The sequence below is a fragment of the Blastococcus colisei genome (assembly GCF_006717095.1).
GTDB lineage: Bacteria > Actinomycetota > Actinomycetes > Mycobacteriales > Geodermatophilaceae > Blastococcus_B > Blastococcus_B colisei.
In genome coordinates this window covers 397,826-511,601 of record NZ_VFQE01000002.1, presented here as the reverse complement: position 1 = coordinate 511,601, position 113,776 = coordinate 397,826, and the positions used below count along the sequence as shown (strand labels likewise).

The window sequence follows — 113,776 nt, the reverse complement described above, 5'->3', positions numbered from 1 at the left end:
CATCAGCACGACCGACAGCGGTGGCCGGCCGAACTCGGTGAGGTCGATGTCGAGCTCGTCGGGCCGCAGCAGCGTCGTCGTCCCGTAGACGCGCAGCGTCTGCTCGACGCCGGGGACCAGGAACATCAGCGCGGCCCGGGGGTTGACGGTCAGCTTGCGCAGGCTGTCCACCCGGTTGTTGCCAGGGCGGTCCGGCAGGGCCAGCCGGTGCTCGTCGAGGACGTGCACGAAGCCCGGGTCGCCGCCGCGCGGGGAGATGTCCGGCCAGCCCTCGGCGTCGGCGGTGGCCAGCGTGGCGAACGGGGAGTGGGCGATGAACTCCCGGCAGTGCACGTCGAGGCGGTCGATCACCTTGTCCAGCACCAGTCCGCCAGGAGTGCGGTAGCCGGCCAGCACCTCGGAAGAGCCGGCCCCCGGGCCGGTGCGGGGGCCGGGAGCGGGGACGGCGACGGAATCCACGCGCCGACCGTAGACGGCGACCGGCGATAGCCTGCTGCCCCGTGCCGGCACAGTGGAGTTCGCCCGTCCGATACGTGGAGTGCGACCAGCAGGGGGTCGTCTTCAACGCCCACTACCTGACCTGGGCCGACGAGGCCTCCAACGCATGGTGGGCCGCGCACGGCCTGCCGTGGGACGTCCTCGTCGAGCGGCGGATCGATCCCGTGGTCAAGGCCAGCACGCTGGAGTGGACGTCGTCGGCCCGCTGGGGCGACACGGTCGTCGTCGACGCCGAGACGGAGAAGGTCGGCCGCACCAGCGTGACGGTCCGCTACACCGTGCGCGTGGGCGGGCGGACGTGCTGCGTCGTCCGCAACACCTACGTGGCCGTCGACGACGGCCGGGCCGTTCCGTGGCCGGACGACGTCCGGGCGCTGCTCACCGACCGCTGACGCCGGGCGGGAGCAGGGGCAGGTCACCGGGCGGGCCGTCCTCGATCAGCCGCCACAGGGCGTCGGTGTCGGCGTGCTCGGCCACCAGGTCGCCGAGCCGGTCCAGCCGCGCCTCGCGGAGCGCGGCGAAGTCCGTGTCCGGTGCGGCCACGAACCGCCGTCCGCTGATGGCGGCCACCTCGGTCAGGAACGCCCGGCGGAAGCCGTCGTTCTCCAGCGCCCCGTGCCACGTCGTCCCGAAGACCGCGCCGGCCCGGGCGCCGTCCAGGAACTGCTCGGCGCCCTCGTCGACCGCGGCGATGCCGTGGTGGATCTCGTAACCGTGCACCGGCTCGCCCAGCGCCTGCCCCACCGGCCGGCCGAGCGTCTTCTCCCGGGCGAAGCGGACGTCGGTCGGCAGCAGCCCGAGCCCGTCGACCGTGCCGGCCGCCGACTCCACCTCGTCGGTGATGCTCCGGGCCAGCATCTGGGCGCCGCCGCAGATGCCGAGCACCGGGCAGCCGTCGGCGGCCCGGCGGAGGACCGCCCGGTCCAGTCCGGTCTCCCGCAGCCAGCCGAGGTCGGCCACGGTGGCGCGCGTGCCCGGCAGCACCACGAGGTCGGCGTCGGCGAGCTCCTCGGGGCGGGTGGCGTAGCGGACGAGGACGCCGGGCTCGGCGGCCAGTGCGTCGAGGTCGGTGACGTTGGACAGCCGCGGGAACCGCGCCACGGACACGCGCAGGACGTCCTCCCCGCGGGGCGGGAGCCCGGGCACCACGCCGGTCGGCAGGCCGAGGGAGTCCTCGACGTCCATGGCGGGGCCGTCCAGCCAGGGGAGGACCCCCAGGGTCGGCCGGCCGGTGAGCCGGGTGAGCTCGGTCAGTCCCGGGGTGAGCAGGCGGACGTCGCCGCGGAACTTGTTCACCAGGAAGCCGGCGACCAGCCGCTGGTCCCCGGGCGGCATGAGCGCGACGGTGCCGTACAGCGCGGGGAAGACGCCGCCGCGGTCGATGTCGCCCACGACGACCACCGGCAGGTCCGCGGCGGTGGCCAGCCCCATGTTGACGATGTCACCGGCGCGCAGGTTGATCTCGGTGGGGGAACCCGCGCCCTCGCACACGACGACGTCGAACCGGCGCCGCAGATCGGCCAGGCTCGCGAGGGCCTGCTCCAGGAGCGCGGCCTTCATCGGGCCGTAGGACAGCGCGGTCACCTCGCCGACCGGCCGGCCGAGGACGACGACCTGGCTGGAGTGTGCGCCCCCGGGCTTGAGCAGGACGGGGTTCATGGCCGCCTCGGGCTGCACCCGAGCGGCGGCGGCCTGCATCACCTGCGCCCGTCCGATCTCGGCGCCGTCCGGGGTGACCATCGAGTTGTTGCTCATGTTCTGCGCCTTGAACGGCGCCACGGAGACGCCCTGGCGCACCAGCCAGCGGCAGATCCCGGCGGTGACGACGGACTTCCCGGCGTCCGACGTCGTCCCCGCGACCAGGAGGGCGCCTTTCACCAGCCGGCCTTCTCCTGACCGGAGAGCTCGGCGATCGCCTCCATGATCGTGTCGGTCACCTCTCGGCGGGAGCGGTTGCTCCCGGCCTTGCCCTGGTGCTCGGGGAAGGTCAGGGGCTTGCCGAAGACGACGGTGAAGCGGTGCGGCCGCGGCCACCCGGCACCGATGGGCTGGATGCGGTCGGTGCCCATGATCGCCACCGGGACGACGGGGCAGTCGGCGGTGAGCGCCAGCCAGGCCACTCCGGTCTTGCCGCGGGCCAGCCGGCCGTCGCGCGAGCGGGTCCCCTCGGGGTAGATGCCGAACCCGCCCCCGGCGCGGAGCACGGTCATCGCCGTGTCGAGCGCCTCCTGGGCGGCCCGGTGGGTCTGCCGCTCGACCGGCAGGGCGCCGAGTGCGGTGAACCAGGTCTTGATGAACCAGCCCTTGATGCCCGATCCGGTGAAGTACTCCGCTTTCGCCAGGTAGCCCACCCGCCGGGGAGACATGAGGGGGATGGCCATGCTGTCGATGAACGACAGGTGGTTGCTGGCGATGATGAAGGGGCCGGTGGCCGGAACGTTCTGCCGGCCGACCACGTGCGGCCGGAAGACGAGCAGGAACAGGGGTCGCAGGATCAGCCGCGAGATGAGGTAGACCACGCCGCGCTTGCCTCCTCGGGCCGTCGGGGTGCACGCCGTCGACGATCGTCGGCGCGTGGCTCCGGCATTCTCCCGAACGGCCCGGAGGAGAGGTCACCCAGGCCCGATCACCGCAGCGGCTGGCTGGGTGGGCAGGCGTCCCGGATGATCGCGCGGACGTCGTCGGGGAGCCGGCTCTGCCCGGCCGCCGACCGGGTGATGACCTCCGCGACGTCGCGCACCTTCCGGTGGGTGTGGCTGGAGATGTGGGCCAGCAGGTCGAAGGCGACCTGGTCCCCGCAGTTGGTCAGCAGCATCAGGATGCCCTTGGCCTGCTCGATGGCGGCGCGGCTGGCCATCGCGGCGCGCATCTGCTCGACCTCGGCCTCCAGCGCGCTGGCACGGTCCACGCCGCCGCGGTCGTGACCGCGGGGGAGACCCTCGGTGATGTCGACGCAGATGCCCTCGATGACGGTGACCTCACCGGCCGCGTCCCGCTGCGGTTCGCCCACGAGGACGACCGTGCGATCGCGCCCGTCGGCCCGGACGATGCGCGTCTCCAGCGCGAAGGCCCGCCCGTCGGCGCAGGCCCGCGCGAGCGCCTCGAGGATGCGGGTCCGGTCCTCGGCGTGCTGGAAGCGCAGGTACTCCTCGGTGCCCGGCGGTTCTCCGCCGGCGGGCAGACCGTGCAGGGTGAACATCTCCGGCGACCACCACCAGCCGCCGCTGCGCCGGTCGAACCGGTAGCGGCCTGCGACGCGCCCGCCCGGCGCGCCCGGCTCGACCGCCGCCTCGGGGCCGGGACATGGGACGGCGACCGTGGTGGAAGACGGCGGTCGGGTGACCGACCGATGACGTGAGAGTGCCGGTGACGCCATGTCTTTCCCCCTAGTCAGAGCCGGGCCGTTGCTCCCGTGGCGCCACGGGCCGCCTGTCGACCCTGTGGTTCCCCGGCCCCGGTGAGGGGTCGGCCGCTCCGCTGCGGAGACGGTACGACGGGGCGCGGCACCTCGCAGGGGTCGAAGGGCCGGACGGGACGGAGCGGCGCAGGTCGGCGTCCGCGGCCGGCGTCGTGCCGTCACCGTCCGTGGTCGCGGTGCGACGTGCTGAACAGTGCAGCGCACGAGCCGCCCGTCAGACGACGGCGAGCGGCCGCGCGGGGGCGCCGATCACCGCGCCGGAGCGCAATCCCGCTTGCACCCGGGCGAGCACCTCGACCGCTCGGCGCAGCTCGTCGGCCGGGCGGGTGAAGGGCAGCCGCAGATGGTCGTCGAAGGCGTGCCCGGTGCCGAAGGCGCGGCCCTCGGCGAGCAGGAGCCCCAGCGGAGCCGCCGCGGCGGCCAGGGCGGCGGAGCTGATCCCGGCCGGGAGCCGGCACCAGACGGACAGCCCGCCGGCGGGGGAGGACACCTCCCAGTCGGGCAGCAGGCCGCCGATCGCACTCACCAGCGCGTCCCGGCGCTCGCGGAGCTGTGCCCGCCGCTGGTCGAGGACCGCGTCGAACTGTCCGAACAGGACGGTCGCGGCCAACTGGTCGAGCATGCCGACCGACAGCTGCCGGCGGACCAGGGTGGCGCCGAGCTGGGCGGCCAGCGCCGCGTCGGTGCGCAACCAGCCGACCCGGAGCCCGCCCCAGACCGCTTTCGACAGGCCCCCGACGGTGACCGTCGCGGCGTCCGGCAGCCCGGCGGCGAAGGGGGGCAGCCCGGCGCCGTCCAGGTGCAGCTCGGCGGCGACCTCGTCGACGACGGTCAGGACACCCTGCTGCCACAGGGTGGCGGCCAGCCGGCGGCGCCCGGTCGCCGACAGGCGGGCACCGGTGGGGTTGGAGAAGTCCGGGATCACGAACGCCAGCCGGGGGCTGCTCTGCCGGGCGGCCAGGCGCGCCGCGCGGATGAGGCCGTCGGGGTCGGCGGGGTCGACCGGCACCGGCGTGCACCGGCCCCCCGCGGCGGACACCATGCCGAGGACGCCGGGATAGGTGGGGTGCTCGACCAGCACCCGGTCGCCCGGCTGGAGCAGCGTCTCGAGGACGGTGGCGGTGGCGTCGCCGACGCCGGCGGTGACCACCACCTGGTCGGGTTCGGTGGGCAGACCGCGGGCGGTGAACCGGTCGGCGATCGCCGCGCGCAGCTGCGGCAGGCCGTTCGGGGCGTAACCGTGCTCGGACAGGTGCGCGGGAAGGGCGGTGAGCGCCTCTGCGTAGGCGGCCGCCAGTTGCGGAGCCGCCTCCGGCGCTGCGTGGGCCAGGTCCAGCACCCCCGGAGAGCTGCTCGGCGGACCCCAGCGGGAGACGGCCTCCGGCAGCTCGGTGACCGTGCCCGAGCCGTGCCGCGTGCTGGCGAAACCCTCGTCCCGGAGGACCCGGTAGGCCGACGCGACCGTCACCCGGCTCACGTCGCACGCGGCGGCCAGTTCCCGCTCGGCGGGCAGCCGGTGGCCCACCGGCAGCGAGCCGGAGGCCACGAGGTCGCGGATGCGCCGGGCCAGCCCGGCATAGAGAGGTCCGGGCAACCCCGGCACCGGCCCGATCAGGGTGGCCAGTCCGTGGGCGGTGGACTGGTCGGCGCCCGGTGGCATGTGACCACCATGGCGAAGTGGACCGCGCCTGGCAAGCAGAGTCAGCGCCACTTCGCGGGCCTGGCGGTCCTCTCCCGCCCGCGTTCGACCCGGCTCAGCGGCGGCGGGCGCGGGCCAGCCGGCCGGCGCTCGCCAGGATCGCCGCGGCGGTCCACACCGCGCGGGAGAGCCGTACGGCCCGGCGGATGTCGTCCGCGGCCGGGATTCGCCCGTCCCCGAGCGGAGGGCGCACCTCCACCCGGCTGCCGTAGACGTTGCGGCCGCCGAGTCGCAGCCCCAGCGCGCCGGCGGTCGCCGCCTCGCAGCGGCCGGAGTTCGGGCTGGGGTGCGCCGCCCCGTCCCGGAGCCAGACGCGCAGCCCGCCGCGGGCGGAGCCGCCGGCCACCGGGGCGCAGGCCACCGTCAGAGCGGCGGTGATCCGCGCGGGCAGCCAGTTGGCGACGTCGTCCAGCCGGGCGGCGGCCCAGCCGAAACGTTCGTAGCGCGGCGAGCGGTGGCCGATCATCGCGTCGAGGGTGTTGACCGCCCGATAGGCCAGCAGCCCGGGCGCGCCTGCCACCGCGCCCCAGAACAGGGGCGCGACGGCGGCGTCGGAGGTGTTCTCCGCGACCGACTCCACGGTGGCCCGGGCCAGCTCCGCCTCCCCGAGCCCTGAGGGGTCCCGGCCGGCGAGCGCGGGCAGCGCTGCCCGCGCGGCCGGGAGGTCACCGGCGGCGAGGGCGGAGTGCATCGCCGTCGCGGCCCGGCCGAGGGAGGTGCCGCCGAGGACCGTCCAGGTGGCTGCGGCGGTCAGGAGGGTGGCGGTCACCGGTCGTCCCCGCACGAGCCTGTCCGCGGTCGTCCCCAGGGCGGCGGCGGCACCGGCGAGCACGAGGACGTGCCCGGCCCCGGCCGCGCGGGAGTCGCGCCAGGTCCGCCGCTCCATCGCCAGTGCCACTGTTCCGAAGCCGGCCACCGGATGATGCCGCCGTGGGTCGGCCAGGAGCAGGTCCGCGGCGGCGCCGAGGGCCAGCCCGACGGCGGTCGGGACGGTCACGCGGGCCATCGTGCCAACCCGCCTCGCCGACGCCGTCCCTAGGATCGGTCGTCATGCGCCTGCCCGGCCGTTACGACGGCGTCGCCCGGCCGATCGTCACCTACGGCAGCAACCCGGTCCTGCACCGGCCGTGCGCCCCGGTGACCGAGTTCGACCGCGACCTCCGGCACCTGCTCCTGGACATGTTCGCCAGCATGGAGGCGGCCGACGGGGTGGGGCTGGCCGCCAACCAGATCGGCGTCGACGCCCGGGTCTTCGTCATCGACTGCCCCGACGCCGACGGTGGCGACGTCGTCGGTTACGTGGTCAACCCGACGCTGACGATCCTCGAACCGGTGGGCGACGAGCCGGCCGAGGAGGTGACCGAGGAGGGCTGCCTCTCCGTCCCCGGTCCCTACGCCGACCTCCCCCGCGCCTTCCGCGCCCGCGTGGACGGCGTCGACGTGAAGGGCGAGCCGCTGTCGATCGAGGCGACGGGCATGGCGGCGCGCTGCCTCCAGCACGAGGTGGACCACCTGAACGGCACCGTGTACGTCGACCTGCTGCCCTCGGATCACCGTGAGCGGCTGCTCGCCGAGGCCGCGGGGCCGGGCGGTGACCTGCCGGCATGACCCCCGCGTGAGCGAGAATCGGGTGACCCGCCGGCCGGTCGTCGCGCAGGATGGTGGCCCGAACCCGGCCGAGGTGATCGCCGAACGGGCGGCCGAGCTGCGGAAACGGGTGCAGGGGTTCGTGGACGCCGTCCGCCGCTGATGTGTGGAGGCGGTCGATCGCGGGGCATGTGACGGTGCATGACCGAATCGACAGCGCTCCGTGCCCTTGCCCTCGTCTGCAGCCTCAAGCCCTCGCCCGCGCCGTCCAGCAGTGACCTCATGGCCCGTCAGGTGCTGGAGGAGCTCGGCAAGCACGGCGTGACCGGCGACGTCGTCCGCGTCGTGGACCACGACGTGAAGCCCGGCGTCGAGGTGGACATGGGCGAGGGTGACGCCTGGCCGGCGATCCGCGAGCAGATGATGGCCGCCGACATCCTGATCGTCTCGACGCCGACCTGGGTCGGGCACATGAGCAGCGTCGCCCAGCGGGTGCTGGAGCGCCTGGACGGCGAACTGTCGGAGACCGACGATTCCGGGCGCCCGCTGCTCGCCGGCAAGGTCGCCGTGGCCGCCGTCGTCGGCAACGAGGACGGCGCGCACAAGATCATCGCCGATCTGTTCCAGGGCCTCGACGACATCGGGTTCACCATCCCGTCGCAGGGCGGCACCTACTGGAACGACCACGCCATGGGCGGTACCGACTACATGGAGCTCGACGAGACGCCGGAGGCGGTCGCCTCCACCACCGCCACCCTCGCGGCGAACGCCGCCCATCTCGCCCGGGCGCTGAAGGCGAGCCCCTACCCGGGGAGCTGAGCCGGACTCCTGGCGTCGGAGAAGACCTCGGCACGCTCGACGGGGGCGAGCGTGCCGACGCTCCGGCGGGCCCGCAGCAGGCCGGCCACGGCCAGCAGCGCGAGGAGGACGACGACGGCGCCGTAGACCTCGGTCGTCCGGGTCAGGCCGAACTCCTCGACGGCGATGCCCGCCGCGATCGCCGGGAGGCTGAACGCCAGATAGCCGACGACGAAGACGCTGGCCAGCAGCCCGGCCCGGGAACCCGGCGCGACGCCGTGGGTGATGGTGGCAACGGCGCCGAGGAACGCGGCCCCGAAGCCGAACCCGGTGACGACCGCCGCGGTGAACAGCAGCGGGGCCGACGTGGCGAACAGCGCGCCGATGGTGCCGGCGACCCCGACGGTGAAGACCAGCGCGCCCACCAGCAGCGCCCGCTCCGGTGGCGAGGTGCGCAGCGCGACGGAGCCGGCGATGCCGGTGCCGTTGAGCGCCAGGATGAGCAGCCCCCCGACCAGGTGGTTGTCGATGGCGAAGACGTCGGCGACCAGCGACGGGCCGAGCGAGGCGTAGAGGCCGCCCAGCGCCCAGCACGCGACCAGGATCGGCAGGGCGACGACGAACGCGCGGCGGTGCACGGGCGGGACGTGGACCCGCGGGCGCAGGGAGGCCAGCGCCCCGGGCAGCCGCGGCGAGCTCTCCGGCAGCAGGACCGTGCCGACGGCGGCCAGCAGGAACACCACCGTCAGGACGCCGAACACCCAGTCGGTCGGCGAGGGGACGAACTGGACGAGCAGACCCGCGCCGGCCGCGCCGATCGAGAGGCCCAGCCCGGGGGAGGCGCTGTTGATGAACGCCCCCAGCGGCCGGTCGCGGTGCTGCAGGTCGAGCAGGGACGCCCCGAGCGTGCTGGTGAGCGCACCGGTCGCCAGACCCTGGACGACCCGCGCGGTCAGGAGCCAGCCGACGCCGTCGGCGAACAGGAACAGGGCCATCGCGGCGGCCTCGAGCACGAAGGCGGCGACGAGCACGGGGCGCCGTCCGACATGGTCGGACAGCGCGCCGACCACCAGCAGCGAGGCGAGCAGGGCGAAGCAGTAGATGCCGAAGACAGTCGTCAGCACGCCGGCGCTGAACCCGAAGCGCTCCTGGTACACCCGGTACAGCGGGGAGGGCACGCCCGACGCGGCCAGCATCAGCACCAGGAAGACGGCCACCGACCAGAAGGCGGCGGCCCGCGGCAGACGGCGGGAGACGGGCACGACAGGCAGCAAGCCGCGCGCTCTCCGACTGATTCCCCGCCTGCGCGTGTCGGACGGGGCGTGGCGTGTTCACCCCCGGGTAGGGCGCAGCCATGGCCCTTCCCCGGATCCTCGTCCTCGTGCTGGCCGGCGGCGCGGGAGGGCGGCTCGAGCTGCTCACCGAGCGACGCGCGAAGCCCGCCGTCCCCTTCGCCGGTGTGTACCGGCTCCTCGACTTTCCGCTCAGCAACTGCCAGCACTCCGCCATCGCCGACGTCTGGGTGTCGGTGCAGCACCACCCGATGTCGCTGTCGGACCACCTCGCCAACGGCCGTCCGTGGGACCTCGACCGCATCTTCGGCGGGCTGATGATGCTGCCGCCGTTCCAGGGCACCGAGCGCGGCGGCTGGGTGAGCGGCACGGCCAACCTGCTGTGGCGGCAGGCGGACCTGATCCGTCAGTACGACGCCGACGCGCTCGTCGTCGTCAGCTCCGACGCCGTCTACAAGCTCGACTACCGGGAGGTGGTGGAGTCCCACCTCGGCTCCGGCGCGGAGGTGACGATGGTGACCACCGAGGTCGCCGCCGACGACGCCCCTCGGTACGGGATCGTGCAGGTCGACGGCGAGCGGGTGACCGACTACGCGTACAAGCCGGACGAGCCGGCGACGACGACGGCGACGAACGAGGTCTTCGTCTTCACCCCGGGCGCCACGCTCGACCGGCTCGACGCGCTCGACGACGAGCTGGGGGAGGAGGAGCTCCAGGATCTCGGCAGCCACCTGCTGCCCGCCCAGACCCGTGACGGCCAGGCCCGGGCGTACCCGCTCCAGGGGTACTGGCGGGACGTCGGCACCGTGCCGGCGTACTGGCAGGCCCACCGTGACTTCCTCGCCGCGGAACCGCCGATCGACCTGGACGACCCGGCCTGGCCGCTGCACACCCGTGGCGGCCGGCACAGCGCGGCGCGCATCCTGCCCGGCGCGGTGGTCGACGAGAGCCTGGTCTCCGGAGGGACCCGTGTCGGGGGCGAGGTCAGTGGGTCGGTGCTCTCGCCCGGCGTGGTGGTGGAGAAGGGGGCGACCGTCGTGGACTCGGTGCTCCTGCCCGGCGTCCACGTGCGGGCCGGCGCCCGGGTGGTCCGCGCGGTCCTCGACGACGCGGTGGAGGTGGGGGAGCGGGCGGTGGTCGGTGGGGACGGCGACGTCACGCTGGTCGGGCGGCGGGCGCGGGTCGATGCCGGCAGCGAGCTGGCCGCCGGAGCCCGGTTGCCCGATCCCGAGGACGACTGAGCCGGGCGCCTCCGGTCAGGAGGACGGACCGTCGAACTCCATCCAGACGCGGCGGCGGTCGCCCCGGCTGTGCACCTCGGCCATGGCCGCGACCCGGCGGCGCTGGTCCTCGGTGGCCACGTGGTTGACCATGGCGAGCTCGGCCTCGCGCATGGCCCGCTCGGCGGCGAACTCCGCGGGCGTCGAAGGGAAGGACTCCGGCGGGTCGACGTCGTCGGGAACGGGGCGGGCGTAGGGGCTGTCGGCCGGCAGGTTGCCGCTCACCCGGCCGTAGGCGCCCAGGAGCAGGAGCACCAGGCCGGCGACGACGGAGAAGACGACGTTCTCCATCTCGAAGGCCAGCACGTTGAACGACGTCCGCAGGGCGGCGAGGTTCGCCAGCGCGGAGAGCAGGAACAGCGTGCCGACGACGATCATCACCGTCGAGGCGACGCGGGGGCTCCGCAGCGCGGCGACGACCAGCACCACCGCGGTGAGCACGGAGATCGTCGACAGGAGCCCGTTCGACGACATCCCGAGGATCGGCTCGCCGTCGGTGGAGAAGAAGTCCAGGCCGCCGGCGAACCCCAGCAGGCCGAAGAGCAGGATCACCGCGGCGACGGCGAGTGCCCCGATCCGCTGCACGATGAAGATGCGGGCGTCGTACGCCGGGGCGCCGTCCCCGGTCGGGGCGGGCTCGGAATTGCCCGTCGTCCGGCGGTGGGGGAAGTGGCGCAGTTGCATCGGAGCTCCTCGCGGGAGGGGGTGATGACTGCTCTTCCTCCCGTCGCGGGCATCCGGATGCGGCGGCCCCGGCCCCCGGGAAGCCTGGGCGGGGGACGGTGGTTGCACGGGTCGTGACGCAGCGATTCGAGATCGACATGCACTCGGAGTTCCTGCGGGCCGACCTCTTCCTCGCCATGGGCCGGCCCACGGAGGCGGTCCGCATCCTCGAGCGCCTCGTCGAGGCCGAGCCGGCCAACGAGGCGGCGCTGGAGATGCTCGCGCGCTCCTACTTCGGATCGGCCCAGCTGGCGAAGTCCGAGGACGCGCTGACCCGGCTGGTCGAGCTGGCCCCTGCCAACGGGTGGGCACGGCGGGCGCTGGCCCGGACGCTGGAGCGGCAGAGCCGCGGCTCCGAGGCCGTCTCCCACCACCGGATGGCGGACGCGCTCGGCGCGAAGTGAGCGTGGCCGAGCGGCGGGGTCAGCCCCGCCGCTCGGCCATCGTCGGGAGCTCACCGTTCGCCAGGCGCTTCCGGTAGCCGAAGAGCTCCGCCTTGACCACCCCGGCCATGAGGTAGAGGCCCAGGATGTTGGGCAGCGCCATGAGGAAGATCATGCTGTCGGAGAACCCGATCACCGCGTCCAGCGCCGACGAGGCGCCGATGACGACGAACAGGCAGAAGATCGACTTCCAGGTGCGGTCGACCACCATCGACTCGCCGAACAGGTAGGTCGCCGCCTTCAGCCCGTAGTAGCTCCAGGCCAGCATCGTGGAGTAGGCGAAGAGGATCACCGCCACGGCGAGCACGATCGGGAACCAGCTGACGACGGTCTCGAACGCCGCGGAGGTGGTCTGCACGCCGGGCGCGCTCGACTCGTCCGCGTAGGTGCCCGTGATGACGATGGCCAGCGCGGTCATGGTGCAGATGACGACGGTGTCGATGAAGGGCTCGAGGACGGCGACATGGCCCTCGGTCGCCGGCTCGTCGGTCTTCACCGCGGAGTGGGCGATCGCCGCGGACCCCAGCCCGGCCTCGTTGCTGAACGCGGCCCGCCGGAAGCCCTGGATGAGCACGCCGATGATGCCGCCGTACCCGGCCTCGGGGGTGAAGGCCTGGGAGACGATCGCCCAGAGCGCCTGGGGCACCTCCGAGAGATTGGCGAACACCACCGTCAGACAGGCGATCACGTAGAAGACCGCCATGAAAGGCACGAGCTTGTCGGTGACCCGGGCGATGCTGCGGATGCCGCCGATGATCACCGCACCCACGAGCAGGGCCAGCACCAGGCCGAAGATCGCTCCCGCCGCACCGCCGCCCAGCGGCCCGTCGTCCCCGCCGGTCACCGACTGCGCCTGGCTGAAGGCCTGGTTGGCCTGGAACATGTTGCCGCCGCCGACGGCCCCGCCGAGGGTGAAGATGCAGAACAGGACGGCGAGGACCTTGCCGAGCGTGCCCATGCCCTTCTCGGCCAGCCCCCGGCTGAGGTAGTACATCGGCCCACCGGAGACCCGCCCGTCGGGGTAGACGTTGCGGTACTTCACGCCGAGGGTGCACTCGACGCCCTTGGTGCACATGCCGACCAGCCCGGCGATGATCATCCAGAGCGTCGCGCCCGGCCCGCCGAGCGAGATCGCCACGGCGACGCCGGCGATGTTGCCCAGGCCGACGGTGCCTGACACCGCGGTGGCCAGCGCCTGGAAGTGGGTGACCTCCCCGGCATTCCCGGGGTCGTCGTAGTGGCCCCGGATGAGCCGGATGGCGTGCGTGAACGCCCGGAACTGGAAGCCGCGCAGGTAGATGGTGAAGAAGAAGCCCGCGACCACCAGCCAGACGACGATCAGTGGCAGCTCGACGCCCTCCCCGAGAAAGTCCAGTGGAACGGCGAAGAAGACGATCGAGGTGATGAACTCGGAGACCGGGGCGAAGAAGCTGTCGACCTGCTCGTCGAACGACGCGGCCAGCACGGTGCCCGGTGCGGCGCTCATCACGGCACCACCAGGACGGGCACGGGGGAGAGCTGGATGAGGCTGCTCGGAGTGGACCCGAACAGCAGGGTTCGCACCCGGCTCTGGCCGACCCGCCCGACGGTGATCCACGCGGCGTCGTGCTCGCGGGCGAGCCTCACCAGCGTCTCGGCGGGATGGCCGTGCCGGACCACCCCCTCGACGGGGAGGTCGCCGTCAATCGAGAGCCGGTCGACGACGGGGTCGAGCACGCGCTCGTGCGCCGCTGCCACCTCCCGGGCCTTCTCGACCGAGCGCCGCTCGTTGTCCTCGGCCGTGGTGATGGCGTAGGGCGACCAGGGGACGACGCACGCCAGGACGAGCTTCAGGTCGTGCCGGCGGGCGGCCTCGGCCCCCGCGTCCGCGGCGCGGACGCTGGCCTCGCTGCCGTCGAGCCCCACGAGGATGGACGAGGACACGGGATCTCCCGGAGGCCGCGGATGTTGCGGGAAAAGCTATCCAGCCCGGGTCGCCGCAGCGACCCGAGACGGACGTCCTGCCTCACGGGTCAGGCCGATGCGCAGCGCGTCACGCCACGCCGACCCGGTCGGGTGCCTGCCGGCACGGACGGATCGCACGGCGTCGTCCCGGGCACGCATGCGTCCATGAGCATTCTCGGAAGGCTGATGGGAACTGCAGAGAGCGCCGCCCGGGGCGCCGCTCGTGGCGGCCGCGCGACGGGACGCCCGGCACGGGGGGTGGCCCGCCCCACCGCGGGCCGGGGAATGGGCCGAGGCATGGGCCGCGGGCGCGCCGCGACCCCCGCCTCGTCCGGAGGGATCGGCCGCCTGGTCCAGGGGATGCTGCGCCGCCGTTGATCGGCGGTCCCCGGGGTAGCAGGCTCCTAGAGGGCGATCGCGCCCACCAGCAGGGTGGCCGTGGTCGCCGTCTCGCCCATCGCGCCCATCACGTCGCCGGTCACGCCACCCAGCCGCCTGCGGGCTCGGCGGTACAGGAGTTCGGCCGTGAGCAGGCCGGCCAGTGCGCTGATCGCCAGGCGGGCGGTCAGCTCCAGGTCGGCGGCCGTGCCCGCCACCAGCAGACCGAGCACGACGACGATCCACCCGACGAACCAGGGCACCGAGACGGTGCCGGCGACGAGCGTGCCCAGCGCCGATCCTTCCGCCGTCGCCACGCCGGGGAGGCCCGTGCGCGCCATCGCCAGCCGGGCGACGACGACGGCGGCCCAGAGGGCCGGCCAGCCCTCCCGCGTCTCCAGCAGGGCCGTGAGGCAGGCGACCTGCAGCAGCAGGGTCAGCACCACCGTGACGACGCCGAAGGGCCCGATGTCGCTCTGGTGCATCACCTGCAGCGCGCGCTGCCGGCCGCGCAGCGGGCCGAGGCCGTCCGCGGTGTCGGCCAGCCCGTCCAGGTGCAGCCCGCGCGTGAGCGCCGCCAGGACGGCAACCGCGAGCACGGCACCCGCCAGGGGGGAGATCCACCGGTCGCCCAGGACCGCCAGGCCCGACGCGATGCCGCCGAGGACCAGCCCGACCAGCGGCGCCCAGGGCAGCACACCCCGGGTGGCGCCCGCAGCGCGTGCGGGGACCGGCAGGACGGTGAGCAGGGCGGCCGATTCCAGGGGCCCGCTCAGCCTCATCGGGCCCGGCTCACGCGATCAGCTCCAGTCGCGTGATCGTGCCGTTGTGCGGTGTCACCACCGGCATCGCGTCAGGGCCGAGGCCGGCCACCACCGCCTGGGCCGCGCGGATGGTGTCGCCATGGGTGACGAGGGCGATCACGTCGGCGGGCGGCTCGGTGCCGAGGTCCTTGAGGAACGCCTCGACCCGCCCGTACAGCTCGGTCAGGCTCTCCCCGCCGGGCGCCGCCCAGTGCGGGTCGGTCCAGTCGACGACGTCCCACAGCTCACGGGAGGGGCGGCCCTCCAGCTCGCCGTACCCCTGCTCGCGGAGGGCCGGGGTGGTCACGACCGGGAGCCCTGTTGCCGCGGCGCAGTGCTCGGCGGTCTGCACGGCGCGGAGGAGGTCGCTGGAGATCAGGACGCCCGGGGCGAGGTGGGCCAGTTCGGTAGCGGCGGCGGCGGCCTGAGCATGTCCGGTGGCGGTGAGCGGGACGTGCGCGGTCTGGCCCTGCATCAGTCCGGCGGCGTTCCACTCGCTCTGTCCGTGGCGGACGAGCAGCAGCGTGAGAGGTCGGGACATGGCAGGGGGAGAGTAGGCGAGGGCCGTGCCGGCACCGCGCGGCCGCCTCGTACCGTCGTCCCCGTGAGTCTTCCCGTCCGTCCCGGAGCCGCCCCGGCCGCGCCCCGTTCGTCCGCGCCCGACCCCCTGGCCCCGCTGCTGGACCTGCCGGGGGTGCGCGAGGCCGCGGACGCCGCCCGCACCGGCATCGACCGGCTGCTCGGGCACAAGGTGCTCCGCCGGGAGTCCGCCGGGGTCAGCACCGAGTCCGCACTCCGCGGCGCGCGGGCATCGGCCGCGCTGGAGGGTGTCGACGTGCCGCTCGCCGAACTGCGGTCCGGCGACGTCACCGACCCGGTCGTGCAGGGGTCACTCCGGGTCTCGGCCGGTCTGGGGTCCATGGTGGAGACGTGGTCGCGGGCGCCCGGGCAGGTCCTCGCCCGGCTGCACGTGCTCGCGGCGGCCGACCTCGCCGACGCCGCCGCGCTCGGCCGGCCGGCCGGGCACGCGGGGGCGCGGCTGTCCGGGCTGTTCTCCCTGATCACCGGCACGACGACCGCTCCCGCCGTTCTCGTCGCCGCCCTGGTGCACGGTGAGCTGGCCGCACTCGCGCCGTTCGGCACCTCCGACGGCGTCGTGGCGCGGGGCGCCGGGCGGCTCACCGGGATCGCCCGCGGCCTGGACCCGAAGGCGGTCTCGGTGCCCGAGGTCGGGTTCGCCGAGCTCGGCCGGGATGCCTACGGTCAGGCGCTCGCCGGCTATGCGTCGGGAACGGAGGCGGGTGTCGCCGGCTGGCTCGTGCACTGCTGTCGCGCCACCGAGCACGGCGCCCTGGAAGGGCTGGCGATCTGCGAGAGCCTGCTTCGCGGGTGAGCTGCGCGGGTCGGGGCGGACGCGAAGACTGCAGGCATGGACCAGCTCGGGGTCGACGGGCTCGGTCGGCCCGCGCCTCCAGGCCGGTCTCGGCCGGGCGGACCCTGGTCGACCGGGTGACGGAGCGGTTCGGCGGCTGATCTCGTGGGCGGTCGGTCAGCGCGGGGAGAGGACGAACCCGAGGACGGCGGTGAGCACCACCGCGCACGCGCCGACGGCAGCAGCCGCCAGCCAGGCCCCCGTGACGGCGTCGGCCGCAGCCGCGCCCAGGACCGACAGCCACGGTCCGGACAGGGAGAGGAACAACCCGATCCGCCCGACGCGCGATCGGCGGCGACCGCGCGGTGCGACGCGGGTGGACTGACCGAACAGGACCGCGGCGACGCAGACGGCCAGGACGGCCAGCCAGGCGAGGACCACGGTGAGCACGTCGGCAGGATGTCCCACCGCGCCTGAACCAGGGAGGTGCCCCGCCGCCAGCGGAGACCCTCCCGGGGCGTCAGGCCCCGCGGCGGCGCCGGCGGCCGGTCAGCGGACCCGGCTCGTCGACGGCGAGCAGTCCCGTCCGGAGCGCCCGGTGCCGGGCGTACCAGGCCAGCCCGACGACGGCCGCGCCGACGCCCACGGCGGCACCGGTGACCACGGGGGCGGGGGGCGCGGAGAACCGGGCCCGCATGCTGACCGGGCGGGTGAACTGGAGGACCGGCCAGCCGTGCTCGAGGGCGGCCTTGCGCAGGCCTCGGTCGGGGTTCACCGCGGTCGGGTGCCCGACGGCCGAGAGCATCGGCAGGTCGGTGATGGAATCGCTGTAGGCGTAGCAGTCGGCGAGGTCGTAGCCGCCGTCCGCGGCCAGCTGCCGCATGGCGGCGGCCTTGTTCTCGCCGTAGGCGTAGAAGTCGATCGTGCCGGTGTAGTGCCCGTCCTCGGTCACCATGCGGGTGGCGACGACCCGGTCGACCCCGAGCATCTCGCCGATCGGCTCGACCATCTCCGCGCCGCTGCTCGACACGATGACGATCTCGCGGCCGGCTGCGCGGTGCTCCTCGATCAGGTCGGCGGCCTCGGCGTAGACGAGCGGGTCGACGATCTCGTGCAGCGTCTCCCGGACGATGTCGTGCACCGTGGCGGCATCCCAGCCGGTCACCATCGACGTGAGCTGGGCGCGCAGGCGCTCCATCTGCTGCGCGTCGGCGCCGGCGAGGGAGAAGACGAGCTGCGCGTACGCGGTCTTGAGCACGGCGCGGCGGTTGATCAGCCCACCGTTGAAGAACGGACGGCCGAACGCCAGGGTGCTGGACTTGGCGATGACCGTCTTGTCCAGGTCGAAGAACGCCGCTGCGCGGGTCACAAGGCACGACTCTAAGTGGAGCCGATGCCCGTGGCCGAGGCCGCTCGCCGTCCACACCCGTTCGGGTCATCCACAGTTCGCCCCGCCCGTCTGGCACTGATTGCCCACGACGGCGTGAGGTCAGGGCGTGTCCACCTCCCGCTCCACCTCTCGTGCGTCCGTCCGGCCCCTCGTCGTCAGCACCGACGACTCCCTTCTCGACGACCTGCTCCGGCTCCTCGCCACCGCCGGGGCCGAGGCGGAGCTGGCCACGGGCGGGCCGGCGCTGCGCCGGGCGCACCGGCAGGCCCCGCTCGTCCTCGTCGGCGCCGACGCGCTCACCGCCGGTGCCCTCCGGGCCCTGCCGCGTCGCCCCGGAGTCGTCGTCGTCGCCGGCCGCGACCTGCCGGCGGCCGACTGGGCCGGAGCGGTGGAGATCGGCGCGGAGCGGGTCGCGGTGCTCCCCGATGACGAGTCGTGGCTGCTCGCCCGCTGCACCGCCGCGGTGCGTGATCCGGTCGAGCGCGGGCGGCTGGTCGTCGTGGGCGGGTCCTGCGGCGGCGCCGGGGCGAGCACGCTGGCGACGGCCGTGGCGCTGGCGGCCGCGCCGGGTGTGACCCTGGTCGACGCCGATCCCTGGGGAGCCGGCCTGGACCTCCTGCTGGGGGCCGAGCGTGCCGACGGTCTGCGATGGCCCGACCTGACCGGTCTGCGCGGGCGCGTGGCGGGCGACGCGTTGCTGGCCGCCCTGCCCGACGTCGGTGGCGTCTCCGTGGTCGCCGCATCCCGGTCGTCGCCGCAGCGCATCCCCCCGGACGCCCTCGCGGCCGTGGTGGACGCCGCCCGCGCCGTCGGCTGCCCGGTCGTCGTCGATGTACCGCGGATCGCGGGGGAGGCCGCGCTGTCGGTCGCCGCGGAGGCCGATCTGGCGGTGCTGGTGGTACCCGCGCGGCTGCGGGCAGCCACGGCCGCCCGGTTGCTGGTCGAGGCCCCGGATTCGGTGTGGGCGGGCGCGCACGTGGTCATCCGTTCCGTTCCCGGGGGGCTGTCCCGTGACGAGGTGGCCGACGTCGTGGGGCGACCGGTCCTCGCGGAGCTCGCCCACGACCGCAGCGCCGTGCCCCGGGGCGAGCGCGGCGAGCCACCCCTCGTGTCCGCCCGCTCCCCGCTGGGGACGGTGGCGCGGCGGATCCTCGGCGCCCTGCAGGCCCAGCCCGTGCGCCCGTGAACGCCCCGCCGCTGCTCGACCGGGTCCGCGCCCGGCTGGCACTGCAGCCCGGTGCGCCCACCCGGGCGGGGGTCGCCGCGCTCGTCCGGGAGGAGGCGGGCGGGCTGCTCGGGGACGACGACGTCCTCCTGGCCGTCCGCGAAGCCGTGGACGAGCTCGCCGGAGCCGGTCCGCTCGAAGCGCTCCTGCGGACGCCCGGCGTCACCGACGTCCTCGTGAACGGCCCGGAACAGGTGTGGGTCGATCGCGGGTCCGGCCTGCAGCCGACGCCGGTCCGGTTCCCCGACGACGACGCCGTCCGTCGGCTCGCCGTCCGGCTCGCGGCGACGGTGGGGCGCCGGCTGGACGACGCGTCGCCCTGGGTGGACGTCGGACTCGGCGACGGCACCCGGCTGCACGCGGTCCTCCCGCCCGTGTCGGGGAGCGGCACCTGCCTGTCGCTGCGGGTGCTGCGCCGCACCACGCACTCCCTGGCCGAGTTGGCGGCTCTGGGCACCCTGCCGGGCGGGAGCGAGGACCTGCTGCGCGAGGTGGTGGCGCGCCGGTTGGCCTTCCTCGTGACCGGGGGCACCGGCTCCGGGAAGACGACCCTGCTGTCGGCCCTGCTCGGGGCGGCCGATCCCGCCGACCGGATCGTCCTGTGCGAGGACGCACCCGAACTGGCTCCTGAGCACCCGCACGTCGTGCGCCTGGTCACCCGGCCACCGAACGTCGAGGGAGTGGGGTCGGTGACGCTGCGGGACCTGGTGCGGCAGGCCCTGCGCATGCGCCCGGACCGCCTGGTGGTGGGCGAGGTCCGGGGCGCGGAGGTGACCGACCTCCTCGCGGCGCTGAACACCGGGCACGACGGCGGGTGCGGGACGCTGCACGCCAACCGGCCGGCCGAGGTGCCCGCCCGGCTGGAGGCCCTCGGTGTGGCCGCGGGCCTGGACCGCGCCGCGGTGCACAGCCAGGCCGCCGCGGCACTGGCCCTCGTGGTGCACCTGCGGCGGACCCCGGCAGGCCGCCGGGTGACAGAGGTGGGCGTGGTGCACAGATCGGGGGATGCCGTCGTCGTCGAGCCCGGATGGCGGGCCGACGGGCGCGACGTACCGGCCGCCGAGCGGCTGCGGGCGCTGCTCACCGAGGGCGCGTCGTGAGCGGGGGCGCGGCGTGACCGGGGCGCTGCTGGCCGCAGCCCTCGCGATGCTTCTCTGGCCGGACCCGCGCGCCCTGCGGAGGGCGCGGCTGCGCACGGTGGGCGTCGGAACGGGCCGCGGGCTACTCCGGTCCGCAACACCGTCCCTCCCGGTCCCGGTCATCGCCGGGGTCGCGGCGACAGCGGTCGCGGCATTGCTCAGCACGCCGCTGGTCGCCGGTCTCTCGGCTCTCGCGGGGATCGTCGGCGGCAGATCCTGGGTCGTCCGGCAGCGGGCCCGCCGCGCGGAGGACCGGTTGCGGTCCCTGACGGAGGCGCTGGGCGCGCTCGGCGCCGAGCTGCGCAGCGGGCGCTCCGTCGACGCGGCGACCGACGCCGCGGTGGCGGCCTGCGCCGACGAGGAGTGCGGCACCGCCCTCGCCCGGGCGTTGCGCGCGCCGGGCGTGCCCGTCCCCTCCGTCCCGGACGCGGACTTCGCCGCCGCGCTGGACCGGGTCTCGGCCGGCGTCCGGCTCAGCGCCCGGACCGGGTGCTCGCTCGCCGCCGTGGTGGCTGCGGTGGAGGACGACCTGCGGGCGCGGGAGCGGATGCGGCAGGAGCTGAGGACGGCGACCGCCGGGCCCCGGGCCAGCGCGATGCTGCTGGCCGGGTTGCCGGTGCTGGGGCTGGCCATGGGGAACGGCGTGGGTGCCGACCCCTGGCGGGTGCTGACCACGACGGCGACCGGGCAGGTGCTGCTGGTGCTCGGGGTGGCGCTGGAGCTGGCGGGGCTGACCTGGTCCGGGCACCTCGTGCGGCGGGCCGTCCGGTGACGTCGTCATGGCCTGCGCTGCTGTCGCTCGCGGCTGCCCTCCTGCTCTGGTCGCCGTCGGCGCGGCTCGCGGCCGTCCGGGCGCGGGCACTGCGCAGGACTCGGGAACCGGCGGCGGACGGTCGCGTCCCCTCCGTGCGTCGGCGGTGGCTGCTCGCCGCATGCGCAGGGGTGGCGGCGGGTCTCCTCGTGGGAGGGCTCGTGGGGGCCGGTGTCGCCGTGGGGGTGGGGGTGGTGGCGGAGCGGTGCCTGCGGGGTGCCGACGTCGAGGCCGACGAACGGATCGCACTGTCCCGCGAGCTCCCGAGCGCCTGCGACCTCCTGGGCGTCTGCCTGTCGGCCGGTGTTCCCGTCGGCGCTGCGCTGGCCGCGGTCAGCGCCGCGGTGCCGCAACCGCTGGCTCGGCACCTGGCGGCCGTGGCCGCCCTCGGCCGGCTGGGTGCCGAACCACGGAGGGCGTGGGCCGATGCGCCCGTGGAACTCGCGACGCTGGGACGCGTCCTGGTCCGGGCGGGGGAGTCGGGCGCGGCTGCGGCGCCGGCGCTGCGGGCGCTGGCGGCGGACAGTCGTGCGTCCGCGCGCGCGGCCACCGAGGCAGCTGTCCGGCGGGCCGGGGTCTGGGTGCTCGCACCCCTCGGGCTCTGCTTCCTCCCCGCATTCGTCTGCCTGGGCGTCGTCCCGATGGTGCTCGGCCTCGCCGGCGACCTCTTCGGCTGACGACTGTGCACAGGTCGTACGCCCGTCCACAGATCAGCGGCGAGCGTCGGGCGTCGTCCGTTCCAGCGGTTGGGTCGAGGCACGGCCCGGATGGCGGGCCCCGACCCGAGGAGGACCCTGTGGTGAGTACCCCGAACGCTGTCGAGGACCGGAGCGACGTCCAGCCACCCGAGCAGGACCCGGCGTTCCCGCGCGGGCGTCTGGCCCGGCGGTGGGCCGCCGTCCGTGCCACCGGCGAGGCCGGCATGAGCACGGCGGAGTACGCCGTGGGCACGGTGGCGGCGTGCGCGTTCGCCGCCGTCCTCTACCGGGTGGTGACCGGTGGCTCGATCGTCACCGGGCTGACCGACCTGGTGGAGTCCGCTCTCGCCACCCTCTCCTGACCGATGCGGCATCGCGCGGCCTCCCCGCGGCATCGGGAAGCCGGCATGGTGACCGCCGAGACGGCGGTCGTCCTGCCGGTCCTGCTCCTCGTCCTCGCCGGTGTGGTCGCCGCAGTGACCGTGGTCGGCGCCCAGTTGCGCTGCGTGGACGCCGCTCGGGAGGGCGCCCGTGCCGCGGCGCGGGGTGAGGAGGTCGCCAGGGTGATCGCGCTGGCGGGCCGGGCGGCACCGGAGGGCGCGGTGACGACGGTGCGACCCGAGGGCGAGGAGGTCCGCGTGACGGTGACCGCCGCGATCGCCCCGCTGGGGCCGGTGCCGCTGCGGCTCACCGTGTCGGCGGAGGCCGTCGCCCTGCGGGAGCCGGGTGCGGCCGGATGACTCGCCCCGCACCCGGCAGGGAACGTGGCTCCGCCACCGTGTGGGTGCTCGCGCTGGGCGGGGTCCTCGCGGTGATCGGGATGGCGGCGGTGCTCACCGGCGCCGCCGTCGTGGCGCGGCACCGGGCGACGGCGGCGGCCGATCTCGCCGCACTGGCCGGCGCGGTCCGGGCCGTCCAGGGCGCCGATGCCTGCCGCGGTGCCGCAGACGTGGCCCGGAAGAATGCCGCGGAGCTCGCCGCCTGCGCCGTCCGCGACGGCGCGGTGGTCGAGGTGACGGTCAGGGTGCCGGTGCGGCTCGGCCTGCTGGGCGTGGTCTCGGCCACCGCCCGCGCCCGCGCCGGGCCCGTCGGGACGGACCCTCTCGCGGAGGGCGCCGGTCAGAAGACGATCTCGTCCTCGTCCTCATCGACGGTCACGGGTGCGGGTGACCCGGCGGGCACGTCGGCCGCGACGTTGCGCTCCACGCGGCGTCGATCGGCGCCGGGCATGCCCTCCCGGGCGGCGAGCTCGTCGAGCACCACGTCGAGGACGCGGACGGCGCCGGCCTTGTCGAGGGGGTCGTTGCCGTTGCCGCACTTGGGCGACTGCACGCAGGAGGGGCAGCCGCTCTCGCACTCGCAGCTGGCCACCGTCGCGCGGGTGGCCTGGAGCCAGCGCCGCAGCACGCCGAAACCGCGCTCGCTGAAGCCGGCGCCGCCGGGGTGCCCGTCGTAGACGAAGATCGTCGCCGCCCCGGTGTCGGGGTGCAGGGCTGTGGACAGTCCGCCGAGGTCCCACCGGTCGCAGGTCGCGAGCAGGGGCAGGATGCCGATCGCCGCGTGCTCGGCGGCGTGCAGCGAGCCCGGCAGCTCGACGTCGTCCACCTCGGCGCGCTCGACCGCGCGGTCGCCCAAGGTCCACCAGACCGCGCGGGTGCGCAGCTGTCGCGGGGGCAGGTCGAGGGGGAACTCCGCGAGCACCTCGCCGCTGCCCAGCCGCCGCCGCTGGTAGGCGACGACCTGGTTCGTCACGTCGACGACGCCGGTGTAGGCCGTCACCGTGCCGAGGGGGCGGGTCTGTTCCACCGCGACGACCGACAGGTCGGTGACGTCGCGGGCGACCGTCGTCCACTCGGGGTTGTCGGCGTGCACGACCGCGCAGGCGTCGTCCACGTCGAACTCGTCGACGACGAACGTCTCGCCGCGGTGCACGTACAGCGCGCCCTCGTGCACGGTTGCGTGCGCCGCCCCGCCGTCGACGGTGCCCAGCAGTCGACCGGTGCCGGTCTCGATGATCGACACCGGTTCGTCGCCGCTGCCCCGGATGTCGACGTCGGGCCTGCCACGCCCGGCCCAGTACCAGCCGGCCGGCCGGCGTCGCAACGATCCGGCGGCCACGAGCTCGTCGAGCCGGGCCTCGGCGACGGGCCCGCCGAAGTCGGGCAGGTCCTCAGGGGTCAGCGGCAGCTCGGCGGCGGCGCAGCACAGCTGCGGGCCGAGCACGTAGGGGTTGGCGGGATCGGTGACGGTGGCCTCGATCGGCCGGCCGAACACCGCCCGTGGATGGTGGGCGAGGTAGTGGTCCAGCGGGTCGTCGCGGGCCACGAAGACGACCAGCGACTCCTTCTGCGCACGTCCCGCGCGTCCGGCCTGCTGCCACAGCGAGGCGAGCGTGCCCGGGTAGCCGGCCAGCACGACAGCGTCCAGCCCGGCGATGTCGATGCCGAGCTCCAGCGCGTTCGTCGTCGCCACGCCCAGGAGCTCCCCGGACGACAGCGACCGCTCCAGCTCGCGTCGCTCCTCGGGCAGGTAGCCACCGCGGTAGGAGTCCACCCGGCGGACCAGGTCGTCGCGGCCCCGGTCGTGCAGCAGCCGGCGGGCCTGCTCCGCGACCGACTCCGCGCTGCGGCGCGACCGGACGAAGGCCAGCGTCCGCGCCCCGCGTTCCACCAGGTCCGCCAGGAGGCCGGCGGCGTCCGCGGCCGCCGACCGGCGGAGCGGGGCGCCGTGCTCACCGGTGCGCTCGGTCAGCGGCGGTTCCCAGAGGGCGAACGTGGCGCCGGGCCGCGGGGACCCGTCGGTGGTGACGGCCGCGACGGGCGCGCCGACCAGCCGGGTCGCGGCGACGGCCGGATCGGCCACCGTGGCCGAGGCGAGCACGAACACCGGCTCGGCGCCGTAGCGACGGCAGATCCGCCGCAGCCGGCGCAGCACGTGCCCGACGTGGGAGCCGAAGACGCCCCGGTAGGCATGGCACTCGTCGATGACCACGTAGGCCACCCGCCGCAGCGTGCTCGACCACTTCTGGTGCGCCGGCAGGATCCCGCGATGCAGCATGTCGGGGTTGGTCACGATCCAGCGCGAGTGGCGCCGGACCCAGTCCCGCTCCTCACCCGGGGTGTCCCCGTCGTAGGCCGCGGGGCGCACCGAGGGATCGGCCAGGGCGGCCACCGAGGCCAACTGGTCGCGGGCCAGCGCCTTGGTGGGCGCCAGGTAGAGCACGCAGGCGCGCGGGTCCTCGGCCAGCCGGGTCAGCGCGGGCAGCTGGTAGGCCAGCGACTTGCCCGAGGCCGTCCCGGTCGCCACGACGACGTGCCGCCCGTCGTGGGCCAGCTGGGCGGCCTCCACCTGGTGCCGCCAGGGGGTCAGGACCCCGCGCTCCTCGAGCCGGGACCGCAGGTCGGCGGTCACCCATCCCGGCCAGGGAAGGGTGCTGCTCTCCCGCACCGGGACGTGGTGCACGTGGGTGACCGGCTGCTCGGCGTCGTCGGTGCCGGCGAGGACGGAGGCCAGGAGGTCGGCGCCCGGCAGGACGCCGGAGGAGGCGTCCCCGGCGCCGGCAGGGCCGAGCGGCCGGACCGGGTGGAGCGTCGTCACCCGTCCACTGTCACACCTTCCGGCGACGGAGGGCGGCGGCGAATGTCATTCATGTGATGCAGGTAACAGAACATACTGGACGTCCGCACTGGGTGTGATCTCCCTTACACTCCGGCAGCGTTCGGTGCGCGGGGGCTCCCGATGTGCCGGGCGGAACCTCCGCCGACCCGGGGAGCACTGACGCCTCCCGGCGGCTGCCGACCGCATTGGAGGAACACATGCCCGACAGTTCGCTGTCCGGCGGGGACTCGGTCCTGGTCTGGATCGTCCTCGTCATCTCGCTGGCCGCCCTGGCGTTCGCCTATTACCTGGTCCGGGCCGTCCTGGCCGCCGATCAGGGCACGGTGAAGATGCGCGAGATCGCGCAGGCGGTCCAGGAGGGCGCGGCGGCCTACCTGAGACGGCAGTTCCGAACGCTCGGCGTCTTCGCCGTGATCGTCTTCGTGCTCCTGCTGGTGCTCCCCGTCGCCGACGGCGGTTGGGAGACCCGCGTGGGACGCGCCATCTTCTTCCTCATCGGCGCGCTGTTCTCCGCCTCCGTCGGCTTCATCGGCATGACGCTGGCGACGCGCGGCAACGTCCGCGTCGCCGCGGCGGCCAACGCGGGCGGCTACCAGCCGTCCTTCCGCATCGCCTACCGCACCGGTGGGGTCGTCGGCATGATCACCATCGGCCTGGGGCTCTCCGGCGCCGCGCTGGCGCTCCTGCTCTTCGACGAGACCGCCCCGATCGTCCTCGAGGGCTTCGGCTTCGGCGGTGCCCTGCTCGCCATGTTCATGCGCGTGGGCGGCGGCATCTTCACCAAGGCCGCCGATGTGGGCGCGGACCTGGTGGGCAAGGTCGAGGCCGGCATCCCCGAGGACGACCCGCGCAACGCCGCCACAATCGCCGACAACGTGGGCGACAACGTCGGCGACTGCGCCGGCATGGCGGCCGACCTCTTCGAGTCCTACGCCGTCACGTTGGTCGCCGCCCTGATCCTCGGGCAGGTCTTCTTCGGTCCCGTCGGCATGGTGTTCCCGCTCCTGGTCGCCGCGATCGGAATCATCGCCTCGGTCGTCGGTGTCCTGGCGACCAGACCGGGCAAGACCGACAGCAGCGGGATGGCGCCGATCAACCGCGGTTTCTTCACCTCGGCCGCGGTCTCCCTCGTGCTCGTCGCCGCGGCGTCCTTCACCTACCTGCCGAGCATCTCCGACGGCGCCGACCTGGCCGTCAGCCCGCAGGTTCTCGGCTTCGTCTCGGTGTTCATCGGCGTCGTCCTCGCCGCAACGATCCAGCAGCTCACCGGCTACTTCACCGAGACCAGCCGCAAGCCGGTCAAGGACATCGGCCGCAGCTCGCTGACCGGCCCGGCCACGGTGATCCTCTCCGGGATCTCCCTCGGGCTCGAGTCGGCGGTCTACGCCGCGCTGCTCATCGGCGGGGCCGTCTACGGCGCCTTCCTCGTCGGGGGTGGCGCGGCCCTCTACGCCGTCGCCCTCGCCGGCTGCGGCCTGCTCACGACGGCCGGCGTCATCGTCGCGATGGACACCTTCGGACCGGTCAGCGACAACGCGCAGGGCATCGCGGAGATGTCCGGCGACATCGACGAGGAGGGCGCCCGCGTGCTCACCGACCTCGACGCCGTCGGCAACACCACGAAGGCGATCACGAAGGGGATCGCCATCGCGACGGCCGTTCTCGCCGCCACCGCCCTCTTCGGCTCCTACAACGCCCAGATCGGGGTGGCCCTCGACGAGGCGGGCGACACCCTCGGCGACGCGTTCAGCCTGGTGAACCCGAACAACGTCGTCGGCGCGGTGCTGGGCGCCGCCGTGGTGTTCTTCTTCTCCGGGCTGGCGATCAGTGCGGTCTCCCGCGCCGCCGGGCGGGTGGTCTTCGAGGTCCGGGAGCAGTTCCGCACCAAGCCCGGGATCATGAACTACACCGAGCGGCCGGACTACAGCGCCGTCGTCGACATCTGCACCAAGGACTCGCTGCGCGAGCTGGCCACGCCAGGTCTGCTCGCCGTCCTCGCGCCCGTGGCGGTCGGCTTCGGACTCGGCTTCGGCCCGTTGGCGGCCTACCTCGTCGGGGCCATCGCGGCCGGCACCCTGATGGCGGTCTTCCTCTCCAACTCCGGCGGCGCCTGGGACAACGCCAAGAAGATGGTCGAGGACGGCGCCTACGGGGGGAAGGGCAGCGAGGCGCACGCCGCGACCGTCATCGGCGACACGGTGGGCGACCCGTTCAAGGACACCGCCGGCCCGGCGATCAACCCGCTGATCAAGGTGATGAACCTGGTCGCGCTGATCATCGCCCCGGCCGTCGTCGGGCTGTCGGTCGGTGAGGACGCCAACACCACGCTGCGCGTGCTCATCGCCCTCGGCGCGGTCCTGGTCATCGTGATCTCCGTCGTGGTCTCCAAGCGCCGGTCGGTCGTCGTCGGCGGCGCTCCGACCGCCACGGCGGACGGCAGCACCCTCACCGCCACCGCTCCCTGACCCCCGGGCGGATCCTCCGGCCGGCAACCGCCGGCCGGAGGGTCCGTGCGCGGGATGTGGACCGGGCCGGTGCCTGTGGACGACGGCGCACGACGGCCGGGCCCCCGGTCCTAGCGTCCGGAGCCTGCCGCCCGCCCAGGGCACCGGACCACCCAGGGAGTTCCCATGACGTCGCCGAGTCCCCCCGATGTCGTCGTCGTCCAGCCGGCCGCGGTGACGGCGCTCGCCGTCGAGCTCACCGGGCTGGCCGCCGAGCTGCTCGACGACGCCGACGGCTGCCGCGAGGCGGCCGGGTCGCTCTCGGCGGCGCTCGAGGGGAACCAGGGCTGGACGGCGGGTGCGGCCGCCACCGCCTGGGCCAGGCTGGAGGAGGTGCTGGCAGAGCAGACGACCGCCCTCTCCCGCACCCTCGCCGCCGCCGTGGAGGCCTATCTGGACGAGGACGCCCGGATCGCCGGGCGCATCGGCGATGGCCGGCGGCCGCCCCGATGACCGCGCCCGTGCTCGACATGACGTCGGGTCTGCGGGCCGCCGCGGCCTGGGACGTCGCGCTGCTGCGCCGGGCGGTCGGCACGCTCGGCGCGGTGGCCGGGCGGCTCCCGATCTGGCGGGCCCGGCTGGAAGGCGTCGCGCGCGCGGTGGATTCGGGGGAGAGCTGGGCGGGGCCGGCGGCGCGCACCGCAGCCGCCGCCGTCCGGGAACTCTCGGCCGTCACCTGGGCGGTCGAGCGGGCGCTGAGCGAGTCGTTGTCCGCCCTCGACCGGCTCAGCGCCGAGGCGGATGCGGCCCAGGAGCTGGCCCGGGAGGCGCTGGTGCGCGCGGAGGCGTTCGCCGGTGGGCCGGCTGCCGTGCTCGGGGATCGGAGCGGCCTGGCCGCCGCGGTCGGCGCGCTCGTGCCCGGGGCCGAACTTCCCTCGCCCGCCCCGGCCCTCACCGCGGCAGAGGCCGCCCTGCGCCACGCGACGGCAGCGGCGGCGGCCGCCGAGGACGCGGGTTCTGCCCTGGCCGGCGTCGGGGTGCGCGACGCGTTCGCCCCGGCGGACTTTCCCGCGCTCGCGGCCTGGGTGCCCGTCGCGCAGCCGGTCTGCGTGCCACGTGGCCCGACCGGTCCGCCGGATGCGGTGGCGGCCTGGTGGGCGGCCCTGCCGCTCACGGCCCAGCTCGCCGCAGTGCGCGCGGACCCGGCCGGCCTGGGCGGGCGCGACGGGCTGCCGGCCTGGGCCCGCGACCTGGCGAACCGGCGGCTCCTGGCCGCCGCACTCGCCGATCCGGGGACCGACCCGTACGCCGCCTTCACCGCCCGGGTCGTGACGCACCGGATCGAGGTCGAGGAGGCGGCCGGCCGGCAGGTGCAGCTCCAGCTGCTCGACCTGGCCGGCGACCGCCTGGTGCTGGCACTGGGAGACCTCGACACCGCGGATGCGGTGGCGCTGCTGGTGCCCGGCATCCACAACTCGCCCGGGGACGACCTCGGCGGTCTGGTCGGGGCCGCGCGGGCCGTCGCCGGGGCCGCGCGGGAGGCGGCGCCCGGCACGACCGTCGCGACCGCGGTGTGGCTGGGGTACGACAGCCCCAGTGGTGCCGCGCAGATCCTCGGGCGGACGAACGCCGTGGAGGGCGGTGCTGCACTTGCCACCTCCCTCACCGGGCTGCGCGCCGGCCGGGACGCCGTCGTCACCCCGGAGGGGCGGGCGACCGTGCTGGCGCACAGCTACGGAACGGTGGTGGTCGACGAGGCCGCTGACGCGCCCGGGGCGCTGGACGCCGATGCCGTCGTGCTCCTCGGCAGCCCCGGCATGGAGGACGACGCGGCGAGTCTGGAGGCGCCCGAGGTGTACGACGCCGCATCCCCGGACGACCTGGTCGTCGCCCTGCGGTGGTTCGGCCGGTCGACCGCCTCCGACTCCTTCGGCTCGACCGAGCTGCCGGTCGGCCCGGACACGGGGCACTCCGGGTACTACGACGCCGACCTGCCCACGCTGGCCGCCGTGGGGCGCGTGATGACAGGGATGCCGGACCCCCGTTGACCCGGTCGGGAGGCCGCGACACGGGTGCCGGGGAACACGTGCCCGCGGACGACGTTGGTCCGGGTGACGGCACGCCCACGGAAGGTCGCCCCCGGCGCCTCGTCCGGTGTGTGGCTTACCGTGGCCCGCCGAGGGGCGTTTCCGCGGCGGCGCCCGCCGGAGTCGGGGGAGCACTCGACACCCAGCGCACTGCCGCAGCGCCACCGCAGTACCACCGACAGGAGCACCGTGCCCACGAAGACCAGCCAGACCGGAAGCGAGAGCACCGCGGCCGACGGCGGGACGAAGACCCCCGCGCGCCGGCGCACCGCCGCGTCCGGGGGCAAGCCGCTGGTCATCGTGGAGTCGCCGACCAAGGCGAACAAGATCGCCGGCTACCTGGGCAGCGGCTACGTCGTCGAAGCCAGCGTCGGGCACATCCGCGACCTGCCCCGCAACGCCGCCGACGTGCCGGCCGAGCACAAGGGCGCCGCGTGGGCCCGGCTCGGCGTCGACGTCGACAACTCCTTCGAGCCGCTCTACGTGGTCAGCCCCGACCGCAAGCAGCAGGTCAGCCGGCTCAAGCAGCTGGTGAAGCAGGCCAGCGAGGTCTACCTCGCGACAGACGAGGACCGCGAGGGCGAGGCGATCGCCTGGCACCTGGTCGACACCCTCAAGCCGCGCGTCCCGGTGCACCGGATGGTCTTCCACGAGATCACCCCCGAGGCGATCGCCCGGGCGGTGGCCAACCCGCGGGAGCTGGACACCGACCTGGTCGACGCCCAGGAGACCCGCCGCATCCTCGACCGCCTCTACGGCTACGAGGTCTCGCCGGTGCTCTGGAAGAAGGTGCTGCCGAAGCTCTCGGCCGGCCGGGTGCAGTCGGTTGCCACCCGGATCGTCGTCGAGCGCGAGCGGGAGCGGATGTCCTTCCACGCCGCCGACTACTGGTCGCTGGAGGGCACCTTCGCCGTCCCGCGGCCGGCCGTCGCGACCGACCAGGGTGAGCCGACGACGGTCCGGGCCAAGCTGGTCAGCGTCGACGACAGCCGGGTCGCCACCGGCAAGGACTTCGACCCGGCCACCGGCGGGGTGACCGGCGACGTCGTGCACCTCGACGAGGCCGGCGCCCGTGGGCTCGCCGCCCGCCTCGAGGGGCGCCAGGTGAGCGTGAGCCGGGTCGACGAGAAGCCCTACCGGCGCCGTCCGTACGCCCCGTTCACCACCTCGACGCTGCAGATGGACGCCGGCCGCAAGCTCGGCTGGTCGTCGGCGCAGACGATGCGGGTGGCGCAGCGGCTGTACGAGAACGGCCACATCACCTACATGCGGACCGACTCCACGAACCTGTCGCAGGAGGCGATCAACGCCGCCCGCCAGCAGGCCCGCGAGCTCTACGGCGACGCCTACGTCCCCGCCGAGGCGCGCCGCTACAAGAGCAAGGCCAAGGGCGCCCAGGAGGCGCACGAGGCGATCCGGCCGGCCGGTGACAACTTCCGGACGCCGGGGCAGCTGGCCCCCCAGCTCGCCCGCGACGAGTTCCGGCTCTACGAGCTCATCTGGCAGCGGACGGTCGCCTCGCAGATGGCCGACGCGGTCGGCCAGACGGTCAGCATCCGGCTGGCCGGGCGCAGCGCCACCGACGAGGCGGTCGAGTTCACCGCGAGCGGTCGCACGATCACCTTCCCCGGCTTCCTCAAGGCCTACGTCGAGTCCCGGGAGGAGGGGCCGGCGTCGGGCGGCGACGACGAGAACGGCAGCGACGACGCCGAGCGGCGGCTGCCCCGCCTGGAGCGCGGCCAGCAGCTGGACACCCGGGAGCTGGACGCGAAGGGCCACACCACCAGCCCGCCGGCGCGCTACACCGAGCCGAGCCTGGTCGCCCGGCTCGAGGAGCTGGGCATCGGCCGGCCGTCGACCTTCGCGTCGATCATGCAGACCATCCAGGACCGCGGGTACGTGTGGAAGAAGGGCAACTCCCTGGTGCCCTCGTTCGTCGCCTTCGCCGTGGTGAACCTGCTCGAGCAGCACTTCGCGCAGCTCGTCGACTACGACTTCACCGCATCCCTGGAGGAGGAGCTCGACGAGATCGCGGGCGGGAACCTGCAGCGCGTGGACTGGCTGACGGAGTTCTACTTCGGTGGCGGGGGCCGCGGCAACGGCGGGATCGCCGAGTCCGGCGGGCTCAAGCAGATCGTCGGCCAGCGGCTCGAGGAGATCGACGCCCGCGGGGTGAACTCGATCCCGCTGGAGGCCACCGGTCCCGACGGCGAGTCGGTCGTCGCCCGCGTCGGCCGCTACGGCCCCTACCTGCAGGCAGGCGGCGAGGACGGCGCGCGGGTCAGCATCCCCGAGGACCTCGCTCCGGACGAGCTCACGAACGAGAAGGTTCAGGAGCTGCTGGAAGCGCCCTCGGGCGACCGCGAGCTCGGCACCGATCCCGGGTCCGGGCACCCCGTCGTCGTCAAGGCCGGCCGCTACGGCCCCTACGTGACGACCGTCGTCCCCGAGGGCAGCAAGGACGCGCCGCGCACGGCCAGCCTCTTCGCCTCGATGTCGCCGGAGACGCTGACCCTGGAGGAGGCGCTGAAGCTGCTCACGCTGCCGCGCACGGTCGGGGCGGCGCCGGACGGCGAGGAGATCCAGGCGCTCAACGGCCGCTACGGGCCCTACATCAAGAAGGGCACCGACTCCCGCTCGCTCGACGGCGAGGAGAAGCTCTTCACGGTCACCCTCGACGAGGCGCTGGCGATCTTCGCCCAGCCCAAGCAGCGGGGTCGCGCGGCGGCGAAGGCCCCGCTGAAGGAGCTGGGCCCCGACCCGGTCACCGAGGGCCAGGTCACGGTCCGCGAGGGCCGGTTCGGCCCGTACGTCACCGACGGCGAGACCAACGCCAGCCTGCGCAAGGGCGACGACGTCGAGACGATCACCATCGAGCGGGCCGCCGAGCTGCTCGCCGACCGCCGGGCCGCGGGCCCGGCGAAGAAGAAGGCCGCCAAGAAGACGGCGGCGAAGAAGACCGGAGCCAAGAAGGCGCCGGCGAAGAAGGCAGCGGCGAAGAAGGCCGCGGACCCGGTCACCGCGGGCTGATCGCCGGGCCCGTTCAGTCCTCGCTGAGCGGCTCGAGCAGCTCCAGCTGGTTGCCGACCGGATCGGCCACGTAGAGCCGCCGGTGCCCGGGGAAGGGCGGGTCCCACTCCACCGGGTGCCCGGCGGCCTCGCATGCGGCCTCACCGTCGATGTCCGCGGTGAGCAGCCCCGGGTGCGCCTTGCGGGTCGAGCATCTCCGGGGAGGAGTCGACGCCGGTGACGTGTGCGCCGGACCAGCGATGCCGCAAGGCTGCCCTCGCCGCAGCCGAGGTCCACCACCGTCGCGGGGTCGTCGGCATGGATCCAGGCGACCAGCTCGGCGAAGGGTCGCGCGCGCTCGCCGGCGAAGCGGAGGTAGCCGGCCGGGTCCCATGCGGGCGTGGGGCCGTGCGACGTCACGTCGTCCGCTGTCTGCCGAAGGTCCACTACCGGTTCCGACCCTAGTCATCCCGCGGACATCCCGTGGCGCGAAAGCCGCCGTCCGTCAACCCTCTGGGCGGAGAGTCGCCGAAATCGTCCGCTCCCACCGGTAACGTGAGGGCCGCCCAGGGACAGCTCCGCACACCCTTCCTCCGACCCGGGAGCACCGATTCCGTCCGACCCGACGTCCTCGACGCCGCCGCCCGACGAGGCGCTGCCGGCCGAGGGGACGACCGTGCCGGCCGACGGCCTGCCGCCTGCAAGCACGCCGATCCCGGCGGATGCCGCGGTGCCGCTGACGGAACTCGACCCCGGTGCCCCCGCCGGCGCGGACGACGGGCACGCCGACGAGGGCGCCCACCCCGACGTGGTCGGCTCGGTCGGCCTGGTCGCCAAGCTGCGGGCCGTGCTGCGGGTGCGCGACTTCCGCAAGCTGTGGCTGTCGATGTCCCTGTCGAGCTTCGGCGACTGGCTGGGGCTGCTCGCGATCACCGCCACCGCGACCTCGCTGGTCGACGGGTTCGCCGCCGCCAACTTCGCGCTCGGCGGCGTGCTGCTGTTCCGGCTGCTCCCGGCGATCGTCCTGGGTCCGCTGGCCGGCGCCTTCGCCGACCGGTTCGACCGGCGCAAGACGATGGTGATCACCGACATCATCCGGTTCGGGCTCTTCGCCTCGATCCCGATCGTCGACAACCTGGTCTGGTTGTTCGTGGCCCAGTTCCTCATCGAGGCCTTCAGCCTGTTCTGGATCCCGGCGAAGGACGCCGCCGTCCCGAACATGCTGCGCAAGGACCAGCTGGAGCCGGCCAACCAGCTCTCCCTGGTCACCACCTACGGCCTGACGCCGGTCCTCGCGGCCATCGTCTTCGCGGTGCTCACGACCCTCGGGGGTCCGCTCTCGCAACTGCTCCCCGGGATCGACGAGGTCGACCTGGCGCTCTTCGTGAACGCGCTGACCTTCCTCGTCGCCGCCGTCGTCATCTGGAACCTGCCGTCGATCAGCGGCAAGCGCGCGGCCGGCGCGGTCACCACCCAGGAGAGCTTCCTCGGCTCCCTCACGCACGGCTTCTCCTTCGCCGGCCACACCCCGATGGTCCGCGGGCTGGTCATCGGCATCACCGGTGCCATGGCCGCGGCCGGCGTGATCATCGCGACCGGACAGGCCTTCGCCAACGCCCTCGGCGGTGGCGAGGCCGCCTACGGATTGCTGTTCGGCGCGGTCTTCGTCGGCCTCGGGGTCGGCATCGCGTTCGGCCCCAGCATCGCCCGCGACCTCGCCCGCGAGCGCATCTTCGGTCTCGCGGTCGCCGTCGCCGGCGTGATGGTGCTGCTGATGTCGTGGACCTTCACGCTGTGGATCGCGCTCCTGCTGGTCGTCCTCATGGGCTTCTTCGCCGGCATCGCGTACCTGGCCGGCTTCACCCTGCTGGGCACCGAGGTCGAGGACGAGATCCGCGGCCGGACGTTCGCGATCGTGCAGTCCCTGGTGCGGGCGGCGCTGATCCTCTCCCTGGCCGTCGTCCCCTTCGGGGTCGGCCTGATCGGTCGGCACCAGCTCGATCTCGGCGTCGTCACGGTTCCGCTGAGCGGCGAGCGGATCATGCTGTTCGTCGCCGGGCTGCTGGCCGTGGGTGTCGGGGTGCTCGCCTACCGCCAGATGGACGACGGCCGGCCCGTCCCGCTGCTGGCCGACGTCGTCACCGCGCTGCGCCGCGACACCACCGCCCGACGTCGACTGGCCGGTGGCGGTGTCCTCATCGCGTTCGAAGGGGGCGAGGGCGCCGGGAAGTCCACCCAGGTGCGTCGCCTGCAGGAGTGGCTGACGAACGAGGGGCTGGTCACGCGGGCCACCTTCGAGCCGGGGGCGACGCCGTCGGGCGCCGGGATCCGGTCCATCGTGCTGGACCGGGCGCACGTGGGGATCAGCCCGCGCTCGGAGGCACTGCTCTACGCCGCCGACCGCGCCCAGCACGTGCACGACGTCCTGCGGCCGGCGCTCGACGCGGGCGAGGTGGTCATCACCGACCGGTTCGTCGACAGCTCCCTGGCCTACCAGGGCGCCGGCCGCACGATCCCGCTGGACGAGGTCCGCATGCTCTCGCGCTGGGCGACCGAGGGCCTGGGTCCCGACCTCACGATCCTGCTCGACCTCCCGCCCGAGGTGGGGCTGGCCCGTGCCCGCGGACGGGCCGTCGCCGACCGGCTCGAGTCGGAGTCACTGGACTTCCACCAGCGGGTCCGCCAGACGTTCAGGGCCCTCGCCGAGGCCGCCCCCGACCGCTACCTGGTGCTCGACGCCCGGCAGTCGCCGGACCAGATCGCCGCGGCCATCCGGATCCAGGTCGCCGAGCTGCTCTCCGGCCTGCCGCTGCAGCAGCTGGCCCAGGGCGAGCGGCCGTCGCCGCGCGTCAACGGCTCCACGGCGGCGCGCGAGGAGCTCGCCGAGTCGGGGGCGCACCGTCCGCACGCCCAGACCGGGCCGACCCCCCAGCTGCACCCGTGAGCGAGCTTGCGAGCTCACGCATGAGCCACAGCATCGCTGCCGAGGGCGTCTGGTCGCAGGTCGTCGGCCAGGGCGCCGTCGTCGCGGAGCTGCGCTCGGCCGTGACCGACCCGGCGGCGATGACCCACGCCTGGCTCTTCACCGGACCGCCCGGCTCGGGTCGATCGGTGGCCGCCCGGGCGTTCGCGGCCGCGCTGCAGTGCCCGGACGGCGGTGACGGCACCTGCCACGCCTGCCGGACGGTGCTGGCCGGCACCCACGCCGACGTGCAGACCGTCGTCCCCGAAGGTCTGTCGATCGGTGTCGCCGAGGTCCGCGAGATCGTCCGGATCGCCGGCCGCGCCCCGTCCCAGGGCAGGTGGCAGGTCGTCCTGGTGGAGGACGCGGACCGGATGACCGAGCAGGCGTCCAACACGGTCCTGAAGATGCTCGAGGAGCCCCCGGCACGCACGGTGTTCCTGCTGTGCGCGCCCAGCCTGCACCCCGACGACGTGCCGGTGACCATCCGCTCGCGGTGCCGGGTCGTCGCGCTGCGGACTCCGCCGGTGGAGGCAGTCGCTGACGTCCTCGTCCAGCGGGACGGCATCGACCCGGCACTCGCGGCGTGGTCGGCGGCGGCCGCCGCCGGGCACGTCGGGCGGGCCCGCCGGCTGGCCCGCGACGAGGCCGCCCGGATGGCGCGCAAGGCCGTCCTCGACGTCCCGCTGAAGCTCGTCTCGCTCGCCGCCTGCCTCGACGCCGCCGACGACCTGGTCGGCGCCGCGCAGGAGGAGGCCGACGAGGCCTCGGCCGTCCTCGACGGAGCGGAGACCGAGGCCGTGAAGGCCAGCCTGGGGGTGGGCGCCCGCGGCCCCGGGGTGGCCGCCGCCAGCCGCGGCGCGGGGCAGCTCAAGGAGCTGGAGAAGCGGCAGAAGTCGCGGGCGACCCGCCTCGGCCGCGACTCCCTCGACCGGGCGCTGGTCGACCTCGCCGGGTTGTACCGCGACGCCCTCGTGCTCGACGCGGCAGCCGAGGACCCCCCGCAGCTGCTACACCCCGACCGCCGCGCCGACGCGGCCGAGCTCAGCCGCCGGATCGGCGCCGAGGGGGCGCTGCGCCGCATCGACGCCGTCCTGGACTGCCGGCTGGCCCTGGAGCAGAACGTGAAGCCGCGGATCGCCCTGGAGGCGCTCACGGTCGCGCTGCGGCTACCCGCCTGAACCGCGGTGGCCCTGCGCGGAACGGTCGCGGCGGTGTCGTAGGCTGTCCGGGCAGTCCGCCGCCTTAGCTCAGTCGGTAGAGCATCTCACTCGTAATGAGAAGGTCGTCGGTTCGATTCCGACAGGCGGCTCAGCCTCCACCAGTCGGTTCGTCCACCAGGACGGGCCGGCTGTGTCGTTCCACGGGTCGCTCGCCGCCTCCACGTGGCGCCGATGAACGCGCGATGGTGGCGTGGCCGGGAACGCCTGACGGCGGCACACCTCATGGAGAGGTGTGCCGCCGTCGATGCTTTCGGCGACCCGGAGGACCTGGGCGGACCCGGGTCAGTGGTGGGGCGCCTCGGTCTTCGCGCGCTCGAGCGAGGCCAGGATCTCCGCCTCGGCCTCTTCGCGACCGACCCACTCGGCGCCCTCGACGGACTTGCCGGGCTCGAGGTCCTTGTAGGTCTCGAAGAAGTGCTGGATCTCCAGGCGGTCGAACTCCGACACGTCCGTGATGTCCATGAGGTGCGACATCCGGGGGTCGGTCGCCGGCACGGTGAGGACCTTGTCGTCCCCGCCAGCCTCGTCGGTCATGCGGAACATGCCGATGGCCCGGCAGGTGATCAGGCACCCGGGGAACGTCGGCTCCTCGAGCAGCACCAGGGCGTCGAGCGGGTCGCCGTCCTGGCCCAGGGTGTTCTCGATGTACCCGTAGTCCGCCGGATAGCGGGTTGAGGTGAACAGCATCCGGTCCAAGCGGATGCGTCCGGTGGCATGGTCCAGCTCGTACTTGTTCCGCTGGCCCTTCGGGATTTCTACCGTCACGTCGAACTGCACGCGCTTAGTGTGACCCACGGCGACCCCGCGTAATCCGCGGAGGTCCCTTCCAGGGGGTGGGCACCATCGCGTCGAGTGGTTCGACGATCGTCACAGCGAAGACCGGACGCTTCCGCCGGCGGATCGCGATGGGCGTCGTCGGTCTCGTCCTGCTCCTCATCGGTGGCGGTGTCGGCGTCGGCCTGCTGCTCACCGGTGGGGGAGAGGGGGACGGCACCGAGGCGGTCGCCGTCCCCGATGCCGAGCTGCCCGACCTCGGTGAGGCAGCCCCCGTCCTGGCCTCGCTCGGCACCGACGCACCGGTGCCCGACCCCACCGTCCTCAGCAGTCAGCTGACCCCGCTGCTGACCGCGGCCGGCCTGGGCACCGGCGTCTCGGCCGAGGTCGTCGACGTGGCGACCGGCGAGGTGCTGCTGGATCTGGACGCCGGCGACCCCGCCGTTCCGGCGTCGACGGCCAAGCTGCTCACCGCTGCCGCGGCGCTGCTCTCGCTGGACCCGGCCGAGACCCTGACGACGACGGTCGTCGCCGGTTCGACGCCGGGGGAAGTCGTCCTGGTCGGCGGCGGCGACCCCACGCTGTCGCGCACCTCGCCCTCCCAGACCTATCCCGGCGCCGCCACCGTGGCCGACCTCGCCACCCAGGTCGTCGCCGCGATGCCGGCCGGCACCCCGGTCAGCCGGATCGTCGTCGACAGCTCGCTGTTCGGCGGCGCACTCACCGCGCCGGGCTGGGGCAGCGGCGACGCGCCCTCCACCTACGCCGCGCCGGTGACGGCCACCGCCGTCGACGGCGCCCGCGTGAGCCCCGGCTCCCAGGCGCGCAGCGGACAGCCCGGCATCGACGCCGGTTCCGCGTTGGCCGAGGCCCTCGGCGTCCCCCGCGCCACGGTGGTCCTCGGGGAGGCCCCGGCCGGCGCCGAGACCCTCGCGACCGTCGAGTCGGCGCCGGTCGCCCGCCTGGTGGAGCAGATGCTGTCGATGTCGGACAACATGCTGGCCGAGGCCCTGGCCCGCCACGTTGCGATCGCCAACGACCTCCCGGCCACCTTCGAGGGCGGAGCGCAGGCGGTGACCGAGGTCCTGGCCGATGCGGGCATCGACGTCACGGGGGCCTCGCTGGCCGACGGCAGTGGCCTGTCCCAGAGCAACCGGGTCCCGGCCGGTGTGCTCACCGACGTCGTGACGAGTGCCGCCGACGGCAGCCTCGACGACGTCTCGGCGCTGCTGTCCGGCCTCCCGGTCGCCGGCTACGACGGCACGCTCCTCGACCGGGGGGATGCCGGCGCGGCGCCGGGCACGGTCCGGGCCAAGACCGGGACGCTGCTGGGCGTGCACGCCCTCGCCGGGACGGTGGTCACCACCGACGGGCGACTGCTCTCCTTCGCCGTCGTCGCCGACGGTTCGGGCAGCGAGCTCGCCGCTGAGAGCGCCCTGGACGCCGTCGCCGCGGCGCTGGCCGGCTGCGGCTGCCGCTGACCCGGGCGTTCCGAGCGCTCGCCCGCGTACGGTGAGGCGATGAGCAGCGCCTCCTCGATGGTCGACTGGGACCTCGCCGGACGCACGGCCCGCAAGCTGATGAGCGCGGGGCCGTCGACGACCCGCGAGGAGGCAGCCGGCGTCGTCCGTGACCTGCACGAGGCCGCTGCCGTGGCCGTCGCGCACGTGGAGAAGCTGACCGGCATGAGCCCGGTCCCCGGCGGGCCGGTGCCCGAGGTCGTCGTCGTCGACCGACCCGGCTGGGCCGACGCCAACGCGCGCGGGATGGCCGTGCTCCTCGACCCGCTCGTCGAGGCGCTCGCCGCCAAGCAGGACTCCCGTCCGGGCGCACTCGCCACCGCCATCGGCTCCCGGGCCACCGGCGTCCAGGCCGGGGGCATCCTGGCGTTCCTCGCCTCGCGGGTCCTCGGCCAGTACGAGGTCTTCGGCACCGGCGGCCGCCTGCTGCTGGTCGCCCCCAACATCGTCGCGACCGAACGGAAGCTGGGCGTCGACCCCGCCGACTTCCGGCTGTGGGTCTGCCTGCACGAGGTCACCCACCAGCTGCAGTTCACCGCCGTGCCGTGGCTGAAGGGCCACCTCGAGGCGGAGATCGCCCGGTTCGTCGAGGCCACCGACCTCACCGCCGACGTTCTCCGTGAGCGGCTGCAGGACGTCCTGCGCAGCATCACCGACGCCGTCCGCGGCACGGACGGCGACTCCGAGGGGCTGATGGCCCTGGTGCGCGACCCGGAGCAGCGCGCCGTCCTCGACCGGGTCACCGCGGTGATGAGCCTGGTCGAGGGGCACGCCGAGTACGTCATGGACGGCGTCGGCCCGGACGTCGTCCCGTCGGTGCGCACGCTGCGGAAGCGGTTCGCCCAGCGCCGCAAGGGCCGCGGTCCGCTGGACCGAGTGCTGCGGCGGCTACTCGGCCTCGAGCAGAAGATGAAGCAGTACGCCGAGGGGCGCGTCTTCGTCGGCGGCGTCATCGACCTCGTCGGCATGGAGGGCTTCAACCGCGTGTGGGAGGGCCCGGAGAACCTGCCGCGGACCGAGGAGCTCACCGCCCCGGAGCGGTGGGTCGAGCGGGTGCACGGCCGCCCGGCCATCCCCGCCTGACCCCGGCGCCGCAAGTCATGGCCGGTCCTCCCCGGGCGGTGGCGGCCCTCCGCCATGCGGTCCGTCCGGGGCTGCGCAGCTCTCCGCAGCCGGTCCTCGTGGCGTGCAGCGGCGGTGCCGACTCCCTGGCGCTCGCCGCAGCGCTCGCCTTCGAGGCCCGGGACGCCGGTGTGCCCGTCGGCGGGGTCACCGTCGACCACGGACTCCAGGCCGGGTCGGCGGAGCGCGCCGACCGGACCGCCGCGCTCCTGCGCGAGCTCGGTCTGGACCCCGTGCTGGTGGCTCCCGCGGACGTCGGCGACGACGGCGGCCCCGAGGGCGCGGCCCGCGCCGCCCGGTACGCCGCCCTCGCCCGGGCCGCCGACGAGCACGGCGCCCGGATCGCCCTCGGGCACACCCTGGACGACCAGGCCGAGACGGTTCTCCTGGGTCTGGGCCGGGGCTCGGGGCCGCGGTCGGTGGCCGGGATGGTCGCGGTCCGCCAGACCGACGGGGTCTGCTGGTGGCGCCCGCTGCTCGCCGTCCGCCGCGCCACCGCCCGCGAGGCCTGCGCCAGCCAGGGCCTCCCGGTCTGGGACGACCCGTGGAACGCCGACCCCGCCTACACGCGGGCTCGGTTGCGCGCCGAGGTGCTGCCGCTGCTCGAGGAGGTCCTCGGAGGCGGGGTGGCCCCGGCGCTGGCCCGCACCGCGGAGCTGCTCCGCGACGACCTGGACGCGCTCGACGAGCTGGCCGGTGCGCACCTCGCCCGGCTGTCCCGCACCGACGGCCTCCCGGCCCAGGAGGTGGCCGGCCTGCCGACGGCCCTGCGGCGGCGGGTGCTGCGCGGCTGGCTGCGGGCCGGCGGCGTGCCGGACCTGCAGGCGGTGCACCTCGTGGCCGTCGACGCGCTGCTCGTCCGGTGGCACGGGCAGGGGAGGGTGGACCTACCGGGTGGCGCGGGTGTCGTCCGGACGTCTGGCACGCTGGCCCTGCAGCCCCTGGGAGACCGGGCCGGCCGCCTCCACGACACATCCCCGCACTCCGAGGAGTCCTTTCCGTGAGCGACGCCGTCAGCACTCCTGGGGCACTGGGCCCCGACCACGGCTACGGCCCGGACATCTCCCACGTCCTCCTCAGCGAGGAACAGATCCAGGCCAAGATCGGGGAGCTCGCCGCGCAGATCGCCGCCGACTACGCCGGCAAGGAAGTCCTCCTCGTCGGCGTCCTCAAGGGCGCGGTGCTGTTCATGAGCGACTTCGCCCGAGCCCTCCAACTGCCCACGCAGATGGAGTTCATGGCCGTCTCGTCCTACGGCTCGGCCACCAGCTCCTCCGGCGTGGTCCGCATCCTCAAGGACCTCGACCGCGACATCACCGACAAGCACGTGCTGGTGCTCGAGGACATCATCGACTCCGGGCTCACGCTCTCCTGGCTGCTGAAGAACCTGGGCGGCCGGGCGCCGGCCTCGCTCGAGGTGTGCGCGCTGCTGCGCAAGCCCGACGCGGTGAAGGTCGAGGTCCCGGTGAAGTACATCGGGTTCGACATCCCCAACGAGTTCGTCATCGGCTACGGCCTGGACTACGCCGAGCGCTACCGAGACCTGCCCTACATCGCGACTCTGAAGCCCGAGGTGTATGCGTGACATCTGTCGGCCTCCGGCCGACACCGCGGCCAGGTGCCGTCCCCCTGCTGCGCTGAGCCCCTCCGTCGCGCTGCTCGGGGAGCCTCCGGCCCCGCCTCCCAGCACGACCCTCGCGGGGCGGCTCGTCTCCGTACCGCAACCCAGTGCCCTTCCCCGCTTCTGCGCGGCGGCTCCGGGGTGGCCCGGTCGGGACCCTTCGGGCCCGCGACCGGGCCACCCCACCACGGGGGGCTTTCAGCTTGCGGCCAGCGGATTGACAGCCTGCCCGGTGTACCGTCGATTCCGACGACGCTGCTCCCAGCGCCGGGGTCCTCGCCCGGATCGCAGGCGGCGTCCCCGGACGATCAGGAGGGTCGACGGGCCGACCGGTCTTCCGGCGCCCGGCATCGGTGTATGGAACGTAAGAAGATCTTCCGCTCCGTGTGGTTCTGGGTCGTCCTCGTCGTCCTGGTCGCCCTCACGTTCTCGTCCGTCTTCAGTGGGAACGACGGCTACCAAGAGGTTCGGACGTCGGTGGCCCTCGACCAGTTCGACGAGGGCAACGTCGAGTCCGTCACGATCAACGACAAGGAACAGACCCTCGAGCTGGAGCTCCGGGACGAGGTCGAGGGCAGCGACCGGATCACCGCGTCCTACCCGCTCGGCGCCGCCGACGACGTCTACGACCTGGTCACCGGCGAGGCCGACGCCGACGCCGTCCAGTTCGACACCAACGTCACCCAGCAGAGCCTCCTGGTCAGCCTGCTGGTCAGCTTCCTGCCGTTCCTGATCCTCCTGCTCCTGCTGTTCTGGCTGTTCAACTCCATGCAGGGTGGCGGCCGCGGCGTCATGGCCTTCGGCAAGTCCAAGGCCAAGCAGGTCACCAAGGACACCCCGAAGACGACGTTCTCCGACGTGGCCGGTGCCGACGAGGCCATCGAGGAACTGCACGAGATCAAGGACTTCCTGCAGAACCCGGTCAAGTTCCAGGCCGTGGGCGCGAAGATCCCGAAGGGCGTGCTGCTGTTCGGCCCACCCGGAACCGGCAAGACCCTGCTGGCCCGCGCCGTGGCCGGTGAGGCCGGCGTGCCCTTCTTCTCGATCTCCGGCTCGGACTTCGTCGAGATGTTCGTCGGCGTTGGCGCCAGCCGCGTCCGCGACCTGTTCACCCAGGCCAAGGAGAACGCCCCGGCGATCATCTTCGTCGACGAGATCGACGCCGTCGGCCGCCACCGCGGGGCCGGCATGGGCGGCGGGCACGACGAGCGCGAGCAGACCCTGAACCAGATGCTCGTCGAGATGGACGGCTTCGACGTCAAGGGCGGCGTCATCATGATCGCCGCCACGAACCGGCCCGACATCCTCGACCCGGCCCTGCTGCGCCCGGGCCGCTTCGACCGCCAGATCGCCGTCGACCGGCCCGACCTGCTGGGCCGCAAGAGGATCCTCGAGGTGCACGCGAAGGGCAAGCCCCTCGCCCCCGACGTCGACCTGGAGACCGTCGCCCGCCGGACCCCCGGCTTCACCGGCGCCGACCTCGCCAACGTGCTCAACGAGGCCGCGCTGCTGACCGCCCGCAACGACGGCTCGCTGATCACCGACGAGACCCTCGAGGAGGCGATCGACCGGGTCATCGCCGGCCCCGAGCGGAAGACCCGGGCGATGAGCGAGAAGGAGAAGAAGGTCACCGCCTACCACGAGGGCGGGCACGCCCTGGTGGCGCACGCACTGCCGAACCTGGACCCGGTGCACAAGGTGACGATCCTGCCGCGCGGCCGATCACTGGGGCACACGCTGGTGCTCCCGACCGAGGACAAGTACACCCAGACCCGGTCGGAGATGATCGACACCCTGGCCTACGCCCTCGGCGGGCGGGCGGCCGAGGAACTGGTGTTCCACGAGCCGACCACCGGCGCCGGGAACGACATCGAGAAGGCCACCGCGATGGCTCGGTCGATGGTCACCCAGTACGGCATGAGCGCCAAGCTCGGCGCGGTCAAGTACGGCACCGGTGACGCCGAGCCGTTCATGGGGCGGGACATGCACTCCCGGCCGGACTACTCCGAGGCCGTGGCGGCCGACATCGACGCGGAGATCCGCGCGCTGATCGAGGCCGCCCACGACGAGGCCTGGGAGATCCTGGTCGAGTACCGGCACGTCCTCGATCAGCTCGTCCTCGAGCTGATGGAGAAGGAGACCCTCTCCAAGGAGGACATGGCGCGCATCTGCGAGCCGGTCACCAAGCGGCCGTCGCTGGCGCCCTACAACGGGTTCGGCAAGCGGACGCCGTCCGACCAGCCGCCGGTGCTCACCCCCGCCGAGCTGGCCGCCCAGAACGGCAACGGCCGGCCGGCCGAGGACACCCTGCCGGTGGGCGACGTCGGAGCGCCCGCCCAGCCATGAGCGAGGTGCCGGCCGAGCGCGAGGACCAGCTGCTGACGGCGCCACGCGGTGTCGACCAGGAGCGCGCGGCCGCCGCCGTCCGCGAGCTGTTGCTGGCGGTGGGGGAGGACCCCGACCGCCCGGGGCTGCAGGACACCCCGCAGCGGGTGGCCCGGGCCTACGCGGAGACCTTCGCCGGCCTGTGGCAGGACCCCTACGACGTCCTCGCCACCACCTTCGACGAGGACCACGACGAGCTCGTGCTGGTCAAGGACATCCCGATGTACTCGACCTGCGAGCACCACCTGGTGCCCTTCCACGGGGTCGCGCACATCGGCTACGTCCCGGGCGAGGACGGACGGGTCACCGGGCTGTCCAAGCTGGCCCGCCTCGTCGAGGTCTACGCGCGCCGTCCGCAGGTGCAGGAGCGGATGACCAGCCAGATCGCCGACGCCTTGAGCGATGTGCTCAAGCCGCGCGGGGTGCTGGTGATCATCGAGGCCGAGCATCTCTGCATGGCGATGCGCGGCATCCGCAAGCCCGGGTCGACGACGGTCACCTCGGCCGTCCGTGGCATCTTCCGCGACAATCCGGCGACCCGGAGCGAGGCGATGAGCCTCGTGCTCCACAGGTGATGGTCCCCCTCCCGCGCCCGGGCCGGTGCGTGGTCATGGGCGTCCTGAACGTCACCCCGGACTCCTTCTCCGACGGCGGGTGCTTCGCCGACGCGGCCTCGGCCATCGCGCGCGGCCTGGAGATGCATGCCGCGGGCGCGGACTTCGTCGACGTCGGCGGTGAGTCCACCCGCCCCGGCGCCGACCGCGTGGACGCCACCGAGGAGGGCCGGAGAGTCCTTCCGGTGATCGGCGAGCTGAGCGCCGCCGGTGTGCGTACCAGCGTCGACACCACCCGGGCCGAGGTCGCCGAGGCGGCCATCGTTGCCGGCGCGACCCTGGTCAACGACGTCAGCGGCGGGCTCGCCGACAAGAACATGGCCGACCTCGTCGCCGAGGCCGGCATCCCGTGGGTGCTCATGCACTGGCGGGGGCACAGCCGCGAGATGTACGCGGCGGCGCGGTACGGCGACGTCGTCACCGAGGTCTGCGCCGAGCTCACCGCCCGCGTCGAGGACGTCGTCGCCGCCGGGGTCGCCCCCGAGCAACTCGTCCTCGACCCCGGTCTCGGTTTCGCCAAGAACGCCGAGCACAACTGGGCGCTCCTGGCCGGCCTCGACCGACTCGTCGGCCTCGGCCTGCCGGTCCTGGTCGGCGCCTCGCGCAAGACGTTCCTGGGGAAGCTGCTCGCCGGCCCCGACGGCGCCCCCCGCCCCGCCGACCTCCGGGACGACGCCACGCTGGCCACCACGGTGATGGCCGCCGAGGCCGGCGTGTGGGGGGTCCGCGTGCACGACGCGGCCGCCTCGGTCGACGCCGTCCGCACCGTGCAGGCCGTCCGCGCGGCACGGAGCGCCGACCGTGGCTGAGTCGTTCCCGGACCGGATCGCGATCCGCGGCCTGCGTGCGCAGGGGCACCACGGCGTCTACGCGTTCGAGCGCGAACGCGGGCAGGTGTTCGTCGTCGACGCCGTTCTGGAGCTCGACACCGTCGCCGCGGCGGCAGGTGACGACCTCGGGCGCACGGTGAACTATGCGGAGCTGGCGCACCAGCTCTACGCCGTGGTGACCGGCGAGCCGGTGAACCTGATCGAGACCCTCGCCCAGCGCCTCGCCGACGTCTGCCTGGCCGACCCGCTGGTCGACGCGGTGGAGATCACCGTGCACAAGCCGCAGGCCGAGCTCGGCGTGCCCTTCGACGACGTCACCGTCACCATCCGGCGGTCGCGGGCAGATGACTAGGGCCGTCCTCTCGCTGGGCGCCAACCTGGGGGACCGGGCACGGGCACTCCGGACGGCGATCACCGCGCTCAAGGACGACGGCCTGGTGGCCCGCTCCACGCTCTACGAGACCCCGCCCTGGGGGCCGGTCGAGCAGCCGCCGTACCTGAACGCGGTCGTCGTGGTGCGCGGGCCGCGCGACGCCCGCGGCTGGCTGGACCGCGCCGGGGAGCTGGAGCAGGCCGCGGGGCGGACCCGCGACGTCCGGTTCGGGCCGCGCACCCTCGACGTCGACGTCATCGTGGTCACCGAGGACGACGGCACGCCCGTGCTCTCCGACGCCCCGGAGCTCACCCTGCCCCATCCCCGCGCGCACGAGCGGGCGTTCGTGCTGGTGCCGTGGCTGACCCTGGATCCCGGCGCGGTCATCCCCGGCCGTGGACGGGTTGCCGACCTGGTGGCCGCGCTCCCGCCCGACGACGTCGCGGCGGTCGTCCGCTGGGACCACCTTCGGTGAGCGAGCTCGCGAGCTCACGCAGGGACAGAGGGAGCCGAGGCACGGGCCCGACGAGCGCCAGCGAGGAGGTCGCGTGACTCCCGTCCGCCGCCGCGACCTCGCCGTCCTGGCCGGCGGCCTGGCCGTTGCCGCCTGGCTGCTGGTCCGCGCGCTCTACGGGGAGCTGCCGGCGCTCGACTGGTGGTTGCCGGTCCCGCTGGCGGTGCTCGCGCTGGCCGAGGCGCTGGGCGCGCGCACGCTGAAGGCGCGCCTCGCGGCGCTGCGCGAGGCGCGCACCCGCCCGGGGACGCCGACCTCGGCATCCCGCAACACCCCGGTGCGGCCGGTCGAGCCGATGCTCGTCGCCCGGCTCGCGGTCCTGGCGCAGGCCAGCGCGTACGTCGGTGCCGTCTTCGCGGGCATCTGGGCGGGGGTGCTGGCGCACGTGGGCCCGGCGGTGGGCCGCATCCAGGCCGCCGAGAGCGACACCGTCACGGCAGTGATCGGCGTCGTCGGTTCCGGAGCCCTGGTGGCCGCGGCGCTGTGGCTGGAGTCGGTGTGCCGCGTGCCGCCGTCGTCCACCGACGACGACCCCGTGCCGGGAGTGTCGGCCTAGGCCAGCGTGCTGCCTGCGGTCTCCGGCACCGCGCCCTCGACCGAGCGCCGCAGGGCGGCGTGCAGCGACTCCGGGGTCAGGACCCCCAGGAAGCGGTCGCCGTCGAGCACCGCCACCCAGCCGGCCTCGTGCTGCAGCATCGTGGCGAACGCCGCCTTGAGCGAGGCGCCCGTCGGGATCCACGCCTCCATCCGGCGGGCCGCCGACCCGACCGTGCCCGCGCCGACGGCCCGCTCCACCGACAGCCACCCGTGCAGCTGGCCGTCGTCGTCGAGGACGACGGCCCAGCGGGCACCGGCCCCCTCCAGTGCGGCGCGGGCGTCGGCCAGCCCGTCGGCGACGTGTACGACCGGCGGTTGCTCCAGGTCGTCCGGGTCGATGCCCGTCACGGCCAGCCGCTTGAGCCCGCGGTCGGCCCCGACGAAGTCGGCGACGAATGCGTTCACCGGCCGGCCGAGGAGCTCGGCCGGGGTGGCGAACTGCTCGACGCGGCCGCCCTCGCTCATCACGGCGATCCGGTCGCCGAGGCGGACGGCCTCCTCGATGTCGTGGGTGACGAAGACGATGGTCTTGCGCACCTGCTCCTGCAGGCGCAGGAACTCCGACTGCAGCCGCTCCCGCACGATCGGGTCCACGGCGGAGAACGGCTCGTCCATCAGCAGCACGCTGGGGTCGGCGGCGAGTGCCCGGGCCACGCCCGCCCGCTGTCGCTGCCCACCGGAGAGCTGGTGGGGGTACCGGTCGCCGTGCAGCGCCGGGTCGAGGCCGACCAGGCTCAGCAACTCCTCGACCCGGTCGCGGGTCCGTCGCTTGTCCCAGTCGAGCAGGCGGGGCACGGTGCCCACGTTGGTGCGGATGGTCTGGTGGGGGAACAGCCCGACGTTCTGGATCACGTAGCCGATCCGGCGGCGCAGCTTGACCGGGTCCACCCGGGTGACGTCGTCGGCACCCAGCAGGATCCGCCCGGTCGTCGGTTCGATGATCCGGTTGATCATCTTCATCGTCGTCGTCTTGCCGCATCCGGAGGGGCCCACCAGCACGGTGAGCTCGCCGGCCGCGAAGACCAGGTCCAGCTCCTGCACCCCCACGGTGCCGTCGCCGTAGACCTTGCTGACCCCTTCCAGCCGGATCTCCTCGGCTCCGCCCGCCGCTGCGGGGGAGGTGGTCGGAGCAGTAGCGTCCACGAGGTGGCCCTTCTGAGAGGCGCCCGGTGCTGAGCGCGGCGAGCCGTGACGCACTCGCGGTCGATGCGGCGCCGAACCCCTGGTTCGACCCGTCCTACGTGACCCGGAACTGGGAGTCCATTCTGGGCTACCTCGGCGAGCACGTCAGGCTGACGGTCGGCGCGGTCGTGGTCGGAGCGCTGATCGCGCTGCCCCTGGCGCTGCTGGCCCGGCGGAGCCGCTGGCTGTCCGGGCCGGTGCTGGGCCTGTCGACCTTGATCTACACGATCCCCTCCCTGGCGATGTTCGCCTTCGTCGCGCCGATCACCGGGCTCACCGCGACCACCGTGCTCGTCGGGCTGGTCCTGTACTCACTGGTGATCCTGGTGCGCAACTTCCTCGCCGGCCTCCAGGCCGTCCCGCCCGACGTGCAGGAGGCGGCGCGCGGCATGGGCTACGGCCCCGCCCGGCTGTTCTGGCAGGTGGAGCTGCCGCTGGCGCTGCCGGCGTTCATGGCCGGTCTGCGGATCGCCACGGTGTCCACGGTGGCGCTCACCACCGTCGGCGTCATCGTCGGCCACGGCGGACTGGGACAGCTGATCACCGGCGGCTTCAACGCGAACTTCTACCGTGCCGAGATCGTCACCGGCGCGCTCGGGTGCGTGCTGCTGGCGCTCCTGGCCGACCTGCTGCTGGCCGGCGCCGAGCGTCTGCTGACCCCGTGGGCGCGCGGGGGACGGACATGAGCCTGTGGCAGGAGGCGCTGGTCTACCTCAACGATCCGTTCAACTGGACCCGCCGCGGCGGCATCCTCGACCTCCTCGCCGAACACCTGCGCATCTCCGCGCTGGCGGTGCTGGCGGCGGTGGTGATCGCCGTACCGGTGGGCATGGTCCTCGGGCACACCGGTCGGGGCGGGGGCTTCACGGTGGCCCTGTCCAACGTGTCGCGCGCCGTCCCGACGCTGGCCCTGCTCACCCTCTTCGCGGTCACCCCGATCGGCTTCGGGCCGACCGCGACGACGATCGCGCTGGCGGTGTTCGCCGTCCCGCCGATCCTGACCAACACCTACGTCGGCTTCCGTGGAGTGGACCGCGACGTCGTCGAGGCCTCCCGGGCGATGGGGATGAGCGGCCGGCAGGTGATCCTCCGGGCCGAGCTGCCCCTGGCCGCGCCGCTGCTGATGACCGGCGTGCGGACCGCTGCGGTGCAGGTCGTCGCCACCGCGACGCTGGCCGCGCTGGTCGCCGGCGGCGGACTGGGTCGAATCATCACCCTCGGCTTCGCCCAGCAGAACTACGGCGTGGTCCTGGCCGGCGCCGCCCTGGTGGCCCTGCTGGCGGTGCTCACCGAGGTCGTGCTCGCCGCGGTGTCGTGGGCCGCGACCCCGGGTCCGAAGCGGCTGCCCTTCCTCCGGCCGGCGTCCCGGTCGGCGGCCGGGACGCCGGAACCGACCGCGTCCGGCGTCCCCCTGTAACAGAACGGGAACGACGTTTGCGTTGTGTGCAACGCAGGGGTTCGATGGGGTGCGCGGGAGCACCTCCCGCCAGACACGCGTGACCGCACCAGGGCGGTCACGGGACACAGAAGGCGGGCAGCATGCGCACGCGTATCCGGACATTCGCCCCACTCGCACTGGCGGTGGCCCTGACGGCGGCCTGCGGGGAGTCCGGGTCCTCCGGCACCGGAGGCGGGGACGGCGGGGGCGGCGGAACCGCGGCGTCGGGCGAGGCCTGCGCCCCGATCGCCGGGGACCAGCTGGTCGTCCTCGAGGACGACCAGAGCCTGCAGAACGCCGACAACATCATCCCGGCGGTCAACGCCGCCGCCGCCCAGGCGAACCCGGCGCTGCTGCCGGCCCTCGACGCGGTGTCGGCCGAGCTGACCACCGACGAGCTGGTCGAGATGAATGCCGCCGTCGACGTCGAACGGCAGAGCGCCGAGGACGTCGCGGCCGCCTGGGTCGAGGACAACATCGACACCGGCAGCCTCGAGCAGGGCAGCGGGACGATCGCGGTCGGCGGTGCCAACTTCACCGAGTCGACCGTTCTCGCCAACATCTACGCCGACGTGCTCGCTGCCGCCGGCTTCGATGCCACGGTGCAGGAGGTCGGCAACCGCGAGCTCTACCTGCCGGCGCTGCAGCGCGGCGAGATCCAGGTCTTCCCCGAGTACCTGTCCACCGTCACCGAGTTCATCGAGGGCGACGAGGCCAACCAGGTGGCCTCCGGGGACGTCGAGGCCACGGTCGAGGCGCTGATGCCCCTGGCCGAGGAGGCCGGGCTGGTGTTCGGCGAGCCGTCCGAGGCCGCCGACCAGAACGCCTTCGCCGTCACCCAGGCCTTCGCCGACGAGCTCGGCGTGAGCACCCTGTCGGAGCTGGCCGAGGCGTGCGGCGACGGATCCCTGGTGCTGGGCGGACCTGGCGAGTGCCCGGAGCGGCCGTTCTGCCAGCCGGGTCTGGAGGAGACCTACGGGCTGGAGTTCGCCGGCTTCCAGGAGCTCGACGCCGGCGGCCCGTTGACCAAGGCCGCGATCCAGCAGGGCGAGGTCTCCCTCGGTCTGGTCTTCAGCTCCGACGGCGCGCTGGCTCAGGGCTGATCGGCCACCCACCTCACCGTTCTGGGTCCTCCCTCACGACCGGTGGCGAGGGAGGACCCCTGACGATCGAGCCTGTCGCACAAAGCGCGCCTGATTGATGATCATCCTGGGCGGCGGGAGACTGGGGTATGCCGCAGAACTTCATCCGCGGGGATGTCGATCAGGGGTTCCTGCTGCCGCCGGATGTGCGGGATTGGCTGCCCGACGGGGAGCTGGCCTGGACGGTCAAGGATGCGGTGGACTCGTTCGACCTGTCGGGGTTCAAGCGCTCGTATCGGGCCAACGGGCAGGGCGCGGCGGCGTTCGACCCGGCGCTGATGGTGGCGGTGCTGCTGTACGCGCACGCGGTCGGGGTGCGCTCGTCGCGGGCGATCGAGCGGCACTGTGTCCGCGATGTGGCGTTCCGGGTGCTGGCCGGCAATCGGGTGCCCGATCACGCCACGATCGCCCGGTTCGTCACGCGTCACCGCCAGCCGCTGCAGGAGCTGTTCGCGCAGGTGCTGCGGGTGTGTCACGAGGCCGGGATGGTGCGGCTGGGCGTGATCGCGGTGGACGGGACGAAGATCGCCGCGAACGCCTCCTGGTCGAAGAACCACACCTCGGCGTCGCTGGCCCACCAGGTCGCCGAGGAGCAGGCCCGCTACGACCAGCTGGCCGCCGAGCTGCTCGACGAACAGACGCGCATCGACGCGGCCGAGGACGCCGAACACGGCGACGACCGCGGGGATGAGCTGCCACCGCCGCTGCGCCGGCGGGCCGAGCGGTTGGCTCGACTGAAGGAGGCCAAGCAGCGCCTGGACGACGAGCAGGCCGCGGCCGTGGCCGAGCAGGAGGTGAGGAAGGCCGAGTGGCAGCGCCGCAAGGACGCCGGCACCCGCCGCGGCGCCCAACCGGGCGAGCATCCACCGGGCCGCAATCCGGACAAGGACAAGCCGCCGCGGGCCAACGCCACCGATCCGGACTCGCGGACGATGCGGGGCGGGCGGGGGCTGGTGCAGGGCTACAACGCCCAGGCCGCGGTCACCGAAGACCAGCTCATCGTCGGCCAGACGCTGACCCAGGCGGCCACCGACGCCCATCAGCTGTTTCCCGTCCTCGATGACGCCGCCGAGCAGCTGAACCAGGCCGGCATCGAGGAGACGCCCGACACCTGGGTCGCCGACGCCGGCTACGCCAACGAGGAGACCTTCACCGAGGCCGAGACCCGCGGCCTGCGCCTGCTGGCCCCGATGATCAGCGACGAACGCCGCGCCGCCGGCGAGGACCCCGCCGGGGACAAACCGCTGACCTCCCGCCCGGCCACCGCCCGCGCCCAGGACAGGCTGCGCACCCCCGAAGGCACGGAGAAATACGCCCTCCGAGGACGCACGGTCGAACCGGTCTTCGGCCAGATCAAAGACCGGCAGGGACTACGCCAGCTCCTCCGCCGCGGCCTGCAGAACGCCAAGACCGAGTGGTCGCTGGCCTGCACCGTGCACAACCTGCGCAAGATCCACGCCCACCGGCTGGCCACCGCCTGATCCGGGGGCGGCCGGCACCGCCGACAGCGCTGACCGGGCCACTATCCCCGCTCCCGACCACCATCAACCGGCGCCCGCCCCCCGACTCACAGCGCAACATCACCCAGCGATGCACCGCGGCGGCTCATCCGCCACCGTTCGCGCGACAGGCTCGATCAGCGAACCTGATCGTTCTCAGTACCAGCCGCCGCGGGGCAGCTGCTCCCCGGCGGCCACCGGGGCCGGCGTCCGGTTGCCCTCCGGCGCCAGCGGGCAGGACCAGCGCGGGTCGTAGGTGCACGACGGGTGGTAGGCGAAGTTGAGGTCGACCACCAGCCTGGCGTCGTTCCCGCCGAGGTCGGCGCCCTTGACGGTGTCCAGCAGGTAGCGGCCGCCGCCGTAGGTGGTGTTCCCGGCCGTCCCGTCGCGCAACGGGAGGAAGACCCCGCCGCCGTAGCCGCCCAGCCACCAGACGTCGACGCGGCCCACCGCGCCGAGCGCCGCGGTGCCGATCCGGTCCAGCAGCACCGTGCCGTCCGCCGCCGTCGGCACCTCCAGCCGCGCAGCGGGAGCCGGTTCCAGCACCGCCTCGAACCGCAGCGCCGGGTCGTAGCCGGCGTAGGGCAGCCCGGTGAACGCCGCTCGCGCGGCCTCGTCCAGCGGTGAGTCGGGGTGGGCGGCGAAGAGTTCGTCGCGGCCGTCCCGCCAGCTCCGCCAGCCGGTCTCCGGGTCCTTCGCCGACCGTGCGGCGGCGTACAGCGCGGCCACCTGGCGGCGCCATCCGAGCAGGCTGAGGGTCACCGCGCCACTCTCGCAGCCGACGTCGGCGACGGCTCGGTCACGACGTCGTTTCCTGCCCGGAGGACGGCGCGTTCCGCCGCTACGCTGGGGCCATGCCGCTGCGCGAGGACGACGTCGCTCCGCGCACCGGCGTCGGTCCGCGCACCGGCGTCGGTCCGCGCACCGGCGTCGCCGACCGCCGGATCCTGCTGCAGGCCGGCGGTTTCCTGCTCGCCGTCGGGGCGACCCTCGCGGTGTTCCTCACCGACAACCCGCAGGTCCTGAAGCTGGCCGTCGTGGGCGTGGCCTGGGCGTTCGTCCTCGCGACGTTCGCAGCGGCGTCCCGGTCGACCGAGCGGGTGGCGGCGAAGGCGCGCGAGGCCGAGCTCCGCCACGCCTACGAGTACGAGCTCGACCGCGAGGTCGCGGCCCGCCGCGAGTACGAGCTGGGCCTGGAGGCCGAACTCCGTCGCGAGGCCGAGGAGTCCATGCGGACCGAGCTGGACGGGCTGCGCGAGGACCTCGCCGGCCTGACCGAGCTGCGCGACGAGGTGGCCCGGGTCGCCGAGCTGCGCACCGACATCGCGGCGCTCTCGTCGCTGCGCGAGGAGGTGGCGCGGGTCGCCGCGCTCCGGGACGACGTCGCCGCGCTGACCTCGCTCCGGCAGGAGCTGGGTCAGCTGGCCGAGCTGCGCGACGACATGGGCCGGCTGCGCCAGGAGTTCACCGAGCAGCTGTCCAGCGAGATGCTCATCGAGCGCATCGTGATGCGCACCCAGGCCAGCCGGCTGACCTCCGACGTGCAGGACGTCCCCGGGCGGGCGCTCGACGCCGCGACGCGGTGGACCGACGACGCCCCGCCGCGTGAACTCACGGGCGGGTGGCCCGCCGTCCGGCTCGACGAGTCGCGCGAGACCCGCCAGTTCGACCAGGTGCGTGTGGAGCGTGCACCGGTATCTCCGCTGCCCTCCGGGCCGCCGCCGTCCCGGCCCGTCCCGTCGCCGTCCTGGCGCCCCAGCTGGGAGTCCGAGCCGGACCGCCCCCGATCCTGGGAGACGCCACCGACCGCCACCTGGGAGACGCTCTCGGGGCGCTCCTGGGAGACGCCCGCGTCACCGTCGCCGGACGACCGCTGGTCGGCGTCCGGCCACACTCACGGCGACGTCGACGAGGACACGCCGCTGTGGTCGGCCGCGCGGGCCGACACCCCAGAGCACGCCCGCCACGGCACGGCCGAGCCGTGGCCCCCGACCGCAGCCTTCCCGTTGGCGGCCCCGCCGTGGGGCTCCGACGCCGGCACCCTTCCGCCGACGACGGCGCACCCGGTCGCCCCGCCGCCGGTGGCCGCGCCGGAGCCGCTGCCGTCCCCGCTGGAGTGGCTGGCCGCGCGCTCGCTCATCGACGCCGGGCCCCTCGACGCAGAGCCGACCTCGTTCCGGCCGGAGGTGCCGCCGCGCCGTCGTCGCGGGGACGAGCCGCTCGCGGACCCCGCCGTGGTCCCCACGGCGCAGCGCCCCGCCGTGCCCGCCAACCCGGCGATCCGCGTCGAGCCCGAGCGGTCCGGGCCGCCTGGGCAGGAGAAGCGGCTGGCCGACATCCTGGCCGAGAACGGTGGGACCGCGACCGGCGGGCGCCGCCGGCGCCGCTACCGCGACGAGGACGAGCCCGACGACGTGCTGGCCCGCGTGCTCCGCACCAACTGACGGCCCCTTGCAGGGGCCCGCCGCGAGCCTGCGAGCGGTGGGGGGGCAAGGGGGTCCTCTTACCGCCCGCGCGACAGCCGCCCGCCGTCCAGCACCAGCGTCTGGCCGGTGACCCAGCCGGCGCCCTCGCCCAGCAGGTAGGCGGCTGCCTCACCGACGTCCTCGGGGACGCCGAGCCGGCCGGCCGGGTACTCGGCGGCCACCTCGGCCTCCCGGCCCTCGTACAGCGCGCCGGCGAAGCGGGTCTTCACCACGGCCGGGGCCACCGCGTTGACCCGCACCGTCGGCCCGAGCTCGACGGCCAGCTGGGTGGTCAGGTTGATCACCGCGGCCTTGCTGACCCCGTAGGCGCCGATGTTCTCCGACGACCGAAGCCCGGCCACCGATGCGACGAACAGGACCGATCCGCCGTGCTCGGCCATCCAGGCCCGCCACGCCTCCTGCACCAGCCCCAGCGAGGAGACCACGTTGGTGTCGAGGATCTTGCGGAAGGCATCGAGGTCCAGATCCACCATCGGCCCGTAGACCGGGTTCACCCCGACGTTGCCGACCAGCATGTCCAGGCTGCCGAAGGTCTCGACCGCCGTCCGGACCGCCCCGGCCCGGTGCTCGGCATCCCCGGCGTGACCGGGGACGGCGACGGCGACCTCCGGCCCACCGAGGCTCTCGACCGCCTCGGCGAGCGCCTCGGGCTTGCGCGCGGTGAGCACGACGCGGGCGCCCCGGTCGACCAGGCTCCGTGCGATCGCCAGTCCGATACCCCGGCTGCCGCCGGTCACCAGCGCTGTCCGCCCGTCCATCGTGCCCACGCCGTCCTCCTGTCGTCCGCTCTGCTGACGGCGCCCACGCTAGGGGCTGTGGCCGGCCTCTCCGCCGCCCCACCCGATCGGGTGCCCCGGGGACGCCGGGTGAGGCAGGACACAGCCGCCAGACGTTGCGGGGCGCGGGAACCGGTTCCACACTCGCCTTCGGCGGTCCACCTGCGCGACACATCCGGTTGCAGCAGGCGGCACCACCGAGCACGACGCGCTCGAACCGCACGACCCCCGAGCGGTCTCCAACGTGGAGGCCACCGACGTCCGGTACCCGTCAGGGACTGGAACGAGAGGGTGCACCGATGCCTGCTGCCCGCAGGACCCATCGCGTTGCCGGGCTCCCCCCGGCCTCTGCCGCGCCGGCCCGCCTCCGCGTGGGCGTCATCGGCGCCGGCCGCGTCGGCGCCGTCCTGGGAGCCGCGCTCACCGCCGCCGGACACGACGTGGTCGCCGCCTCGGGTCTGTCCACCGCCTCCGCCGAACGCGCCGCCCGGCTGCTCCCCGGGGCCCCGCTCGTCCCGGCGGACGAGGTGGTCGCCGCCTCCGACCTGGTCGTGCTGGCCGTCCCGGACGACACCCTCGCCGGCCTGGTCGCCGGCCTGGCCGAGACCGGCGCCTGGCGGCCCGGCCAGCTCACCTTCCACACCTCCGGCGCCCACGGGCTCGCCGTGCTCGCCCCCGCGGAGCGCGCCGGCGTCCTGCCGTTGGCCCTGCACCCGGCCATGACCTTCTCCGGCGCCCCCGAGGACGCCGACCGGCTGAGCGGCGCCCCCTTCGGTGTCACGAGCCGCCCCGAGTACCGCGCGGTCGCCGAGACCCTGGTGCTCGAGATGGGTGGTGAGCCCTTCTTCGTGGCCGAGGAGGACCGGCGGCTCTACCACGCGGCCCTGGTCACCGGCGCCAACCACCTGGTCACCCTCGTCGCCGAGGCCGCCGACCTGCTGCGGACGGCGGGCATCGGCGACCCGGCGCGCGTCCTGGCGCCGCTGCTCACCGCGGCGTTGGACAACGGGCTGCGCCGCGGCGACCGGGGGCTCACCGGTCCGGTCAGCCGGGGGGACGTCGGCACCGTCCGCGACCACCTGCAGACGCTCACCGAGCGGGCGCCCGACTCGGTCGCGGCCTACGTCGCCATGGCACGGCGCACCACCGAGCGCGCGCTGGCCGCGGGTCGGCTGAAGCGGCACGAGGGCGCGCCGCTGCTCGGCCTGCTCGAGAGCGCGCGCGACGAGGCGTCCTCCTGGTGACCGCCGTGCGCACCGGTCCCGCCGTCGCCGAGACGGCGGCTGACCTCCGTGGGCTCCTGGTGGAACTCCCCGGGCCGGTGGCGCTCGTCCCGACCATGGGGGCGCTGCACGAGGGGCACCGGACGCTGGTCCGCGCCGCCCGCGAGCGCGCCGCCACCGTCGTCGTCTCGGTGTTCGTGAACCCCACCCAGTTCGGCCCCGGCGAGGACTTCGACCGCTACCCCCGCACCTGGGACGCCGACCTCGCGGCGCTGGCCGAGGAGGGCGCCGACGTCGTCTTCCACCCGCCGGTCGACGAGGTCTACCCGCCTGGCGCGGTGGGAGTGACCGTCGAGCCCGGGCCGCTGGGCACCGTCCTCGAGGGTGCCATCCGCCCCGGGCACTTCGCCGGCGTCCTGACCGTGGTCGCCAAGCTCTTCGGTCTGGTGCGCCCCGACCTCGCGCTCTTCGGCGAGAAGGACTACCAGCAGCTCACCCTGATCCGGGCCATGGCGCGGAAACTCGCGCTGGGCGTGGAGGTGGTCGGCGTGCCGACCGTCCGCGAGGACGACGGCCTGGCGCTGTCCAGCCGCAACCGCTACCTGGACCCGCAGCAGCGGGCGACCGCCGCGACCGTCTCGGCTGCCCTGCGCGCTGGTGCCGCCGCCGGTCCCCGGGGTGCCGACGCCGTCCTCACCGCCGCCCGCGGAGTGCTCGCCGAACGCCCGGAACTGCTCCAGGACTACCTCGCGCTCACCGATACCGACCTGGGGCCGGCACCTGCCGTCGGCCCCGCCCGCCTGCTGGTCGCCGTCCGCGCCGGCACGACCCGACTCCTCGACAACATCGCAGTCGAACTGGGAGACCTCTCATGATGCGCACGATGCTCAAGTCCAAGATCCACCGTGCGACGGTCACCCAGGCCGACCTGCACTACGTCGGCTCGGTGACGATCGACGAGGACCTCCTCGACGCCGCCGACCTGCTCCCCGGCGAGCAGGTCGCAATCGTCGACGTCACCAACGGCGCCCGCCTGGAGACCTACGTGATCCCCGGCGAACGCGGCAGCGGTGTCATCGGGATCAACGGAGCGGCCGCCCACCTGGTCCACCCCGGCGACCTGGTGATCATGATCAGCTACGGCGTCATGGACGAGACCGAGGCGAAGAGCTACATCCCGAACGTCGTCCACGTCGACGCCGCCAACCGGATCGTCGAGCTGGGCGGTGACCCGTCGGCCCCGGTCCCCGGCGCTTCCGACCAGCAGCGCAGCGACCTCGGCGTCCCCGTCAGGTGACCACCCGGCCGGGCGGGTCGCGGCCGTGCTGCTGACCGTCGACATCGGCAACAGCCAGACCGTCCTCGCCACGTTCGACGGCGAGCAGCGGGTCGGCTGCTGGCGGGTGACCACCTCACCGAGGGCCACGTCCGACGAGCTGCGGATGCTCTGGCGCGGGCTGCTGCGCGACGCCGAGGTGACCGGGGTGGCCGCCTGCTCCACGGTGCCCGCGCTGCTGCCGGCCCTGCGCCAGCTGCTGGACTCCCTCGAGGTCCCGGTCGTCCTCATCGGCCCCGGCGTGCGGACCGGCGTCCCGCTGCACGTGGACAACCCGCGCGAGGTCGGCGCCGACCGCGTCGTGACGGCCCTGGCGGCGCACGAGCTGTTCGGCCGCTGGCCCGACGGGCGCGGTCGGCCCGTCGTCGTCGTGGACTTCGGGACGTCGACCAACGTCGACGCCGTCGGGCCCGACGGGCAGTTCCTGGGCGGTGCGCTGGCACCCGGCGTGGAGGTCAGCCTGGAGGCGCTGGCGACCCGGGCCGCCCAGCTGCGGTCGGTCGAGCTGACCGTGCCGACCCACGCCATCGGGAAGAACACCGTCGCGGCGCTCCAGTCGGGCCTGGTTCTCGGGTTCGCCGGCCTCGTCGACGGCCTCGTGGGACGGATCGCAGCGGAGATCGTCGCCCAGTTCGGTGCCGCGCCCATCGTGGTGGCCACCGGGGGCCTCGCTCCGCTCGTCGTCGACAGCTGCCGTTCGATCGGCGAGCGGGAACCGGACCTCACCGTCCACGGCCTCCGGCTGGCCTTCGAACGGCAGCAGGCGGCGAATCGCCGGACAAGCTCCCCGTAGGCTCCGTGCTGCCCGGGCGAGCTTGCGAGCTCGGCGAATGGACAGAGCAGCGCTCGCGAACGGATCGACGAGCGCCAGCGAGGAGAACCGTGAGCGAGCAACCCCCTGGTCCACCGGAGGACGAGCTTCCCGAGCAGATGCGCGTCCGCCGGGCGAAGCTCGACCGGCTCCGCGAGAGCGGCGTCGACCCCTACCCGGTGACCGTCGCGCGGACGACGACTCTGGCCGCCGTCCGCGCCGCGCAGCCCGACCTCGAGCCGGACACCATGACGGGGGAGACCGTCGGCGTCACCGGCCGGGTCATCTTCTTCCGCAACACCGGCAAGCTGTGCTTCGCCACCTTGCGCGAGGGCGACGCCGAGCTGCAGGTCATGCTCTCCCGCGACCGCGTGGGCGAGGACTCCCTCGCCGCCTGGAAGGCCGACGTCGACCTCGGCGACCACGTGCTGGTCACCGGCGAGGTCGGGACGTCGCGCCGCGGGGAGCTGTCGGTCTTCGCCGACTCCTGGCAGCTGACGTCGAAGTCGCTGCGGCCGCTGCCGGTCGCGCACAAGCCGATGAGCGAGGAGTTGCGGGTCCGTCGTCGCTACGTCGACCTCATCGTGCGCGACGAGGCGCGGCGGACGGTGCGCCAGCGGGCCACGGTGATGTCCACCCTGCGCGCGGGGCTGGGCTCTCGCGGGTTCCTCGAGGTCGAGACCCCGATGCTGCAGACGGTGCACGGCGGTGCCGCCGCGCGGCCGTTCCGCACCCACATGAACGCCTTCGACCTCGACCTCTACCTGCGCATCGCACCCGAGCTGTTCCTCAAGCGGTGCATCGTGGGCGGGCTGGACCGGGTCTTCGAGATCAACCGGAACTTCCGCAACGAGGGTGCCGACAGCTCGCACTCCCCGGAGTTCGCGATGCTGGAGACCTATCAGGCCTACGCCGACTACCAGGTGATGGCGACCCTCACCCGCGAGCTGATCCAGGAATGCTGCCTGGCGCTCTTCGGCGACCACGTCGCCCGTCATCACGACGGCACGGAGGTCGACCTCTCGGGGGAGTGGCCGCAGGTGCCGCTCTACTCCGTGGTGTCCGACGCCGTGGGTGAGGCCGTCACCCCGGAGACGCCGGTGGAGAAGCTGCGCGCGATCGCCGAGCGGCACGACGTCGGGATCGATCCCGCCTGGCTGCCCGGGAAGGTCGTGGAGGAGTTGTTCGAGGCCCTGGTGCAGCACACGCTGCAGGCGCCCACCTTCGTCATCGACTACCCGTTGGACACCTCGCCGCTGACCCGGGCGCACCGTTCCCGGCCCGGGGTGGCCGAGAAGTGGGACCTCTACATCGGCGGGATCGAGCGGGCGACTGCGTATTCCGAACTCGTCGACCCGGTGGTGCAGCGGGAACGGTTCACCGCTCAAGGAGCCCTCGCCGCGGCCGGCGACCCCGAGGCCATGGCGCTCGACGAGGATTTCCTCGAGGCATTGGAGTACGGCATGCCGCCCACCGGCGGTATGGGTATGGGCATGGACCGGTTGATGATGACGCTCACGGGCCTCGGAATCCGGGAGACCATCCTGTTCCCACTGGTCAGGCCTATTTCTCCGCAGTAGCGCGAAGGTGGAACCGGACCGGACCGATTCGCACCCGCGGGCAGTGTGTGCAGTGTGTTCACTAAATGGTGCCGAGTGTGATGTAATGGCTCATGTCGTCCTACCGGGCGTCAATTGAGTTCGGCTCCCGGGCCGCTGCGGAAGAGTGAGGAACATAAATGGCGCGCAAGGTTCAGGTCATCCTGAGCGACGACCTCGACGAGAACCTGTCGGCCGACGAGACGGTGAGCTTTTCTCTCGACGGCACCTCGTACGAGATCGACCTGGCGGAGAAGAACGCCAAGGAGATGCGCGACGCCTTCTCCCGTTATGTCTCGGCCGCCCGCAAGGTGGGGCGCGGCACCCGTGCGACCGGTGGTGGTCGAGGCCGTTCCACCGGTGGCCGCATGGACCGCGAGCAGGCCGGCGCCATCCGGGACTGGGCTCGCAAGAACGGTCACGCGGTCAGCGACCGCGGTCGCATCCCGGCCAGCGTCGTCGACGCCTACGAGGCCGCTCACTGATCACTGAGGCCCCCTGTCGAGCTTGCAAGGGCTGAGAGGGGCGGGGTCCCTTCCGCCGCCCTCCGGACGGGGCGGTTGTGACGTCTGTGATGCCCGCGCGTGTCTGCGCGCCGACCGGCCCGGTTCCCTGTATGGGGACCGGGCCGTCGTCGTCTCCGGGTCTGCTCGCCCACACGCGGCTCCCCGAGTGCCCGCGCCCACCTGCGTGGACGCGAGCCGACCGTCGCGCGTCCGCTGACGGCGTAACCGGACCGGAACAGGCGCCGGCCGGTAGCGGTTGGACCAGACAGCCACCCACCGTCCCCGTGCACGCACGACAGGACGGCGTGGTCCGCGACTACAGTGGAATGACCGGTGCCCCCAGCGCCGACGGATGTCGGGTGCCCCTTCCCCAGACCAGGGAAGGGCAGTGCCGGACCAGCCGGTCGAAGGAGAAGCAGCAGATGTTCGAACGGTTCACCGACCGAGCCCGCCGCGTTGTTGTCCTGGCCCAGGAAGAGGCCCGGATGCTCAACCACAACTACATCGGCACCGAGCACATCCTCCTGGGCCTGATCCACGAGGGTGAAGGCGTCGCTGCCAAGGCACTGGAGTCCCTCGGCATCTCGCTCGAGGGCGTCCGCCAGCAGGTCGAGGAGATCATCGGCCAGGGTCAGCAGGCCCCGTCCGGCCACATCCCCTTCACCCCGCGGGCGAAGAAGGTGCTGGAGCTCTCGCTGCGCGAGGCCCTGCAGCTCGGCCACAACTACATCGGCACCGAGCACATCCTGCTCGGCCTGATCCGCGAGGGCGAGGGCGTCGCCGCCCAGGTCCTCGTGAAGCTCGGCGCCGACCTCAACCGCGTCCGCCAGCAGGTCATCCAGCTGCTCTCCGGCTACCAGGGCAAGGAGCCGGCCGCGGCCGGCGGCCCCGCCGAGGGCACCCCGTCGACCTCGCTGGTCCTCGACCAGTTCGGCCGCAACCTGACCCAGGCCGCGCGCGACTCCAAGCTCGACCCGGTCATCGGGCGGGCCAAGGAGATCGAGCGGGTCATGCAGGTCCTGTCGCGGCGGACCAAGAACAACCCCGTCCTCATCGGCGAGCCCGGCGTCGGCAAGACCGCCGTCGTCGAGGGCCTCGCGCAGGCCATCGTCAAGGGCGAGGTGCCCGAGACGCTGAAGGACAAGCAGCTCTACACGCTGGACCTCGGCGCCCTCGTCGCCGGTTCCCGCTACCGCGGTGACTTCGAGGAGCGGCTGAAGAAGGTCCTCAAGGAGATCCGCACCCGCGGCGACATCATCCTGTTCATCGACGAGATCCACACCCTCGTCGGAGCGGGTGCCGCTGAGGGCGCGATCGACGCCGCCAGCATCCTCAAGCCGATGCTGGCCCGCGGTGAGCTGCAGACCATCGGCGCCACCACGCTCGACGAGTACCGCAAGCACCTGGAGAAGGACGCCGCTCTCGAGCGCCGCTTCCAGCCCATCCAGGTCGGTGAGCCGACGCTGCAGCACACCATCGAGATCCTCAAGGGGCTGCGCGACCGCTACGAGGCGCACCACCGGATCAGCATCACCGACGCCGCACTCGTGGCGGCCGCGACGCTGGCCGACCGGTACATCTCCGACCGCTTCCTCCCGGACAAGGCGATCGACCTGATCGACGAGGCAGGCGCCCGGATGCGGATCAAGCGGATGACCGCCCCGCCCGACCTGCGCGAGTTCGACGACCGGATCGCCGGCATCCGCCGCGAGAAGGAGTCGGCGATCGACGCGCAGGACTTCGAGAAGGCCGCCTCGCTCCGCGACAAGGAGAAGACTCTCCTCTCCGAGAAGGCCGAGCGCGAGAAGCAGTGGAAGGCCGGCGACATGGACGTCGTCGCGGAGGTCGACGACGAGCAGATCGCCGAGGTGCTGGCCAACTGGACCGGCATCCCCGTCTTCAAGCTCACCGAGGAGGAGACCACACGTCTGCTCCGCATGGAGGACGAGCTCCACAAGCGGATCATCGGCCAGGAAGAGGCCATCAAGAGCGTCAGCCAGGCCATTCGGCGCACGCGGGCGGGCCTCAAGGACCCGCGCCGTCCCGGTGGTTCCTTCATCTTCGCCGGCCCCTCGGGTGTCGGTAAGACCGAGCTGGCAAAGGCTCTGGCGCAGTTCCTGTTCGGTGAGGACGACGCGCTCATCCAGATCGACATGGGCGAGTTCCACGACCGATTCACCGTGTCGCGGCTCGTCGGTGCCCCTCCCGGTTACGTCGGTTACGACGAAGGTGGCCAGCTGACCGAGAAGGTGCGGCGCAAGCCGTTCTCGGTGGTCCTTTTCGACGAGATCGAGAAGGCGCACGCGGACGTGTTCAACACGCTGCTGCAGGTTCTCGAGGACGGTCGGCTCACCGACGGTCAGGGCCGGGTCGTGGACTTCAAGAACACGATCCTGATCCTCACGACCAACCTCGGTACGCGGGACATCTCGAAGGCCGTGGGTCTCGGATTCCAGGTCGGGAATGACACCCAGAGCAACTACGAGCGGATGAAGCTGAAGGTCAACGAGGAGCTCAAGCAGCACTTCCGGCCCGAGTTCCTCAACCGCATCGACGACATCGTCGTGTTCCACCAGCTGACCGAGGAGGAGATCACCCGGATCGTCGATCTCCTGATCGCTCGGGTCGAGACCCAGTTGGCGAACAAGGACATGTCGCTGGAGATCACCCCGGCGGCGAAGAAGCTGCTCGCCCAGCGCGGGTTCGACCCGGTGCTGGGTGCCCGGCCGCTGCGCCGGACCATCCAGCGGGAGATCGAGGACGCGCTGAGCGAGAAGATCCTCTACGGCGAGCTGACCGCGGGTCAGATCATCGTGGTGGACGTCGACGACGCGGAGGGCCCGGCGCAGAAGTTCACCTTCCGCGGCGAGGCCAAGCCGATCGACCTCCCCGACACCCCGCCGGTGGCCCTCTCGGGCGCCGAGGGTGACGAGGAAGGTCCCGCGGCCCAGGCCGAGTGACCTCGTAGTACCAACGACAGGGCCGTCTCCCGCGAGGGAGGCGGCCCTGTCGCACGTCGAAGCCGGCCGCCATGGTGATCAGGTCTCCTGGTCATCATGGGTCCTACCTCGTGGTCGACAGTGAGGTAGGACCCCGAACGATCAGGAGACCTGATCAACACTTTCAGGCGGGCAGGGTGAACAGGCCGTCGGCGGTCTGCTCGACCAGGCCGTCGGTGAGCAGGGAATCCAGGCAGCGGCTTCGCTGGACGGCGTCGTCCCAGGCGGGCTCGAGGGCCGCGGAGTCCACCGGCTCGGGGGCGGCCCGGAGCACGTCGAGCAGCCGCCCCCTCACCTGTCGGTCCGTGCCGGCGAACTTCTGCACGCGCCGCGGCGGCCCGTCGTGCGCGGGGGAGCCGGCCAGCCGCCAGGCGCAGCGGTCCCTGACCGGGCAGACCGCGCAGCGGGGGACCCGGGCCACGCAGACCAGCGCGCCCAGTTCCATGACGGCGACGGAGAACCGCGTGGCCCGGTCGGTGTCGGTCGGCGTCAGCGACGCGACGTCGGTCAGATCGGCGGCTCGGGCGTTCCCCGCCTCGGCTCGCCCGTGCAGTACTCGCGCCATCACCCGCCGGACGTTGGTGTCCACCACCGGCTGCGGCTGCCCGTAGCCGAAGCAGGCCACTGCGCGGGCGGTGTACGTCCCGACGCCCGGAAGGGCTTCCAGGGCCGGCACGTCGGCCGGGACGACGCCCCCGTGGCGTTCGACGACGGCGACGGCGGCCTCGCGAAGCCGCAGCGCCCGCCGCGGGTAGCCGAGCTTGCCCCAGGCGCGGATGACGTCGGCGGGCGGCACGGCCGCCAGGTCGGCGGGGGTGGGCCAGCGCGCCATCCACTCCCGCCAGATCGGCTCGACCCTCGCAACGGGCGTCTGCTGCAGCATCACCTCGCTGACGAGGACCGCCCACGCATCCACGCCGGGACGCCGCCAGGGGAGATCGCGCGCGGCGGTGACGTACCAGTCGACGATCGCCTCCCCGGCTGCCATCGCCGTGGTGGCCGTCGACGGGGTGCTGGTCACGGGAGACGAGTCTGCCGTGCCGGCGGAGCGGCGTGCCGACCCGACCCGCCTCGTCGGCGCCCACTACCGTTCCCCGCGTGTGGCACCCGGTCGGCGAGCTGCCCGCGCGCGTCTACTGGCGCCGGCGGGTCGTGGTGCTGGTCGTGCTGCTGGCCCTCCTGGGCGGCCTCGGCTGGCTGGCCTTCTCGCTGCTCTCCGCACGTGGCGGCGGGGACGCGGCGGCCTCGGACCGGTATGAGGCCGTGCCGGAGCCCGCTCTGGCGCGGGTGGTCCCGTCGCTGGCCGCCGTCGCCACACCCGACCCGCCGCCGGTCGCGGAGGCCGCGGCAGAGCCGCAGGTGGCCGCCCCCGAGCCGCTGGCCGGGGGGCCGTGCACCGACGACATGATCGCTCTCGAGGTGCGGACGCCGGGCAGCGTCCCGGTCGGCAGCAAGCCGACCTTCGAGATCGCGGTCGCGAACGTCTCCGCGGTGCCGTGCGTGCGAGCCCTCGACAAGGGACTGCAGGAGATCGTGATGGTCGACTCGGCGGGCAACCGGGTGTGGGGGAGCAACGACTGCTTCCCCGAGGCCAGCAGCGATCTCCGCACCCTCGGACCCGGGGAGGTCGTGACCATCCCGCTCGTCTGGGGCGGCCTGACCAGCGAGCCGACGTGCAGTGCACCCCGCGTGAATCCGGCGCCGGGGAGCTACCTGCTGCGCGCCCGGCTGGACACCAAGGTCTCGCCGGACGCCTCGATCACCCTCGTGTGACGCCGGGCGAGCCGGCTCAGCTGTAGCGGTCGAGGATCGAGGTCTCGGCCAGCCGGGAGAGGCCCTCGCGGATGCCGCGAGCGCGTGCCTCGCCCACGCCTTCGACGGCCAGCAGGTCCTCGATGGTGGCGGCCAGCAGCTTCTGGAGCCCGCCGAAATGGTCGACCAGCCGATCGATGATCCCCGAGGGCAGCCGCGGCACCCGATTGAGCAGGCGGTAGCCGCGCGGACTCACGGGGGAGTCGAGGGCGTCGGGCGAGGTGGGCAGCCCGTAGCAGCGGGCGACGGCCGACAGGTCCAGCAACTCGGTCGCGGTCAATGCCCGCAGATCGGTGAGCACCTGGTCGATCGTCCTGGGACGGCGGCCGCCGCCCGGCAGATAGTCGCGGACGAGGAGCCCGCGGTCCTCCTCCACCCCGGCGAGCATCTCGTCGAGCTGGAGGGCCAGCAGACGGCCGTCGGTACCCAGCTCGACGACAAAGCCCTCGATCTCGTCGGCGATGCGTCGGACCATCTCCAGCCGCTGGCTCACGCTCATCGCGTCGCGCACGGTCACGAGGTCCTCGATCTCGAGCGCGGACAACGTGCTCGCCACCTCGTCGAGGCGGAGCTTGTAGCGCTCCAGCGCGGCCAGGGCCTGGTTGGCCCGCGCCAGGATCGTCGTCGGGTGCTCGAGGGTGTACCTGCGGCCGGCGACGTACACGCTGATGATGTGCATCGACTGGCTGACCGAGATGACCGGGAAGCCGGTCTGGAGGGCCACCCGCTCGGCGGTCCGGTGCCGGGTGCCCGACTCCTCGGTGGGGATGGTCGGGTCGGGCATCAAATGCACGCCGGCCCGCACGATGCGGGTGCCGTCGTAGGAGACGATCACCGCGCCGTCCATCTTGGCCAGTTCCCGCAGACGGGTGGCCGACAGGGCGACGTCGAGGGCGAAGCCGCCGGTGCAGAGCGACTCGACCACGCGGTCGTAGCCGAGGACGATCAGCGCGCCGGTGCGGCCGGCGAGGATGCGCTCCAGCCCGTCGCGCAGCGCGGTTCCCGGGGCGATGCGGCCGAGAAGCTCGCGCAACGCGACCTCGGGATCCACCTCGGTGGGCACGAGCGCTCCTGACGGTCGAGTGGTACGGCGGCTGAGTCTACGTGTCGGGGCCGACCGAGGTCGCCGCTCGGGGCTTCCGGGCGGAGCTCGGTGCGACGTCCTAACGAGACTCTAGAGAGCTAGAACAAGCGGTGGAAGGCGGCGCCCAGATCGGGCACCTCGATCAGCCGCATCCCGGGAGGTGCTGCGCCGGCGTCCACGGGGACCAGGGCGGCGGTATAGCCCTGCCGCGCGGCCTCGGCGAGCCTCCGGCCGGCGCCCCCGACCCGGCGGATCTCCCCGGACAGGCCGACCTCGCCGAGGGCCACCATGCCTTCGGGCAGGGCGCGATCGCGCGCGGCGGAGGCGATCGCCAGGGCCAGCGCGAGATCGGCCGCCGGCTCGGCGATCCGGACACCGCCCACGGAGGCGGCGAAGACGTCGGCCTCGGCGAGCTTGACCCCGCCGCGGCGCTCGACGACGGCGTTGACCATGGCGACCCGCTGGGCGTCCAGCCCGCTGACGGCGCGCCGCGGCGAGCCTCCGCCGCCGGTGCCGGCGACGAGCGCCTGGACCTCGGCCAGCAGGGGGCGGCTGCCCTCCATGGTCACCGTGACGCAACTGCCGGGGACCGGCGCCGTCCGGCGGGAGACGAACAACGCCGACGGATCGGGCACGCCGACGACGCCGGCGTCGCCGATCTCGAAGCACCCGATCTCGTCAGCCGGGCCGAACCGGTTCTTGGTGGCGCGGACGAGGCGCAGCGTCGAGTGCCGTTCGCCGTCGAAGGAAACCACGACGTCGACCAGGTGCTCCAACGTGCGCGGCCCGGCGATTGCGCCGTCCTTCGTGACGTGGCCGACGAGGATCGTGGTCATGCCCCGGCTCTTCGCGACCGCGGTGAGCGCACCGGCCACGGCCCGGACCTGGCTGGCCCCGCCGTCGGTGCCGTCGACTGCGGGGGAGCGGACGGTCTGGACGCTGTCGAGGATGAGCAGGGAGGGGTTCACCTGCTCGACGTGCGCGAGAACCGCCGACAGCTCCGTCTCAGCGGCCAGGTAGAGCTGCTCGTGCAGGGCGCCGATCCGCTCGGCGCGCAACCGCACCTGGCCGGCCGACTCCTCCCCGGAGACCACCAGTGCGGGCCCGTTCCGCTCGGCGACCCGGTGGGCGACCTCGAGCAGCAGGGTGGACTTGCCGACGCCGGGTTCCCCGGCGACCAGGAGGACGGCTCCGGGGACCAGCCCGCCGCCCAGCACCCGGTCGAACTCGGCGATGCCGGTGGGGATCGCTCGCGCACCGGCCAGCTCGACCTGTGCGATCGGCCGGGCGGGCGCAGTGACCGGGCCCGCCGAGACCGCGCGCAGGGCAGCGGCCGGGGCGCCGACCTCCTGGATGCTGCCCCAGGCCTGGCATTCGGGACAGCGGCCCACCCACTTGGCCGAGGCGTAGCCGCACTCGGTGCAGCGGTGGACGGGACGGGCGGACTTCACTCCAGCGGGCGGCACGCCGCGACGCTAACCCCGGGGGACGACAGTTGCGGGGAGGACGGCGGCAGCGGCGGGACTACTCGCCGCCTTCGTTGCCCGCGCCGGAGTCGTCGGCGGACTCCCCGGCGGACTCCCGCTCGCGCGCCGCTTCCTCGCCGCTCTCCTCCTCAGCCTCTTCCTCGTGGTGGAAGTCGAACGCCTCGCCGCGGTCCTGAGCCTCGTCCGGGTTCGCCACCGTCACCGGCAGGGTCACCTCGCCGGCGTCCTCGAAGGTCAGGGTCAGCTCGAGGTACTCCCCGACCGTCAGGGAGTCGTCGAGATCGGTGAGGGTGATCGACGTGTCGTCACCGTCGACGAACACGGTGCCGTCGGCCGGGATCTCGATCTCCTCGGAGTCCGCAGCGCCGCCGGATGCCGAACCCACGGTCGTGGCGGTCCCCGCGGTCTCGATCTCGACGCCGCCGAAGCCCTCGCCGTCGACCTCGAGCAGGGTGTCGCCCTCCTGGCCGCCGTTCACGATGGCGAGCATCAGCTCGGCGTCGTCGCCGGCCTCGTAGCTGCCTCCGCGCGGATACTCGAGCTCGGCCGCGCGCAGGGTGATGTCGCCGACCTGCGCCATGGCGCCGACCTTGTCGCGTTCCTGCGTGGCGGTCTGCGTGACCTGCCCCGCGCTGCACGCGGAGAGCGCGACGGGGGACAGAAGCAGCACGCCCACAGTGGCGGCGCGCAGCGCGCGGTTCACAGCCGTCGACCTCCAGCAAACACCAGCCGGTCACCGCGGGATCGGTGACGCGGGGTCGACCGGAGCCTAACGGGCACTGCTGGTGCTCCGCCCGGAGGGAAGCCCCGAGGCCTGCGAGTCGCCCTCCAGGGCGCAGCGACGTCCAGCCGGCTCGCCCGGCTGCCGATCAGGTGGAGGAGGAACAGCCGACCGAGGGGGGACCGATGGCCACCGGCGTGCCCTTCGACGACGTCCTGGCCGCGGCGCAGGCCGGAGCCGCCTGGGCCTTCGAGACCCTCTACCGGGACCTCTCACCGGCCGTCACCGGGTATCTGCGCCTGCACCGCGCGGCCGATCCGGACGATCTCGCCAGCGAGACCTTCCTCGGGGTGTTCACCGGGCTGGCCGGTTTCCGGGGGGACGAGGACGCGCTGCGCGCGTGGGTGTTCACCATCGCCCACCGGCGGCTGGTGGACGACTGGCGACGGCGCAGTCGTCGCCCCCAGGTCGCGGACGACGACGCCGACCTCGCCCGGCACCCGGGAGGCGACGTCGAGGACGACGCCCTCACGCAGCTCGGTGCCCAGGACGTCCATCGACTCTGCGCCCTGCTGCCGGACGACCAGCGCGCCGTGGTGCTCCTGCGCGTGCTGGGCGACCTCACAGTGGAGCAGGCCGCCCAGGTCATGGGCCGCTCGGTGGGTTCCGTGAAGGCCCTGCAGCGCCGCGGATTGCGCGCGCTCCGCGACGAGCTCGGGAACTCCTCCGAACGGGTGGGGTCGGCCGCGCACCCTTTTGCGGCCGCCCGGCGATGACGGAGGTGAGATGACCACAGCAGCCGACGACCGCGCCGTCGAGGACGCCTTCGAGGCGTACCTCGCCGGCCGGCCCGTTCCTGAGGAGGGAGCCGACCTGGCCTCCTTCGCCGGGGCGGTCCGGGCCACGGCGACCCGATCGGGTCGCCCGAACTCGGCCCTCGCCGAACTGCTGGCCACCGGTCTTCTCACCGACCAGCCGAGTCCGTCCGCCAGGACGGCCCGATCGGCCGGGAGCCCGCCGCCGCGCGGACCCCGGATCCGGAACCGGAGACGTTTCGCCATGATCCTCCCAGCTCTGATCGCCAAGTTGCTCTCCGCCGGCGCCGTCGCGCAGGCGGCCACGGGCGCAGGTGTCGCTCTCGTCGTCGTGACCGGCGCCGGCGCCGCCGGAGTCCTCCCCGACCCGCTGCAGAACACGGTCGCGGCCGCAGTCGAGACCGTGACGCCGCTCGAGCTCCCCGAGGGCGGGGAGGGCGAGCCCGTCGAGGAGCCCACGATCGAGGAGCCCGTCGCGGAGGAGCCGGTCGCGGACGAGCCCGCCACCGACGAGCCGGCCACCGACGAGGGCGCCGAGGAGGTCCCCGCCGGGGAGACCGCCTTCAGTGCGGAAGCGTGGGCGACGCAGGGGCCGGACGCCTACTCCTCCTTCGGGGCGTGGGTCAGCGCGGGGGCCGAGCACGACATGGCCGAGGTGCTCGGCGTCCGTTTCGGCGAGCTCGTCAGCGCCCGCGCCCGCGACAAGGGCATGGACGCCGCAGACCTCGAGGCAGAAGGCGTGGACCTCGCGGCCCTGGGCCTCGACGGCGCCGACCTGGAGGACCCGGCCGACGAGACGACGGCCCCCGCCCCCGAGGTCGCCGCGGAGAGCCCGGCCGCCGGTGCGACCGCGCCGACCCAGCGGGGCGGCGGCCGGGGCAACGCCGGAAAGCCTGCCGACGGCCAGGGCAGCGGCAACGCCGACAGGAGCGGGAACGGCAGCGGCAACGCCAAGGGGAACGGCCGCAACTGATCGACAGGGCGGCGGCCGACGACAGGTCGGCCGCCGCCCCGGTCACGCGAGCGCCGCGCCGCCCGCGACGAGCAGGGCCACGTCGAGCACCGTCAGCAGCATCACCGCCGGGAAGGCCAGCCGACGGAACCGTGCGGTGCCCGCCAGGGCGGCGACGACCACCGCGGGCGCCGTCAGGACGAGGCACGACCAGCCAGTCGCCGTCGGGGGTCCGTCGGGCCCCAGGACCAGCACCAGCGACGCCCCGCCCAGGAGCAGGGCGCCCGTTCCGGCCGAGATCTGCGCTCCGAGGCGGTGGGGGAGCCCTCGTACCCCCGTCGCGAGGTCGTCCTCCAGGTCGGGCGCGACGTTCGCCAGGTGGGCGGCGGCGCCCAGCGCCCCGCCGGCCGCGACCAGCCACCACGGAGCGGTGGGGGTGCCCGGTGCGGCGGCGACCACTCCCGCCGGGAGCGCACCGAAGCCCGTCACGTAGGGGACCACGGACGCCGCCGTCCGCTTCAGGCCGGCGTTGTAGGCCCATCCGCTGGCCACGAGGACGAGGAGCAGCGCTCCGGGCACGAGGCCGAGGAGCAGCGACAGGACGGTCGCCAGGACGACGGCGACGAGCGCAGCGGAGCGCAGGAGCGAGGGCGCCACCGCTCCCTGGACGACGGGCTTGTCGGTCCGCGCGACGGCCCGGTCGCGGTCGGCGTCGAGCCAGTCGTTGCTCCACCCGATGGACGCCTGACCTGCGAGGACGGCCGCGCAGAGGAGCACCGCGCGGCCCGCCGACATCCCGGCCGCGACGGCCAGGAGCGTGGCTGCGGTGGTCACCGCGACGGTCGGCCCGGCGTGGGTCGCGAGCACCAGGGCGCGCAGCTCCGGAGCCCTCCCGGGGCGGCGCGCAGGCACATCGACCACGCTCTGTCAACCCCTCTCCGACACCTGGCCAGGCCCCTGACCTGCAGATTTACTGCCCGACTCCGATCCGTTGGTCAGTCTGCCGTGGTAGCCTGGGGACAGCGAAAGGGGTCACATCCACATGGGCTTCACTGTCGGCGAGACCGTCGTCTATCCGCATCACGGTGCCGCGCTGATCGAGGCGATCGAGCAGCGGACCATCAAGGGCGTCGAGAAGGCCTACCTCGTGCTGAAGGTCGCCCAGGGCGACCTGACCGTGCGTGTGCCGGCCGACAACGCAGAGATCGTCGGCGTGCGCGACGTCGTGGGCCAGGAAGGTCTCAACCGGGTCTTCGAGGTGCTGCGCGCCCCGCACACCGAGGAGCCGACCAACTGGTCGCGCCGCTACAAGGCCAACCTCGAGAAGCTGGCCTCCGGTGACGTGAACAAGGTGGCCGAGGTCGTGCGTGACCTCTGGCGCCGCGACAAGGACCGCGGCCTCTCGGCCGGCGAGAAGCGCATGCTCTCCAAGGCCCGCCAGATCCTGGTCAGCGAGCTCGCGCTCGCCGAGGGCACCAACGAGGACAAGGCCGAGGTCCTGCTCGACGAGGTCCTCGCCAGCTGAGCCCGGGCTCGCTGCGCACAGGCATCACGAGCACCCGCTCCACAGAGACACCCGGACCACTCCCGTGCACGCTGTCGGTATCGTCGCAGCGGCCGGGAGTGGTCTGCGTCTGGGGGCCGATCTGCCGAAGGCACTCGTCCCGCTCGCCGGTCGGCCGCTGGTCGCCTGGTCGGTCGACGCCCTGCGCGCCGGCGGGGTGGCGGAGTTGGTGGTGACCGTTCCCCCCGGCCAGCGCGACGCCTTCGCCGCCGTGCTCCCCGCCGACGTCCGGCTGCTCGATGGTGGAGCCACCCGTACGGCGTCGGTCCGGGTCGGACTGGACGCGGCGAGCGTCACCGCCGACGTCGTCCTCGTGCACGACGCCGCCCGGCCGCTGACCCCACCCGACGTCGTCCGCCGGGTGCTGGCGGCACTGGCCGCGGGCCATCCGGCCGCCGTCCCGGTCCTGCCCGTCGTCGACACCACGGTGGTCGTGGACGATGCCGGCGTGATCCGCGATGCGCCGCCGCGTGCGGCCCTGCGCCGCGTGCAGACCCCGCAGGGCTTCGACCGCGCCATCCTGGCCGCCGCCTACGCGCGGCTGGCCCCGGACGCCGATCTGACGGACGACGCGGCCGTGGTCCGGGCTGCCGGCGTCCCGGTCGTCACCGTCGAGGGCGACGAGCGTGCGGCCAAGGTGACTGTTCCGCACGATCTGGCCGTGGCCGAGCGGCAGGTGCGCCGGTGAGCACCGAGCTGCCGCGGGTCGGCATCGGCACCGACGTGCACCCGATCGAATCCGGACGGGCCTGCCGGCTGGCCGGGCTCGACTGGCCCGGTGTCTACGGCTGTGCCGGGCACTCCGACGGCGACGTCGTCGCGCACGCCCTGGCCGACGCGGTGCTCTCCGCGGCCGGCCTGGGCGACATCGGGGGACTGCTGGGCACCGACGACCCGCGCTGGGCGGGGGCTGCGGGGATCGCGGTCCTGCAGTACGTCCGCGAGGTGCTCGACGCGCTGGGCTGGCAGGTCGGCAACGCGTCGGTCCAGCTGGTCGCGAACACCCCGAAGCTGGCTCCCCGGCGGGCCGAGGCCGAGGCCGCGCTGTCCGCGGCACTCGGCGCCCCGGTCAGCGTCGCCGCCACCACCACCGACGGCCTGGGGTTGACCGGCCGGGGGGAGGGCCGGGCGGCCGTGGCGACCGCCCTGGTCGTGCGGGCCGGCTGACCGCCGAGCCGGAGCACTCCGGCGCGGTTGCTTCTCTGCAGGGGTGCGCGCGGTCACACTGCGTGCCCACGTCCCGCCATGGTGTGCGGACCCACTGACAGAAGAGGCCCATGTCCCATTCCGCAGTAAGTCGTCGCGGCTCTCGGCTGCTCGCCGCGGCAGCGCTGTCGTTCACGGCCCTCGCGGCGTTCGCCCCCACGGCGAGCGCCGCCCCGCCGCCCCCCACACCGCACAGCATCCCGGGGGCATGGATCGTCACGCTGGAGCCGGGACAGGCGCCGGATCGTGTCTCTGCCGAACACGGGCGGCGGCACGGCGCCCAGGTCGACCACCTCTACCGGCACGCGCTCACGGGCTACGCGGCGCGGATGTCCGACCAGGCGGCGGCGCGCGTCGCCCAGGACCCGCGAGTCGCGTCGGTCGAACGGGACCAGATCGTCACCGCCTTCGCCCCGAGGAACAAGACAGTGGTCACCCCCGTCGCTCAGACGCTGCCGACCGGCATCGACCGGATCGACGGCGACCTGTCGGACACGCTGTCCGGCGACGGCAAGGAGGCGGTGGACGTGGACGTCGCCGTCATCGACACCGGCATCGACGTCGACCACCCGGACCTGAACGTCGTCGGAGGCAAGAACTGCGTCACCGGCGGCCGCTCCTACGACGACGGCAACGGCCACGGCACGCACGTCGCCGGCACGATCGCGGCCAAGGACGACGCCAACGGGGTCGTCGGCGTCGCGCCCGGCGCGCGGCTCTGGGCGGTCCGGGTGCTCAACAACCAGGGCAGCGGCACCCGGTCGGGGATCATCTGCGGCGTCGACTGGGTCAGCGCCAACCGGAGCACCATCGAGGTCGCGAACATGAGCCTCGGCGGAAGCGGGACCGAGCCGACTGCAGAGGGCTGCTCGACGGGCGACTCGTACCACGACGCCATCTGCCGGTCGGTCGCCGGCGGCGTGACCTACGTCGTCGCGGCAGGGAATTCGAGTGCCGACGCCGCGACCGCCGTGCCGGCCGCCTACGACGAGGTCGTCACCGTGTCGGCGCTGGCTGACTTCGACGGCAAGCCGGGGGCTCTGGGGGCATCCACGTGCCGCGCCGACGTCGATGACACGTTCGCCGACTTCTCCAACTTCGGCGCCGACGTCGACCTGATCGCTCCTGGGGTCTGCATCCACTCCACCTGGATGGGCGGCGGCTACGACACCATCAGTGGGACGTCGATGGCCTCGCCGCACGTCGCCGGAGCAGCTGCGCTGATCAAGGCCGCCACGCCCACGGCCACCCCTGACGGCGTCAGGACGGCGCTCGTGGCCGGGGGCGACCTCGACTGGGACAACGGCGACGACCGTGATCCGGTCAAGGAGACGCTGCTGAGCGTCGCCGGGTACTGATCCGCCGACCACCGGCCGGGCCGTCTCCCACGGCCCGGCCGGTGGCATCCCTGAGGGGGACGGCGAGCTTCCGCTGCTCACGGCCGCGGACGTCGCTCCGTAGACTCCCAGCAGTGAGCCTCCGCCTGTACGACACGGCCGCCCGCGCGGTCCGCGACTTCACGCCCCTGCGTGCCGGTCAGGCGTCGCTCTACGTCTGCGGGCTCACCGTCCAGGGCCCGCCGCACGTCGGTCACGTCCGTTCGGCCCTCGTCTTCGACGTGCTGCGCCGCTGGCTGATCGCCCGCGGGCTCGAGGTCACCGTGGTCCGCAACGTCACCGACATCGACGACAAGATCCTGGCGAAGGCCGCGGGCCACGGCGTGCCGTGGTGGGCGTGGGCGTACGAGAACGAGCTGGCCGTCACCCGCGCCTACGACGTGCTGGGCGTCCTGCCGCCGACCTACGAGCCGCGGGCCACCGGGCACATCCCGGACATGGTGGGCCTCATGGAGCGGCTGATCGAGCGGGGGCACGCCTACGCCGTCGACGGCGACGTGTACTTCGACGTCCGGTCGTTCCCGGAGTACGGCGCACTCACCGGCCAGAAGCCGGACGACCTGCAGCCGGCCGCCGACACCGACTCCGACGACCGCAAGCGGGACCCCCGCGACTTCGCCCTCTGGAAGGCGGCGAAGGACGGCGAGCCCGCGTCCGCCTCCTGGACGACCCCGTGGGGGCGCGGGCGGCCGGGCTGGCACCTGGAGTGCTCGGCCATGGCCGAGCGCTACCTGGGGCCGGAGTTCGACATCCACGGCGGTGGCCTCGACCTCCGCTTCCCGCACCACGAGAACGAGCAGGCCCAGTCGCGGGCGGCCGGCGACGCCTTCGCGCAGTACTGGCTGCACAACGGCTGGGTCACCCTCGGCGGCGAGAAGATGAGCAAGTCGCTGGGGAACACCGCGCTGGTCGACGAAGTGGTGCAGCGGGTCCGCCCGGTCGAGCTGCGCTACTACCTGGTCGCGCCGCACTACCGGTCGGCGGTCGAGTTCACCGACGAGGCGCTGGCCGAAGCCGGCGTGGCCTACCGCCGCATCGAGTCGTTCGTGAAGCGGGCCGCCGAGCGGGTCGGCGCCGACAGCGGCGCGCCCGTGCTGTGCGCCGATTTCAGCAACGCCATGGACGACGACCTGGGCACTCCCGCCGCCGTGGCCGCCATCCACGAGATGGTGCGCGAAGGCAATACCGCGCTGGCGGACGGGAACGACCGCGCCGTCGCCGGCACACTCGGCTCGGTGCGCGCCATGCTCGGCGTGCTCGGCCTGGACCCGCTCGACCCGCGATGGTCGGCCGGCGGCGGCGGCGACGAGCGGCTGACCCGGGTGACCGACGGTCTCGTCTCGCTGGCGCTGGAGCAGCGGCAGGCCGCGCGTGCCCGCAAGGACTTCCCCGCCGCCGACGCGATCCGCGACCAGCTCACCAGCCTCGGCGTCTCCGTCGAAGACACCCCTGATGGACCCCGATGGGAGCTGACCCGCTGATGGCCGGGAACAGCCAGCGCCGCGGCCGTAGCGACGGCGCGGGCAAGAAGCGCGCGACCGCCGGGACCGGCGGGAAGAACCGCCGCTCCCTGGCCGGCCGGGGCGCGACCCCGCCGGCCGAGGCGCGGCCCGGCCACCCGGCCCAGCGCCGGGCCGCCGCCGAACAGCGGCAGCGGGCCGACCGGGCCCGCGCCCGGGCGCGAGCCGAGGAGCAGCCGGAGCTGCTGCTCGGCCGCAACCCGGTCGTCGAGGCGCTGCGGGCGAGGATCCCCGCCACCGCGCTCTACGTCGTCACCGGCGACACGCACCGCACCACCGACGAGCGGATCGCCGAGGCTCTCGGGCTCGCGGCCGACCGGGGACTGCCGCTGCTCGAGGTGGGCAAGGCCGAGTTCGACCGGATGTCGCAGGGAGCGCTGCACCAGGGCATCGGTCTGCAGGTCCCGCCCTACGACTACGCGCATCCCGACGACCTGGTCGACGTGGCGCGCAACTCCGGCCGCCCGCCACTGATCGTCGCGCTGGACGGGGTCACCGATCCGCGCAACCTCGGCGCCGTCGTCCGGTCCGCGGCCGCCTTCGACGCGCACGGCGTCGTGGTCCCGCAGCGCCGGGCGGTCGGGATGACCGCATCGGCCTGGCGCACGAGCGCCGGCGCCGCGGCCCGTATCCCGGTCGCCCGGGCGGTCAACCTGGCCCGCACGCTCGGGTCCTACCAGGACGCCGGACTCATGACCGTCGGCCTGGCGGGTGACGGGGACGTCGACCTGCACGAGTTCGACGGGTTCGCCGACCCCGTCGCGCTCGTCGTCGGCGCCGAGGGCACGGGGCTGTCGCGACTGGTGCGGGAGCGCTGCGACGTCGTCGTCCGCATCCCCATCGACCGCGACACCGAGTCCCTCAACGTCAGCGTGGCGGCGGGGATCGCGTTGTACGCCGCCGCAGCCGCCCGACGCTGATGATCAGGTGACCTGATCGAGCCTGTCGCACAAAGCGCGCCTGATTGATGATCATCCTGGGCGGCGGGAGACTGGGGTATGCCGCAGAACTTCATCCGCGGGGATGTCGATCAGGGGTTCCTGCTGCCGCCGGATGTGCGGGATTGGCTGCCCGACGGGGAGCTGGCCTGGACGGTCAAGGATGCGGTGGACTCGTTCGACCTGTCGGGGTTCAAGCGCTCGTATCGGGCCAACGGGCAGGGCGCGGCGGCGTTCGACCCGGCGCTGATGGTGGCGGTGCTGCTGTACGCGCACGCGGTCGGGGTGCGCTCGTCGCGGGCGATCGAGCGGCACTGTGTCCGCGATGTGGCGTTCCGGGTGCTGGCCGGCAATCGGGTGCCCGATCACGCCACGATCGCCCGGTTCGTCACGCGTCACCGCCAGCCGCTGCAGGAGCTGTTCGCGCAGGTGCTGCGGGTGTGTCACGAGGCCGGGATGGTGCGGCTGGGCGTGATCGCGGTGGACGGGACGAAGATCGCCGCGAACGCCTCCTGGTCGAAGAACCACACCTCGGCGTCGCTGGCCCACCAGGTCGCCGAGGAGCAGGCCCGCTACGACCAGCTGGCCGCCGAGCTGCTCGACGAACAGACGCGCATCGACGCGGCCGAGGACGCCGAACACGGCGACGACCGCGGGGATGAGCTGCCACCGCCGCTGCGCCGGCGGGCCGAGCGGTTGGCTCGACTGAAGGAGGCCAAGCAGCGCCTGGACGACGAGCAGGCCGCGGCCGTGGCCGAGCAGGAGGTGAGGAAGGCCGAGTGGCAGCGCCGCAAGGACGCCGGCACCCGCCGCGGCGCCCAACCGGGCGAGCATCCACCGGGCCGCAATCCGGACAAGGACAAGCCGCCGCGGGCCAACGCCACCGATCCGGACTCGCGGACGATGCGGGGCGGGCGGGGGCTGGTGCAGGGCTACAACGCCCAGGCCGCGGTCACCGAAGACCAGCTCATCGTCGGCCAGACGCTGACCCAGGCGGCCACCGACGCCCATCAGCTGTTTCCCGTCCTCGATGACGCCGCCGAGCAGCTGAACCAGGCCGGCATCGAGGAGACGCCCGACACCTGGGTCGCCGACGCCGGCTACGCCAACGAGGAGACCTTCACCGAGGCCGAGACCCGCGGCCTGCGCCTGCTGGCCCCGATGATCAGCGACGAACGCCGCGCCGCCGGCGAGGACCCCGCCGGGGACAAACCGCTGACCTCCCGCCCGGCCACCGCCCGCGCCCAGGACAGGCTGCGCACCCCCGAAGGCACGGAGAAATACGCCCTCCGAGGACGCACGGTCGAACCGGTCTTCGGCCAGATCAAAGACCGGCAGGGACTACGCCAGCTCCTCCGCCGCGGCCTGCAGAACGCCAAGACCGAGTGGTCGCTGGCCTGCACCGTGCACAACCTGCGCAAGATCCACGCCCACCGGCTGGCCACCGCCTGATCCGGGGGCGGCCGGCACCGCCGACAGCGCTGACCGGGCCACTATCCCCGCTCCCGACCACCATCAACCGGCGCCCGCCCCCCGACTCACAGCGCAACATCACCCAGCGATGCACCGCGGCGGCTCATCCGCCACCGTTCGCGCGACAGGCTCGATCACGAAGGGTCCTACCTCACGGTCGACGCTGAGGTAGGACCCCTGTCGATCAGGGAACCTGATCACCGACGGCCGGGGGCGGGCGTCAGCCGAGCAACTGCGCCACGGTGTAGATGACCAGGCCGGCGAGGCCGCCGACGACGGTGCCGTTGACCCGGATCCACTGGAGGTCGCGGCCGACCTGGAGCTCGATCCGCCGGCTGGTCTCCTCGGTGTCCCAGCGGGCGACGGTGCTGCTGACCAGCTCCGCCAGGTCTCCGGAGAACCGGTCGACCAGGGCCCCGGCGATCCGGTGCGTGTGCCGCTGCACGAGCTCGCGGACCGTGGGGTCGGTCTGCAGCAGGCGGGCGCCGTCGGTGATCAGACCGGCGATCCGGGCTCGCAGCTCCGAGTCCGGATCGGCGGCGGCGGCGAGGACGGCGTTCTTCGCGTTCCGCCACAGCGACCCCGACCAGGTGCGCACCGCGGGATGCTCGAGCAGCTCCTTCTTCAGCTCCTCGATGTGGGCGGCGGTGTCCGGGTCGGTGCGGAGGGCGTGCACGTAGGCCCGCAGCCGCGCGTCGTAGGAGCGCCGCAGCTCGTGCCGCGGGTCGTCGCCCACCTCGTCGAGGAAGGCCTGCAGGCCGGCGAAGACCTTGTCGAAGACGCGGTCGTCGACCCAGTCGGGGACCCAGGCGGGGGAGGCGTCGCCCAGCTGCGCGCGGAAGACCAGGCGGTTCTCGTGCAGGAATCGGGCCAGCAGCCGCAGCGCGGCCGACAGCACCTCCTGGTGGCGGTCGCCTTCCACGACGAGTTCCAGGACCCGGGCCAGTACCGGCGCCGCGGGCGTCTCGTGCAGCTTGCGGTCGACGAGCGACGCGACCGCAGGCTCGAGGTCCTCGTCGCGCAGGAGCGAGGTGAGCGCCGTGAGGACGGCGGACGCGTCGCCGGCGAGGCGCTCGGGCCGGCCGGGTGCGGCCAGGAATCCGCCCAGGCGGCCGGGGACGTCGACGGTGGTGAGCTTCTCCTCGACCACGGCACGGGTCAGGAAGTTCTCCTGGACGAAGGTGCCCAGGCTCTCGCCGATCTGGTCCTTCTTGCGCGGGATGATCGCCGTGTGCGGGATCGGCAGCCGCAGCGGGTGCCGGAACAGCGCGGTGACGGCGAACCAGTCGGCGAGTGCGCCGACCATGGAGGCCTCGGCCGTCGCGCGGACGTAGCCCACCCAGGCGCCGGCGTCCTCGCCCACCAGCACGCAGGCGAGGAAGACGGCGGCGGCGACCAGGAAGAGCCCGGTCGCCAGCCGCTTCATCCGCGCGAGGTCGCGGGCCCGCTCCGGATCGTCGAGCGAGCCCGCGAGGGGAGCGATCGGGGAAGCCGGCACCCGCACGAGCCTAGGGACCGGGCCCGATCGCTCCTCCCCGCGGGGGCTCAGCCCGTGGAGCCGAGCGTGACCTCGGCCGACCGCTCCTGGTTCCCCCTCCGGACGGTCAGCTCGACCGCCTCACCGGGTGCCTTGCTGCGGATGGCCGCCGTCAGCTCCGTGGACGTGGTCACCGGGCGGTCGCCGACGGCGGTGACGACGTCGCCGGGCTGGAGACCGGCCTCGGCGGCGGCGCTGCCCGGCTCCACCGAGTCGATCTCGGCACCGGTCCCGACCTCGCCGTTGGTGTCGTCGGCGGCGGTGAAGGCCCGCACGCCGAGCAGGGCCTGGGTCGCGGCACCGGTCTCGATGATCTCCTTCGCGATGCGCTCGGCGGTGTTGCTCGGGATGGCGAAGCCGACGCCGATGTTGCCGCTCTGCGACTGCGAGCCCGGCACTCCGGAGGCGACGGTCGCGATGGCGGTGTTGATGCCGATCACCTCGCCCGCTCCGTTCACCAGCGCACCGCCGGAGTTGCCCGGGTTGATCGCGGCGTCGGTCTGGATGGCGTCGAGCACGGTCGCGTCGTCCTGCGTCGAGCCGGTGGCGACAGCCCGGTCGGTGGCGCTGATGATCCCGTCGGTCACGGTGTTCGACAGGCCGAGCGGGGCGCCGATGGCCACCGCGACGTCCCCGACCTGCACGTCGTCGGAGTCGGCGAACGTCGCCGGCGTGAGGTTCTGGGCACCCTCGAGCCGGAGGACGGCCAGGTCGGCCGCGGGTTCGGTCCCGACGACCGTGGCGTCGTACAGCGTGCCGTCGGCAGTGCGCACCTGGACGGCGGCCGATCCGCCGCCGCCGGCCACGACGTGGTTGTTGGTGAGGACGTAGCCGTCCTCGGTGAGGACGACGCCGGAGCCGCTGCCGGAACCGGCATTGCTGGCCACGTACACCGTCACCACGCTCGGGGCCGCCTTCGCGGCCGCTGCCGAGGCGGTCGTGGCGGTCTCGGGGTTCTCGATGACGACGCTCTCGGCGGCGGCACCCGTGCTCGACGGGCGGGCCGGGTCGTCGACCAGGACTGCCACGCCCGCCCCGGCACCGCCGCCGATGAGGGCGCCGGCCACCAGGCCGGCGAGACCGACGCGGAGTCGCCCGGCGCTCCGGGACGCGGGGGTGGCGGCAGCGGGCGTCTCGGTCGCGGCGGGCGCCGGATAGCCGCCGTAGCCCGGGTAGGACGGCGGCTGCGGTGCCGTGCCGTGCGGTGCCGTGGCGTGCGGCGGTGCCCACGGGGAGGCGCCGTAGGAGTAGGACGGGAACTGCGTCGTCGCGGTGCGGGTCTCCGGCTCACCGGGGCGCGACTCGGCGCCAGGTCGGGGGCCGGCCCCGGGAACGGTGGGCTGTCCGTGCTCAGTCACGTCGTGTCCTCCTTGCGGGCAGCCCGAGCGGCTGCGGTTGGCTCCACTGTCGGGCCGCGCTCTGGTTCAGCGCTGTGGGCACCCTGTGAGATTCCTGGACGGATCAATTCGGTACCGAGTCGAGCACGGCGCCCCTTGCGATCAGCTCGGTGACCGCCCACACGGCCAGGACCTCGGTGGCCAGCAGACCCACCAGCACCAGCAGCTGGGCCGCACCTGCCTCCAGTGGGCTGCCACCGCCGAGCAGGACGCCCACGAAGGCGCCGGGCAGGGTGACCAGCCCGACCGTGCGGGTCTGGTCCAGGGGCGGGATGAGTGCGGTCGCCCCGACGGGCCGGGCGATCAGCAGGACGGCGTCCCGGGGGAGGAGGCCGAGGGCGAGGGCGGCCTCGACCTCGCCGCGGCGGTCGGTCAGCTCCTCACGCAGCCGCCGTCCGGCCAGGGACGTCGCCGTCATCGCCCCGCCGATCAGGATCCCGGCGACCGGGATGACCGCCTCACCGCGCAGCGGCACCGCGCCGCTGGCCAGCACCAGCGCCACGACGGGCACCGTCCCGAGGACGATCGGCAGGGCGACGGTGAGGATGCGGGCGGTCGGGCGGCCTTCCCGCACACCCTTCCCCGTGATCCGTTCGGCGGAGGTCACCGACGCCACGGCCAGCATCAGCAGCACGAAAGCCGTGGAGAGCCACAGTGAGCGGACGACGGCGAGCAGGACGGCCGAGACGGCGGCCAGCTGCACCGTGGCCCGGACCGCGGCGACGACCACCGGCCGGTCCTGGCCGAGACCCGAGAGCCGGCCACCGACTGCGGCCAGCGCCGTGAGAGCGACCAGGACGACGGCCAGCCGGGGGCCGAGGTCCACCACGGAGGAACCCACGGGGCGTGATCATGCCGGGGCGGTCCGCGAACTCCGCCGGTGGACCGGAGCGGTCAGCCGAGCGCGATGATCTCCTCGCGCGGCTCCTCACTCGGGCGGTGGACCGGGGGGACCAGCGCCATCGGCGACGTGCAGTGCCGCAGCAGCCAGCGGTGCGGGCCGTCCAGGTTGCGGTGCAGCAGGCTGCCGCTGCCCGCGCTGATGACCAGGAGCGGTGCCGGGCAGGTGGCGCCGAGGAGCTGGTCGGCGCGGGGCGCGGGCAGGTCGCTGCGGGAGATGTGCAGTTCCGGGTACCGCCGCTGCCACTCCTCGTCGTCGTCGACCCAGCTGGCCACCGCGGGGCGTTTCGGAGATCGCGTCTGGAGCACGGTCAGGCCGCCGCCGGCGCGCTGGGCGGCGTCGGCGGCGAAGGCGGCCACGGCCTCGTCGTCGTCCCGGTCGCCCACGCCCAGGACCGCGACGACGGGGCGGTGCCCGGCGTCGTCGGATCGGCGGCGGGGGACCACGACCACCGGCTGCGGCGACCGGGCGGCGACGCGGACGGCGACGGAGGCGAGCACGAGCTCGTCGGCAGCGCCGGTCGTCGAGCTGCCGAGGACGACGAGCTGACCCGCCGCTGCCCCGCGGAGCAGCGCGCTGGTGGGGTCTCCGGGCACGACTTCCGTGGACGTCGGGACGCCGGGATCGGTGTGTCGCGCCACGGTGTAGGCCTGAGCAGTGATGCGCCGGGCCCGGTGGAGCTCGGGCGGCGGGGCGCCGCCGCTGCCCGGGGAGCTCAGGTAGGGGGCGGCGTGCACGATCCGCAGCGGCGCGCCGCGCCGGGCAGCCTCGCGCACCGCCCAGCGGACGGCACCAAGTCCGATCTCCGACCCGTCCACCCCGACCAGCACCTCGCGGTTCTCGCTGTTTCCCGGGGTTCCCGGAGCGGGCCGGCCGAGTGGGGTGATGGGGGTCGAGGTCGTCACGGTGTACCTCCGGGAAGTCAGGTGGTTCCGTCCCGGTCCTGAGCTTCCTCGCCACCGCGGCCGGAGGGAAGACCTCGAACCGTCGTGTGCATCCGTGCCGCGGTGCGGGTAGTCAGGGGCACACCGATCAGGCGTCGCCATTGGAGGCCGACCGTGCCCGTCCGCCGTCCCCTTGTCCGGCTGCTGTGCTGGACCGGTGCGCTCTGCGGGGGCGTCCTCGCCGTCGTCGGGGGGCTCGGGCTCCAGGGGCCCGGGCTGATCGCCGTCGGCCTGGCCGGGTTGCTCGCGGCCAGCACCGCGGTGGGCCTGGCCCGGGACGCGACCGGGCACGGCGGCCGTTCGCTGACGGAATCCGCGGTACAGGCCGGGGCGTGGACGGTCGGTCTCCTGCTGGCGCTGGTCGGTCTCGCGGCGCTGGCCGGGGGGCTCGTCGCCCTGCTGACCGGCGGGATCGGGGCCATCACGTGGCTGGCGGTCCATGCCGCACGGACGTCGCGGCGGTCGGCCACCCGCCCCAGCTCGCCGACTGCCGGCCCGACGTGGCCGGCCGCCGGTGTGGAGGTGCTGCTCCTGCCCGTGCCCCCGCCGGAGGCGGGCACGTCGTCCACGGCGGCGGACCGGACGTCGTCCGTCTCGGGGCTGCCGACGCCGGCCCTGGGTCGGGAGTGGCTCCGCACCTCCGCTGCCCTGGCCGGACGGCTCGGACCCGCCGACCGCCAGGCGCTGGTCCGGCGGCGCGCGGAGACGCTGGACGAGCTGGAACGACGGAACCCCGCCGGTTTCGCGCGCTGGCTCGCCGACGGACCTGCGCCGGGCAGTGACCCGGCCGCCTACGTGCGGGGCAGGTCCGTCCACGGCGACCCGACGGCGGAGAGCGACGCCGCCTGACGGAGCCGGGCACCAGGGTCGGAGCAACTCGTGCTCGCTCGTCGACAGTGAGCAGCTGAACTGCACGACGTAGGGCCCCTGCCAGAGTGCGCGCAGCTCACGCCTGCGAAGTGAGAGCTGATCTCCACGTGCGTCGGGGAGTCGGCGAAGCCCGCGGCCACCGTCGTCACGGGCATGAGCGCAGTTCCGCGTTGAGCCGTGCGGCCTGCCGCGTCAGATGGTCGCGTTCGGGAAGGTTGGGTGCCGATCGGGCGGCTTCGGCGTAGAGCCGCGCTGCGGTCACCGGGTCGCCGTTCCGCTCGTGCAGGTACGCGGCGACGGCGGCGTGGCGTGGCAGGGCGGGGTCGAGATCCGCCAGGGCGGCCAGACCGACCCGCGGGCCGTCGGCCTCGCCGACCGCGACGGCCCGGTTGAGGCGGGCCACCGGGCTGTCGGTGAGGCGCACCAGCTCGTCGTACCACTCGACGATCTGCACCCAGTCGGTCTCCTCGGCGGTCCGGGCGTCGGCGTGGAGCGCGGCGATGGCCGCCTGGGCCTGGAACTCGCCCAGGCGGTCGCGGGCGAGGGCGGCCTGGAGGACGTCGACGCCCTCGGCGATCAGCCGGGTGTCCCACCGGGCGCGGTCCTGCTCGGCGAGGGGCACGAGGCCGCCGTCCGGACGGGTTCGTGCCGGGCGCCGCGCGTGGTGGAGCAGCATGAGGGCGAGTAGGCCGGCCACCTCCTCGGAGTCGGTCCTGGCCGCCAGCTCCCGGGTGAGCCGGATCGCCTCGGCGGCGAGGTCGACGTCGCCGGAGTAGCCCTCGTTGAAGACCAGGTACAGGACGCGCAGCACCGTGCCGACGTTGCCGGGCTGGTCGAACCGGACATCGGAGACGGTCCGCTTCGCCCGGCTGATGCGCTGGGCCATGGTCGCCTCCGGCACGAGGTAGGCCTGCGCGATCTGCCGCGTGGTCAGGCCACCGACGGCACGCAGCGTGAGCGCGACCGCCGAGGCCGGCGTCAGGGAGGGGTGGGCGCACAGGAAGTAGAGCTGGAGCGTGTCGTCCACCACCTCGGCCGGCCCGGGCTCCGGCTCCTCGTCGACGAGGACCTCACGCCGTCGTCGCGAGGTGTCGGCGCGGACGGCGTCGAGGTACTTGCGCCATGCCACGGTGACGAGCCACCCCTTCGGGTCCCGCGGTGGGGCGTCACGCCACACCCGGACGGCCTCGACCAGGGCGTCCTGCACGGCGTCCTCGGCCGCAGTCCAGGAGGCTCCGCGGCGGCCGAGGATCCCGATCACGGTGGGGGTGAGGGTCCGCAGCAGGTCCTCGTCCACCATGGGTGTCACTCCGTGATGGTCGGCGGCGCGCCCAGGAACGGGCGCACCTCGAGCCACTCGTGGATGGGCTTGCCGCCCGCACCGGGAGCCGCGGACAGCTCGCCGGCCAGCTCGAGCGCCCGGTCGTAGGTCTCGACGTCGATCACCATCCAGCCGGCGATCAGGTCCTTGGTCTCGGCGAACGGGCCGTCGGTGACCGGCGGCCGCCCCTCGCCGTCGTAGCGGACGAACGTGCCCTCCGGGGAGAGCGCCTGACCGTCGACGAACTCACCGGTGTCCTCGAGCCGGGCGGCGAAGTCCTGCATGTACTGCACGTGGGCCGAGACCTCGTCCGGCGTCCACTGGTCCATCGGCACGTCGTTGACCGCCGCCGGTGCCCCCCGGTAGTGCTTGAGCAGCAGGTACTTGGCCATGGTGGTCTCCCTGGTGAAGTGCGGCCCATTGTGGCCGCGTCCAGTCCAGGGACGGAACCGCCCGTCGGTTCTCGACATCCCATGGCGACATTCCCCGGCGACTTCGCCTCCTCTTGGTGGTCACCGGGAGCGCTACCTCGTCGGCGAGCCGCAGTACGTCCCCCTCCTCCGCTTGCGGGAGCGAGTCCGAGCGGGACCACACGCACCCGACCTCGTCTGCTCGGTCGCGCATGACGTGGATGGACGCTGCCGCACATGGCTGGGGTCCGAGAACCGGCCGGCCCGACCGGACACCGCGCTCGTCGCGCTTTCCGCGAAGTGACGGAACGCGCGATGGAGGGGCGGTCGTGCACCACGAAGTGAGCCGGCGGCCGTGGTTGCCGCCGGGACGGGGCCGCGAAGTTGTCTGCTGCGTTGTCCCTATCCTTGTCTCCGGGACCTGTTCCCATGTCCCGCCGACGTGGCGCAATTGGTAGCGCACCCGACTTGTAATCGGGCGGTTAGGGGTTCAAGTCCCCTCGTCGGCTCCAGCAGCGGACCGGACGCTGTGCAACAGCGGTCCGCGCCCGTCCGGAAGAGCCTGGACGCCGCCGGTCGGTGAGGGCAGGATGTCCCGGTGATCGGGGTGGGGGTCCCCTACATCGGGCGGGCGGACCATCGGGCGACCGTCGCTGCGGCGTTCGCCGAGCCGGGGCACATCGTGGTGATCTGCGGCGAGGCCGGCGTCGGCAAGTCCTCCCTCGTGGCGGCTGAGCGACCCGGTGCGGTCACCGAGGTCATCGAGGGCGCCTGCCTCCAGCTGGCCGGTCAGCCCCTGCCGCTGGCGGCCCTCGAGATGATCTTCGACGCGCGGGGCGGCTGGCCCGACGCGCCGGACGTGGCGGAGCAGTCGGCCGAGGAACGGCTGCGGGCCATCCGGCGCTGGGCCGACGCCCTGGCGCCTGCCGGGTCCGCGTCGGCGACCACGCTCGTGATCGACGACCTGCAGTGGGCCGACGAGACGACGTGCGACTTCCTCGTCTACCTCGCGTGCACGGCGCGACGCCGGGGGCTCAGCCTGGTGCTCACCCTCCGCGACGACGAGAACCCGCACGTGGGGCGGGTGCAGGAGGCCGTCGCCGAACTGACCCGGCTCCCGGGTGCCACCTGCATGGAGCTGCAGCGGCTCGACCGCGAGGAGACCCGGCAGCTGGTCGCCGCGCTGACCGGGAACGAGACCGTGGACGCCGACGCCTGGTACGAGCAGACCCAGGGCCATCCCTACCTCCTGGGTGAGCTGGTGAAGGACCCTGGCTCGCGTCGGGTCACGGACATGCTGCTGGCGAGGGTGCGCACGCTGGGACCCGACGCGTCCGTGCTGGTCCGGGCGGCCGCCGTCTTCGGGCTGTGGGTGTCCGACGAGCACCTGTACCGGGCATCGGACCTGGCACCCGAGCGCTACGGGGCCGCCGTCCGCGAGGCGGTCCACGCCGGCGTGCTCGTCGTCCAGGGGGCGGACTACGCGTTCCGGCACAGCCTGATGTGCGAGGCGGTGCTCGCCCAGCTCCTCCCGTTCGAGCGGCGCGACCTGCACGGGAAGGCCGCCCGGGCCCTGGCTCAGGACCGCGCCGACGACGTCGTGACGGCGGCGGCCGTGAGCGTGCACTGGGAGGCGGCCGGCGCCTCCGGGCAGGCCGCGGAGTGGAGCCTGCGGGCGGCCCGCGCCACGCGACGGCTCAACGCCTACGCCGAGTCCTGGGCCCACTATCGGCGGACCCTCGAGTTCGGGCCGGGCGGGGACGGCGACCTGGAGCTGGCCCTCGAGGCGGCCGGTGTCGCACGGCTGGCCGGCGACCCCACCGCGGCCGTCGCCCTCCTCGAGAGAGCGCTGGAGGACAGGGGCATCCCGGCCACCGAGCGGGCGAGCGCCCTCGAGCGGCTGGGCTGCTTCCTGTGGGAGGCCGGTCAGACGAGCCGCAGCCAGGCCGCCTACGCCGAAGCGGCCTCGGCGCTCGGCCCGGAGGTGACGGCCTGCCACGCCCAGGTGTGGGGAGCCCAGGCCCGGGCGGCCTTCATCATGGCCGAGTTCGACGACGCCGTCCGGTACGCGGAGCGGTCGGTCGCCGCCGCGCGGGACAAGGGGACGACGGCGGTCCTGGCGGACGCGCTCACGACCCGCGGAGCCGCCGCGACGTTCCGGGGGGACGCCTCGGGTCTCGACGTGCTCCGGGAAGGGGTGCGGCTGGCGCGCGACGTCGACGACCGGGCCGTCCTCTGCCGCAGCTACGCGAACCTGGTCATCGCCTACGAGTACTCGGGGATGCCGGCGGAGGCGTGCGCCGCCGCCCTGGAGGGGCTCCGCATCCTGCCGGAGTACGGACTGGAGCTGGCCGTGGGCTCCGCCCTCGCCTGCAACGCGACCAACATGCTCCGCCGGCGCGGCCAGTACCGGCGCTGCGAGGAGGTCCTCGCCGAGCTCCTCGACGGACGGGTCGTCCAGGGGCAGGGGCTGCACCTGCATCTCGAACGCGCCGAGCTGCGCCTGGCCCTGGGTGACACCGCGGGTGCGCGGGCCAGCCTGGCCGCCGCCGACCCGTTGCGCGACGTGGACGAACCCACCGTCATCGCGGCCATCGGCACCGTCACCGCGGCGCTGCTCGCGCAGGAGGACGATCGTGCGGGATGCCACCGGGTCGTGGTGCAGGCGCTCGAGCGACTGGCGCACACGCAGGACAAGGCCTTCCGGACCGAGCTCCTGGTCATCGGGCTGCGCAACGAGGCCGACCGGCGCGGACCGGTCCCTGGGCGGACCGATGCAGCTGCCGAGTCGCGGCTCGCGGAGCTGGCCGCCGAGCTCGACCGTGTCGCGCCGGCGACCGACGAGGACATGGGGCACGCGGCCGACCACCGGACGGCCAGGAACGAGCTCGCCAGGGCCCGGGGCGAGGCGACGGCGGAGGAGTGGGCCGCGGCGGTGGATCTCTGGCGTGCAGCCGACCGGCCCCTGGAGGAGGCGTACTGCCTGTTTCGCCAGGCCGAGTGCCACGTGGCCGAGAAGCGGCGCGACCGTGCGTCCGCCGCGGCGTCGTCCGCACGCGGGATCGCCGAGCGGCTCGGTGCGGCGCCCCTGCTCGGTGAGATCGACGCGCTGCTCGGTCGCTCGCGGCTGTCCCCGGCGCCTACGCCACGCACGCCGGCCGAGGACCGCCCCTACGGACTCACCGAGCGGGAGCGCGAGGTGCTGGAACTGCTCGGCACCGGCGCGACCAACCGGCAGATCGCCCGCAGTCTGTTCATCAGCGAGCGCACGGTCGGCGTCCACGTGTCCCGTGTCCTGCACAAGCTCCAGGTCAGCAACCGTGGACAAGCAGCGGCACTCGCCGCAAGAGTGACGCGGTAGCCACCGGTCACCCCTGCGGAAGGACCCCGATGTCGCCCGTGAAGTTCTCGCTGACCAAGCCCGGTGACGACCGGGAGGACAACGTCGAGTTCGACGACGACGACCTCGTCGGGGAGCTCCGGGAGGTCGTGGACGCCACGCCGGACCTCACCTTCGAGGGCGCGCTGCGCGAGGGCATCCAGCACGTGGTCGCCAAGCGGCGGCGGGGTGGCGGCCAGCAGTAGCCGTCAGCGCAGGCTCGGCTCCAGCTGCGCCCGGAGGGCCTTGACCGCCCGGCCCCGCAGGGGCCCGAGGCTGCCCCGCGGGATACCCAGCTCCTGGCTGAGCGCGTCGTAGGACTCCGGCTCCCGGAGCAGCGCCCGCACGATCCGGCGCTGGGTCTCCGGCAGCGTCTCGACCGCCCGGTCCAGGGCCAGGCGCAGCTCCTCCTCCATCAGCGCCGTCGCCATGTCCCGGTCGTCGGGGGCGACGCGGTCCGCGACGTCCTCGCTCGGCACGGCCCGCTGCTGCGCGCGGAGGATGGCCAGCGCCTCCCGCCGGGCGGTGGTGGACAGCCAGCCCGGCAGGCACTGCGGGTCGTTGATGCGCGCGGCGTTGCGCAGCAGCAGCACCCAGGTGCGCTGCACGGCCTCGTCGACGTCGGAGTCGCTGCGCAGGACGACGCGCGCCGCGGACCGCAGCAGGCCCTCGTAGCGCCGGACCGTCGTCTGCCACGCCGCGTCGTCGCCGGCCGCGAGGGCCTGCAGGTGCCGGCGGTCCACGACCGGGACGTCGGCCCGGTCGGCGCGCCGGGGGGCGGGGATCGCGGGGGCTTCGGCGTAGGCCAGAGCGGTCATCGGGGGCTCCTTCGAGGTCGTCCGGGAACGACTCGAAGACTCGTGACGACGGAGCGGCGCGGGATCTGTCGGACGACGTATTCACGGCCACCGGAACTACGTACGTAGGCGCACACGCCGGCGTCGTGCCAGGGTGCGGGGGTCCGTCCGGCATACGTCAGGAGGAACCGTGAGCGACCACGTGTACAGGCTGAGCGAGATCGTGGGCAGCAGTCCGGTGAGCGTCGACGAGGCGATCCGGAACGCGATCGCCAAGGCGTCGGAGACCGTCCGCAACATCGAGTGGTTCGAGGCCCAGGAGATCCGGGGCCAGGTCGTGGACGGCGGGGTCGCCCACTTCCAGGTCAGCGTGAAGATCGGCTTCCGCGTCGACTGAGCTTCAGTCGAAGCTGCCCGCGCCGCCCTGGCGGTAGGGGGAGTGGCGCTCCACGCGGGCCCGTTCGGTCCGTTCGGCGCGCAGCCGGCCCGCCGTGCCCGGCGGGTACCCGGCCTTGGCGACGCGGTGCTCGATGGTCTCGGTCATGAACGCGATCGAGAACAGCAGGCCGAGGAACAGCCCGCCCGCCGCCGCGGACAGCCGGTAGGCCAGCGGCACGGGGACGACGACCAGGCAGAGGGCGAGCAGCGGGAGCAGCTGGACCACCGCGCGGGCCAGGTGCCGCCAGATCCAGGTGGGCCCGGTGGTGTCGGCCAGCACCCACGGCGAGAGCTCGCGCGGGAGTCCGCCGCCGAGCGCGTACCAGACCCACTGCGCGGGATTGGGCCGCTGCCGTGCCATGCCACGACGGTAGGCCGCGCCGGCGTGCCATTGCTCCTGGGCGGCGCCGGGTGGACACTCCCCGCACCGTTTCCAGAGGAGGAACCGTGCAGATCAGCCAGCTGCTCCGGCACAAGGGCTCCGAGGTCGCCACCATCGACGGGGCGGAGAGCGTCCGGACCGCGCTCGCCCGGCTGGCGGAGAAGGGCATCGGCGCGCTCGTCGTGTCCTCCGACGGCCGCCGGATCGACGGCATCGTGTCCGAGCGGGACGTCGCCCGCGGGCTGCACGACCGAGGGGCGGGTCTCCTGGCCGACCCCGTGTCCAGCGTGATGACCGCACAGGTGCACACCTGTCCGCCCACCGCGAGCGTGCACGACCTCGCCCGGACCATGACCGACAAGCGCGTCCGGCACGTCCCCGTCGTCGCCGACGGCGACCTGGTCGGCATCGTCTCCATCGGCGACGTCGTCAAGGCCCGGCTCGACGAGCTGGAGGAGGAGCGCAGGCAGCTGGTCGACTACATCCAGACCCCCTGACGGCTGCCGGGTCCTGAGCGCGGCTCATGACCCGGCGATGCCCCGGCGTACGGTGCGCCCGTGGACGAGCGTCGCCTGGGGGTGGTCTCCGGGCTGGCCGCCTACTCGCTGTGGGGCCTGTTCCCCCTCTACTTCCCGCTGCTGGAGCCCGCCGGAGGGCTGGAGATCGTCGCCCACCGGGTGCTGTGGTCCCTGCTGTTCGTCGGGGTCCTGCTGACCGTGCTCCGCCGCTGGGCGCAGGTGCGGGCGCTGGTGACCGACCGGCGCCGGTCGCTGGTCCTCCTGGGTGCGGCCGTCCTCATCGCCGCCAACTGGCTGGTCTTCGTCTACGGCGTGAACTCCGGCCACGTGGTCGAGACCTCGCTCGGCTACTTCATCAACCCGCTGGTGAGCGTGCTGCTCGGCGTCGTCGTCTTCAGCGAACGGCTGCGCCCGCTCCAGTGGGCGGCCGTGGCCATCGCCACCGTCGCCGTCATCGTGCTGACCGTCGACTACGGGCGGCCACCGTGGATCGCGCTGGCTCTGGCGATCACGTTCGGCCTGTACGGGCTGATGAAGAAGCTGGTCCGCACCGAGGCCGCGCCCGGCCTGTTCGTGGAGACCGCGCTGGTCGCCGTGCCGGCGGCCGCGGTGCTGGGGCTGGCTCACTCCGCGGGGGACGGCACGTTCGCCAACGCGGGCACCGGGCACGCTCTCCTCCTGGTGAGCTCCGGGGTGGCCACCGCGGTCCCGCTGCTGCTGTTCGCGGCCGCCGCCCGCCGCATCCCGCTGTCGACCGTGGGGTTGCTGCAGTACATCACCCCCTCGATGCAGCTGGCGATCGGCGTCTTCGTCTACGACGAGCCCATGCCCGCCGCGCGCCTGGCCGGTTTCGCCGTCGTGTGGGTGGCCCTGGCCGTCTTCACCGTCGACCTGCTGCGACACGCCCGGGCGGGCAGCCGCCGGGCGGCGGCCGAGGTGATCCCCGCGCGCCTCTGACGACCAGTCGGTGCCGTTCGCGAGGCACGGCGCCGTGCGCCCCGGAACTGTCGGAGCCCGGCGCTACCGTCGCAGGCGTTGGCCCGACCGGGTGCCGGCGGGGCCGAGGAAGCAGGAGATGACGAGCGATGACCGACGACCCGACCCCGGTGGTCTCCCCGCACCGGCCCGAGGGCCTGGGGGTGGTTCCTGCGCAGGTCCCGGGCGTGGGTCTGTCCCGCAAGGAGCACGAGATGCTCACCTTCGAGCGCCAGTGGTGGCGTCGTCCGGGGGCCAAGGAGACGGCGATCCGCGACCGGTTCGGAGTGACACCGACGCGCTACTACCAGGTGCTCAACGCGCTGGTCGACCGACCCGCCGCCCTGGCCGCAGACCCGCTGCTCGTCCGGCGGCTCCGCCGGCTGCGACTCGCGCGGCAACGAACACGTTCGTCCCAAGGTCCTGTGCAATGAGAGTTACAGCGGTTAGATTTGCTCACCGTGGGCAGGCACGCCGAATCAGGCAGTGACGGACGGGACCAGGGGCGCGCCCCTGTGGCGCCCGGTCGTCGGCGTACGGACGTACCCGATGGGCTGTGGCGCGGCGCTGCCCCGGCGCTGAGCGATCATCCGACGGCGCCTGGCCGTGACCGGTCCGACGGCGCCCGCCGGCCCGTGTCACGCCCCGTCCCGGGCGCGGATGCCCGCACGCCCGCGGGGCCGCGCCAGATGTCGCGTTCGCGGCTACCACTGCCGCCCGTCCCCGCTGCGGCGTCCCGCGGCGGCGCGCGCCCCGCGACGCCGGCCCGTCCCGCGGCGCCCCTCACATCCGTCGCCCCGTTCCAGGCCGTCCCCGCACCGGAGCCGCGTCTCGAGCTGTCGGCCGACGACTCCTTCGTGCCCGCGGCTCCCGCCGCCGGCCTGCGCGGCGACCTGCTCGAGCGCCCCGCTCGCGTGCAGCCCGCCCCGGCGCCCGCGCGGCCCAGCCGCAGCTGGCCCGACGCCGAGCCGTCCCTCAGCTCCACCGGCCCGTCCGGTCTGCGGTCCACCGGGCCCTCCGGACTGCGGTCCTCCGGCCGGCTTCCCCGGGTGCCGTCGCAGACCACGGCGTCCGGCTCGTCCTCGCCCGCCTACGGCGACTGGACCAAGCCCTCCCGTGACAGCGTGGTCGCCGCGGACCCCGAGGTCTACGACGATGCGCCCGTCGCGAGCGCGCCCGGCACCACCGCGATCCCCGAACGGTCGGTCCGCCGTCGCTCGGAGGACGCTGACGTCGTCGATTCCCTCGACGACGCGCCGACGCCCGTCCGCGGGCACGGCACCGGCCCGGTCGGGGGCCGCGCGGCGATGCGGGCCGAGCGCCAGGCGGCCGACGCCGCCCGACGCAAGGCAGAAGGCCGCAAGGGGTCGGCCGTCGCCGTCCTCGAGGAGGACGAGCCCCGCAAGCCCCGCCGGGTGCTCACGGGCCTGCTGGCCATGACCGTGGTGGCGCTGGCGGTGCTCGGCGTCTACACCTTCGTGTCTCCCGAGACCCAGGAGACGGCAGCGCAGACGCCCGCGACCCCGAGCGCCTCGGCCCCCGCCCTCCCCGACGTCGACTCGCTGCCGGCCCTGCCCACCGACCCGATCGAGGTCGACCCGGTCGTCGCCACGCCGGTGCGCGTGCCGGTCACGGTGCTGAACTCGACCGACATCAACGGCCTGGCCGCCAAGGTCGCGGCGACCATCGCCGGTGGCGGGTGGGAGACCCCCGCCGTCGGCGCCTACCTGGCCGACGACGTGGCCGCCAGCACGGTGTTCTTCACCGAGGGCGACGAGAACCAGCGGCAGGCCGCCCTGCAGCTGGTCGAGATGTTCCCGCTGCTCCAGGGCCCCACGCCGCGTTTCTTCGAGCTCCCGGCCGACGTCCAGGCGCCGGCTCTCGTCGTCGTCACGACGGGCGACTGGCAGCCCTGATCGCGGTCTCCGGGACGGGCGTACCGCCCCTCCCGGTGATCGGGTGCGACGGGCGGAACACGAGCCGTTCGCCGTCCGTTGGCCGCTTCGTGCGTTCCCTCCGCGGGCTCGTGCGTCCCCGCCCGCGCTCCGGCGCCCGCGCGACGTCCGCAGTCCTGGTCCTCCTGCTGCTGTCCACCGGTCTGCTGTTCCTCGCCCCCGCGGCGTCGGCCGCCCAGGAGGTCCGGACCGAGGAGGCCCGGGTGCCTTCCGGCACCGGCGCGGACGCCGTCGAGCTGGACACCACCCTCTACCTACCGGCCGGGAGCGAGCCTGCCCCCGCCGTGGTGCTCGCGCACGGGTTCGGCGGCAGCAAGCAGTCGGTCGCCGCCGACGCGCAGGACCTCGCCGAGCGCGGATACGTCGTCCTCGCCTATTCCGCGCGGGGATTCGGCAGCAGCACCGGCGAGATCGGGCTCAACGACCCCCGGTACGAGATCGCCGACCTGTCCACGCTGATCGACCTCCTCGCCGAGCGCGACGAGGTCGAGCTCGATGGCGACGGCGACCCGCGGGTGGGCGTCACCGGCGGGTCCTACGGCGGCGGGGTCGCGCTACTCGGTGCTGCCTATGACGAGCGGATCGACGCCATCGCCCCGCAGATCACCTGGAGCTCCCTGACCGCGGCGCTCTTTCCCTCCCAGGTCGGCGCCGTGGACGCGGACACGGTCGCCGCCGTCCCGCAGGACGGGGACGCCGGCGTCTACAAGCGGCTGTGGGCCGGGCTGTTCTTCGGCATCGGCTCGGCGCCGAGCGGTGGGTTGCTCGACGCCCTCGGCGGCGGGGCCGGCGGAACGGAGAACGGGGACGGCGCCGATGCGCGGCCGGCCCTCGGAGAATCGAGCCTGCCGGATCCCGCCTCCGTGGAACCCGATGAGGTCGAGCAGGCGCTGATCTGCGGTCGCTTCCGGGCCGACGTCTGCGCGGCCTACCAGGCAGCGGCGTCCACCGGGACGCTGACCCCGGAGATCGCGGCCGTGCTCGAACGGGGCAGCCCGGCCGGTGTGCTCGACCGCATCGAGGCGCCCACCCTCCTGATCCAGGGCACCCAGGACTCCCTCTTCGGACTCGGCCAGGCCGATGCCAACGCCCGCGGCATCGCCGCCAACGGCACCCCGGTCAAGGTGGTCTGGTTCGCGGGCGGGCACGACTCGTCGACGTCGGACCGGGTCACGGCCGACCTGCGGGAGCAGGTGGCGGGCTGGTTCGACTTCCACCTGCGGGGACGAGGCGCCGACCCGGGCACCGGCTTCGAGTACCCGGCCCCCACCGGTCTGGGCGCGACCGGACTCGGCCGGGTCCAGGGCGGCGACCAGACCGTCCTCGCCGACGCCTACCCGGGGCTGGTGGATGCCGAGTCCGCCGAGCGCCGGCAGATCGCGCTCAGCGGGCCTCTCCAGCCCGTCGTGACCCCGGCGGGCGGCACCCCTGCCGCCCTGACCACCGTTCCGGGGCTCGGCGCGCTGACCGCCGCCCTCGGCGGCACGACGCTGGAGATCCCCGGCCAGTTCGCCGCCTTCGAGAGCGAGCCGCTCGAGACCGCCGTCGAGGTCGTCGGGGCGCCGACCGTCGACGTCGCCGTGGCGGCCCCGGGCGGTTCGGCCACCCTGTTCGCCAAGCTGTACGACGTCGGACCCGGCGGGACGACGACCCTGCCGGCCGGGCTCGTGGCGCCGCTCGCGCTGACCGGGCTGTCGTCGGACCCGACCCGGCCCACGACGGTGCAGGTGACCCTGCCCGGGATCGTGCACCGGTTCGAGGCCGGCCACACGATGCGGCTGGTCGTGTCCTCCACCGACCAGGCGTTCGCCCTCCCGGCCGAGGCGGCCGTCTACTCGGTGGCCCTCGCGGACGGCGGGACCGATCTCGCGGTGCCGCAGGTCGACGGCGCCACCCAGACCGACAGCGGCACGTCGCGGTGGTGGGTGCTGCTCGCCGCCGTCATCGGGCTCGGGCTGCTCGCGTGGGCGGTGGCCCTGCTCTGGGGCCGTCATCGCCGGCGTCAGGTCTCGCACGTGGAGCCGGACGGCGAGGACGTGCCGCTGCGCTTCGAGGGCGTGACCAAGGCCTACAAGGACGGCTTCGTCGCCGTCCGGGACCTCTCCTTCGAGGTCCGGCGCGGTCAGGTCCTCGGCCTGCTGGGGCCGAACGGGGCGGGCAAGACCACCTCGCTGCGAATGCTGATGGGCCTGATCAGGCCCACGGAGGGGCGGATCAGCATCTTCGGCCACGCGGCCGGCCCCGGTGCACCGGTGCTCTCCCGGTTGGGGTCGTTCGTCGAGGGCACCGGCCTGCAGCCGCACCTGTCCGGCCGCGACAACCTGCGGCTCTACTGGGCGGCCACCGGGCGCCCGGCCGAGGACGCGCACATGGAGGAGGCGATCGAGGTGGCCGGCCTCGGCGCCGCCCTGGACCGCCCGGTGCGTCGCTACAGCCAGGGCATGCGGCAGCGGGTGGCGATCGCGCAGGCGATGCTGGGGCTGCCCGACCTGCTGGTGCTCGACGAGCCGACCAACGGGCTGGACCCGCCGCAGATCCATGCCATGCGGGAGGTGCTGCGCTCCTACGCCGCGACCGGGCGCACGGTCATCGTCTCCAGCCACCTGCTGAGCGAGATCGAGCAGACCTGCAGCCACGTCGTCGTCATGGCGAAGGGGCAGAAGATCGCCCAGGGCACGGTGGAGGAGATCGTCGGCACCGGTGGCGCGGTGCTCGTCGGTCTGGTCGACGACGCCGACACCGACCGGGCGATCGCCGTCCTCGAGGGGCTGCCGGGCGTCAGTGCCGGGCGCACCGACGAGGGCCTGGTCGCGGACCTGGACGGCTACAGCCGGGCCGCGGCGCTGCAGGCGCTGGTGGCGGCCGACATCGAGGTCGACGAGTTCACGCCGCGCCGGCGGCTCGAGGACGCGTTCCTGGCGCTGGTGGGGGAGAACTGATGACCACGCAACGAGCGACAGAAATGGCCATTTCTGCCTCGCCGGGTGGAGAGCACGTCCAGCCGACGGGTGCCGTCGCCGGATATCGGCCGGAACGGACGCTGCGGCTCTCGGTCGAGCTCCGCAGGCAGTTCAAGCGCCGGCGCACCATCGGGGTCTTCGCGCTGATGGTCGCCCTGCCGCTCATCCTCATCGCCGCGCTGCAGTTGGGTGCCAGCGAGGAGGCGGCGGAGAACAACCGCATCAACCTGGTCGACGTCGCGACGTCGAGCGGCCTGAACTTCACGCTGTTCGTCCTGTTCGCGACGACCGGGTTCTTCCTCGTCGTCGTGTACGCGCTGTGCTTCGGCGACACCGTGGCCAGCGAGGCCCAATGGGGATCGCTGCGCTACGCGCTGGCGACGCCGGTGCCACGGATGCGGCTGCTCCGGCAGAAGTTCTACGCCGCGTTGGTGCAGTCGGTCGGCGCACTGCTCGTGCTGGCCACGGTCGCGGTGGTGGCGGGCGGGATCGCCTTCGGCTTCGAGGACATCCAGACGCCGGTCGGCGTGACCCTCGACCAGGGGGAGGGGATGCTGCGCCTGGCCGGGATGCTGGGCTATCTCGCCGTCCACCTGCTGGTCGTCGGCTCCCTGGCCTTCTGGTTCTCCACCATCACCGACGCGCCGCTGGCCGCCGTCGGTGGCGCGGTGTTCACGATGTTCGTCTTCGCGATCCTCGACCAGGTCGAGCAACTCGGGGCGATCCGCGACTGGTTCCCGACGGCGGAGGAGTTCGCCTGGACCGACCTGCTGCAGACGCCGGTCGACTCCGGGGACATGTTCCGGGGCATCATTCAGTCGCTGGTCTACGCGGCGATCTTCACCGCGTTGGCCTTCCGGCACTTCGCCCGCCGCGACGTCACCTCCTAGGACGACGTAGCGGCATTTATGGCCATAAATGCCGCTACAGGCTGGCCAGGACCGCCTGCGCCCAGCCCTCGCCCATGGGCGCGGCGGTGACCGTCACGTTGGGGACGGCGTCCATGAGCCTGCCCATGCCGTCGACGGACGCGCCGTTCCGGGTGATCCAGAGCCGGTCGACCGCCGGGGCCATGTCCAGGTCGCTGACGCTGTCGCCGATCGCGACGGCGTCGGCGGGCGAGAGGCCACGCCGCTCGAGGTCCCAGGCGATGGCCGCACCCTTGGAGATGCCACGCGGCATGAGGTGGTAGACCCGCGGCGGCAGCGGGTCGTCGTCCAGCCCGAACCGGGACGTCGCCGGGATCGCGCCGTTGTCCTTGAGCGTCAGCCAGCCCGCGCCCTTCTCGGCCAGCCAGGCGTCGACCGCCACCGGGTCGACCCGCCCCCGCAGCAGGGCGTCGGTCGAGTGCGTGGCGTGCCAGGGCGCGTGCCACTCCAGTCGGCCCGGGTTCTCGGCGATCACCTGCTCGACGACGCCGAGTTGGGCCATGACCTCCATGGGCGCGCGTCCGGCGTACTCGGCGGGCAGCTCGCCGGTGAGCCGGTGGGTGCTCCGGCCGGCGTCCCAGGCGATCGTCGCACCGAGCTCGGCGATGGCGCCGTCGGCGGCGAAGATCCGCGCGGCCTCGATGACCTGCTCGAACGTCCGGCCGCTGACCAGCACCAACGGGACCCCGGCCCGGTGGAGAGCCAGCAGCGCGGCGGCCGGGTCGGCGGTGAGCCCGCGGTCGGCGGCGTGCCAGAACGACCCCCGCGGACCGACCATCGTGCCGTCGAGATCGGTGTAGACGATGCGGGCGGTCACATCTCACATCCTGACCGTCGTCCGGAACCCCGCCGGTACTGGGTACAGTTCTCGCCGTTCCACTCATCCAGAGGGGCAGAGGGACACGGCCCGACGAAGCCCCGGCAACCGCCGCCCGCGCGCATGCGCGGGACGGAAGGTGCCAATTCCGTCCCGCACGGCTCGACGGCCCGGTGCGGGGAAGATGAGGAGGTAGTCGTCGCATGACCCTGACCGCTCCCGGTTCTGTCCAGGCCGACTCGTCTGCCGGTGGCCCCGTTGCCCCGTGTCCCGCCCGCGGCCTGGTGTGCCGCAACTGCGGGGCCACCTTCGGCCTCATCGCCGAGCACGCCTGCGCGGAGTGCTTCGGCCCGCTGGAGGTCGACTACGACCCCGAGCTCATGAAGTCCGTCACCCGCGAGCAGATCGAAGCCGGGCCGCAGAACATCTGGCGCTACGCGGGCCTGCTCCCGGTGGGCCAGGACCCGGCCGACCGGGTCAGCCTCGACCCCGGTCTGACCCCGCTGGTGCGCGCGGACCGGCTCGCCGCCGAGCTCGGCCTCACGGGCGGGCTGTGGGTGAAGGACGACTCGGCCAACCCGACGCACTCCTTCAAGGACCGCGTCGTGTCGCTGGCCGCCACCGCGGCGAAGGGGCTGGGGTACCGCAAGATCGCCGCCGCCTCGACGGGCAACCTGGCCAACTCGGTGGCCGCGCACGCGGCCCGGGTGGGCATCCCGTCCTTCGTCTTCATCCCGAGCGACCTCGAGCCGGGCAAGGTCGTGCAGTCCGCGGTCTACGGCCAGACTCTGGTCGCCGTCGACGGCTCCTACGACGACGTCAACCGGCTGACCAGTGAACTCGCCGAGACGGACGAGTTCGAGGACACCGCCTTCGTCAACCAGAACGTGCGGCCCTACTACGCCGAGGGCTCCAAGACGATGGGCTACGAGATCGCCGAGCAGCTCGGCTGGCGGATCCCGGCCCAGGTCGTCATCCCGATGGCGTCGGGCTCGCTGCTGACCAAGGTCGACAAGGCGTTCCGGGAGCTGGTCGCCGCGGGCATCGTCGAGGCCACCGAGTGGACGATCTTCGGCGCCCAGTCGGCCGGGTGCGACCCGATCGCCACCGCGTTCGAGCAGGGTTGGGACGTCGTCAAGCCGGTGAAGCCCACGGGCATCGCGAAGTCGCTCAACATCGGCAACCCGGCCGACGGTCCCTACGCGCTCGACGCGATCCGCCGGACCGGCGGCTCGGTGGGCCGCGTCGGGGACGACGAGATCGTCCAGGGCATCCGCGACCTCGCCCGCACCACCGGCGTGTTCGCCGAGACGGCCGGCGGCGTGACGGTGGCGGTGCTGCGCCAGCTCGTCGAGGACGGGCGGCTGGACCCGGCCAAGGAGACCGTCGTCCTCAACACGGGGGAGGGCCTCAAGACCCTCGATCCGCTCGAGCCGGTGGTCGGCCCGACGCACCGCGTCGAGCCGTCGCTCCGGTCGCTCCGGTCGGCCGGCCTCATCGGCTGAGCGTCGCCGAACCGGATCGGGCGGCCGACACGTCGCCCGATCCGGCAACGGAATGGCGTCGATGTACCGTCACCAGGCATTTCCTGATGTACGTTCTCGCGCGGTTCCAGTTCCATGTTCGTGTTCGAACGGGCGGAAGAGCTAGACCCGGTTCCCCGATCCAGAGGGACCGTCCGTACGCACGAACGTGGGAGCACACGTGGCACAGGGCACCGTGAAGTGGTTCAACGCCGAGAAGGGCTTCGGCTTCATCGCCGTCGACGGCGGCCAGGACGTCTTCGTCCACTACTCGGCCATCCAGATGGACGGGTACAAGAGCCTCGAGGAGGGCCAGCGGGTCAGCTTCGAGGTCGTCCAGGGCGCCAAGGGCCCGCAGGCGGACGGCGTCACCGCCGCCTGATCCCGGCACTTCACCGAGGCCCGGTCCCCGTATGGGGGCCGGGCCTCGCTGCGTGCGGAGCCCACCCCGCCCCGACGCAGGCGCCCGACGCAGGTATAGGAACCTCTACCTACGAATCGGGGGCTCAACCCGCAGGTAAAGGTTCCTATACCTCGGCGGCGGGGAGGGCGTTCGGCGTCGTCCGGGGGACCCCTCCTTGCACTCGCAGGGGTCGAGTGCCAGACTCGTTTCTGGCACTCGGGGCTCCCGAGTGCCAACCAGGTCGGAACGGTGAGGCACCGGCGTGTGGGCCGCAAGGGAGTCCACGTCACTGGTGTCGTCCGTCGCGGGCGCCGAACCCGGCCGTGCAGCGATCAATGCATGGAGGACATCACCACATGGCCAAGATGATCGCGTTCGACGAAGAGGCGCGCCGTGGCCTCGAGCGGGGTATGAACACCCTCGCCGACGCCGTGAAGGTGACGCTCGGCCCCAAGGGCCGCAACGTCGTACTCGAGAAGAAGTGGGGTGCCCCCACCATCACCAACGATGGTGTGAGCATCGCCAAGGAGATCGAGCTCGAGGACCCGTACGAGAAGATCGGGGCCGAGCTCGTCAAGGAGGTCGCGAAGAAGACCGACGACGTCGCGGGTGACGGCACCACGACCGCCACCGTGCTGGCCCAGGCGCTCGTGCGCGAGGGTCTGCGCAACGTCGCCGCCGGCGCGAACCCGATGGCCCTGAAGAAGGGCATCGAGAAGGCCGTCGAGGCCGTCAGCGAGTACCTCCTCTCGACCGCCAAGGACGTCGAGACCAAGGAGCAGATCGCCGCCACCGCCTCGATCTCCGCCGCTGACCCCGCCATCGGCGAGCTCATCGCCGAGGCGATGGACAAGGTCGGCAAGGAAGGTGTCATCACCGTCGAGGAGAGCAACACCTTCGGTCTCGAGCTCGAGCTCACCGAGGGCATGCGCTTCGACAAGGGTCACCTGTCGGCGTACTTCGTCACCGACTCCGAGCGCATGGAGACCGTGCTCGACGACCCGTACATCCTGGTCGTCAACGGCAAGATCAGCTCGGTCAAGGACCTGCTCCCGCTGCTCGAGAAGGTCATGCAGTCGGGCAAGCCGCTGGCCATCATCGCCGAGGACGTCGAGGGCGAGGCCCTCGCGACCCTGGTCGTGAACAAGATCCGTGGCACCTTCAAGTCCGTCGCCGTCAAGGCCCCGGGCTTCGGTGACCGCCGCAAGGCCATGCTCGCCGACATCGCCATCCTCACCGGTGGCCAGGTCATCAGCGAGGAGGTCGGCCTCAAGCTCGACAACGCCGACGTCTCCCTGCTGGGCCGCGCGCGCAAGTTCGTCACCACCAAGGACGAGACGACGATCATCGAGGGTGCGGGTGACGCCGACCAGATCCAGGGTCGCGTCAACCAGATCCGCGCCGAGATCGAGAAGTCGGACTCCGACTACGACCGCGAGAAGCTGCAGGAGCGCCTGGCCAAGCTGGCCGGTGGCGTCGCCGTCATCAAGGCCGGCGCCGCGACCGAGGTCGAGCTGAAGGAGCGCAAGCACCGCATCGAGGACGCGGTGCGCAACGCCAAGGCCGCCGTCGAGGAGGGCATCGTCGCCGGTGGTGGCGTCGCTCTCGCGCAGGCCACGGCCGTCGCGTTCGACAAGCTCGAGCTCGAGGGTGACGAGGCGACCGGTGCCAACATCGTGCGCGTCGCGCTCGAGGCGCCGCTGAAGCAGATCGCGATCAACGCCGGCCTCGAGGGTGGCGTCGTCGCGGAGAAGGTCCGCAACTCCGACACCGGCTGGGGCCTCAACGCCGCCACCGGCGAGTACGTGGACCTCGTCGCCAGCGGGATCATCGACCCCGCCAAGGTGACCCGCTCGGCGCTGCAGAACGCCGCCTCCATCGCGGCGCTCTTCCTCACCACCGAGGCCGTCATCGCGGACAAGCCGGAGAAGAACGCTCCGGCCATGCCCGGCGGCGACGGCGGCATGGGCGGCATGGACTTCTGAGTCCGGCTCTCCCGTAACACCAGCACTGCCCGGCAGGGGCGGTCCGCTTCGGCGGGCCGCCCCTGTCGGCGTTGGTGGAGACGACGTCCTCTGCCCCGGCGCGGGTCAACCCTCGCCGGTGGGAGTCGACCCGCGTCCTGGCCCGGCTCCACCCCTCACCAGGCGGGTCAACCCGGGTGAGGGCGCGTCACTCGGGGGCGAAGACGCAGAACTCGTTCCCCTCGGGGTCGGCGAGGACGTTCCACTCGATCTCGTCGTCCTGCTCCCGCACCATCGTGGCGCCGGCCGCCAGGAGGGGCCAGGTGTCGCCGACGACGTCGAAGTGCATCCGGTTCTTGACGATCTTCGGCTCGGTCACCGGGACGATCCACATCAGCGGTCCTTCGCCGGTCGGGTCGACGATCGGAACCGGCCAGTCGTGCGGGCGAGGCTCGTCGTCCTCGGGGGTCTGCGCGTCCTCGAGCTGGTCGCGCCGCACGTAGCCGATGGCGCTGCACCACCAGTCGGCGAGCGCGTGGTGGTCGCGGGCGTCGAGGCAGAGGTCCTTGAACCGGGCGGGTGCGTCAGCCATGACTGCGGAGGGTAGGCGGCTCCCCGTGGCCGTGATCATCGGGACCTCGGGGTGGCAGTACCGCGACTGGCGCGGGCTGTTCTACCCGGCCAAGCTGCCCCAGCGGCTGTGGCTCGAGCACTACGCCGAGTTCTTCGCGACGGTCGAGAGCAACAACGCCTTCTACCGGCTGCCCGAGCGCGAGACGTTCGTGAAGTGGCGTGAGCGCACCCCGCCCGACTTCCGGTGGGCGGTCAAGGCCAGCCGCTTCCTCACCCACATCAAGCGGCTGCGCGAACCCGAGGAACCCGTCGCGCGGCTGATGGGGCGGGCGGAGGGGTTGGAGCACCGGCTCGACACGATCCTCCTCCAGCTGCCCCCCACGCTGAAGGCGGACGCCGACCTCCTCCGCGGGTGCCTCGCCCAGTTCCCGGGGGGTACCCGCGTCGCCGTCGAGCCCCGGCACGAGAGCTGGTGGACCGACGACATACGCGCGCTGCTGGAGCGCTACGGCGCCGCGCTGTGCTGGGCCGACCGTGACGAGCAGCCCGTCGCCCCGCTCTGGCGCACCGCCGACTGGGGTTATCTCCGCTTCCACCACGGCTTCGAGGCGTGGCGGTACCGGCCGGAGACCCTGCAGCTCTGGGCGGACCGGCTGGCGGGGACCTACGGGGACGAGGACGTGCTCGTCTACTTCAACAACGACCCCGGGGGAGCGGCGACGATCGACGCCGTCCACTTCGCCGACGCCGTCCGCCGGGCCGGGGGGACACCGACCCGCGTGCCCACAGCCGACCAGGCGCTCGGGCACGCCTGGGCCGAGGGGCAGACGACGCCGGGTGTGCCGGTCGTCTAACCGAGTGCCGGCGCCTCCGCGTGCCGGACGCCGAGCTGCTCGGCGGCCTCACCGAGCAGCGTCTGGACGGCGAGGGTGTCGGCGAGCGGCATGACCGCGCTCTCGGTGCGGCCGGCACGCACGCACTCGGTGACCTCGATGAGCTCGTGGGCATACCCCCACCCCAGCCCGCCTGGTTCGACCGTCTCCGGGTCGGCGCCCTCCCGGTGCAGCACGAAGCCGTCCGGCTGGTGGAAGCGCGGATGGACGTCGATCCAGCCACGCGTCCCGGCGATGCGGGCCTCGCCGGGGAGCCGGTAGACGAGCGACGTCGTCAGCAACGCCGAGCGGCCGCCGGCGTAGCGCAGCAGCATCCCGGCCTCGGCATCGACGCCGTTCGGGAACGTGGAGCCGTGCACCGCGAGAGACTCCGGCGTCCCCAGCAGCATCTGCGCGAAGGACAGGGGATAGACGCCCATGTCGAGGAGCGCGCCGCCGCCGACGGCGGGATCGAACAGCCGGTGCGACGGATCGAACTCCCACAGACTGCCCAGCTCCGCCTGGACCAGCCGGACCTCGCCGATGGCGCCGTCGTCGATCAGCCGGCGCAGCGCGACGACGGCCGGCATGAAACGGGTCCACATCGCCTCCATGACGAAGACGCCCCGTTCTCGCGCGAGTCCGATGACCTCCGCAGCGCCGGCCGTGGTGGCGGTGAACGACTTCTCGACGAGCAGCGCCTTGCCGGCCCGCAGCGCGGCCAGGGCGACGGCGTGATGCTGAGCATGGGTGGTGGCCACGTAGAGGACGTCGACGTCCGGGTCGTCGATGATCTCGGCGTAGGAACCGTAGGCACGCTCGAGCCCATGACGGTCGGCGAAGGCGCGCGCCCGGTCCAGCGAACGGGAGGCGGCGGCCACGGGCCGCGCCCCCTCGACGTGCGCGAAGTCCTGCACCACCTTGTCCGCGATCCGGCCCGGCCCGACGATTCCCCAGCGGATCTCTCTGCTCACCGGGAGAACGCTAGTGCCGTGTCAGGCAAGGTTCGCCCCGGTGGGGCGGTGCCTGATCCTCGCGGCGGGTGCCGGCGAGCGACTCCCCGGAACCGGGACCGGTTCCGGGGCGGGCCACGGCGGGCCAGATGGACCCGCCGCCGCGGACCACCGGATCGGTGGGGATCGGCCGGCCGGGGGGCCGGCTGATCAGTCCGCGGCGGGGATCACGCCGGGACCGGCCGGCACCGGGCAGGTGCCGGCCGGTCCCGGCGGTGCGTGGTCACCGGCGACGAACCGCCGACGACAGGTCCACCACCGGTGCCGCCACCGGCGACGGCGGTGGTGCGGGTGGCGATGTTGGCGGCACCGACCAGATCGCGGTGCCCGGTGAACCGGCAGTGCCGGCAGTCAAAGACCCGCCCCCGCGGCTTGGCCACGCGGGCGGCGCAGGACGGGCAGGTGGAGGAGGAGGTGCCCCGCTCGTCGACCAGCTCGACGGCGATGCCGGCCTGTGCGGCCTTGTCGGCCAGCGCCCGCAGCAGGTCACCGACGGCCCAGTCGCGGACGGCCTTGTTCTGCCGCCGCCCGGCGTCGCGGGCCAGCACGCCGCGCGGATCGCCGACGGCCAGGGTGCCGACCCGCTGCCCGACGGCCCAGGACACGACCGCCTTGGCGGCTTCGTGCCGGGCCTGACCGAGTCGCCGGCGGTGCCGGCCCTCCAGCGCACGGCTGCGCCGGCGGAACTGCTTCCACCGCCGGGAGCCGCGCTGCCCCCGGGCCGGGGCGCGTCGGGCGGCGGCGCGGGCGCGGGCCTTGGCCTCGGCCAGGTGCAGCCGGTGCTCGGCCCGCAGCGCCCGCCCCGACACCAGCAGCGCCGCATCCGGCCCCTCGCCGCCGCCGGGAGCGAGAACGGCGTAGGGATGGATGATGCCCAGATCCACGCCGGCGGCCCGGTCCGGATCCGGGCCCGCCCCCGCCGGGTAGACCGCGACCGGGATCTCGGCGGTGACCTCCAGGCACAGCCGCCGCCCAGCACACGTCAGCCGCACCGAGCGCACCTGTTCCGCGGGGTACGGGAGCGGGCGGGCCAGCCGCACCCACAACGGCGGGCGGCCGCGAGCCACCGGCAGCCGCACCCGCCCGCCGGTCACGGTGAAGGTGCCGGCGTAGAAGCGGACCGGCACCAGCCCCCGCCGCCGCCGCGGAAACCGCGCCGTCTCGTCGCCGGCCCGACGGCGTCGGGCCGCGCTCATCCACGCATCCGAGTAAGCCCGCAGCACCGACCGGGCGCCCACACTCGACAGTTCACCGAAGGTGCCCTCCCCGGCGGCGGCCAGCTCCCGGCACAGCTCCTGATAGCCCACGATCGGCCGGTCACCACGCTGCCGGCGCCAGCGGTTGAGCAGCAGCACCGCCGCCCACACATCCCCACCCGACCGCAGCAACCCGAACAACCGCCGCCGCTGACCGACCGTCACCCGCAGCGCCACCCGCGCCGTCCGGTACACCACCGGCGGCGCGGACGACTCCCGACGACGAGGTACGCCCGCACGCTGCCCCACACCACCGACACGACGACGAGGCGAACGTTGCCGGCCGCGGTACTAGCCGTGGCGGGCAGACTGCGTTCCGTGGCCGTCCTGATCGACACCCCCGTGTGGCCGTGGCGGGGCCGGCTCTGGTCGCACCTGGTCAGCGACGTCTCCTACGACGAGCTGCACGTTTTCGTCGAGACCGAGCTCGGCATCCCACGGCGGGCGTTCCAGGGCGACCACTACGACGTCCCCGAGGACCTCTACGACATCGCCGTCGCGGCCGGCGCGCAGCCGGTGGGGGCGCGGGAGCTCCTCGCCCGGCTGATGGCCGCGGGGCTGCGTGTCAAGAAGCCGCGGTTCGGCGCCTGAGCAGCACGAGTTCGGCGCTCAGGTTGGCGCGTGCGGTCGCCGTCCACGGCTGTGCCACCGGGGTGCGGTACAGCGACTCCAGCGAGAGCAGATGCTCCAGGACGGAGGCCCGCCCGGCGGTGAACTCCTCGTCGGAGAGGTGCGCGTACTCCGCGCGGATCGCCGAGGCGTAGGCGGCGTAGGCCGAAGGCACGGAGGCCAGGACGGCCAGATCGGCATCGCAGAGCACCGCGCCGTTCGCGTCACCCGGCTCGGGGTCGTGCCCGGCGGTCAGGAGCACCAGGCGCTCGACCTCGGTCAGGCGTTCCTCCGGCACGAGGCCCCGGAGCCCGGCCCGGGCGCGCTGCGCGCTGACGTCCTCGTTGTCGGCGCGCTCCGGGTCGTAGACGACGTCGTGGTACCAGGCCGCCAGCCGGACGGCGTCCGGGTCGGCGCTCTCGCCGAGCTCACCGACCAATCCGAGGACGGCGGCCAGGTGGGCGAGGTCGTGATAGCGCCGGTGCGGCTCGCTCCAGGCGGCGACCAGGGCCGCCCACTCGGTCCGCGACGTGCCGGAGTCGCCGGCCAGCCCGGCCCAGGCGTCGAACCCGACGAGCCCGCTCACCGGACCCCGCAGAGCCGCACCGTGAGCAGTGCGAACGCACGGGCGGCGGTGACCACCTCGGCCAGCGGCACCTTCTCCAGCGGTCCGTGCGCCAGGTTCAGGTCGCCCGGGCCGTAGTGCAGCGTCGGGATCCCGGCGGCCACGTACTGCCGCAGATCGCTGCCGGCGGCGATCGCGCGCTCCTCCGTCGACCCGCCCCCCGCGTCGGCGACCGCGGACTGCACGGCCGGCAGCAGCGGATGCCCCGCGGGCAGCTGACCGCTGGCGAAGGCGCCGCCGGTCCAGGTGACCCGCACCGGGTGCTCGGCCAGCCACGGGTCACCGGCGCAGATGGCGGCGACCCGGGCCTCGAACGCCTGCTGCGCGACGGGCACCGGCTCGCCCAGCCGGACGCCGTAGCGGCCCTCGGCCACGAGCCGGTCGGGGACCGAGCTCGCCCAGTCGCCGGCCTGCACACGCCCTATGGAGAGCCCGTAGGGGTAGCTCGTGCTCGTGAAGCGGGGGTCGGCGTCCTGCTGGCGCTCGGCCTCGAACTCCCGCAGACCGGCGTGCAGATGAGCGAACTTCTCCACCGCACTCACGCCGCGGTCCCGCATGGCGGCGTGCGCGGCGTGGCCCTCGACCTCGAGCCGGAAGGTGAGCGCCCCGGCGTTGGCGGTCACCACCGCACCGGCGGTCGGCTCAGGGATGACGCACACGTCACCGAGGTGCCCCCGGCGCAGCGTCGCCCAGGCCCCCAGGCCGCCGTCCTCCTCGCCGATCACCCCGTGCAGGGCCACCGGCCGCACCAGGCGCACGCCCGCCGTCCGGACGGCGGCGAGCGCGGCAAGGGAGGAGATGACGCCGGCCTTCATGTCGCAGGCGCCGCGGCCGTGCATGTCGCCACCGAGGATGCGGGGCACGAACGGGTCGCCGTCCCAGCGGGCGCGGTCGCCGGGCGGGACGACGTCGGTGTGACCGGAGAGGACCAGGGCGGGAACGCCCCCCTCGGCCGCGGGCGCCGTGCCGACGACGCCCCACGCCTCGGTCCGCTCGACCTCCTGGCCGGGGGCGTCCGCGGTGCCGGCCGCCTCGGCGAGGTCGATCTGCCAGGTGTCGACGTCGCAGCCGAGCTCGTCGAGCCAGCCGGCCAGCTGGTGCTGGACCTCGCTCTCGGCGGCGGTGCCGCCGACGGAGGGAACGGCGACCATCGCGGAGAGCCGGTCGACCACCCACTGCTCGTCCACGGCATCGACGACGCGGGCCTCGACGTCGCTCAGGTGGGCCCTGCCAGGGGACGTGGCCAGAGTCATGGCCGGAGTCTGGCACGCGCCGCCGGGCCGTCCGTCTCGGCCGGGACCCGTCGCGGGCGTTAGCTTGACCGCCGTGACGCAGCCTCCTCCGCCGCCCGGCTGGTACCCCGACCCCGCCGGTGGGGGCGGGACCCGATGGTGGGACGGCCAGGGATGGACCGACCACGTCCAGCACGCCGCACCGCCACCACCCGCGCCGCCGACCGGGTACGGCAGCGGTCCGTCGCTCTACGAGCAACCGGTGCTGCTGGTCAGCCAGAAGACCAAGCTGATCGAGCTCACCAACGAGTACGCCGTCCTCGACGGACAGGGCCAGCAGATCGGCGCCGTCGTCCAGGTGGGGCAGAGCGGCCTCAAGAAGGCCGTCCGGTTCGTCTCCAACCTCGACCAGTTCCTCACCCACACGCTCGAGGTCCGCGACGCTCGTGGGCCGGTGCTCGTGCTGACCCGACCGGCGAAGCTCATGAAGTCGCGGGTCGTCGTGCAGCGCCCGGACGGCGCCCGGATCGGCGAGATCGTCCAGGCCAACGTGTTCGGGAAGATCCGCTTCGACCTGGTGGCGAACGGGGCGGTGGTCGGTGCGATCCAGGCCGAGAACTGGCGTGCCTGGGACTTCGCGATCATCGACGCTGCCGGGGTGGAGGTCGCCCGCATCACGAAGAAGTGGGAGGGCCTGGCCCGGACGATGTTCACCACCGCCGACCGCTACGTCGTCCTGGTGCACTACCGGCTGCCGGAACCGCTGGCCAGCATGGTGATCGCCTCGGCCCTGACCGTGGACACCGCGCTGAAGCAGGACGACCGCGGCTTCAATTAGGTCGCGCTCCTCCGGAGCGCACCGCGGCCAAGTGCCGTCCCGACCTGCATGGAGCCGCTGCGTCGCGCCTGCGCGGAACCCTCCGGGTCCATGACACTGCGCTCCTCCGGAGCGCACCGCGGCCAGGTGCCGTCCCGACCTGCATGGAGCCGCTGCGTCGCGCCTGCGCGGAACCCTCCGGGTCCATGACACTGCGCTCCTCCGGAGCGCACCGCGGCCAGGTGCCGTCCCGACCTGCATGGAGCCGCTGCGTCGCGCCTGCGCGGAACCCTCCGGGTCCCACTCGGCACGACAAGATCCGGCGTTCGGGGGTAGCGTCGAAGCCGTCCGGGCCGGGTGCCACGTGCCCCCGGGTGCCATTTGGTTACGCCTTCACGGACTACCGCCCCGGCCTCGGTCGGGGGCTGGAGCCGCGTTGTGCATCTCGCCGCGAGGCGGCCGTCATCCGGTCCGGACCCCGAACGCACGAGAGCCCCCGCCCAGCCGGGTGGGGGCTCTCGTCATGTCCGGACGGCGGTCAGTAGGTCTCCTCCGTCGTGGTGCGCCGGGGCGCGCCGTCGCCGGGCGCCCCGTAGGCGTCGGTCCGGGTGACCTGTCGCCGGCGGGGACCCCACACGGCGAGCTCCACCACGATGCCGAGCGCGCCGACCGCCATCAAGATCCAGCCGACGATCTGCAGGTCGACGCCGCTGAGGTCGACCCGCACGGCGAACGTGAGGATCGCGCCCAGTGCGAGCAGGACGATCGCGGTTCCGAGCCGCATGCTGACTCCCTTCGTCGCGATCCGCGTGCGCGCAGACTCACGGCAGAGCGGACCGGCGGCGGTCGCCGCGCACCCCGGGTTCCCCGGCGACCGCGTCGCGAACCGGAGGGTCCGGGTGGTGTCCCCTGAAAGAGTGCCGTGCCTGCTGCGTGATCGGTCCGACAGGACCGGGTTGATCCGCCGGTTGCGGGTAGGTGCGGGGACGCCATGCCGATCCTGACGGGCGGCCCCGACCCCGGAGGTGAGCGATGACCCTCGCGGGGTCCCGCCTTCGTCAACGGATCGCCGGGTAGCACGATGCCGGTGGAGAGAGCCTCGTGGGAGACCCCGGTCCGGGACGGCGTCGACCTCGTCCTGGGGCCGATGCCCCGATACGCCGACGCGACGGCGGTGACACTCTGGCTGGAGGCCACGGGTTCGTGCGAGGTCGAGGTCCGGGCCGGGCCGATGACCTGCCGGGACCACACCTTCGAGGTGGAGGGACACCACTACGCACTGGTCGTCATCGAGGGGTTGGCGCCCGGCACGGACCTGCCCTACACGGTGGCTCTCGACGGCCGTGTCGTCTGGCCTGCCGCCGGTGCGCAGCGGCCGCCGAGCCGCCTGCGGACGACGCCGCCGTCCGGGGACCTGCACGTGGTCCTCGGCTCCTGCCGCGTGGACCGTCCGCACCGGGAGCCGTGGGACCTGGAGCCGGAGCGGGACGTGCGCGGGGTGGGCGTGGATGCCCTCCGCGCCCTGTCGGTGTCCTGTGCCCGCGGCGAGCGCCCGTTGCCCGACCTGCTCCTCATGCTGGGAGATCAGGTGTACGCGGACGAGGGGCTGGCGCCGCGCGTCCGCGAGTGGCAGGTGGAGCGCCGCGGCCCCGAGAGCGAGCCGCGGCACGGCGTGGCCGACTTCGAGGAGTACACCTGGCTCTACCGGGACTCGTGGTCGGACGCCGACGTGCGTTGGTTGCTGTCCACGGTGCCCACGGCCATGGTCTTCGACGACCACGACGTCCACGACGACTGGAACACCTCGGAGGCGTGGCGGCACCAGATCCAGCGGCTGCCGTGGTGGTCGGAGCGGATCACCGGCGCCTACATGTCGTACTGGGTCTACCAGCACCTCGGCAACGTCTCGCCGGCCGAACTGGCCGAGGACGGGCTGCTGCCGGCGCTGCAGGCTCCCGGTGCCCGCGGGGGTCCACTGCGCGATCGGGCGCGGCGGGCCGACGACGAGGTCGACGGCCGCAAGCTGTCGTGGTGGAGCTACGTGCGCGACCTCGGCACCACCCGCCTCGTGGTGGTGGACACCCGGTCGGGCCGGGTCCTCGAGCAGGGCCGGCGGAGCATGCTCAGCGAGCCGGAATGGCAAGGCGTCGAGGGGCAACTGCGGGGCGACTGCACTCACCTGCTCGTCGCCAGCTCGCTGCCGGTGTTCATGGAGCGTGCCGTGCACGACCTGGAGAGCTGGAGCGAGGCGGTGTGCGGCGGGGCCTGGGGCCGCCGGGCGGCGCAGTGGGGCGAGCGGATCCGGCAGGCGCTGGACCTGGAGCACTGGGCAGCCTTCCGGAGCTCCTTCGATCGGCTCGCGCACCGGCTGGCCGAGGTGGGCGCCGGCCGGCGGGGGACGGCGCCGGCCAGCGTGCTGGTGCTCTCCGGCGACGTGCACCACTCCTACGTGGCCTCAATTCGTTATCCGTCCGCCCGCGAGGTCCGCAGCGCCGTCGTGCAGGTGGTCAGCTCGCCCTTGCGCAACGCGTTCCCGCGGCGGCTCCAGCGCGCCTTCCGATTCAGCTCGACGCCGTTCGCGCGACTGATCGGCCGAGGGCTGGCCCGCTCGGTGCGCCTGCCGTCCCCCGAGGCCGAGTGGCAGGTGACGACCGGTCCCGTCTACGGCAACACCCTCACCAGCCTGCTCCTGGACGGCGGCCAGGCCGACCTGCGGTTCGAGCGTGCCGTCCTGGAGCGGGGTCGGGCGGCGCTGCGCGAGGTCCACCGGGAGCGCCTGGACCAGCACCGCCGTCCTGAGGCCCACAGGTCCTCGGTCTGAGGGCCTCAGACGGTCTGCCGCCGTCGTAGGGCCTCAGGTCATGCGTGATCGACCGATGCCGGCGGGCACCCCTCAGGGCGAACGTTGCCGTCATCCACACCAGGGACGACGGAAGGCACGACCATGACGCTCCACTACGGCAATCCGGCGCTCGACGCCGAGCTCGCGTACCGGCGGGAGGTGCTGATGGCGTCCGGCCGCGGGACGCGCACCCCGCGCGGCTCGTGGTTCCGCAACCGCCGGCGCTCACGCTGACCGGCTCCTTCATGGTGGGAACCGGCTCGGACCTGTCGGAGGTCCGTGCCACGATCGACGTCGTGCCACGTTGGGACGACGCGCCGATGGTGGGACGGGCCTCCGAGCTCGCCCATCTACTGGCGCG

109 protein-coding genes, 2 tRNA genes, 1 pseudogene and 1 riboswitch (2 of these 113 cut by a window edge) are annotated in these 113,776 nt (G+C 73.7%); of the genes and pseudogenes, 73 read left to right on the top strand and 39 right to left on the bottom strand.

Going from position 1 to position 113,776, the window contains the following annotated elements; all coding sequences use genetic code 11:
- Positions 1-459, bottom strand: the 5' portion of a protein-coding gene (locus FHU33_RS21900) for an MSMEG_1061 family FMN-dependent PPOX-type flavoprotein (protein WP_142027691.1). 186 nt of this gene lie to the left of the window's left edge; the window shows 459 of its 645 coding nt (coding positions 1-459); the start codon lies at positions 457-459; its stop codon lies off the left edge, out of view.
- 41 nt (positions 460-500) lie between these two features.
- Between FHU33_RS21900 and FHU33_RS21895 the strand changes: the two genes are divergently transcribed.
- Complete coding sequence (locus FHU33_RS21895) at positions 501-890, top strand: acyl-CoA thioesterase (RefSeq protein WP_142027690.1); 390 nt, start codon at positions 501-503, stop codon at positions 888-890.
- On the opposite strand, the gene FHU33_RS21890 is transcribed toward FHU33_RS21895, so the two are convergent.
- From FHU33_RS21890 to FHU33_RS21870, 5 genes are all read right to left on the bottom strand, one after another.
- Entirely contained in the window at positions 877-2,376 is a 1,500-nt protein-coding gene (locus FHU33_RS21890; RefSeq protein ID WP_142027689.1) for a cobyric acid synthase, read from the bottom strand. The genes FHU33_RS21895 and FHU33_RS21890 overlap by 14 nt on opposite strands.
- The gene (locus tag FHU33_RS21885; RefSeq protein ID WP_142027688.1) at positions 2,373-3,017 is read right to left on the bottom strand and encodes a lysophospholipid acyltransferase family protein; all 645 of its coding nucleotides are present in this window, start codon (positions 3,015-3,017) and stop codon (positions 2,373-2,375) included. The genes FHU33_RS21890 and FHU33_RS21885 overlap by 4 nt, the downstream gene beginning before the upstream one ends.
- Before the next feature lie 107 nt (positions 3,018-3,124).
- The gene (locus tag FHU33_RS21880; protein WP_281281700.1) at positions 3,125-3,874 is read right to left on the bottom strand and encodes a PAS and ANTAR domain-containing protein; all 750 of its coding nucleotides are present in this window, start codon (positions 3,872-3,874) and stop codon (positions 3,125-3,127) included.
- Between the two features lie 256 nt (positions 3,875-4,130).
- Positions 4,131-5,576, bottom strand: coding sequence for a MocR-like transcription factor YczR (yczR, locus tag FHU33_RS21875; RefSeq protein ID WP_142027686.1), 1,446 nt, complete (start codon positions 5,574-5,576; stop codon positions 4,131-4,133).
- 94 nt (positions 5,577-5,670) lie between these two features.
- Positions 5,671-6,612, bottom strand: coding sequence for a cobalamin biosynthesis protein (locus FHU33_RS21870; protein ID WP_246064108.1), 942 nt, complete (start codon positions 6,610-6,612; stop codon positions 5,671-5,673).
- Positions 6,613-6,665: 53 nt separating this feature from the next.
- Here FHU33_RS21870 and def point away from each other — a divergent pair, with 53 nt between their 5' ends.
- From def to FHU33_RS21860, 3 genes are read left to right on the top strand one after another with little or no spacing between them, the layout of a single operon-like run.
- A complete protein-coding gene (gene def / locus FHU33_RS21865; protein WP_142027684.1) occupies positions 6,666-7,223 on the top strand; it encodes a peptide deformylase in 558 nt (185 codons plus the stop codon).
- Positions 7,224-7,230: 7 nt separating this feature from the next.
- Positions 7,231-7,365 carry a hypothetical protein gene (locus tag FHU33_RS26355; RefSeq protein WP_281281699.1) on the top strand — a complete coding sequence of 45 codons (135 nt, stop codon included), beginning with the start codon at positions 7,231-7,233 and terminating at the stop codon, positions 7,363-7,365.
- Positions 7,366-7,403: 38 nt separating this feature from the next.
- Entirely contained in the window at positions 7,404-8,021 is a 618-nt protein-coding gene (locus tag FHU33_RS21860) for a flavodoxin family protein (protein ID WP_142027683.1), read from the top strand.
- Here the strand turns inward: FHU33_RS21860 and FHU33_RS21855 are convergent.
- Positions 8,006-9,262: an MFS transporter gene (locus tag FHU33_RS21855; RefSeq protein ID WP_246064106.1), complete on the bottom strand. Its 1,257-nt coding sequence runs from the start codon at positions 9,260-9,262 to the stop codon at positions 8,006-8,008. The two genes, FHU33_RS21860 and FHU33_RS21855, sit on opposite strands and share 16 nt — an antisense overlap.
- 92 nt (positions 9,263-9,354) lie before the next feature.
- Between FHU33_RS21855 and FHU33_RS21850 the strand changes: the two genes are divergently transcribed.
- Positions 9,355-10,533: a glucose-1-phosphate adenylyltransferase family protein gene (locus tag FHU33_RS21850; protein WP_142027682.1), complete on the top strand. Its 1,179-nt coding sequence runs from the start codon at positions 9,355-9,357 to the stop codon at positions 10,531-10,533.
- Between the two features lie 15 nt (positions 10,534-10,548).
- On the opposite strand, the gene FHU33_RS21845 is transcribed toward FHU33_RS21850, so the two are convergent.
- Entirely contained in the window at positions 10,549-11,256 is a 708-nt protein-coding gene (locus FHU33_RS21845; RefSeq protein WP_142027681.1) for a DUF4383 domain-containing protein, read from the bottom strand.
- A 113-nt stretch (positions 11,257-11,369) separates the two neighbouring features.
- Here FHU33_RS21845 and FHU33_RS21840 point away from each other — a divergent pair, with 113 nt between their 5' ends.
- On the top strand, positions 11,370-11,699 hold the full coding sequence (locus FHU33_RS21840; RefSeq protein ID WP_246064105.1) for a tetratricopeptide repeat protein: 330 nt from the start codon (positions 11,370-11,372) through the stop codon (positions 11,697-11,699).
- A 19-nt stretch (positions 11,700-11,718) separates the two neighbouring features.
- Here the strand turns inward: FHU33_RS21840 and FHU33_RS21835 are convergent, their stop codons facing one another.
- The 4 genes from FHU33_RS21835 to FHU33_RS21815 all read right to left on the bottom strand — a co-directional run bounded on the left by FHU33_RS21835 (position 11,719) and on the right by FHU33_RS21815 (position 15,404).
- Positions 11,719-13,224: an alanine/glycine:cation symporter family protein gene (locus tag FHU33_RS21835; RefSeq protein ID WP_142027680.1), complete on the bottom strand. Its 1,506-nt coding sequence runs from the start codon at positions 13,222-13,224 to the stop codon at positions 11,719-11,721.
- Complete coding sequence (locus tag FHU33_RS21830; RefSeq protein ID WP_142027679.1) at positions 13,224-13,661, bottom strand: universal stress protein; 438 nt, start codon at positions 13,659-13,661, stop codon at positions 13,224-13,226. The genes FHU33_RS21835 and FHU33_RS21830 overlap by 1 nt, the downstream gene beginning before the upstream one ends.
- A gap of 425 nt (positions 13,662-14,086) precedes the next feature.
- Positions 14,087-14,842, bottom strand: coding sequence for an adenosylcobinamide-GDP ribazoletransferase (locus tag FHU33_RS21820; RefSeq protein ID WP_142027677.1), 756 nt, complete (start codon positions 14,840-14,842; stop codon positions 14,087-14,089).
- 10 nt (positions 14,843-14,852) lie between these two features.
- Positions 14,853-15,404 (bottom strand): histidine phosphatase family protein, encoded by a 552-nt coding sequence (locus FHU33_RS21815; protein WP_142027676.1) that lies wholly within the window; start codon positions 15,402-15,404, stop codon positions 14,853-14,855.
- Positions 15,405-15,467: 63 nt separating this feature from the next.
- Here FHU33_RS21815 and FHU33_RS21810 point away from each other — a divergent pair, with 63 nt between their 5' ends.
- Positions 15,468-16,256 carry a Fic family protein gene (locus FHU33_RS21810; protein WP_142027675.1) on the top strand — a complete coding sequence of 263 codons (789 nt, stop codon included), beginning with the start codon at positions 15,468-15,470 and terminating at the stop codon, positions 16,254-16,256.
- Positions 16,257-16,412: 156 nt separating this feature from the next.
- Here FHU33_RS21810 and FHU33_RS21805 read toward each other — a convergent pair whose 3' ends face one another.
- Positions 16,413-16,685 carry a hypothetical protein gene (locus FHU33_RS21805; RefSeq protein ID WP_142027674.1) on the bottom strand — a complete coding sequence of 91 codons (273 nt, stop codon included), beginning with the start codon at positions 16,683-16,685 and terminating at the stop codon, positions 16,413-16,415.
- Positions 16,686-16,755: 70 nt separating this feature from the next.
- On the bottom strand, positions 16,756-17,604 hold the full coding sequence (locus FHU33_RS21800; protein WP_142027673.1) for an HAD family hydrolase: 849 nt from the start codon (positions 17,602-17,604) through the stop codon (positions 16,756-16,758).
- Positions 17,605-17,731: 127 nt separating this feature from the next.
- Here FHU33_RS21800 and ssd point away from each other — a divergent pair, with 127 nt between their 5' ends.
- From ssd to FHU33_RS26540, 7 genes and pseudogenes are all read left to right on the top strand, one after another.
- The gene (ssd, locus tag FHU33_RS21795) at positions 17,732-18,811 is read left to right on the top strand and encodes a septum site-determining protein Ssd (RefSeq protein ID WP_142027672.1); all 1,080 of its coding nucleotides are present in this window, start codon (positions 17,732-17,734) and stop codon (positions 18,809-18,811) included.
- Complete coding sequence (locus FHU33_RS21790; RefSeq protein ID WP_142027671.1) at positions 18,808-19,950, top strand: TadA family conjugal transfer-associated ATPase; 1,143 nt, start codon at positions 18,808-18,810, stop codon at positions 19,948-19,950. The genes ssd and FHU33_RS21790 overlap by 4 nt, the downstream gene beginning before the upstream one ends.
- 13 nt (positions 19,951-19,963) lie before the next feature.
- Positions 19,964-20,761 (top strand): type II secretion system F family protein, encoded by a 798-nt coding sequence (locus FHU33_RS21785; RefSeq protein ID WP_142027670.1) that lies wholly within the window; start codon positions 19,964-19,966, stop codon positions 20,759-20,761.
- A 200-nt stretch (positions 20,762-20,961) separates the two neighbouring features.
- Complete coding sequence (locus FHU33_RS21780; RefSeq protein ID WP_246064103.1) at positions 20,962-21,477, top strand: type II secretion system F family protein; 516 nt, start codon at positions 20,962-20,964, stop codon at positions 21,475-21,477.
- 122 nt (positions 21,478-21,599) lie between these two features.
- Positions 21,600-21,860: a DUF4244 domain-containing protein gene (locus FHU33_RS26045; protein ID WP_246064101.1), complete on the top strand. Its 261-nt coding sequence runs from the start codon at positions 21,600-21,602 to the stop codon at positions 21,858-21,860.
- A 45-nt stretch (positions 21,861-21,905) separates the two neighbouring features.
- On the top strand, positions 21,906-22,238 hold the full coding sequence (locus tag FHU33_RS21770; protein WP_142027668.1) for a TadE family type IV pilus minor pilin: 333 nt from the start codon (positions 21,906-21,908) through the stop codon (positions 22,236-22,238).
- Positions 22,235-22,573: pseudogene (locus tag FHU33_RS26540) on the top strand (Rv3654c family TadE-like protein); the annotation flags it as partial. The gene FHU33_RS21770 and the pseudogene FHU33_RS26540, both read left to right, overlap by 4 nt.
- Before the next feature lie 44 nt (positions 22,574-22,617).
- Here the strand turns inward: FHU33_RS26540 and FHU33_RS21760 are convergent.
- Complete coding sequence (locus FHU33_RS21760; RefSeq protein ID WP_142027667.1) at positions 22,618-25,095, bottom strand: DEAD/DEAH box helicase; 2,478 nt, start codon at positions 25,093-25,095, stop codon at positions 22,618-22,620.
- A gap of 218 nt (positions 25,096-25,313) precedes the next feature.
- On the opposite strand from FHU33_RS21760, the gene FHU33_RS21755 reads away from it, so the two are divergent.
- The 7 genes from FHU33_RS21755 to FHU33_RS21720 all read left to right on the top strand — a co-directional run bounded on the left by FHU33_RS21755 (position 25,314) and on the right by FHU33_RS21720 (position 36,930).
- Positions 25,314-27,581 carry a sodium-translocating pyrophosphatase gene (locus tag FHU33_RS21755; protein WP_142027666.1) on the top strand — a complete coding sequence of 756 codons (2,268 nt, stop codon included), beginning with the start codon at positions 25,314-25,316 and terminating at the stop codon, positions 27,579-27,581.
- Between the two features lie 165 nt (positions 27,582-27,746).
- A complete protein-coding gene (locus tag FHU33_RS21750) occupies positions 27,747-28,073 on the top strand; it encodes a hypothetical protein (RefSeq protein ID WP_142027665.1) in 327 nt (108 codons plus the stop codon).
- Positions 28,070-29,608, top strand: a complete 1,539-nt coding sequence (locus FHU33_RS21745; RefSeq protein ID WP_142027664.1) for an alpha/beta hydrolase — start codon at positions 28,070-28,072, stop codon at positions 29,606-29,608. The genes FHU33_RS21750 and FHU33_RS21745 overlap by 4 nt, the downstream gene beginning before the upstream one ends.
- 228 nt (positions 29,609-29,836) lie before the next feature.
- Positions 29,837-32,677, top strand: coding sequence for a type I DNA topoisomerase (gene topA, locus FHU33_RS21740; protein ID WP_142027663.1), 2,841 nt, complete (start codon positions 29,837-29,839; stop codon positions 32,675-32,677).
- Between the two features lie 655 nt (positions 32,678-33,332).
- Positions 33,333-35,600, top strand: coding sequence for a dTMP kinase (gene tmk / locus FHU33_RS21730; RefSeq protein WP_246064099.1), 2,268 nt, complete (start codon positions 33,333-33,335; stop codon positions 35,598-35,600).
- A 20-nt stretch (positions 35,601-35,620) separates the two neighbouring features.
- The gene (locus FHU33_RS21725; RefSeq protein WP_142027661.1) at positions 35,621-36,799 is read left to right on the top strand and encodes a DNA polymerase III subunit delta'; all 1,179 of its coding nucleotides are present in this window, start codon (positions 35,621-35,623) and stop codon (positions 36,797-36,799) included.
- A 58-nt stretch (positions 36,800-36,857) separates the two neighbouring features.
- A tRNA-Thr gene (locus tag FHU33_RS21720) sits at positions 36,858-36,930 on the top strand.
- Positions 36,931-37,123: 193 nt separating this feature from the next.
- Here the strand turns inward: FHU33_RS21720 and FHU33_RS21715 are convergent.
- Positions 37,124-37,618: an inorganic diphosphatase gene (locus tag FHU33_RS21715; RefSeq protein ID WP_142027660.1), complete on the bottom strand. Its 495-nt coding sequence runs from the start codon at positions 37,616-37,618 to the stop codon at positions 37,124-37,126.
- Positions 37,619-37,674: 56 nt separating this feature from the next.
- Between FHU33_RS21715 and dacB the strand changes: the two genes are divergently transcribed.
- From dacB to FHU33_RS21665, 10 genes are all read left to right on the top strand, one after another.
- The gene (dacB, locus tag FHU33_RS21710; protein ID WP_142027659.1) at positions 37,675-39,096 is read left to right on the top strand and encodes a D-alanyl-D-alanine carboxypeptidase/D-alanyl-D-alanine endopeptidase; all 1,422 of its coding nucleotides are present in this window, start codon (positions 37,675-37,677) and stop codon (positions 39,094-39,096) included.
- Positions 39,097-39,135: 39 nt separating this feature from the next.
- Entirely contained in the window at positions 39,136-40,218 is a 1,083-nt protein-coding gene (locus FHU33_RS21705; protein ID WP_211355320.1) for a zinc-dependent metalloprotease, read from the top strand.
- A gap of 17 nt (positions 40,219-40,235) precedes the next feature.
- Positions 40,236-41,261 carry a tRNA lysidine(34) synthetase TilS gene (tilS, locus tag FHU33_RS21700; protein ID WP_142027658.1) on the top strand — a complete coding sequence of 342 codons (1,026 nt, stop codon included), beginning with the start codon at positions 40,236-40,238 and terminating at the stop codon, positions 41,259-41,261.
- Positions 41,258-41,842, top strand: a complete 585-nt coding sequence (gene hpt, locus FHU33_RS21695) for a hypoxanthine phosphoribosyltransferase (protein WP_342778694.1) — start codon at positions 41,258-41,260, stop codon at positions 41,840-41,842. The genes tilS and hpt overlap by 4 nt, the downstream gene beginning before the upstream one ends.
- Before the next feature lie 393 nt (positions 41,843-42,235).
- Positions 42,236-44,224 carry an ATP-dependent zinc metalloprotease FtsH gene (gene ftsH, locus FHU33_RS21690; protein WP_142027657.1) on the top strand — a complete coding sequence of 663 codons (1,989 nt, stop codon included), beginning with the start codon at positions 42,236-42,238 and terminating at the stop codon, positions 44,222-44,224.
- Positions 44,221-44,838 (top strand): GTP cyclohydrolase I FolE, encoded by a 618-nt coding sequence (gene folE, locus FHU33_RS21685; protein WP_142027656.1) that lies wholly within the window; start codon positions 44,221-44,223, stop codon positions 44,836-44,838. The genes ftsH and folE overlap by 4 nt, the downstream gene beginning before the upstream one ends.
- A gap of 35 nt (positions 44,839-44,873) precedes the next feature.
- Positions 44,874-45,686 (top strand): dihydropteroate synthase, encoded by an 813-nt coding sequence (folP, locus tag FHU33_RS21680; protein ID WP_211355319.1) that lies wholly within the window; start codon positions 44,874-44,876, stop codon positions 45,684-45,686.
- Positions 45,679-46,059 carry a dihydroneopterin aldolase gene (folB, locus tag FHU33_RS21675; RefSeq protein WP_142027655.1) on the top strand — a complete coding sequence of 127 codons (381 nt, stop codon included), beginning with the start codon at positions 45,679-45,681 and terminating at the stop codon, positions 46,057-46,059. The genes folP and folB overlap by 8 nt, the downstream gene beginning before the upstream one ends.
- Complete coding sequence (gene folK, locus FHU33_RS21670) at positions 46,052-46,555, top strand: 2-amino-4-hydroxy-6-hydroxymethyldihydropteridine diphosphokinase (RefSeq protein ID WP_142027654.1); 504 nt, start codon at positions 46,052-46,054, stop codon at positions 46,553-46,555. Before folB ends, folK begins: the two co-directional genes overlap by 8 nt.
- Positions 46,556-46,628: 73 nt before the next feature.
- Complete coding sequence (locus FHU33_RS21665) at positions 46,629-47,150, top strand: DUF3180 domain-containing protein (RefSeq protein WP_142027653.1); 522 nt, start codon at positions 46,629-46,631, stop codon at positions 47,148-47,150.
- Here the strand turns inward: FHU33_RS21665 and FHU33_RS21660 are convergent.
- Positions 47,147-48,334, bottom strand: coding sequence for an ABC transporter ATP-binding protein (locus FHU33_RS21660; RefSeq protein ID WP_142027652.1), 1,188 nt, complete (start codon positions 48,332-48,334; stop codon positions 47,147-47,149). The two genes, FHU33_RS21665 and FHU33_RS21660, sit on opposite strands and share 4 nt — an antisense overlap.
- Before the next feature lie 26 nt (positions 48,335-48,360).
- On the opposite strand from FHU33_RS21660, the gene FHU33_RS21655 reads away from it, so the two are divergent.
- The 4 genes from FHU33_RS21655 to FHU33_RS21640 all read left to right on the top strand — a co-directional run bounded on the left by FHU33_RS21655 (position 48,361) and on the right by FHU33_RS21640 (position 52,434).
- The gene (locus tag FHU33_RS21655) at positions 48,361-49,059 is read left to right on the top strand and encodes an ABC transporter permease (RefSeq protein ID WP_142027651.1); all 699 of its coding nucleotides are present in this window, start codon (positions 48,361-48,363) and stop codon (positions 49,057-49,059) included.
- Positions 49,056-49,790 (top strand): ABC transporter permease, encoded by a 735-nt coding sequence (locus FHU33_RS21650; RefSeq protein WP_142027650.1) that lies wholly within the window; start codon positions 49,056-49,058, stop codon positions 49,788-49,790. Before FHU33_RS21655 ends, FHU33_RS21650 begins: the two co-directional genes overlap by 4 nt.
- Positions 49,791-49,912: 122 nt before the next feature.
- Complete coding sequence (locus FHU33_RS21645; protein ID WP_142027649.1) at positions 49,913-50,914, top strand: glycine betaine ABC transporter substrate-binding protein; 1,002 nt, start codon at positions 49,913-49,915, stop codon at positions 50,912-50,914.
- A gap of 128 nt (positions 50,915-51,042) precedes the next feature.
- Positions 51,043-52,434, top strand: coding sequence for a transposase (locus FHU33_RS21640; RefSeq protein WP_142025713.1), 1,392 nt, complete (start codon positions 51,043-51,045; stop codon positions 52,432-52,434).
- 174 nt (positions 52,435-52,608) lie between these two features.
- Here FHU33_RS21640 and FHU33_RS21635 read toward each other — a convergent pair whose 3' ends face one another.
- Complete coding sequence (locus FHU33_RS21635; protein ID WP_142027648.1) at positions 52,609-53,214, bottom strand: DUF1684 domain-containing protein; 606 nt, start codon at positions 53,212-53,214, stop codon at positions 52,609-52,611.
- 92 nt (positions 53,215-53,306) lie between these two features.
- Here FHU33_RS21635 and FHU33_RS21630 point away from each other — a divergent pair, with 92 nt between their 5' ends.
- Entirely contained in the window at positions 53,307-54,896 is a 1,590-nt protein-coding gene (locus tag FHU33_RS21630; RefSeq protein ID WP_142027647.1) for a DUF6779 domain-containing protein, read from the top strand.
- Positions 54,897-54,955: 59 nt separating this feature from the next.
- Here FHU33_RS21630 and FHU33_RS21625 read toward each other — a convergent pair whose 3' ends face one another.
- Positions 54,956-55,696: an SDR family oxidoreductase gene (locus FHU33_RS21625; protein ID WP_142028100.1), complete on the bottom strand. Its 741-nt coding sequence runs from the start codon at positions 55,694-55,696 to the stop codon at positions 54,956-54,958.
- Between the two features lie 317 nt (positions 55,697-56,013).
- Here FHU33_RS21625 and FHU33_RS21620 point away from each other — a divergent pair, with 317 nt between their 5' ends.
- From FHU33_RS21620 to FHU33_RS21590, 7 genes are all read left to right on the top strand, one after another.
- The gene (locus FHU33_RS21620) at positions 56,014-56,958 is read left to right on the top strand and encodes a Rossmann-like and DUF2520 domain-containing protein (RefSeq protein WP_142027646.1); all 945 of its coding nucleotides are present in this window, start codon (positions 56,014-56,016) and stop codon (positions 56,956-56,958) included.
- Positions 56,955-57,812, top strand: a complete 858-nt coding sequence (gene panC, locus FHU33_RS21615) for a pantoate--beta-alanine ligase (RefSeq protein WP_142027645.1) — start codon at positions 56,955-56,957, stop codon at positions 57,810-57,812. The genes FHU33_RS21620 and panC overlap by 4 nt, the downstream gene beginning before the upstream one ends.
- A gap of 8 nt (positions 57,813-57,820) precedes the next feature.
- A complete protein-coding gene (panD, locus tag FHU33_RS21610) occupies positions 57,821-58,234 on the top strand; it encodes an aspartate 1-decarboxylase (RefSeq protein WP_281281698.1) in 414 nt (137 codons plus the stop codon).
- A gap of 25 nt (positions 58,235-58,259) precedes the next feature.
- Positions 58,260-59,066 (top strand): type III pantothenate kinase, encoded by an 807-nt coding sequence (locus tag FHU33_RS21605; RefSeq protein ID WP_142027643.1) that lies wholly within the window; start codon positions 58,260-58,262, stop codon positions 59,064-59,066.
- 89 nt (positions 59,067-59,155) lie between these two features.
- Complete coding sequence (gene lysS, locus FHU33_RS21600; protein WP_246064097.1) at positions 59,156-60,664, top strand: lysine--tRNA ligase; 1,509 nt, start codon at positions 59,156-59,158, stop codon at positions 60,662-60,664.
- Between the two features lie 158 nt (positions 60,665-60,822).
- A complete protein-coding gene (locus FHU33_RS21595) occupies positions 60,823-61,167 on the top strand; it encodes a histone-like nucleoid-structuring protein Lsr2 (protein WP_142027642.1) in 345 nt (114 codons plus the stop codon).
- Between the two features lie 443 nt (positions 61,168-61,610).
- Positions 61,611-64,148, top strand: a complete 2,538-nt coding sequence (locus tag FHU33_RS21590; protein WP_142028098.1) for an ATP-dependent Clp protease ATP-binding subunit — start codon at positions 61,611-61,613, stop codon at positions 64,146-64,148.
- A gap of 163 nt (positions 64,149-64,311) precedes the next feature.
- On the opposite strand, the gene FHU33_RS21585 is transcribed toward FHU33_RS21590, so the two are convergent.
- Positions 64,312-65,208: an HhH-GPD family protein gene (locus FHU33_RS21585; RefSeq protein ID WP_281281697.1), complete on the bottom strand. Its 897-nt coding sequence runs from the start codon at positions 65,206-65,208 to the stop codon at positions 64,312-64,314.
- A gap of 77 nt (positions 65,209-65,285) precedes the next feature.
- On the opposite strand from FHU33_RS21585, the gene FHU33_RS21580 reads away from it, so the two are divergent.
- On the top strand, positions 65,286-65,960 hold the full coding sequence (locus FHU33_RS21580; protein ID WP_142027641.1) for a MucR family transcriptional regulator: 675 nt from the start codon (positions 65,286-65,288) through the stop codon (positions 65,958-65,960).
- A gap of 16 nt (positions 65,961-65,976) precedes the next feature.
- Here FHU33_RS21580 and disA read toward each other — a convergent pair whose 3' ends face one another.
- From disA to FHU33_RS21565, 3 genes are all read right to left on the bottom strand, one after another.
- Positions 65,977-67,062, bottom strand: coding sequence for a DNA integrity scanning diadenylate cyclase DisA (disA, locus tag FHU33_RS21575; protein ID WP_142027640.1), 1,086 nt, complete (start codon positions 67,060-67,062; stop codon positions 65,977-65,979).
- 119 nt (positions 67,063-67,181) lie between these two features.
- The gene (gene radA, locus FHU33_RS21570; RefSeq protein ID WP_142027639.1) at positions 67,182-68,549 is read right to left on the bottom strand and encodes a DNA repair protein RadA; all 1,368 of its coding nucleotides are present in this window, start codon (positions 68,547-68,549) and stop codon (positions 67,182-67,184) included.
- Positions 68,550-68,607: 58 nt separating this feature from the next.
- Positions 68,608-69,273: a copper chaperone PCu(A)C domain-containing protein gene (locus FHU33_RS21565; RefSeq protein ID WP_142027638.1), complete on the bottom strand. Its 666-nt coding sequence runs from the start codon at positions 69,271-69,273 to the stop codon at positions 68,608-68,610.
- A 203-nt stretch (positions 69,274-69,476) separates the two neighbouring features.
- Here FHU33_RS21565 and FHU33_RS21560 point away from each other — a divergent pair, with 203 nt between their 5' ends.
- Together FHU33_RS21560 and FHU33_RS21555 are read left to right on the top strand one after the other, a co-directional pair.
- On the top strand, positions 69,477-70,067 hold the full coding sequence (locus FHU33_RS21560) for an RNA polymerase sigma factor (protein ID WP_142027637.1): 591 nt from the start codon (positions 69,477-69,479) through the stop codon (positions 70,065-70,067).
- Between the two features lie 10 nt (positions 70,068-70,077).
- Entirely contained in the window at positions 70,078-71,079 is a 1,002-nt protein-coding gene (locus FHU33_RS21555; protein ID WP_142027636.1) for a hypothetical protein, read from the top strand.
- Between the two features lie 42 nt (positions 71,080-71,121).
- Here FHU33_RS21555 and FHU33_RS21550 read toward each other — a convergent pair whose 3' ends face one another.
- The gene (locus tag FHU33_RS21550; protein ID WP_246064096.1) at positions 71,122-71,979 is read right to left on the bottom strand and encodes a UbiA family prenyltransferase; all 858 of its coding nucleotides are present in this window, start codon (positions 71,977-71,979) and stop codon (positions 71,122-71,124) included.
- Between the two features lie 121 nt (positions 71,980-72,100).
- On the opposite strand from FHU33_RS21550, the gene FHU33_RS21545 reads away from it, so the two are divergent.
- The 7 genes from FHU33_RS21545 to FHU33_RS21515 all read left to right on the top strand — a co-directional run bounded on the left by FHU33_RS21545 (position 72,101) and on the right by FHU33_RS21515 (position 79,135).
- On the top strand, positions 72,101-72,583 hold the full coding sequence (locus FHU33_RS21545; RefSeq protein WP_026857724.1) for a CarD family transcriptional regulator: 483 nt from the start codon (positions 72,101-72,103) through the stop codon (positions 72,581-72,583).
- 64 nt (positions 72,584-72,647) lie between these two features.
- Positions 72,648-73,310: a 2-C-methyl-D-erythritol 4-phosphate cytidylyltransferase gene (ispD, locus tag FHU33_RS21540; RefSeq protein ID WP_142027634.1), complete on the top strand. Its 663-nt coding sequence runs from the start codon at positions 72,648-72,650 to the stop codon at positions 73,308-73,310.
- Entirely contained in the window at positions 73,307-73,789 is a 483-nt protein-coding gene (gene ispF / locus FHU33_RS21535) for a 2-C-methyl-D-erythritol 2,4-cyclodiphosphate synthase (protein WP_142027633.1), read from the top strand. Before ispD ends, ispF begins: the two co-directional genes overlap by 4 nt.
- Before the next feature lie 110 nt (positions 73,790-73,899).
- Complete coding sequence (locus FHU33_RS21530) at positions 73,900-75,186, top strand: S8 family serine peptidase (RefSeq protein WP_142027632.1); 1,287 nt, start codon at positions 73,900-73,902, stop codon at positions 75,184-75,186.
- Positions 75,187-75,299: 113 nt separating this feature from the next.
- On the top strand, positions 75,300-76,706 hold the full coding sequence (gene cysS / locus FHU33_RS21525; protein ID WP_142027631.1) for a cysteine--tRNA ligase: 1,407 nt from the start codon (positions 75,300-75,302) through the stop codon (positions 76,704-76,706).
- Entirely contained in the window at positions 76,688-77,665 is a 978-nt protein-coding gene (gene rlmB / locus FHU33_RS21520; protein ID WP_246064093.1) for a 23S rRNA (guanosine(2251)-2'-O)-methyltransferase RlmB, read from the top strand. The genes cysS and rlmB overlap by 19 nt, the downstream gene beginning before the upstream one ends.
- 78 nt (positions 77,666-77,743) lie before the next feature.
- Positions 77,744-79,135, top strand: a complete 1,392-nt coding sequence (locus tag FHU33_RS21515) for a transposase (protein ID WP_142025713.1) — start codon at positions 77,744-77,746, stop codon at positions 79,133-79,135.
- 241 nt (positions 79,136-79,376) lie between these two features.
- Here the strand turns inward: FHU33_RS21515 and FHU33_RS21510 are convergent, their stop codons facing one another.
- From FHU33_RS21510 to FHU33_RS21495, 4 genes are all read right to left on the bottom strand, one after another.
- Positions 79,377-80,654, bottom strand: coding sequence for a DUF445 domain-containing protein (locus FHU33_RS21510; protein ID WP_142027630.1), 1,278 nt, complete (start codon positions 80,652-80,654; stop codon positions 79,377-79,379).
- Between the two features lie 47 nt (positions 80,655-80,701).
- On the bottom strand, positions 80,702-82,051 hold the full coding sequence (locus tag FHU33_RS21505; RefSeq protein ID WP_246064092.1) for a S1C family serine protease: 1,350 nt from the start codon (positions 82,049-82,051) through the stop codon (positions 80,702-80,704).
- A 103-nt stretch (positions 82,052-82,154) separates the two neighbouring features.
- Entirely contained in the window at positions 82,155-82,931 is a 777-nt protein-coding gene (locus tag FHU33_RS21500; protein ID WP_142027629.1) for an ABC transporter permease, read from the bottom strand.
- A 53-nt stretch (positions 82,932-82,984) separates the two neighbouring features.
- Positions 82,985-83,896 carry a universal stress protein gene (locus FHU33_RS21495; protein ID WP_246064090.1) on the bottom strand — a complete coding sequence of 304 codons (912 nt, stop codon included), beginning with the start codon at positions 83,894-83,896 and terminating at the stop codon, positions 82,985-82,987.
- A 153-nt stretch (positions 83,897-84,049) separates the two neighbouring features.
- Here FHU33_RS21495 and FHU33_RS21490 point away from each other — a divergent pair, with 153 nt between their 5' ends.
- On the top strand, positions 84,050-84,784 hold the full coding sequence (locus FHU33_RS21490) for a hypothetical protein (RefSeq protein WP_142027627.1): 735 nt from the start codon (positions 84,050-84,052) through the stop codon (positions 84,782-84,784).
- 166 nt (positions 84,785-84,950) lie between these two features.
- On the opposite strand, the gene FHU33_RS21485 is transcribed toward FHU33_RS21490, so the two are convergent.
- Both FHU33_RS21485 and FHU33_RS21480 read right to left on the bottom strand, forming a co-directional pair.
- A complete protein-coding gene (locus FHU33_RS21485; RefSeq protein WP_211355345.1) occupies positions 84,951-86,105 on the bottom strand; it encodes an RNA polymerase sigma factor in 1,155 nt (384 codons plus the stop codon).
- Between the two features lie 5 nt (positions 86,106-86,110).
- Complete coding sequence (locus tag FHU33_RS21480) at positions 86,111-86,518, bottom strand: YciI family protein (RefSeq protein ID WP_142027626.1); 408 nt, start codon at positions 86,516-86,518, stop codon at positions 86,111-86,113.
- 454 nt (positions 86,519-86,972) lie between these two features.
- Between FHU33_RS21480 and FHU33_RS21475 the strand changes: the two genes are divergently transcribed.
- The 3 genes from FHU33_RS21475 (at position 86,973) to FHU33_RS21465 (ending at position 90,121) form a co-directional block, all read left to right on the top strand.
- A tRNA-Thr gene (locus FHU33_RS21475) sits at positions 86,973-87,048 on the top strand.
- A gap of 86 nt (positions 87,049-87,134) precedes the next feature.
- A complete protein-coding gene (locus FHU33_RS21470) occupies positions 87,135-89,897 on the top strand; it encodes a helix-turn-helix transcriptional regulator (protein ID WP_142027625.1) in 2,763 nt (920 codons plus the stop codon).
- A 29-nt stretch (positions 89,898-89,926) separates the two neighbouring features.
- Complete coding sequence (locus FHU33_RS21465; RefSeq protein WP_142027624.1) at positions 89,927-90,121, top strand: hypothetical protein; 195 nt, start codon at positions 89,927-89,929, stop codon at positions 90,119-90,121.
- 3 nt (positions 90,122-90,124) lie between these two features.
- Here FHU33_RS21465 and FHU33_RS21460 read toward each other — a convergent pair whose 3' ends face one another.
- The gene (locus tag FHU33_RS21460; protein WP_142027623.1) at positions 90,125-90,733 is read right to left on the bottom strand and encodes an RNA polymerase sigma factor; all 609 of its coding nucleotides are present in this window, start codon (positions 90,731-90,733) and stop codon (positions 90,125-90,127) included.
- Between the two features lie 169 nt (positions 90,734-90,902).
- Between FHU33_RS21460 and FHU33_RS21455 the strand changes: the two genes are divergently transcribed.
- Entirely contained in the window at positions 90,903-91,109 is a 207-nt protein-coding gene (locus FHU33_RS21455; protein ID WP_142027622.1) for a dodecin, read from the top strand.
- 3 nt (positions 91,110-91,112) lie between these two features.
- Here the strand turns inward: FHU33_RS21455 and FHU33_RS21450 are convergent, their stop codons facing one another.
- Positions 91,113-91,511 (bottom strand): DUF5313 family protein, encoded by a 399-nt coding sequence (locus tag FHU33_RS21450; RefSeq protein ID WP_142027621.1) that lies wholly within the window; start codon positions 91,509-91,511, stop codon positions 91,113-91,115.
- Positions 91,512-91,597: 86 nt separating this feature from the next.
- On the opposite strand from FHU33_RS21450, the gene FHU33_RS21445 reads away from it, so the two are divergent.
- The 6 genes from FHU33_RS21445 (at position 91,598) to FHU33_RS21420 (ending at position 98,830) form a co-directional block, all read left to right on the top strand.
- Entirely contained in the window at positions 91,598-92,029 is a 432-nt protein-coding gene (locus FHU33_RS21445) for a CBS domain-containing protein (protein ID WP_142027620.1), read from the top strand.
- A 60-nt stretch (positions 92,030-92,089) separates the two neighbouring features.
- Positions 92,090-93,007, top strand: coding sequence for an EamA family transporter RarD (gene rarD, locus FHU33_RS21440; RefSeq protein ID WP_142027619.1), 918 nt, complete (start codon positions 92,090-92,092; stop codon positions 93,005-93,007).
- 128 nt (positions 93,008-93,135) lie between these two features.
- Positions 93,136-93,459, top strand: a complete 324-nt coding sequence (locus FHU33_RS21435; protein ID WP_142027618.1) for a DUF3263 domain-containing protein — start codon at positions 93,136-93,138, stop codon at positions 93,457-93,459.
- A gap of 423 nt (positions 93,460-93,882) precedes the next feature.
- Positions 93,883-94,941, top strand: a complete 1,059-nt coding sequence (locus FHU33_RS21430) for a LytR C-terminal domain-containing protein (RefSeq protein ID WP_170182624.1) — start codon at positions 93,883-93,885, stop codon at positions 94,939-94,941.
- 89 nt (positions 94,942-95,030) lie between these two features.
- Positions 95,031-97,919 carry an alpha/beta fold hydrolase gene (locus FHU33_RS21425; protein ID WP_142027616.1) on the top strand — a complete coding sequence of 963 codons (2,889 nt, stop codon included), beginning with the start codon at positions 95,031-95,033 and terminating at the stop codon, positions 97,917-97,919.
- The gene (locus tag FHU33_RS21420; protein ID WP_246064088.1) at positions 97,919-98,830 is read left to right on the top strand and encodes an ABC transporter permease; all 912 of its coding nucleotides are present in this window, start codon (positions 97,919-97,921) and stop codon (positions 98,828-98,830) included. Before FHU33_RS21425 ends, FHU33_RS21420 begins: the two co-directional genes overlap by 1 nt.
- 34 nt (positions 98,831-98,864) lie before the next feature.
- Here FHU33_RS21420 and FHU33_RS25180 read toward each other — a convergent pair whose 3' ends face one another.
- A complete protein-coding gene (locus FHU33_RS25180; protein ID WP_170182623.1) occupies positions 98,865-99,686 on the bottom strand; it encodes an HAD family hydrolase in 822 nt (273 codons plus the stop codon).
- A gap of 60 nt (positions 99,687-99,746) precedes the next feature.
- Positions 99,747-99,877, top strand: a riboswitch (SAM riboswitch).
- Between the two features lie 12 nt (positions 99,878-99,889).
- Here FHU33_RS25180 and thrC point away from each other — a divergent pair.
- From thrC to groL, 3 genes are all read left to right on the top strand, one after another.
- Positions 99,890-101,191 carry a threonine synthase gene (thrC, locus tag FHU33_RS21415; protein ID WP_211355317.1) on the top strand — a complete coding sequence of 434 codons (1,302 nt, stop codon included), beginning with the start codon at positions 99,890-99,892 and terminating at the stop codon, positions 101,189-101,191.
- 199 nt (positions 101,192-101,390) lie between these two features.
- Entirely contained in the window at positions 101,391-101,591 is a 201-nt protein-coding gene (locus FHU33_RS21410) for a cold-shock protein (protein ID WP_142027615.1), read from the top strand.
- Positions 101,592-101,968: 377 nt separating this feature from the next.
- Entirely contained in the window at positions 101,969-103,597 is a 1,629-nt protein-coding gene (gene groL, locus FHU33_RS21405; protein ID WP_142027614.1) for a chaperonin GroEL, read from the top strand.
- 187 nt (positions 103,598-103,784) lie between these two features.
- Here the strand turns inward: groL and FHU33_RS21400 are convergent, their stop codons facing one another.
- On the bottom strand, positions 103,785-104,168 hold the full coding sequence (locus FHU33_RS21400) for a VOC family protein (RefSeq protein WP_142027613.1): 384 nt from the start codon (positions 104,166-104,168) through the stop codon (positions 103,785-103,787).
- Between the two features lie 25 nt (positions 104,169-104,193).
- Here FHU33_RS21400 and FHU33_RS21395 point away from each other — a divergent pair, with 25 nt between their 5' ends.
- Complete coding sequence (locus FHU33_RS21395; RefSeq protein ID WP_142027612.1) at positions 104,194-105,003, top strand: DUF72 domain-containing protein; 810 nt, start codon at positions 104,194-104,196, stop codon at positions 105,001-105,003.
- Here FHU33_RS21395 and FHU33_RS21390 read toward each other — a convergent pair.
- Together FHU33_RS21390 and FHU33_RS21385 are read right to left on the bottom strand one after the other, a co-directional pair.
- Entirely contained in the window at positions 105,000-105,995 is a 996-nt protein-coding gene (locus tag FHU33_RS21390; RefSeq protein ID WP_142027611.1) for a Gfo/Idh/MocA family protein, read from the bottom strand. The two genes, FHU33_RS21395 and FHU33_RS21390, sit on opposite strands and share 4 nt — an antisense overlap.
- A 206-nt stretch (positions 105,996-106,201) precedes the next feature.
- On the bottom strand, positions 106,202-107,539 hold the full coding sequence (locus FHU33_RS21385; RefSeq protein ID WP_142027610.1) for an RNA-guided endonuclease InsQ/TnpB family protein: 1,338 nt from the start codon (positions 107,537-107,539) through the stop codon (positions 106,202-106,204).
- Positions 107,540-107,608: 69 nt separating this feature from the next.
- Here FHU33_RS21385 and FHU33_RS21380 point away from each other — a divergent pair, with 69 nt between their 5' ends.
- Positions 107,609-107,881 (top strand): DUF4031 domain-containing protein, encoded by a 273-nt coding sequence (locus FHU33_RS21380; protein ID WP_142027609.1) that lies wholly within the window; start codon positions 107,609-107,611, stop codon positions 107,879-107,881.
- Here the strand turns inward: FHU33_RS21380 and FHU33_RS21375 are convergent.
- Both FHU33_RS21375 and FHU33_RS21370 read right to left on the bottom strand, forming a co-directional pair.
- Positions 107,856-108,485, bottom strand: coding sequence for an HD domain-containing protein (locus tag FHU33_RS21375; RefSeq protein ID WP_142027608.1), 630 nt, complete (start codon positions 108,483-108,485; stop codon positions 107,856-107,858). The two genes, FHU33_RS21380 and FHU33_RS21375, sit on opposite strands and share 26 nt — an antisense overlap.
- Positions 108,482-109,777, bottom strand: a complete 1,296-nt coding sequence (locus FHU33_RS21370) for an ArgE/DapE family deacylase (protein ID WP_142027607.1) — start codon at positions 109,775-109,777, stop codon at positions 108,482-108,484. The genes FHU33_RS21375 and FHU33_RS21370 overlap by 4 nt, the downstream gene beginning before the upstream one ends.
- 73 nt (positions 109,778-109,850) lie before the next feature.
- On the opposite strand from FHU33_RS21370, the gene FHU33_RS21365 reads away from it, so the two are divergent.
- Positions 109,851-110,594 carry a phospholipid scramblase-related protein gene (locus FHU33_RS21365; protein WP_211355316.1) on the top strand — a complete coding sequence of 248 codons (744 nt, stop codon included), beginning with the start codon at positions 109,851-109,853 and terminating at the stop codon, positions 110,592-110,594.
- Positions 110,595-111,111: 517 nt separating this feature from the next.
- On the opposite strand, the gene FHU33_RS21360 is transcribed toward FHU33_RS21365, so the two are convergent.
- The gene (locus FHU33_RS21360) at positions 111,112-111,357 is read right to left on the bottom strand and encodes a DUF6458 family protein (protein WP_142027605.1); all 246 of its coding nucleotides are present in this window, start codon (positions 111,355-111,357) and stop codon (positions 111,112-111,114) included.
- A gap of 303 nt (positions 111,358-111,660) precedes the next feature.
- On the opposite strand from FHU33_RS21360, the gene FHU33_RS21355 reads away from it, so the two are divergent.
- The 3 genes from FHU33_RS21355 to FHU33_RS26345 form a co-directional block, all read left to right on the top strand.
- Positions 111,661-113,394 (top strand): DUF7800 domain-containing protein, encoded by a 1,734-nt coding sequence (locus tag FHU33_RS21355; RefSeq protein ID WP_211355315.1) that lies wholly within the window; start codon positions 111,661-111,663, stop codon positions 113,392-113,394.
- A gap of 123 nt (positions 113,395-113,517) precedes the next feature.
- On the top strand, positions 113,518-113,649 hold the full coding sequence (locus tag FHU33_RS26350) for a hypothetical protein (RefSeq protein WP_281281695.1): 132 nt from the start codon (positions 113,518-113,520) through the stop codon (positions 113,647-113,649).
- On the top strand, positions 113,619-113,776 hold the start of the coding sequence (locus FHU33_RS26345) for a helix-turn-helix transcriptional regulator (RefSeq protein WP_281281694.1). Its footprint extends 2,917 nt past the window's final position; only the first 158 of its 3,075 coding nucleotides appear in the window; its start codon is at positions 113,619-113,621; its stop codon lies off the right edge, out of view. Before FHU33_RS26350 ends, FHU33_RS26345 begins: the two co-directional genes overlap by 31 nt.

Excerpts from the sequence above, each read along its gene's own strand:
- FHU33_RS21880 (WP_281281700.1), bottom strand. The coding sequence starts at position 3,874 with ATGGCGTCACCGGCACTCTCACGTCATCGGTCGGTCACCCGACCGCCG.
- yczR (WP_142027686.1), bottom strand. The coding sequence starts at position 5,576 with ATGCCACCGGGCGCCGACCAGTCCACCGCCCACGGACTGGCCACCCTG.
- def (WP_142027684.1), top strand. The coding sequence starts at position 6,666 with ATGCGCCTGCCCGGCCGTTACGACGGCGTCGCCCGGCCGATCGTCACC.
- FHU33_RS21860 (WP_142027683.1), top strand. The coding sequence starts at position 7,404 with ATGACCGAATCGACAGCGCTCCGTGCCCTTGCCCTCGTCTGCAGCCTC.
- FHU33_RS21850 (WP_142027682.1), top strand. The coding sequence starts at position 9,355 with ATGGCCCTTCCCCGGATCCTCGTCCTCGTGCTGGCCGGCGGCGCGGGA.
- FHU33_RS21845 (WP_142027681.1), bottom strand. The coding sequence starts at position 11,256 with ATGCAACTGCGCCACTTCCCCCACCGCCGGACGACGGGCAATTCCGAG.
- FHU33_RS21835 (WP_142027680.1), bottom strand. The coding sequence starts at position 13,224 with ATGAGCGCCGCACCGGGCACCGTGCTGGCCGCGTCGTTCGACGAGCAG.
- FHU33_RS21820 (WP_142027677.1), bottom strand. The coding sequence starts at position 14,842 with ATGAGGCTGAGCGGGCCCCTGGAATCGGCCGCCCTGCTCACCGTCCTG.
- FHU33_RS21815 (WP_142027676.1), bottom strand. The coding sequence starts at position 15,404 with ATGTCCCGACCTCTCACGCTGCTGCTCGTCCGCCACGGACAGAGCGAG.
- FHU33_RS21770 (WP_142027668.1), top strand. The coding sequence starts at position 21,906 with ATGGTGACCGCCGAGACGGCGGTCGTCCTGCCGGTCCTGCTCCTCGTC.
- FHU33_RS21755 (WP_142027666.1), top strand. The coding sequence starts at position 25,314 with ATGCCCGACAGTTCGCTGTCCGGCGGGGACTCGGTCCTGGTCTGGATC.
- FHU33_RS21750 (WP_142027665.1), top strand. The coding sequence starts at position 27,747 with ATGACGTCGCCGAGTCCCCCCGATGTCGTCGTCGTCCAGCCGGCCGCG.
- FHU33_RS21745 (WP_142027664.1), top strand. The coding sequence starts at position 28,070 with ATGACCGCGCCCGTGCTCGACATGACGTCGGGTCTGCGGGCCGCCGCG.
- FHU33_RS21725 (WP_142027661.1), top strand. The coding sequence starts at position 35,621 with ATGAGCCACAGCATCGCTGCCGAGGGCGTCTGGTCGCAGGTCGTCGGC.
- FHU33_RS21705 (WP_211355320.1), top strand. The coding sequence starts at position 39,136 with ATGAGCAGCGCCTCCTCGATGGTCGACTGGGACCTCGCCGGACGCACG.
- tilS (WP_142027658.1), top strand. The coding sequence starts at position 40,236 with ATGGCCGGTCCTCCCCGGGCGGTGGCGGCCCTCCGCCATGCGGTCCGT.
- ftsH (WP_142027657.1), top strand. The coding sequence starts at position 42,236 with ATGGAACGTAAGAAGATCTTCCGCTCCGTGTGGTTCTGGGTCGTCCTC.
- folE (WP_142027656.1), top strand. The coding sequence starts at position 44,221 with ATGAGCGAGGTGCCGGCCGAGCGCGAGGACCAGCTGCTGACGGCGCCA.
- folP (WP_211355319.1), top strand. The coding sequence starts at position 44,874 with ATGGGCGTCCTGAACGTCACCCCGGACTCCTTCTCCGACGGCGGGTGC.
- folK (WP_142027654.1), top strand. The coding sequence starts at position 46,052 with ATGACTAGGGCCGTCCTCTCGCTGGGCGCCAACCTGGGGGACCGGGCA.
- FHU33_RS21650 (WP_142027650.1), top strand. The coding sequence starts at position 49,056 with ATGAGCCTGTGGCAGGAGGCGCTGGTCTACCTCAACGATCCGTTCAAC.
- FHU33_RS21645 (WP_142027649.1), top strand. The coding sequence starts at position 49,913 with ATGCGCACGCGTATCCGGACATTCGCCCCACTCGCACTGGCGGTGGCC.
- FHU33_RS21640 (WP_142025713.1), top strand. The coding sequence starts at position 51,043 with ATGCCGCAGAACTTCATCCGCGGGGATGTCGATCAGGGGTTCCTGCTG.
- FHU33_RS21630 (WP_142027647.1), top strand. The coding sequence starts at position 53,307 with ATGCCGCTGCGCGAGGACGACGTCGCTCCGCGCACCGGCGTCGGTCCG.
- FHU33_RS21625 (WP_142028100.1), bottom strand. The coding sequence starts at position 55,696 with ATGGACGGGCGGACAGCGCTGGTGACCGGCGGCAGCCGGGGTATCGGA.
- FHU33_RS21620 (WP_142027646.1), top strand. The coding sequence starts at position 56,014 with ATGCCTGCTGCCCGCAGGACCCATCGCGTTGCCGGGCTCCCCCCGGCC.
- panD (WP_281281698.1), top strand. The coding sequence starts at position 57,821 with ATGCTCAAGTCCAAGATCCACCGTGCGACGGTCACCCAGGCCGACCTG.
- FHU33_RS21595 (WP_142027642.1), top strand. The coding sequence starts at position 60,823 with ATGGCGCGCAAGGTTCAGGTCATCCTGAGCGACGACCTCGACGAGAAC.
- FHU33_RS21590 (WP_142028098.1), top strand. The coding sequence starts at position 61,611 with ATGTTCGAACGGTTCACCGACCGAGCCCGCCGCGTTGTTGTCCTGGCC.
- FHU33_RS21560 (WP_142027637.1), top strand. The coding sequence starts at position 69,477 with ATGGCCACCGGCGTGCCCTTCGACGACGTCCTGGCCGCGGCGCAGGCC.
- FHU33_RS21555 (WP_142027636.1), top strand. The coding sequence starts at position 70,078 with ATGACCACAGCAGCCGACGACCGCGCCGTCGAGGACGCCTTCGAGGCG.
- FHU33_RS21545 (WP_026857724.1), top strand. The coding sequence starts at position 72,101 with ATGGGCTTCACTGTCGGCGAGACCGTCGTCTATCCGCATCACGGTGCC.
- FHU33_RS21530 (WP_142027632.1), top strand. The coding sequence starts at position 73,900 with ATGTCCCATTCCGCAGTAAGTCGTCGCGGCTCTCGGCTGCTCGCCGCG.
- rlmB (WP_246064093.1), top strand. The coding sequence starts at position 76,688 with ATGGGAGCTGACCCGCTGATGGCCGGGAACAGCCAGCGCCGCGGCCGT.
- FHU33_RS21515 (WP_142025713.1), top strand. The coding sequence starts at position 77,744 with ATGCCGCAGAACTTCATCCGCGGGGATGTCGATCAGGGGTTCCTGCTG.
- FHU33_RS21485 (WP_211355345.1), bottom strand. The coding sequence starts at position 86,105 with ATGGTGGACGAGGACCTGCTGCGGACCCTCACCCCCACCGTGATCGGG.
- FHU33_RS21480 (WP_142027626.1), bottom strand. The coding sequence starts at position 86,518 with ATGGCCAAGTACCTGCTGCTCAAGCACTACCGGGGGGCACCGGCGGCG.
- FHU33_RS21465 (WP_142027624.1), top strand. The coding sequence starts at position 89,927 with ATGTCGCCCGTGAAGTTCTCGCTGACCAAGCCCGGTGACGACCGGGAG.
- FHU33_RS21460 (WP_142027623.1), bottom strand. The coding sequence starts at position 90,733 with ATGACCGCTCTGGCCTACGCCGAAGCCCCCGCGATCCCCGCCCCCCGG.
- FHU33_RS21450 (WP_142027621.1), bottom strand. The coding sequence starts at position 91,511 with ATGGCACGGCAGCGGCCCAATCCCGCGCAGTGGGTCTGGTACGCGCTC.
- FHU33_RS21435 (WP_142027618.1), top strand. The coding sequence starts at position 93,136 with ATGACCGACGACCCGACCCCGGTGGTCTCCCCGCACCGGCCCGAGGGC.
- FHU33_RS21420 (WP_246064088.1), top strand. The coding sequence starts at position 97,919 with ATGACCACGCAACGAGCGACAGAAATGGCCATTTCTGCCTCGCCGGGT.
- thrC (WP_211355317.1), top strand. The coding sequence starts at position 99,890 with ATGACCCTGACCGCTCCCGGTTCTGTCCAGGCCGACTCGTCTGCCGGT.
- groL (WP_142027614.1), top strand. The coding sequence starts at position 101,969 with ATGGCCAAGATGATCGCGTTCGACGAAGAGGCGCGCCGTGGCCTCGAG.
- FHU33_RS21400 (WP_142027613.1), bottom strand. The coding sequence starts at position 104,168 with ATGGCTGACGCACCCGCCCGGTTCAAGGACCTCTGCCTCGACGCCCGC.
- FHU33_RS21370 (WP_142027607.1), bottom strand. The coding sequence starts at position 109,777 with ATGACTCTGGCCACGTCCCCTGGCAGGGCCCACCTGAGCGACGTCGAG.
- FHU33_RS21360 (WP_142027605.1), bottom strand. The coding sequence starts at position 111,357 with ATGCGGCTCGGAACCGCGATCGTCCTGCTCGCACTGGGCGCGATCCTC.
- FHU33_RS26350 (WP_281281695.1), top strand. The coding sequence starts at position 113,518 with ATGACGCTCCACTACGGCAATCCGGCGCTCGACGCCGAGCTCGCGTAC.